Here is a 115,343-nt window from a genome sequence, read left to right on the forward strand (position 1 = left end):
GTTCTAAAGAAAAACAGCACATTGTCTCGCTTTTAGTGCAATATGCAAAACAACAAATCACTATTATCTTGGAAGGAATCGAAAAGGAGATGGACTTAGCTAAGGCAAAATTGTTAAAAGTTCCTGTTGGCCAAGGAAATTTATTAGGAAAACCAGAAAAATCAGCCGTCCACACCATTGAAGATATTTTTCGATAAGCACTCCGACAGATGAATGAACATGTTTCTCCTGAATTTTATATGGAGAGGTAGATGCAAATGAATCAGTCAGTTTTAGCGAAAGGAAAAAACATACAGGAAGCGATCGAACTAGGTTTGAGTATTTTAGGGACTGATAAGGAGAAAGTTTCGATTGAAATCATCGAAAAAGGCGGCAAAGGATTTTGGAAAATTGGTTCTAAACAGGCGATCGTCAGATTAACAAAGCTGGATGATCAGGAAACATCTTCTAAGCAAAGCTCTATAAAACAGGATCCCTTAGAACAGATCATTGATTCGTTAGAAATCGAATCATTTGCAAGCTCTGAACCAATAAAAGAAAATTCATTAGAAGGTAAAGTGTGGATAAAAGATGGAAAATTATATTGCCAGCCAGCTTCAAATAAATACCCGACCGTTACTGTTGGAAAAGGAATAAAGTTGTATAAAAATGGTCAACTCATTACCGGAACAACCATCGTAACAGAAATGGATGAGTATAAAATTCAAACGGATGAAGTTGTAACGGAAGGTAAATGGGATATTACGATCGACTCTGACAAGCTGCATGTTTTTTTACAAATAGAACCAGGGTATCGAAAAACGTATAAAGTGAAAGATATCGAACCTAGTGAGCATATTGTATTAGAAGGAGAAGAAATTGTTGAAACGATTCCAGCAGTTGATTACAATCAAATTTTAAAAAAACTAGAAGAGCTGCGAGTTATTCATGGATTTAACCATAATGAGATTATTAAAGCAATTCATACGGACCGGCCAGGAAAATTTACAATTGCATCTGGCATGAAACCAAAAGAAGGGGAAAATGGAAAAATCGAGCTTCTCGTTGATTTAAATAAAGGAGCAAAAGTGAAAGAAAAAGAAGACGGAACCGTCGATTTTCGTGAAAAACAGGAGTTCCCTTCAGTTGAAAAAGGACAGGTCATTGCTATTGTACATCCTCCTGTCCCTGGAATACCTGGAATTACGGTTACGAACGAACCTTTACCACCTAAACCGACATATCCGCTTACGATTCAGCCGGGAAAGGGAATCGCTCTTATCGAGCAAGGTAAAAAAATTTTAGCTACAGAAACGGGGCGTCCTCTCATTGAACAAAGGGGATTAATCGTCAGAGTATCTATATTGCCAAAACTTGTACATTCTCATGATGTGAATTTATTATCAGGAAACATTCGTTTTAAGGGTGATCTGGACGTTCTTGGCAATGTGGAAGAGGGAATGGTTGTAGAGGCGGATGGAAACATTTTGATTCAAAAAAATGTATATGGAGCTACAATTTCATCGAAAAATGCCATTGTCGTTCATGGAAGCTTTATTAAAAGCACAATCTCAGCAGGAAAACAAAATATTTATTCATCCGAGCTCATTCGATTATTAACAAGCATTCAAGAGCAAATGGATCAATTGATCAAATCCATTTATCAAGTCATTAAGCTCCCTGCATATAAAATGTCAGACTATTCATCAAAAGGATTACAGCCGTTAATAAAAATTTTGCTTGAAAAAAAGTTCAATAATTTGCTTACGCTTGTAAAGCAATATATTGCGACCTGCAATAATGGGAGTCATATTTTAGAGCTGGAATGGTTAACAATTAGCGAACAGTTAAGACTATGTTTCCTTTCACCTGCTGTAAATGAATACCATACGATCGAAAAAATCAATCAGCTCATGCAAAAAATAACTGAACTGTTAGAGCGGCAAAAAAATGAACAGGATGATCACTGTTTTGTCAAACTAAAGTATGCTCAAAATAGCACCATTTATTCCCGAGGGGACATTTTTATAACTGGACAAGGCTGTTTTAACAGCAAAGTGTATGCTGGTGGAACGATCGCCATAAAAAATGTCCTCAGAGGCGGGGAAATATTTTCCGAAAAAGAGGTCATGGTGAGAGAGAGCGGTTCAGAAAGCGGGGTTATGACAAAAATCAGCGTGCCAAGCAATGGAAAAATTATCATTGATCATGCCAATGAAGGGACAATCATCGAAATAGGAAAAATGAAGCATGTGTTTCATGAAGGGAAAAGAAACATAATAGCGAAATTAGATAAAAATGGAAATCTTGTATTTTAGCGACATAAAAACAGTTGACGTTTGAAAAAGGACGTGCCGTTTATAAAAAGATTTTTCAGCAAAACGAACAGGCATGATTTAGAAAGGAAGAATTTTTGTATGTTTTCTTATAGCCTCGATCAATTGAACGAAAAAGCATACGTCCGGTTTGTCGGAGATTTAGATATTGAAGTCGCGGAATTAATGGAAACAGAAATTATTCCGGCTCTGCAAACCTATACAAATATTGAGTTTGATTTTCAAGAAGTTCCTTTCGTTGATTCCACCGGGATTGGACTGTTATTAAATTTAATCGAGACAGTCAAAAAGAATGGGTTGGATGTTCAAGTGAAAATAAAAAACGTTCAACCTTTAGTGAAAGATGTATTTGATATGCTCCAATTAGATAAAATTTTAGGAGAAAATGTATTTGTATAGGTATTACGATAATGAAGTGGGATGAGTGCTATTTTAGAAGCAGAAAACAACATGTAGACGATGCAGTATTGGTAGAAATCAGCAAAACAGCCGATTTCTACCTTTTGATATGTAAAAAAATACTAATATTAGCATTTTGTGTATTTTACAGATTGTTGAGACTGAGTTGGGAGCCCGGGGAAAAATCAAATTTTTTCTATAATGTTTCTGTTAAAATAATTTTTATTTAAAATTGGCATCCCGGTGGTTTTATATCGGGAAAAGATTTGAATTGCAGAACGATCCTTGCAGAAATCGACGCATTTCAACTTTTTCGCAGCTTGCAAGCATCTTTTCGGCGACAAAATTTGATTATAATGAAAAACTTATTTTATGAAAATATTTATGTGAAATTCATAAAGCAAAACGGCTTTTCAGCATTTTAAGTACTTGGATAAACATCGAAGACGCTGTCTGCATCATGGAGACATCCAACAAGGAAAGATGCCGGTTTCATCCGCAATTCATGCTTTCCTTTTGAAAAGGAACATCATCATCCATGCAGAATACACAATAAACTCAAAAAGACGGCACGCAAACTAGAGCAACGAGGTGGAGATTTATGGAGAAATACAAACTGATTATTGCAGATGATGATCACCCTTCAAGACTGATTTTATCCCATTTTATTCAATTGTTCCCCCAATATGAAATCGTCTGTGAGGCAGCTGACGGAGAAGAATTAATTCAACGATTTATGAAGAAAATTCCTGATATTGTTTTAGTTGATGTCGATATGCCGAAAATTAACGGAATGGAAGCTATGAAAATATGTAAAGAAATTCATCCGTCCTTGCAAGTCATCTTTACAACTGGGTATGATGAATTTGCTGTTGAGGCATTTAATCTGTCTGCTACAGATTATATCGTAAAGCCAATTGAACGGACTCGATTATTTACGGCGCTTGAAAAGGCGAAAAAAGCGATTGAAATAGAGAAAAAATTATTAAACAAGCATCCATTTAAAGAGATTAAAAAGCTTTCGATTAAATCGAATCAAACCTTTCATTACATCTCATCGGACGACATCCTTTTTATTGAGAAGAACGGAAGAAAAACGGTGTTTCATACTGCAGAACATCAACACGAAACAAACGAATCCCTGCAAGAAATAGAAGGGAAATTGCCTTGTAATTTCTATAAAACTCATCGTTCCTATATTGTTAATTTGAAAAAGATCATAAAAATTGAACCACAAGGCGAAACGTATGCCGCCCATTTTTCTGGAAGCGATAAAGTTGCCTACATTTCGAAATTGAAAATACAAGAGGTGCACGGATTGTTAAGGGCATGATATTTGCAAGGGAGAAGTTCTAAAATGGATTTTTTCTTTTTTATATTGAAAAAGCTTTAAAAATTATTCGGGGATTTTTCATTCAATTCGTAAAATATGTCTGACCCGAGTTTTTAAAAGAAAGGTGTATCATACATGCCGATCTTGTTGAAAGAGAAAGGGTTCATGCTTATTGTCATCGACTTTGGCCTGCCCATTATTCTAATACAATTATGGAGTTTAGAGAAAACACATATACCATTTGCCATTTTAATAGCGATTCTTGCAGGGATATTAGAAATATTTCCTATCGAACTCCGCAATGGTAAGAAGCTTTCTTGTTCAAGCATTTTTAACATTGTGGTTCTTGTTCAAATGGGAATTCCGGAAGCTGTGATTGTTGTTCTCATCGCTTCTTTATTCTTATTTTACAATAGCAAATTAAGCTTTATTTCTTGGTTATTTCAGGCCAGTCAATGTGCGGTTGCTGTTTTTTTATCAGGATTTGTATTTGAGTATTTTTTTGGCAAACTCGGCGTTTTTACATATATAACCTCCGTTTTCGCATTTGCATGCACAACGTTTATATATTTTTTCATCTTTTTTGCCATTACAATGATCTATAAGAGTCTCGTTTTCTCTCAAAATTTTTCGGATGTTTTGAAAACAGAGATGAATGATACATTGCTAGCATTTGCTGTGACATTTATTTTAGGATTTCGGCTTGCTGCTATTGATTACGATCAACAGCCTTTTCCATTTTGGTTTGAAACGATCTTTGCCGTCGCTGTTTTTCTATTCGCTCGATCCATTGCTCAAGTACAAGTTCGTCATAGAAAAAACCATTTTACGACCTTAGAAAATATTACACAGTATATGGAACAAAAAGTTCATTTGCCTAAGGGGCATTCTAAAAGGGTAGGAGATTTAGCACGCCGCATCGCAGAAGAGTTAAAGTTAAGCCCCAAACATGTTGATGCTGTTCATTACGCTGCCTTGTTGCATGATATTGGAAAAATACAAATGGAGCATGAAATTTTTCAGAAGCGAGGGGCTCTTACGCTTGAAGAAGAAAAGCTTTATAAACAACATTCCGAGTTAGGGGCAAAGATGGTTTCAGCAATATCGGGAATCGAAAAAGCTGCCCAGTATGTCCGTTTTCATCACGAACAATGGGATGGAAAAGGCTATCCGGATGGAAAAAAAGGAGAAGAAATTCCATTGGGAGCCCGCATTATTGCTGCGGCAAATGAGTATGACAAATTGATGCATTCTTCTGGAATTATCAATCAAAAGAAAGCTTTTCAAAATTTAAAGAATACAAAACTTGATCCAAAATTAGTAGAAATTGTTTTAAAAATAGCTGATTTCAAAAAGGCAGGCAAAGATCATCATCCGGGATTGATTCAGGCTCAAAATCAGCAGCACTTTCACGATATAAAATATAAAGGCTCGAAGCTTCTGAAAGATTTTTCTGTTGTACAAGCTGTATTTTATCAAAATGGCAGCTTCTATCATATAAATGGCGAAAAAGTTCAGATTCCTTGTGAACAACAAATCAAAAGCCTGATTACGAATCATCCTATTCAAAATGGATATGCACATGAATTTATTGAAGATGTTCCAAGTCGGAAAATGTATAACGTTCATTGGATCTGTTTGGAAAAGAAAATATTATGTCTATTGTTTGATGTAAGTCATTTACGAGAATATGAGAGAAAACAAGAATTGAGGATACGTACAATTTACCGTGATTGTTTATACGCCGTCACACAAGGAAAATTGACTCTGATTGAACGGGAAGAATTAAAAAGCTTTAATCAAGGTGAGAAAATTGCAGAATTTCCTGTTTCTGAAAAAAATGATGTTGCGGCATGTAGAACATTTATTGACCAGTTGTTAAAAGATCGGCATATTTCAGAAAAGAAAAGATATAATGTGCTCTTATCTATTTCTGAAGCTGTAACAAATGTATTAAAGCATGCGGTTGAAGGAAAAATGAAAGTTTATTTGAACCATGATTGGTTAAAAGTGATTGTAGAAGATAAAGGAAATGGCATCAAATTAAGCGAACTGCCAAAATCAATTTTGTTAGAAGGTTATTCCAGCAAACGGTCATTTGGGCACGGTTTCAGCATTATGTTAAAAATGATGGATAAAATTTCAATATATACAAGTACAGAAGGAACGACGATTATTTTAGAAGTAGATTTAAAGGATCGACTCATAGAGAGAAGAAAAAACATTCCATTATGATAAAGATCATTTTGCAATCAAGTACTTGATCCTTTCGTTCGGAGTGAATGCGGATGAATTTCTTAAAGAATAAAACGATCATTGGTCAAATTATTACAATGATTGCGCTTATTCCGATTATTATTTGTTCTATTTTCATCTTTATTTTTGTCAGGCAGATGGAGAAAGAATTTGATCATTTTCATAGAAATGATGTGTTACGAACAGCAAACATTTTAAAAAGCGCGATTGAAATCAGCGAAAATTCCAAAAAAACGGTTGAACGTTTAATTGACGAAAAGCTGCATTTAATTTCAAAAGAGATTGCAAAAGAATTGCGCGGGAAAACGATCGAGGAAGTGACTCAGCAAGATTTAATTGCATTGCGCAATAAATATGATGTGTACAATATTTCTTTATTGGTAAGAAGAAATGATGATATAATCATTGCCCAATCTTCAGACCCAAATGAAATTGGTTTAAGCACAAAAGAGTGGGGGTATTGGTATGATGCTTTTCAACAACTGATGTCAGGTAAGCCTGTAACAGTAGGGAAAGGTTATTATCAAGAACATTATTGGGTTGGTCCGATCTCCAAATCAGACTGGGAAAACAAATATTTTAAATATGCCTATTATTATGACGGAACAACTGAATTTATGATTAATCCGTATATTCTTGATTCTGAAATTTATCATGCAACGAAGCATTCGGATCCTGAAGCGCTTATTCATTCCATTTTAAAATTTAAAGAAAGTGAAATCGAAGAAATTGCGGTTATAAATGCCAATGTACTGCTTCGGAGCGAAAATCGAGATATTATTGAACCGGAAAGAGATGCGCCGATATTATATGGAAAAAATTCATATAAGCATGAAAAAGATCATTTTTATATTCAAAAAGTTCTGAAAGAAAATCAAATGGAGTCAGTGAAACTGGGGGAAAACTATCGGAAATATTATCTGCCAATTCCAAATGACAGGGTTATTACGATTGTCACCGACTTAAGCGCTGGCACAAAGTTTTTTCATAATATCATTTTTTTGTTTGTCCTGTCATTTGTTGCTGCCTTTGTCATTATATTTTTCGTTTTGCAGGTCATTACGAAAAAATATTTAACTCCGATCCCTACTATTCACCGTTATATTAATAAAATTGCAGCAGGCGATTTGACCGAAGAAATTCATGTCGATCAGAAAAATGAATTCGGTGATATTGCTGCCCATTTAAATGAAATGACTAACCGCATCAGCCAATTAATTGTCGATATTAAAAACGATATTGAAACATTAAGGCTCGTTTCAAACGTTTTATCAGAGACAGTGCACTCTTACTTTCATGTCATGGACGAAGTTTCAACAACCATGACAAAGGAATCGCGGGAAATTTTTCACGAAATAGAATTAGAGGTGAAAGAAATACGACAAAACTATGAAAATATCAATCAACAACTGGAAAAACTAAAAGAAGCGAATCATTTTGAATTCCATCATGTCTCTAATTTTATTATTCAATCAAGTCATCAACTCATAAGACTGAATGATTTGATGAAACAAAATGTCAAAAAAGTTACGGAAATGAATTTATCTTCTTTTGATGCGATACAGCAATTGAATGAAATTATTATTCAATTAGACAACCTTTCAAAGGATTTAGAAAATAAAATAAATAAATTTAAAGTTCAAGAATCATGAAACACATAAAGATGAAAATGAATTGCTCAGTTTTTCTGCTAAGGAGGGTATGTATGGGTCTTACGGTTCAAAAGGAAATTCAAGATCAAAGCCTCACATTATACATTAAAGGAGTTTTAGATATTTCAACGGCTCATGTGTTTCATGCTCATTTTAATGAAATCGGCAATTTTCAAGTATTGACGATTGATTTTAGCTATTTGGAATTCATTGATTCATCCGGAATTGGTGAAATCATCGATTTAATTTATTTATCTCAAGAAAAAAACATTAAATTAGTTTTTAAAGGTATGAATGATTTCACAAACCATTTATTTGAAACAGTTGGATTATACGAAATTTTAAAATCGATTCAAGGGGAGGTTGTTTGATGCAAAGAGACTTTTTAACGTATCAGCAATCTTCCTATACGATAGAAGATGTTAAGAGAAAGGAACAAATGCTGCAAAGGGAAATAAACTTGGCACGGACGATACAAACAACGTTGTTGAACGGGCATGCTCCATCGATCGAAGGGGGAGAGGTATTTGGCTATTCTATACCTGCCCGATTAATTGGCGGGGATTATTACGACTTTTATCCGCTTGTCAACGGAAAAGTGCGCATCGTTATTGGGGATGTGATGGGAAAAGGGATTCCTGCTGCGATGCTCATGATTTTAACGCGCGGCGCCTTTCGGACAGCCGCTGAAAGCACGCAAAGCCCCGGAAAGACGCTGACAGCAATGAACAAAGCGTTATACAATGATTTGAGAAAGTTAAAATCTTTTGTTACCGTTTTCTGTGCCGATTGGGATCCGCTGTCGGGAACGTTTACATATGCAAATGCCGGCCATCATCTTCCGCTGTTTATAAGAGGCGATGCGGTACATGAGCTTCCAAAAGTGAAAGGGATTATGATTGGTGGTCTTCCTAATCAAATTTACCATGAAGAATCGATCCAATTATTTGAACATGATTCAATTTTCTTTTATACAGACGGAATCATTGAGGCGCAGAATAAACGAGGTGAGCAATTTACATTGGAACGGCTGATCGAAACGTTAAAACAAAATCAGGATAAAAATGCCGGGGAGATTGAAAAAAAAGTGCTGGAATCGATTCATAAATTTACAGAAGGCGTTCCGCAAAAAGATGATATGACTATGGTATTCTTAAAAGTAGGGAAACAAAAAGTCGATATTTCAAGTTTAAATTCGCCTGTCATGTAACGTTTGTTTGAAAACGTGATTGTTTGGAGGAGTTGAAATAAAAAATTTTACACTAGTTGGAAAAATAAATCTTGGGCTGGGAATCGCTTTTATCATAGCTGCTCTTTTCCTTTTCATGCAGCATTTTTACAATGTGTTTTATTTAAACCGCTTTCTTTTGAGATTTCGTTCGTTTGTCTTGGACTTTTATGATTGTTTTCAGCAGCTTTTTATCAAAAATCGAATGGAGCATGATTATGCTTTTTGGACAAAATGACCCAAACAGTCCATTGTACTGTCTGGGTCATTTTTATATATATATTTCGGTACACGAAAAACATTGACTCGGATAAACGATTGTCATATGATAAATAATGCAGTTTATAAATATTTCACAAAATGAAATATTTATTTAATGAATATTTTTTTGTAAGGGGGATAAAAAATGAATGTGAAAAAGTTGGTCATATTAAATATTGTTGTTCTCGTTGTTTTGGTTTTAGGAGGTTTTGCCGGATTCTATTATTACAATGAGTCGGTCAACTATATTAAAACAGATTACGCAAAAGTGGACGGACAGCAATTAGTGATCGCCGCCCCTGCTTCCGGAGTCTTGACAAAATTTGATGGAAAGGTTGGAGCACAATTTCAGAAAGATAAAGTCATTGGAAAATTAGCCGTACCTGGGGAGGATGAACCTGTCAGCATTCAAATGCCCCAGTCCGGAACGATTGTCCAAACAAATGCGGTAGAAAATTCATTTGTGGCAGCTGGTACCCCTTTGGCATATGCATATGATTTCGATCATTTATGGATCACTGCCAATATTAAAGAAACCATTATTGGGGATGTAAAAGTTGGTCAAGATGTTGATATTTACATCGACGGGTACAGCGAGTCTAAACTTTCGGGAAAAGTAGAGCAAATCGGAAAAGCAACAGCTAGCGTCTTCTCATTGCTTCCAAGTGAAAATGCGGACGCAAACTATACGAAAGTAACACAGGTGATTCCTGTGAAAATATCTATTGCGGATGCAAAAGGGCTAGGAATTATGCCGGGAATGAATGCAAAAGTACGCATCCATAAATAAATGATTTAACCATATAAACTGAAGGAGGTGGAAGCATGCCGTTTATCATCAGTTATACGTTTTTCACTCTGATTGTGCTGATCGTCATGAATGTTTTCCTTGTCAGAAAGAAAAACTGGCATACAAAAAAAGAGGAAGCACTTGATAAGGAAGTGCCGGTTGGAAAAGTGCTGTTCGTTTTAATGTTTGGGATGTTCATTGCGATTTTGAACCAAACAATTTTAAATGTAGCGCTTCCGGTCATGATGACGGATTTAAATGTCAATGCGACAACAGCACAATGGCTGATGACAGGCTTTATGCTTGCGAACGGAATTTTAATACCGATCAGCGCATTTTTAGTTGAAAATTTCGGTTTTCGCAAGCTGTTTATTACAGCGATGATCTCGTTTACAATTGGATCGCTCGTTTGTGCCGTATCAGCAACATTTCCATTGGTGATGATTGGCAGAATTATTCAGGCGATTGGTGCAGGAATTTTAATGCCGCTTGGCATGAACATTTTTTTGACTGTTTTTCCTCCTGAAAAAAGAGGAACAGCCATGGGGACGATGGGGATTGCCATGATTCTGGCTCCTGCAATTGGTCCGACACTCTCAGGATGGGTTGTGCAAAATTATGATTGGCATTTTTTGTTCTACGCGATGGCTTTGATCGGTTTAATTGATATCTTTTTCGCCTTTGCTTGGTTCCGTTTAGAAAAAGAATTAACTCGCCCGACGTTTGATATCCAAGGGATTGTTTATTCAAGTATTGGATTCGGCGGCATTTTATACGGGTTTAGCGAGGCAGGAAGCAAAGGATGGTCAAGCGCGGAAGTTATCATCAGCTTAATGGTCGGAGTTGTTTTTTTAATTTTCTTTGCCGTAAGACAATTGAATGTGGAAAAACCTCTGCTTGAACTAAGAGTATTTAAGTACAACCTCTTTACGTTCACATTAATTATCAACTCGATTGTTACTATGGCATTATTTGGAGGAATGCTGCTTCTCCCGATTTATTTACAAAATATTCGCGGTTTTACACCGATTGAATCGGGTTTATTATTGCTTCCAGGAGCAATGATCATGGGATTAATGGGGCCGATAGCAGGAAAAATTTTCGATCGATATGGTGTAAGAGGATTAGCAATTGTCGGTTTGGCCATTACAACATATGGAACATATGAATTCACGCAGCTGACGGCCGATACGCCCTACACAACCTTATTAGGAATATATATGCTGCGGTCTTTCGGAATGTCATTGATCATGATGCCGATCATGACTGCCGGTATGAATCAGCTGCCATTAAAGATGATTTCCCACGGAACAGCCATGTCGAATACGATACGCCAAGTGGCTGGATCTATTGGAACCGCATTATTAGTAACGGTTATGACACAGCAATCAACAAATCATTTATCAGATTATATGAATCTTGTTTCAAAAACTGATCCAATGTTGATGAATCAGCTGCAAGCACTTGGCAGCAGTATGGCTCAATCAGCCGGACTTTCTGCACATGCTGGTCAAACTATTGGTGCTCAGGCACTTTTAGGGCAGGCATTGCAGCAATCAACCATCGAAGGGATCAACGATGCATTTTACATTGCGACCGTTTTGGCATTCATCGCGCTAGTTCTTTCCTTTTTCTTAAAAACACCAAAGAAAACGCTCCAGGAAAGCTCGTTCGAAGCAGCAAAAGTTAAAACCGAAGCATCTTCCCAAGAGTTATAAACAAAGATATAATGAATGAAACGGGGATGTCCGGCAGAGGACACCCTTTATATATGTGAAAGGAAGGGAAAGTAATATTATGAATCCGACATCCTCCTCCATGACGGAATTAGAGAACGAATTTATAAGGATTTTTCGTGATTTGCGAAATTTTTATACAATGGGAAAAAAATATGGCTTGTCAAGAAATGAATTTTTTATTATGAAGTTTTTGCTGAAAAACGGCCCTCAAAAACTATCTACCATTTCCCAAGAATCTGATATATCTCCCAGTTTCCTCACAGGTATTACTGATCAGCTAATCGAAAAAGGCTACATCGAACGGAATAGATCAAAGAAGGACCGCCGAATTGTCCAAATCTCTTTAACAAAAAAAGGAGAAGAAACCATCATAGCGGTTCAACAGGACTTGATTCAATATATGCGTTCCAAATTCAACGCATTTACAGAAGAAGAAATTCAAGATTTAATTCGACTTTTGCGGAAAATACCATAATATCGTCCGTGGTCTTCAAAATCAGTAGTGCCTGACTTTGTAATTTTAGTCAAAAAGAGACGAGCTTGTTTTAAAACGGTGCACTTTTTCAGAGATGATCCATTGACAAGACGGGGAAATTTGTGTATTCAATGTCAAAACGGGTCATGCTGCCTGTTTGACGTGGAGAGGAATCTTAACGGCTGCAAAGGGGGAAAAGAAAATGTGCAAAATTACGATCATTGGCGGAGCAGGAACTCTTGGAGCCGCCATCGCTTTCAAATTAGCAGGGAAAAAAGCGATCGATGAAATTTGTCTCATCGATCAAAATGAAAAGCTGCTGCTCAATCATTTAATGGATATGGAAAATGCTTATCCGTCCAAAACGATTTATAAAGGGACTTTTCACGATTTAAAGCACTCTAATATCGTCATCATTACGGCAGGCATCCCAAACCGAACCGATATTTCTTCTAGAGATGAGTTTTTAGAAGGAAACTTGCAATTGTTTCGTCAAATCGGAGAAGCCGTCGCAAAACATGCCCCAAACGCTTTGATTATCACCGCTTCCAATCCAGTCGATGTCCTGAATTACTATTTAGTCCATACGTTTCAATTTGATAAGAAAAAATTAATAGGATACACCATGAATGACTCCTACAGGTTTGAATGGGCGCTTCGCCGAGTTCTAAAGCTACACGAGAATGATAAAGTATCAAGCCCTGTTATAGGTGAGCACGGAGAAACACAAGTTCCGCTTTTCAGCCAAGTCAAAGTAAACTATAAGCCGCTGCTTTTATCAGAAGATCAGAAAATTCAAGTTAAAGAAAAGCTGACAAATTGGTTTCGAAACTTCAATGACCTAGGCATAAACCGAACAACCGGGTGGACGTCTGCCGTCGGTATGGAAAGGCTGATTGATCAGCTGCTTCAACCAAAAACGTCGACAGCAATCGGTTCTGCGGTATTAAACGGAGAATACGACGTTTCTGGCATTAGTTTAGGTGTACCTCTAGCAGTGAATCATACAGGCATCCAAAGCATCCTTGAATGGGAAATCGAACAAAAGGAAAAAGAGTTATTTCAACAATCTGCTGAAAAAGTGAAGCGTCTCATCAACGAGTTTATTATGAATAAAAAATAGACAAAATGGAAGTTTCTTCAAAAAGAGCGCATCAATCTATCTAGTAGACAATAAAAAAGCTCACTATTCCGTCAAGGAAACTATGCTAGTTTTTGTTTGGTTGTTCCCCAATTCAGCTTTTTAACCATTTTAGGAGGTTACAGCACTGGAATAGATTTTTTTATCCTGTATGATTTTTTGAAAATCATACAAACTGCAGACTTGCCGCTTAACGATAATCTATTGCTGCTCCCAAACGAAGTTGGAAGATCTTAAAGAATTAATGGAGTTGATCAAAATGGAAGCAAAAACTTATGAAATTATTTCTATAAATGTAGGAAAACCGAAAAATTTCATATATAACGGCAAAGAATTTGTCACTGGAATTCAAAAGCAGCCTGTTGATGGACCGGTTTTTTTGTCATTTCTTAATTTTTCAGGCGATGGTCAGGCAGATCTTGTTCATCATGGCGGTAGAGATAAAGCGGTATGCGTTTATCCGTATGATCATTATGCCTATTGGGAGCATGAGCTTGAAAGAAAGCTGGATGTGGTGGCATTTGGTGAAAATTTGACAGTAAAAGGCTTGTTGGAAACAGAAGTTTGCATCGGGGATACGTTCCAATTAGGGGAAGCGGTTGTGCAAGTTAGCCAGCCTCGGCAGCCATGCCATAAGATTGCCAAAAAGCACAGGGTGAATGACTTGCCGCTTCGTGTTCAAAATACTGGTTATACCGGTTTTTATTTTCGGGTGCTGAAAGAAGGTTGGGTGGAGACACAATCAAGCTTGCAGCTCATTGAAAAACATCCGCTAAACATAACGGTTTCTTTTGCGAATCAAATCATGTTTCATGATAAAACAAATAAAGAAGGAATTGAACAAATTCTTCGTGTGGACGAACTATCGGAAAGCTTTCGGGATTCATTGATGAAACGCTTACAATCCATTTAGGAACATCTACCAAAAGAAGGGGTTGGAAAATCGGCTTGTATATAAATTAGAAATGCAAGAGAGATCATTAAAATTTCAATGATCGTTGTTTTTAGATTACTATTTTCAAAGGTTGAGCTTCTGTGGAGAAAGCGTCTTACATTTCAGCTACTTCCCATATAATAAGCCAACGATCCACTGATGCAGGGCAGATCGTTGGCTTATTTTACAAAACTTTGCCATCTAAAAAGCTCCAAAATTTGAGTTCTTGCTTTTTGTGAGAAAATGGGAATTCCTCCAATCTATTTCTGCAACTAGAATCTGATGATTCGATACTTTTTCTCCAGCATTTCGTCTAATTGATTGTACGAGAAAGAGAGGTGCACCTCGGCATGCGAGATGAAGATTTGGTTCAAAAGGCTTTAGAGGGGGACGATTCAGCCTTCCGTGAGCTTCATGACCGCTACATTGGCCAAGTGCTCCGCTATGCATATATGCAGACGGGGGATTATCATCGGTCAGAAGAAATTGCTCAAGATGTCATGTATAAAATGGCGGTTCATTTAGCGAACTTTCAAGGAAGATCAAGCTTTAAAACTTGGCTGTTTACAATTGGAAGGCGGGTTGTTATCGATTACCATCGCAAGTATAAAAAAGAAAATAACACAGTCTATTTAAGCCCCGAGGACTTAGGGCATAAACAGGATAAACATTTAGTAGAACAAAATATTCTGGAATATTCGCTCAGAGAACAGATCATGGCCAGTATGGAAAAATTGTCCCCGGATGAAAAGACGGTCCTTTATTTAAGATTTTTTGAAGGAATGTCTATAAAAGAAACAGCCAAGGTAATGTCGAAAACGGTTATGGCGGTTAAATCGCTGCAAACAAGGGCTAAAAAGAAATTGTCAGCCCATTTAAAAAGCGAGGTGAATGATCATGAAAAAACAACTCGTACCGCCGAATAGCGAAAAGCGTGAAGAGTCAATAAAACAGCTTTTTCATCACTTTTATATAGAACCGACAGATGAATTTAAAGAAAAAAGTTTTCAAAAAGCTTTAGCCGGAATTGAATTAGCTAGAAATAAAGGGAGAAGGAAAAAAGCCGCTAGCAAGCTTCAGCTTGTATTCTCATTTGCGGCCGCAGCAGCTGTATGCATCCTTCTAATGATTTTTCCTCCTTTTCAAACAAATGAGACGAAAGAAGACGGCCAGCATTCAGATCAACAAAGCATACTAATGTCTCCCCAACAATCTCAAAATGCAGAAAAGGAAGAAGAAAAAGGAGATATCAACCGACCTGAATCGATCGAAATGACAATTTCATTGGAAGGAATGGAAGAAAAGGAGCTGTATCACCTCGTAAACATAAAGCAACTACCTTTTACCACATATATTCCGGATCGTTGGCAGGCAGAATATATTGAAGAAAAAAATTTGATCGGAGCAAAGCTGATAGCGGTGAATGAAAAATATGGGGAAGTTGATGTCATGTTTTTTCCAAAAGGGACATCTTTAGGAGAGGCGGAAAATTACATTACAGATGAATTGCTGGGAAATGTTTCTTATAAAGTTTTATCAGCGGAAGAAGAAGAGAAAAGAAATATACCTGATTGGTCTCTCCGTTCCTTTCATTATGAAAATGTAGAGCAGACGAGAACGGGCGAGATTTATTTAAGCGAGCATAACAGACAGTACTTTTATATACAGAGAGAGTTTGCTAATGAAGCATTGGAAGGATGGGGTTCAAGAACAACAACGATTTTGGAGCAATGGGAATGGAAGGACACGAAAAAAGGATTGTGGGATTAAAAAGTTTTATGAATCAGAAATGTGAGCAGCTACTATTTTTTCCGGTAAATACTTTTTCATCCACGGGGCAAACCCCGTGGATGGTTAATCTTCAGGCAATACTGTTTTTGCAATCGTTTGGTCGAGCGCTTCGAAATCATCGTAATGAATCACTTCATAAAGTTCCTTGCGAGTTTGCATATTCTCGAGCTCGCTTTTTTGAGTTCCAGACGATTTAATGGTTTGGAATAGGCGTTCATACGCTTTAGCGGCGGCGCGAAGAGATGAAACAGGATAAATCACCATTGAATAGCCGAGTTCCGAAAATTCTTCTGCTGTATAGTAAGGAGTTTTTCCAAACTCTGTCATGTTTGCGAGAAGAGGAGCTGAAATTGCCCGGCTCACCTTTAAAAAGTCTTCTTTTGTTGAAAGAGCCTCAGGAAAAATAGCGTCTGCTCCCGCTTCAACATATCTTTTGGCGCGTTCAATGGCGCTTTCAATTCCTTCAACTGCATAGGCATCCGTTCTGGCAACAACGACAAGAGTCGGCGCTGCCTGTTTAATAGCTTTAATTTTTTGCATCATCTCCTCTACAGACACAAGCTTTTTGCCGTTTAAATGTCCGCATTTTTTCGGAAGATCTTGATCTTCGATTTGGACAGCAGCTACTCGTGCTTCTGCCATTTCTTTAGCTGTTCGGGCGGCATTCAAAACACCGCCGAAACCGGTATCAATGTCAACGAGAAGCGGCAGATCAGCCGCCCGCACGATTTCCCGCGCCCGGCGGGCAACCTCTTCTGACGAGACGATGCCCAAGTCAGGAAGCCCTTGGCTCGCGGTATAGGCGGCGCCTGACAAATAAAGCGCTTGAAATCCTGCTTTTCTCGCTATAAGTGCAGCCATTCCATCATGGGCTCCAGGAATTTGAAGGATTTCCGGTGCGTTCATTAACGTTCGAAACCGATCGGCCAACTCCTCTTGTGTCGATTCTTTTTCAACGATCCAAACCATGGAATCACCTTCTTTTCTGTCATTTCATCTTAGCTTTACAGAACCATTAATTACGTTTCTAGAGGCAAGCCGTGTTTTTCATTAAACGAGCGCTGCCCTCGTCAAGTCTACTCGAGGGTGCCGCCCTGTATCCACGCTTCGCTTACGGTCTGTTTTGTACCCTGATCTTTTGTCTGTTAACTTCCGTCATTTGGTACAAAATCGATTCTTTCGTTCTTTTTGACTGCCCAAAAAATTTTCGCTTTACAGAACATTTTTCGGTGTGGCCGATTGCCACACCAGCTCGATATAGTTATCTCAAATGTTCTTACAAGGTTTATAACATGTTTTTTCTTGCCAAACAATGAAATTGCGCCAAAGTAACATGCATCTGATGCAAAACAACGTGTGATCTGCCCCGGATTTATATAACAAATAAGTTTACAAACTCATGTACAAACGTCTCTTCCAGCACGTTCTGGTCAAGCGAAACGTCTAAGATTTGCTTGAGCTGCTTGTTTGGGAACCGTGTTGCCAAATTGTTTTCATATTTTTGGATCAGCTTAGGCAGACCTTCTTGACGGCGGAATCTGTGGCCGATTGGATATTCCCGCACAACTTGGCGCGTTTCCGTTCCGTCTTTAAACCGTATTTGAACTGCGTTTGCAATTGACCGTTTGTCCGGATCGAGATAATCTTTGCTGAACTGTTTATTTTCCACAACTGTCATTTTTTCACGAAGCGCATCGATTCTCGGGTCTTGTGCGATTTCATCTTCGTAATGATCTGCTGTTAAATCGCCATAAATAAGACCGATGGCAGTAATATATTGAAGGCAATGATCACGATCAGCCGGGTTGAGAAGAGGTCCCGTTTTGTCGATGATGCGAATGGCTGATTCATGCGTCGTGATCGTGATTTCTTCGATCTCATCAAGGCGATCTTTTACTTCAGGATGAAGCTCAATGGCGCATTCAGCAGCTGTTTGCCCATGAAACTCTGCTGGATATGATATTTTAAATAAAATATTCTCGATTACGTATGATTCCAAAGGACGGGCGAGCTTCAGTTTCTGTCCTCGGAACAGCACGTCTTCAAATCCCCAGTTCGGAGCCGATAGGGCAGAAGGATATCCCATTTCACCTTTTATGGCCATAAATGCAAGACGTACAGCGCGGCTTGTTGCATCGCCAGCCGCCCACGACTTGCGAGAACCAGTATTTGGAGCATGTCGATATGTCCGAAGACTTGAATTGTCAATCCAGGCATTGGAAAGGGCGTTGATGATTTCATCTTTTCCCCCGCCAAGAAGCTTCGTAACGACAGCAGTTGAAGCAACCTTTACGAACAGCACGTGGTCAAGCCCGACTCTGTTCAGGCTGTTTTCAAGTGCCAGCACCCCTTGAATTTCGTGGGCTTTTATGATCGCTTCAAGAACTGTCCTCATATTGAGCGGCTTTTTCCCTTCTGCCACATTCGTTCGGCTTATGTAGTCGGCCGCAGCTAAAATTCCCCCCAAGTTATCAGAAGGGTGACCCCATTCCGCTGCAAGCCAAGTGTCATTATAATCGAGCCAGCGAATCATGCAGCCGATGTTAAATGCACCGTGCACGGGGTCTAATACATATGAAGTGCCAGGGACGCGGCACCCGTTTGGAACAACCGTCCCCGGAACGATCGGACCTAAAAGCTTTGTGCATTCAGGGTAGCGAAGAGCAAGTATGCCGCAGCCCAGCGTGTCTAACAACACATAGCGGGCGGTTTCAAACGCTTCTTTACTTTGAATTTCTTTATTTAGAACATAATCGGCAATTTCTTCAAGCAGTTTGTCTGTTTGTCGATTTTCATTATTTTTTACTAGTACTTCTGCCATTTTTACAACCTCCTAAGCTATCCATTACTGTTGTACTTTCAAAGAGCGTTTTCCTGTATATTTCACGCGCGGACGGAACAAACGGTTGTTATTATGCTGTTCGATCACATGGGCGCACAGGCCTGCTGTTCGAGCGCTGAAGAAAATAGGAGTATATAAATCAATCGGAATGCCAAGCATGTAATAGACAGGAGCCGCATAATAATCGAGGTTCGGATACAATCCTTTTTCCTCTCTCATAATGGTTTCCCCGGCTTCGCATATTTCAAGCAATCGAAAATCGCCCCGTTGTTCGGACAGCTGCTGCAATGCTTTTTTCATAAGCAATGCTCTTGGATCCATTTTTTTCATATAGACGCGATGGCCAAATCCCATGATCCGCTCTTTATTTGCTAATTTTTGTTTAATCAATCGCTCAAAATTTTCCTTTGTACCTGCTTCTTCAATTAAATACATCACCGCTTCATTGGCTCCGCCATGCAGGTGTCCTTTCAAAGAGGAAACCGCACCGGCGAGAGCACCATACAAATCTGCATGTGTAGACGATATGACGCGAGCGGCAAATGTAGAGTTTGGCATTTCATGTTCGATATAAGCGATGAGCGAGCGGTCGAATATTTTCGTTTCAAGTTCAGTTGGTTTTTTTCCTGTAATCATATATAAAAAATTTGCACTGTAGGAGAGATTTTCATCTGGTGGAATGACTTCTTGTTGATTGAGTAGATGATAACTGCTGGCAAGAATGGATGGCATCTGTCCTAGAAGATTGATAGATTTCGTTTTATTGGCCTGTTCAGATCTGTCATCAATGAGCGGGTCAAATCCTGCTAAAATGGAAATGCCTGTTCTCAGGGCGTCCATTGGATGAGTTGTCTTCGGCAGCTTGGAAAATACGTCGTAAAGCACGTCTGGAAGCTCTCTTTTCGCTAGAAGCTCGTTTTCAAATCTAGCTCTTTCTTGTTCAGACGGAAGCTTGCCTTCAAGCAGCAAAAACGCAACCTCGACATATGATTTTGTTTCGGCAAGTTCAATTAAATCGTATCCTCGAATGACAATTTCTTCATTTTCTACATCGAGAAACGAAATCGTTGTCTCAGCTGCCACTACGTTTTCTAATCCTGGTCTAAACTCCATCAAATATACCTCCTTCAAAAGTTTTCGAAAACGCTTTACTATTGATGCAAACAGGGAAAAATGAATATCGGGATGATCGATCGCTTTCACAAATTTTGTTATTGGGCAATTGCTGAGACAATAACATTGTTCATTTCTTAAAGCCTATTCATTTCTCCCAAATCTCAAAGCGATCTTGCTATAATTGACCGCCTCTCCTTGTCGAAGCTTAAATGGTTAGGAAACCATTTTTTTACTTCTGGAACAAATATAGCACATTTTTAAAAAAAAGAAAATGAATCTTCGGAATTTTCGTTTTTGTAAAACGACAGCTTTCACAAAATTCATTTGAAGAACTGACTTTAAAAATGGAAGTCAGCTTCCAGCAATCGGCGGCTTTGCGGTTTTAATGTCTTTTGGATGTTGACTGCTTATTTATATCTATTCAAATCTTTTAAATAGACTGGAAAAATAGTACGATATAAGTAAAAAATAACATACTTTCTTCATTGGATTTCATAAAAGGATGGGAAAAATGACAGAGAAAAAAATCGGCATAATAGATTTAGGATCGAACTCCATTCGCCTCGTTATTTTTCATATTGATCAAAATGGACAATATAAAGAGCTTTACAATTTTAAGATCAATGCCCGTTTAGCTACGTATATTGACGCCGAAGGAAATTTGTCCAACGAGGGGATCGAGGTTGTCATCGATTCTTTAAAAAAATTTGTTCCAATCGTTCAATTTCATCAAGTGGCAGAAACGAAAGGGGTTGCAACGGCAGCTATTAGATCTGCCAAAAACCGGAAAATGGTCTTAGAGGCTATAAAAAGAGAGACGAATTTCGATTTTCGCGTCCTTTCCGGCCAAGAAGAAGCCTATTACGGCTACTTAGCTGTTATACATTCCGTATATTTAACTGAAGGCATAACCATTGATATAGGCGGAGCAAGCACGGAAGTTGCGTATTTTAAAAATCGGGAGCTCGTCCATTCATACAGTTTTCCGTTTGGGGCCCTCACATTAAAGAAAAGGTTTATTGCCAACAGCGAACCGAAAGAATCGGAAATGAAAGAGCTGACAGCGTTTTTGCGAAATGAATTTTCTTCGCAAAAATGGCTTAAAAACAAAAATGTTCCGGTAATCGGGATAGGCGGCAGCGCCAGAAATCTAATACGGCTTCATCAAAATAAAACCAATTACCCGTTATTTGGTATTCATCAATATGAAATGGAACCGAATGAAATTAAAAAAATAAATCAATGGCTGATCGGAATGACTGTCTCGGAGCGTCAAAAATTAGATGGACTGTCGAAGGAACGCGCGGATATCATCATTCCTGCAATTGAAGCAATTTATACGCTGACGGAAATCGTATCAGCTCCATTTTTTACAATGAGCAGCAAAGGCTTAAGGGAAGGGGTCTTTTTTGAGGAGGTGTTTTCCAACTTAAACGTCCGGTCTTTTTCTCAAGTAGCGGACGAAACATTTTCCAAGCTGGCAAGTGATTATAAAATCAACTTGAAGAATACATCATTTCTCCTTCGTCTTGCTTACGTATTTGTCAGTGAATGTGAGGCAAAGAAAATTATATCTTTTACTCAAGAGGAAAAAGAAATTTTGTTTAAAAGCACAAAGCTGGTTCAATTCGGGGAATTTATCGATCATCATTCAAGCAGTCAGCATACGTTTTATATTTTGACAAATCGATCGCTTGACGGAATCAGTCATAAAATGCGGTTGAAACTCGCATGCGTCGCTTCCTTTAAGTCCAAAAAAACTTTGATGAAATATATCTCTCCTTACAAATCATTATTAACGGAAGAAGAAATTTTATCGCTGGAGCGATTAGGCGCGATTTTGAAATTCCTTTATTCCCTCAACACGACACACCGTTGCATCATTTCCGAGCTGGAGGTGAACAAAAAGGAGGGGGAAAAGATGGAAATATCTTTAGCCTGCAACAGTGATTATACTTTTGAAGAGCAGGAAGCAAATAAGCAAAAAAAGCATATGGAACGCGCTTTTAACTGCCAAGTCGAATTATCATTTACACTCGTCTAATGGACATACGAAAGGTAAAAGGTGGGCGAAATTATGCAAGATAAGAAAGAACAATTGATTCCAGATATAAGCCGTCCAGAATTTTATAATAACCGGGAATTAAGCTGGCTTGCATTTAATGAGCGTGTCATGCAAGAGGCCATTGACTTTGAAAATCCTTTGCTTGAGCGGATGAAGTTTTTAGCTATATTCAGCTCGAACTTAGATGAGTTCTTCATGGTGAGGGTTGCTGGTTTAAAAGATCAAGAAAAAGCTGGTTTTAATTTACCGGAAAATAAAGCCGGCATGACGCCAAAGCAGCAGCTTAACGCCATTTCGGCGAAATGCCACACATTGGTCGAACGCCAATATGCAATATTTAATGAATATGTACAGGGGGAATTAAAAGAGGAAGGGATTGAATTTCTCAAGCTTAATGAATTAACTGGCGAACAATTCCGCTTTTTGGAACAAAAGTTTGATGAGCAAATTTTCCCGGTTTTGACGCCTCTTGCGATCGATGCGTACAGACCGTTTCCAATGCTTTTAAATAAATCGTTGAACTTGGCCGTATTGCTTCAATATAAGAAAAAAGAGCGGAAAAACCCTTTTTTTGCGATCGTTCAAGTTCCTGCTGTTTTGCCTCGATTCATTGAAGTGCCGAATCAAGATGGAAAGAGGCAGTTTGTATTTCTTGAGGATTTGATCAGCAGTTTTATTTACAAACTGTTTCTCGGTTACAACATCATTTCGGTCTCACCGTTTCGCATTACGAGGAATGCAGATCTGACCATTGATGAAGAAGGGGCGCGGGATTTGCTGGAAGTGATTGAGAAGGAGCTGAAAAAGCGGAAGTGGGGTGCGGCGGTCAGGCTTGAAATTCAAAAAGGAACGATAGATGAACGTGTTTTAAATTATTTAATGGATGTGCTGGAAATTCAAAAAATGGATGTTTATGAAGTGGACGGCCCGATCGATTTAACGTTTTTATTTCCATTTTATACCCATTTGCTGACCGATTTTGAGCACCTTGTTCATGATTCGTTCATTCCACCACCCCCGCTCGACTTGCCGAACGGAAATTTGTTCGAAGCTATATTAAAACGGGACTTATTATTACACCATCCGTACGAGTCCTTTCAGCCTGTTGTTGAATTTATTGAAAGTGCAGCGGATGACCCTCAAGTGTTGGCAATCAAGCAGACGCTGTATCGTGTAAGCGGAAATTCGCCGATTGTTCAAGCATTGGCAAAAGCGGCGGAAAACGGGAAGCAGGTGACGGTTTTAGTTGAATTAAAGGCAAGATTTGATGAAGAGAACAACATCCATTGGGCAAAAATGCTTGAACAGCACGGAGTTCACGTTATTTACGGCTTTCACCATTTAAAAACGCACAGCAAAATTACCCTTGTCGTCCGGCAGGAAGAAGGAACGGGTAAAATTCAACGCTTCGTTCATCTGAGCACGGGAAATTACAATGATGTCACGGCGAAACTGTATACGGATATCGGCTTTTTTACAAGCGAAGAAACATTTGGGATCGATGCAACCAACTTTTTTAATTATTTGAGCGGTTATGCGGAAAAACCGGATTGGAATCATTTTTCTGTATCGCCATATGATATGCGGGAGACCTTTATCAAACTCATCAATCAAGAAATCGAATGGCACCAGAAAAGCGGCAAAGGCCGGATTATTGCCAAAATGAATTCTTTAACAGATAAAACGATCATCATGAAGCTTTATGAAGCTTCGCAGGCTGGAGTCAAAATTGACTTGATCGTAAGGGGAATTTGCTGTTTGCGACCGCAAATAAAAGGCGTGAGCGAAAACATTCAAGTGCGAAGCATCGTCGGCCGCTTTTTGGAGCATAGCCGTATTTTTTACTTTCACCATTTTGGGGAGGAGAAAATTTTCTTATCCTCTGCTGACTGGATGACAAGAAACATGATTAAACGTGTTGAAATTCTTTTTCCGATTTATGATGTCCGTTTAAAAGAGCGTTTGAAAAACATCTTGGACATACAACTAAAGGACAACGTCAAAGCGCGTTTTCAGGATGCAACCGGCGATTATCATTATGTTGAACGGTCGGAAAACGAGCCAGTCATTAACTCGCAAAAAATTTTTTATGAAGAAGTGGTTCGCTACCATGACGCTGACTGATCAGCAGCGCAAGTTTTATGAAAACTAGAGAACTTTTTCACATGCGGAAATGATCATATCCGATTAAAATGATAGATTTTTGTCCCCTTCAAACAAATTGCTTTCAGATTCGAAATGTTTAGTATTATAATGAGTCTTGAATGAATTTTTTGCTATTTTTTGAAAAAAGGGGATGAATAAATGAAATATCGCAAATTGGGAAGAACGGGGCTAAAGGTTAGTGAAATCAGCTTGGGAAGCTGGCTTACATACGGAAACTCCATCGAAAAAGAAACGGCCATTCGGACGATTGACAAAGCGTATGAGCTAGGCATCAATTCATTTGATACAGCGAACGTTTATGCAACTGGGGAAGCGGAAAAGGTTGTCGGTGAAGCATTGCGGAAATATCCGCGTGAATCATATGTTTTGGCAACGAAAGTATTTTGGCCGATGGGAGATGGCCCCAATGACAAAGGCTTATCGCGGAAGCATGTGTTTGAACAGCTCCATGCCAGTTTAAAACGCCTTCAATTAGATTACGTTGACATTTATTACTGCCACCGCTATGATCCGGAAACACCGATCGATGAAACGCTGCGCACAATTGATGATCTTGTCCGGCAAGGAAAAGTGTTATATGTCGGCGTCAGTGAATGGACTGCTCAGCAAATACAAGAAGCTCTTGGCACAGCAGATCGATATTTGCTGGACCGCATCGTTGTCAACCAGCCGCAATATAATATGCTGAACCGTTATATTGAAAAGGAGATTATTCCAGTCTGCGAACATAACGGTATTAGCCAAATTGTTTTTTCGCCGCTTGCACAAGGTGTTCTGACGGGGAAATATAAGCGCAATGGAGACATCCCAGAAGGAAGCCGTGCGAGTGATCCAAAAGCAAATAAATATATCAATGATTTGCTGACAGATGAAAATTTATTGAAGGTAGAAAAATTAGGAAAAGTGGCGGATAAATTAGGAATTAAACTTTCCCAATTGGCGATTGCTTGGGTATTGCGGCAGCCGAATGTTGCCAGCGCTCTGATCGGATCCACCAAGCCGGAGCAAGTCGAAGAAAACGTCAAAGCAATTGATGTGGAATTAACGGAAGATGTGCTCGAGGAAATTGAGCAAATCCTGTCGTAGTTCTCCTTATGGCAGAATTTTGATTGAAGAACAGACGTTTCAATAAAAAAGGGGAGAAAGGATTGTTTTTGTTCAACAAGTCTTTCTCCCTTTTATTTTTCATTTTTTGGACTTGGAAGCGATGCAGTCACCCCTTTAATTTCTTAATTGATTTGAGTGCCGGACCTTCTACAACATCGCCGTCTATTGAAAATCTCGAACCATGGCATGGACAATCCCATGTTTTCTCGCCGCTGTTCCATTCTAATTCACAGCCTAAATGGGTGCAGGTAGTATCTACGATGTGGAGGCTGCCATTTTCATCTTTGTAGGCACCGGCTCTTTTTCCGTTATAGGAAACGACTGCTCCTTCATCAGGGGCTAAATCTTCCGGCTTTCTTAGAGCAAACTCAAGCTTTCCTTCAATCAAATGCTTTGCAACATCCGTATTCATTGAAATAAACTGCTTCACGCTTGGATCTGCTTGAAATCTTGCTGGGGTAAAAAGCTCGCGATATCGGTTTTCCTTTCCTTTAATTATATCGACAAGCAGTCGTGCGGCGGCTGTGCCGTTTGTCATTCCCCATTTTCGAAACCCTGTCGCAAACAGGATATTTGCTTTCTGTTCGTTTATATGTCCAATATAAGGAATTTTATCCAACGTTGTTAAGTCTTGAGTAGACCATCGGTAAGGAATTTTTTGTATGCCGAATGCTTGATCGCCAAAAGCTTGAAGGGACTCGTAATGCTGAATCATCGGGATTCCTTGTCCAGTTTTATGATTTTCACCTGCGATCAGCACAAGCTTTTCTCCATTGATCGTGACGGACCGAAGCGACCGAACCGGATTTTCGGCGCTGATGTACATGCCGCCGGGATACTCAATTTTTGTTTTGACAGCAATAATATACGATCTTTCCGCATACATTCTTGAAAAATAAAAGGCGGCATCATAGAAAGGAAAATGCGAACAAATGAATACATAGTTGCACAAAATGTGATAACCGTCTTTTGTCAAAATTTTCGGGTGTGGGCCGTGTTTTATATCGACAGCTGCTGTATTCTCATAGATGTCTATCCCTTTTTCCGACGCGTTTTCCACAAGCTTTTGCAAATATTTTAACGGATGAAATTGGGCTTGATTTTTCATCACAACTGCTGTTTTTGCCTGTACGGGAACAGGGATGTTTTCCACAAGCTCTCCTTGAATTCCAAGCTTTTCATATGCTTTATATTCGTTTTCGATTTTTTTTATGTATTGCTCTGAATTCGTATAAACATATGCATCCTCTTCTTTCCAATCGCATTCGATGTTGTGCTCCTGTATCGTTTGTTTGATAAACTCCATCGCATCGCTGGCTGCTTCATAATATAGCTTTGCATTGCTTTCCCCAAAGTGCTGTATAAATTCATCATAAATCAGCCCGTGTTGTGCGGTGACTTTTGCGGTTGTATGCCCGGTCGTACCATTTAAAATACGATCCGATTCGATCAGCGCGGTTTTGATTCCTTCTTTCGCAAGCAGATAGGCGCTTGTGATGCCTGTGATCCCGCCGCCTACAATCGCTACATCAACAAAAATATCTTTGTCAAGCTTGTTGAAGGAGGGCAGCTGAACAGAATCTGGCCAGAACGGTTTCGAAAGCTTAGGAAGTTCATTTTTACTAACGGCTTCTTTCATAAAAAAGTTCCTCCTATTAGATCTGATGATGCTTTTATCTTTGCCTAATATTTGGGTTGTTATGTGCATCTGATAATTTTGAGCGGCCTTTTTATTTCAATTAAGATATGCTACGTTTCAAAGAAATAAGTTGCTGATCCCAATCATTCCTTGCTTCTACTTAGGGTTGCTGTAGGAAAATGCAGATTGAGACCACTAAGTAAATTCCGAAATAAAAAGCCTAATTCTCTCATTTTAAATGATGAGAAATTAGGCTTTTTCCTTAATTAGACAATATAAATTATAATGGACAAACATTAAAGCATAAGTTTCTTTACGAAGAGCACTCGAATAGTTATTATATGACTACAACCGAAATAACTAAAATTACACATTTTTATTATCATTGTATTCTTTAAGTAATTTTTCACATAAATCCTTGCAAATTCCTTGAGAATGGTATCTACTCAATAATTCACTTAGGTTTATGAATATTTTATTTTCATTTAATATATTTTTAAAATCTTGATAAGTGCCCTTTCTATTAATTTTCACCTTTGTTTCAGGGAAAAGGCTATTTATTTTATTATTGACTTTGTTATTGATTCTTCACTCTCAGCCACTGGGTTTTATAATGTTGAAGCAAAAGTCAAAATTGTTTCGATAAAATGTATATCATCTTCATATAAACCATTTTTTCATCCATTCACTTACAGCTAAAATCCCCACAAGTATCACTCCTAAAAAAATAAGACATCTGCCATACGAATAGCTCAGCTTACAGCTATTGCAATGTTCTCAGCGGTAGTTTTACTCATTCTAGTATTCTTTTTTAAGTAAACTGGAAGTCTTGTTCTAACCATAGCAGCTGCATCTGAACCAGCATTTTCAAATTGCGTTAACCAATTTCCGATTTTTTACTATTATTTTTAAACGTTCTGGCAGTAGCTGCGTCTATTATGTTAAAATGTCTTGCCGCATCAAATACCGCATCTCCACCCGCTCTAAGCAACTGTGCGACTTTCACTAGAACACCCATATTATAATGAGTACTGCCTAAAAATCCATTTTGAGAAGCTTAAAATGTAATAGTAATGATAACCATTGTGAACATTAAACTTTATTCAGCACCCTTTAATAGGTACAATGAATATTGACACCGCGAGCGAACAAAAGCTGGAATATCGGTGTAAAGGAGTGTGTCTGTCTTGTTTGATTTAATGCCTTTAATGCTGGAGCGAGTGGGAATTTTAGTCATTTTAGCTTTTTTGTTATCAAGGATGAAGGCATTTCGGCGAATGATTCATCATGAGCATGGATTAAGCGAAAAGCTAATGCTGATTGCCGTATTTGGATCTTTTGGCATTATTAGTAATTATACTGGTGTCGAAATTGCTCAAGGCAATATCAGCTCACAAACATGGCAAATAGAAGTGGATGGAGATGCCGCAATTGCCAATACAAGAATTATGGGAGTAGTGATTGGGGGATTGCTTGGCGGTCCATTCGTCGGCATCGGCACTGGTCTAGTAGCAGGACTGCATCGGATGACATTAGGAGGATTTACCGCGTTTGCTTGCGGAGCATCTACTATTTTGGCTGGATTCGTGACCGGTTTCCTTTGGAAGCGTTTTAGAATAAAAGACAATTTTTCACCTTGGAAAGCTGTTTTGACCGGAATTTTTATGGAATGTACTCAAATGGGACTTATTCTCTTACTTGCCCGCCCGTTTGAATCCGCAGTTAAGCTTGTAGAATTAATCGCTCTTCCGATGATTACGATTAACGGATTTGGGACTCTTATTTTTATTTTAATTATTCATTCGATTCTAGTGGAGGAAGAGCGGACGAAGGCGCTTCAAACACATAAATCTTTTTACATCGCGCAGCAGACCTTGCCATTTTTCCGAAAAGGCTTAAATGAGCATTCGTGTAAAAAAGTAGCGGAAATTATTTTAAAATGGACGAAAGCAGATGCCATTTCCATTACCAATCGGGAAATTGTACTCGCTCATATCGGTGCCGGTTCTGATCATCATAAGCAGGGGCAAACTTTAGTAACAAAGCTGACAAAAAAGGTTTTAGAGCGGGGGAAAATCATTAAAGCAAAATCGAAGGAGGAAATCCAATGCCCAAATTCTGATTGTCCGCTTCAGTCAGCGATTGTTATGCCGCTTCAAGTACACAACCAAACGGTTGGCACGTTAAAGCTTTATTTTTTAGACCCGAGTCTTATGGATAAAGTGGAGCAAGAGCTGGCGGAAGGACTTAGCAAGCTGTTTTCTACCCAATTGGAGCTTGCTGATGCAGAACTGCAGAGAAAACTGCTGAAAGATGCAGAAATTAAAGCTTTGCAGGCGCAAATTAATCCGCATTTCCTGTTCAATTCGTTAAACACGATTTCCAGCTTGATCAGAACTGATGCGGATAAAGCTAGAAAGCTTCTTTTAAAATTAAGCGTGTTCTTCCGAAGTAATTTACAGGGAGCTAGACAATTTGTCATTCCGCTTGAAAAAGAGCTTGAGCATGTTGAAGCGTACTTATCTATTGAGCAGACAAGATTTCCTGATAAATATCATGTAAGTTTTGATATTGACCAAAGCTTAAAGAAAGTAATGGTTCCGCCGTTTACGCTTCAGCCTCTCGTCGAAAACGCTATCAAGCACGCTTTTGCCAATAAGGAGCATGGGAAAGTGTCCATTCGGGCGTATGCAGAAAATGATCAAATGATCTTAATCACCGAAGATAATGGCAGCGGCATTCCTGATCATTTATTGCGCCAATTGGGAAATCAGACCGTTCAATCGAATGATGGAACAGGAACAGCTCTTTGGAATATAAAAAAACGAATAGAAGAAATTTATGATTCCGCCGGAGCCTTCCATATTAAAAGTGATGAAAATGGAACGAAAGTGACGATTAAGTTTCCATTAGAAATGAAAGGAGAAGTAGCCGTATGATCAAGGCTTTTATCGTGGAGGATGAACCGTTGGCAAGAGACGAACTTATTTACTTGCTTAAAAGGAGCAAGCAGGTAGAGATTGTTGGGGAAGCGGAACAAATGGATGAAGCGATTGAAAAAATCCGCCAGACCGACATGGATGTGATCTTTCTCGATATACAGCTGTCATCTCATGAACAAGGGATTAGACTTGCTGAAAAGCTAATGGAGATTGATCATAGACCTGAGATTGTTTTTGCAACCGCTTATGATGAGTACGCTTTGAAAGCATTTGAGCTGAATGCGGTTGATTACATTTTGAAGCCGTTTGATGAAGAAAGGATATTTCATACAATTGAAAAAATTTCAAAGCGGCTGGAAGCCCGCCAAGAAAAAAGACCGCAATATTTTCAAATGCAGGATGAAAAGATTCCTGTGTCATTAGACGACCGCATTCTGCTTATTAACGTGAAAGATATTCTTTATATTGAGTTTAATGACGGAAAAACCATTATCACTTGCCGCGATCAAAAATATGAAGTTAAAGAATCGCTTGTCACTTTTGAAAGAAAGCTGCAGCAAACGCACATCATGCGTGTTCATAGAGCTTATTTAGTCAACTTGAATGAAATAGTTGAAATTCAGCCGTGGTTCAACTCCACGTATCATGTAATCATGAAAAATGGCGAATCGATCCCGGTCAGCAGAACTTATACGAAGGAACTGAAAAAGCGATTGGGCATTTAAAAAAAGCTGAAAGCTTTAAGCAATATTTGTGACAAAATTGTTGCAATTCAATTTAAGAAATTGACGATTTATCCCCGGATTCTTGCATTTTGTTTTGAAAACCGATCATGAAGATGTTTATTTAATACAATGAATGTAAAAAGCAAGAACAAAGGGGAGGTTGCAAAAAAATGAATGCGATTACAATCGTGATTGCCTCAATGTGTATTTTAATGATCGCCTACCGTCTTTACGGAACATTTATGGCTGTAAAAGTTTTGAAGCTGGATGATTCAAAACCGACACCAGCTCACGAATTAAATGATGGAAAGGATTATGTTCCGACGAATAAATGGGTAAGCTTCGGGCATCACTTTGCCGCTATTGCTGCAGCAGGACCGCTCGTCGGACCGATCCTGGCCGCACAATTTGGATATTTGCCCAGTCTACTGTGGCTTTTGATTGGTGCCGTAATTGGGGGAGCCGTCCATGATGCAGTCGTTTTATTTGCTTCCATGCGGCAAAAAGGGAAATCATTATCGGAAGTAGCAAAAGAAGAATTAGGCCCGGTAGCCGGCTTTTGTACAGGACTTGCCATGCTGTTTATTATTACCATAACAATGGCTGGTCTTTCCATGGTTGTTCTTCATGCATTGGAAAAAAACCCTTGGGGCACGTTTGCAGTCGGAATCACCATTCCTATTGCAATGGGAGTCGGAATTTTCTATAAGAAAACAGGCAATTTAAAATTAGCTTCAACAGTTGGCTTTATTTTATTAATGATAGGTGTTTTCGCAGGACCTTCCATACAAGAAACAGCTCTTGGGGATTGGTTGACATTCGATACTAAAACTTTGGCGCTTATTTTACCAATCTATGCATTTTTTGCTGCGGCTTTGCCGGTTTGGCTGCTGCTTGCTCCTCGTGATTATTTGAGCAGCTTTATGAAAATCGGTGTGTTCATTGCGCTGATCATTGGTGTTTTTATCATTAATCCTTCTATTGAAATGCCGGCCTTTACAGAATTTATCCACGGCGGAGGGCCGATTTTAGCTGGACCTGTTTGGCCGTTTATATCGATTACAATTGCATGCGGTGCGATTTCAGGATTTCACGCTTTTGTCGGATCGGGTACAACGCCGAAAATGCTTAATAAGTGGAGCGATATAAAAGTTGTCGGCTTTGGAGCCATGTTGGTGGAATGTTTGGTCGGCATCATGGCGCTGATCGCTGCAACAGCTCTTCATCCGGCAGATTATTTTGCGATCAATTCCGCACCGGAAGTATTCCGGACACTTGGAATGGATGTTATTAATTTACCAGCTTTAAGCCAGGAAATAGGTTTAAATTTGGAAGGAAGAACAGGTGGAGCGGTTACACTTGCAGTTGGAATGACTTATATTTTTACTGCGATTCCATGGTTTGAGAATTTGGCTTCGTATTTTTTCCAATTTGTTATAATGTTTGAGGCTGTTTTCATTTTAACTGCGATTGATGCAGGAACACGTGTAGCACGTTATTTAATTCAAGATTTCTTCGGTGAAGTGTATAAACCATTAAAAAAGGTAGACTCCGTTCCGGCTTCCGTATTTGCAAGCGCTTTAGCCTGTTTTATGTGGGGGTACCTGCTTTACTCAGGAGATATTGGATCGGTTTGGGCATTGTTTGGCGTATCGAACCAGCTGATGGCGTCCATCGGACTGATTGTCGGTGCGACAGTCATTTTAAAAATTGCCGATAAACGAAGATATATGCTTACTTGCCTCATTCCGTTAGCTTATTTATTTGCTACAGTAAACTATGCAGGCTACTGGATGACCGTAAATGTTTATTTAAATCCGGAAGCTGCAGGCTACAACGTATTAAACGGAATTTTATCCATCATTATGCTCGTTCTTGGTATTGTCATCTTGGCAACGGCATTGAAAAAATGGATTGAAATATGGAATGATCCGGGCTTTCAAATGGAGGCTAAATCAGCCTGACACAAGGGTAATTGGGCGGCTCATTTGTTGATGCCGCTCTTTATTTGTTTAAACATCACAACAGCGGTGGCGACAGAGGAGGAGAAATGATCAAACGATGGCAAAAAAACTTAATGGAAGTAATGGATCGTAAAAGCAATATCATGTACAATAACAACTAACTAATTAGTTAGTTGTATAAAAAAGGGTGATTTTTATGGCGAGAAATAAAGGAGAAGAGAGCAAAAAGAAAATATTTCAAGCTGCTGCGGAGCTGTTCGCTCATAAAGGTTTTCATGCTACAAAGATCAGCGATATTGTGGCAAAAGCAGGGCTCACGCAGGCAGCTTTTTATCTTTATTTCAACAGCAAGGAAGAAATTTTCGAACAAATGCTTGAAGATTTTGAAAAGCAGTTAATTCATTTTAGTGATGCAGGAAAAAAAGTGGCTGATATACAACCGGAGCAAGTGAAAGACCATGTCCGTGAGACAATCGCTGACATTCTGAAGTTTCTCGGAAAAAATCCTCACTTAACGAAAGTTGCACTCAGGGAGAACAAAGATGATCGTTTACGAAGCATCATTGTTGAAAAAATAGCAGCAAATATGAGCAACAATCAAAGACTTGGAATTGTTAAAACGGAAATTGACACTCAATTTGCCGGTGAAGCATTTCTCTCAGTGATCGAGCACATTATTGAACGATATGTAATGACAGGAGAAAAAACAGAAAATGAACTTGCGGACCAAGTGTCCCTTTTGTTCTTAGAGGGGATTTTGAATAAAAATTAAAAGGAGGAACATGAAAGGTGCTGGAATGACGTTAACATCATTTCGCATTAGTGTATATGCGAAATAAAAAAACGAGATTAGATCAGTCGTTTTCCATTGGATAAAATGCTATTTAAAACCGCTAACCAATTTATTCGGTTAGCGGCTGCTCCGTTTTATTAAACGTTACACGATTTGCCAGTTCTAAGTCTTTCACGGCGTCTTCAGCTGTAACAAATCCTTCCCATCCTTCTTCTTCAATGATTCGGCAAAAATCAAGGAAACGGTCTTGGACCATTGCCTCATACCACAATTGCCGCTGCTCCAATTTGATTGTCCGTTCGTATGAAATGCTGGATAGTGCTTTAAGCGGGAACGATTTATTTTTGAAACAATGAAAGGCTGAAGAGCGTACTTTTTCAACAGCGTTTTCTACCGGTTTTTTCGGTATGCTGTCTAGTATTTGATCGATCAGCTCGCCCTGTTCTTTTGAGATTTTGCCCTCTAAATATAATTTTTGGGGAATCCATCCTTCAAGTACAATCCGTCCATGAGTGCAATGAATTTCCCATTTTGTCGATTCCGGTGCGTCAGGATCCATCGTAAAGCCGTGGTAATATTGAACAGGAACTAAAGAATATATGTTGTTTCCCGAACTTTTTTCGTCTTGTTGATAAACTGGTTTATGAAGAACGCTTGCCCAAACACGCTGTTTTTCACCGTTTTCCTCCGTCAGAGCAAAACCGTTCGCATCGACCGCTTCTCCGAGTAAGTGGCGACCGACCTCAAAAAAATGAACTCCATGTTCAATAAAAATGCCTCCGCTTAGTTGATCATTCCAAAACCAATGGCCATTGGCGACGTGATGAGCCGAGTTGGTGAGACTTGCATGATGCACGAATCCAAGCAGCCGATGGCGGACGATCCATTCAACAGCTTCTACTAGCGGATTGTAACGCAATACAAGGTTCACGGCGAATGCACGCTTTTGTTTTTTTGCATAGTTCGCATTTTCCAAAAGTTCCTTGGCATAAAGGGCACCAGGTTTTTCTAACAAGACATGCTTTCCGTGTGTTAAAGCCAGTCGGCTAAGTGAGGAGTGAAGATGGGGCGGTGTTGCTAAAATGACAATATCGATTTCAGGATCGGCTATAAGGTCGGCTGCCTCATAATATTCTTTTGGCGTTATCGCATTATGTCTCTGTTTTTGAAAAGCAGCCATCACGCTCTCCCGTTTTGTATCCGTCCTTCCTGCGACAGCTGTCAATTGAAATTCAGGCAGCCGTGCAAGCGCACCGGACAAAAAAGTGGCAAAAGCGCCCGCACCTGCGATCCCCACTCGGTAAGTCTTCATCTTGCCAGACATGGTGTTTTCCCCCTTTACGTTATGGAGTTTGACAACTTCATTATAAACGAAAATATAGTCTCGTAAATTTTGAATTGCACAATTAGTAGGATGTATATTTTTCAAAACCGATTCTGTTAAGTGTAAAAAAAGTTTGAAAGATTTGCGTGAATGAGAGCAAGGAAATGACAGAATGATCGTTGAATCAAATCTAGGAAACCTGCTCAAACAACGATTCCTAACAAATAACTTTTAATTATTTATTTGTATGCAAAAGCGATTGCCATCATGATTCAAAGGAAATTCGGGATTTGCTTCCGGAAAAATCCAATCTGCCTTGATTATAAACATTAGAAAATATAGCTTTTCTGCAAATGGGCTGATGCGGACAGTTTGGAATCACTTATTGATGCTAAGCTTGTTGAACAAAAATCAGCTTTCGAAAATATTTGCCGGCGCTTCCATTAGTTTAGTTGAGACGGGGAAAAAATATAACTGCTGCAACGAAATTTTTTGTAATGTTTAAAATATTAAAACAATAAATTCATATTTTTTGATATGATGAAAGTAAGGTTTTGAAAAAAGAGGTGTAAAATGGATTTTCCGATTTATATACATTTGGGTCCTGTTTCGATTCATCCGCATTTATTTTTTGAGACTTTGGCTTATTTTGTCGGTTTCAGAGTTTACTTGCATACGAGAAATAAAGAAAGAATTCCGCTTGATAAGGCGATGTGGGTCGTGATCGGTGCGATAGCCGGGGCTGCGTTAGGATCAAAGCTCCTGTATTGGCTTGAAAATCCTGTTGAAACGCTGAAAAATGTGACGAATCTCAACTATTTAATGGCCGGGAAAACGATCGTCGGTGGATTGCTGGGAGGATTGATCGGAGTTGAAACCGCAAAAAAGCTAATCGGCTGGAAGCGCTCGACAGGCGATGATTTTGTCTTACCGCTTATTATTGGCATGAGCATTGGCAGGATAGGCTGTTTTTTCACCGGCCTCTCAGACCATACGCACGGCATCCCAACGACTTGGGTGACGGGTGTTGATTTTGGAGACGGCGTGCCGAGACATCCAACTCAAATATATGAAATTGTCTATTTATGGCTGATCGGTTTTTTCGTTCTATACATAAGAAAAAAGAAAACATCTCCGTGGGAAGGGTTTCTGTTCCAGTTTTTTATGGTTTCCTATTTGCTGTTTCGCTTTTTTATTGATTTTATCAAGCCGACACCTCACCCGTATTTTGGGTTAAACAACATTCAGTTAGCAGCTTTCGTCGGATTGATGTACTATTTGTTCCTTATAAGGAAAAAAAGAAGGGAGAAATTTCAGTATGCCAAATAGACCATACATTTTCTATGAATTAACGAACAGCATTTGTTCGAAATGTTTGCGGAAAACGGAAGCAAAAGTCATATTTGAGAATGATCAAGTTTTTTTAGTAAAACATTGCCGTCATCATGGAAGAGAAAAAGTATTGATCTCAACCGATATCGAATATTACAAAAAATGCCGTGAATTTTTGAAGCGTGCAGAAATGCCGTATCGCTGGAATACCTCCATTCAATACGGGTGCCCGTATGATTGCGGCTTATGTCCGGATCACGAGCAGCACAGCTGCTTGGCATTGGTGGAAGTTACGGATCAGTGCAATTTGCAATGCCCGATCTGTTATGCGGAGTCTTCCCCGAAAAAACAGAAATGGCGCCCACTAGAGGAAATTGAGAAGATGTTTGATGCGATTGTGAAAAATGAGCGGGAACCGGATATCGTTCAAATCAGCGGCGGTGAACCAACGATCCATCCACAGTTTTTCGAGATATTAGAAATGGCGAAATCGAAGCCAATTAAGCATATAATGGTGAATACAAACGGAATTAAAATTGCCCAGGACAAAAAATTTGCTGAAAAGCTGGCTCGCTACATGCCCGGATTTGAAATTTATTTGCAGTTTGACAGTTTTGAAAAAGAGGCGTTAATCGATCTGCGCGGAGTAGATTTGCGTGCAGTCCGAGAGAAGGCAATAGAACATTTAAATGAATACAACATTTCCACAACATTAGTTGTCACGTTAAAAAAGGGTGTAAACGATCAGGAGGTCGGAAAAATCATTAAATACGGTCTTTCGCAGCAGGCAGTCAGGGGAGTCACCTTTCAGCCGGTGCAAATTGCCGGAAGAACAAAAAATTTTAACCCTGCAACTGACCGATTAACGTTGAGCGAAGTTCGCAGCATGATTATCGAGCAATCGGAGGTTTTTCAAGCAGACGATATTATTCCCGTCCCTTGCCATCCTGACTGTTTGGCTATGGGGTATGCGCTGAAGTTAAACGGGGAAGTGAAGCCTCTGACGGGTATGATCGATCCGCATATTCTCCTTGAAGGAGATCAAAATACGATCGTATTTGAACAGGATGAACAATTGAAACATAAAGTTTTTGAGCTATTCAGTTTAAATCATTCTCCCGGCTCTTCCGCGATGTCACTAAAAGATTTATTATGCTGTCTGCCGAAAGTAGCGATACCGGAAAATATCAGCTATAACAATGTGTTTCGTGTAATTATTATGCAATTTTTAGATGCTTATAACTTTGATGTTCGTTCAGTTAAAAAATCCTGTGTTCATATTGTACATCACGACGGCCGCATCATTCCGTTTGACACGTATAACTTGTTTTATAGGGACAGCCTTGAAAACCGGCTGAAAGAAATTCAAACAGAAATGGCGATGACTGCGCATGAATGAGCATACAAAAGACATTTGGAAAGGCATCGGTATTGTGCTTCTTTTACATGGGCTATTGTTGATTTTTCCGATTACGATCTTTTTTATCGGTTTTGTTCAGGTGATTTATATCATTCCAGCAGTGGTGATCGCCTTAATGAAAAGAAAAACAGCGATTGCTCAAGGAATACTGATCGCAGCTGGGATTACGTTTTTAGTGAATACAGCATGTTTCGGAGTGTTTATGATGGGATGGTACTAACGTAAAGAGTTTACAAACATGGTATAAAAAGCTGTAAATAAAACTTGTAGAGAAAAATATTGTCCTTCTCTACAAGCTCTGTAGCGCTAATCTAGGGGAAAATGGTCAAATTATAGGATTACATTTTTAACTTTCATAATGCCCTTTCGCCTCTTTTTTCGGCCATATTGTATAGCTGAAGCTCCATAAAAAATCGATAAACAGGATGAACGTCCATTTTGCCGAAAATGATAAAAGTGCTTCTGTTTTCTGGAAATCGTTGACAAAAAGAACCATGAACAGGAGAAGGGCATTCCCAATAATCCATGCTAGAAGGTGGCGGTACCAGCCTTTCCGTTCATAAGCAGCATGCTGTTTTCCGAATTGAGGCCGTTTATTTGGCCGCTTTCCTCCAGCAAATCGGTAAGCAAACTGTTCATCCGCCCACTGAATCATCCGTTTGCCAAATGCAACCGATACCCCAATATATACAGCAGACAATCCGTGTACAAAATGAGCTGTTGCGCCGTCTTTCAAATCGAAAACCGTTGCGATGATTAAAACAAGATCGATAAGAGGCGTACACAATAGAAGGAGCGACCCGATTTTTTTCCAGCCTAGAATATATCTGGCGAATAATCCGGCGCCGACAAATATCCAAAACAAAATTTCGCATATGACAATGAGCCAACCGATCATGATTCCACTCCTTTTTAAAACACACGTATTAAATAAAAATTTAACACAAGTGTATTAAAAAAACAACCATGATATAATAAAAATATGCCGAAAAAAGTGGATCACGTAAAACAAAGAGAAAAAATTGCTGTAGCGACATGGAATGTCATTGCGAAAGGCGGGATGGAAAAAGCAACCGTTCGCAATATTGCGAGAGAAGCAGGAGTTTCCGTTGGTTCATTAAGACATTATTTTTCAACTCAAGCAGAATTGCTGTCATTTGCAATGAAATTGGTGTCGGAAAGGGTGAGTCAACGAATTAACGAAATTGATTTTTCTATGCCGCCGCTTGATGCAATGAAAAGGATGATCCGGGAGGTTTTGCCGCTTGAAGATGATACAAAGAAAGAAATGGAGGTATGGTTTGCTTTTACCCAGAAAGCTCTTTCGGAGCCGGAACTTCAGCCTTTAAGCAAAGAAGTATATCTTAAAATGCGTTATGGATTTGAACAGGTCATCAAGACTTTAGTCAAACTTGATCTTGCGCGGCCGAATATCAATGTAGAGCTGGAGGTGGACCGTCTGTATGCGCTGATCGATGGCTTGGCCATTCATGGATTAATGCATCCGGAATATTTATCTAATGAGATGATCGAATCCATTTTGGACAGTCACTTAAAATCTTTGTGCAAACAAGAGGTTTTATAATGGTTTCCGTCGAAACTAAGAATATAAATCAAACAAACTCGCATCCGCAAAAAAATGAAAGTTTAGGAATCCTTTCTAGCTTCTGATATAAAAGGAGGTGGAAAAATGGTTCAGCTTTATTACACAGATCAATTCAGTTTTGCACCTATTGTGGCTCTGCAGCAATCATTGAAAGAACATGAGAAAAAACAGTCTATTGTCGAAAAAATATATGAATCCAATCTTGGGGCCCAATCAGAAAAGGACAACATAAAAGATTTGAGGAAGGAAGCGCTGGCACACGGATCTGTTCTGAAAACAATCACGTTAAAAAGGGGGAAGTCAAACGCTCTAATCGTTCCTTGGAAATCAACTAAGTTCTACGCGAAAGCAAGGGGGCGGGCAGGATTTGGGCGTTTTGACCGCCTCGGTGAAAAAATTGATGATCTAGCTTCAGAATATGTTTATTTAAAAAACTGGATTGAAGAAAATTTTTTTGGTGAACAACGAAAAGAGCGGCTCGACAAACTCGATCATTTTTTTCAACAAAGCATCCAACAGTTAGCTGATTCTTTTTCAAAATCAGTTGGCGGCTTTTTTGTGAAGCATGGTCTCCCAGACGTGAAAGAGGAGATGTATAACGATATTTTAAAAGCTTATGAACAGCGCATCGAACAATATACATCTTTTTTACGCAAGCATGAGGATTATGCCCCAATCGACAGAACGGATGGTGAACAGCTGTTAAGGGGAAACCATACTTTTAAGTTGGAGGCGCTCCGCCAACAATTTTTACAGAAGGAAAGCGCTTTAGAAACCGGCGATCATTATACAATATATGATTTTGAAGCGGCTGGGTCCTTTTATCAAGAAGCGGTCCGAACAGAACATGGCTATACGGCTGCAAAAAGCGAAGAACAAATCGGGATTGAACTCGGATTATTAGGGATGAAGCTGGAAGCATTGCTTCATACACCATTGTCTGAAAAAATGCGCGGCAACCTTGAGCATGTATACCATTCATATATCCAAAAAACGATTGAATCATACAACCGCTTCCAGGAGGAAAAGAGGGAAGAAGCATATGGACGGAGCAAAAGGGCTTATTCCATACTTGATTCGAAAATCATCGATGACATTATTTCAAGCATGAGAAGGCACGCAAAAGAAAAAAATATAGATCATGTCTTTTTGCATATTATTCCGTCTGCTTACGTTTCATATGAACAAAAAACAAATGATGCGAATTGGAATGATCTTGTCCGTTATCATTCCTCAAAAAACGACTGGGACATGTTTTTTCAAAATGATTGGTCGGCGCATCATGCGTATTATCCATTTACTTACAATAATCTTATCAACAATTGGAACTCTTTTATAAATAAAACAGAGGGTCTATTGGATATGAAATTTGATCAAGAGGCGGTCATTTTTGAAGCGAGAATTTAATTTATGAAGAAATGGATAATCAAACATTAAATGGAAAAAAGTCCGTTCTTTGAAATCATTTACAATGTTGCGATGGATGGAAAATTCATAAATTTGAAGGGAAAATGGAGATCCACGTCAAAATCCCAGTATTTTACCTCTAGGACTTTGACGTGGATTTTTTTATTTCGGGTGCAAGTGTAATAAAATGGAAAGGTCTTTGCATCATTCAAGAAAAAAGGAATAGCAGATCAACAAGAAAAATAGTTAAACGATTCATCACCGTTATGAAGACATAATGAGCGGCCGCACCGCCTAAATTTCATAGTTTGAGGAGTAAAGTAAGAATTGTTCCTCTAAAGAAAACTTGGGAAGGTTAGTCAATGTAACAAAGGATGTAAACATTGATAACCTGACGATTCGGTTCTTTCATATGTGTTAACAAACGAATTTAAGTAAATAAATTAAACAAACTTTGCGATGTGAGCAATTGACAGATCGTCATGAACTGAAAGAAATGCAAAAGGAGGACACGTCGTTTTTGATGACCGTTGTTTCTCCTGCCCATTTGCGGTCAGGACGAATTACATTTCACAGCTCTGATCGTTGCATAGTCCTCCGCCATCAGCTGCCAGTGGTTTGAGCGGCGAAGAAGAGTTTTCTTCATCCCATATTTTTTGAAAGCTTTTCAAAAATACTTCTGTTGGCTGCGCCCCAGAAATGGCATATTTGCGGTTGATGACGAAAAACGGCACACCTCTGACACCGAGACGTGAGGCTTCCTGTTCATCCTTTCTAACTTCCTCTTCCAATTGACTGCTTGAAAGCACTTGCTTGACTTCGTCGCCATCCAAGCCTATTTCTTCTGCGAGTTCAACTAAAACTTGATGGTCACTGATTAATTTCGATTCAGTGAAATAAGCATAAAAGAGCCGTTCGTGCATTTCTCTTCCTTTCCCTTTTTTATCTGCATATTTCGCTAATCGATGGGCATCGAACGTATTTGTTGGCTTCATTTCCTCGAAGCGAAATGTCAATCCGACGGACTCTGCCTGTTTGGCAACATCGTTATTTGCCCGCTTCGCTTCCTCAACGGAAATGCCGTATTTTTGAGCAATGATTTCATGGATGGAAAGATCGTATTCCTTTTTGGCGGTTGGATCAAGCTCAAAGCTGCGGAACACGATTTCTGCTTGCTCCTTGTGCTGAAACAGCTCGAGCGCTTTTTCCATACGCCGCTTTCCGATATAGCAAAATGGGCAAACATAATCAGACCATATTTCAATTTTCATGTTTTCACCTTCTTTTATGAATCAATCGCACATCCATTGTATCGAATGAAAAGAAACAACTTCAACTTTTTCGACTTGACAGAAAGAAACAGGAAAACTTCATTTTTCATAAAACATTAAAATGATTGAATCTGTTTCGGACCTATGACGTTTGCGAAAAAAGCGTGAGATTTATCTGCAAGAAGATGTAAAATGTTGATCAACGGAATGGAATCGGAGCGTTTCATGTAAAACGGCCAGCGAAACATTAGAACTAACAGCGATTTTGTTAATATTACAGATGAAATCAACCTGAAGCCTTTTTATTAAAAAATTACGGAGAAAAATGAACTTTTTCCTTTCACGATTTGTATAAACAAATGAATGATGGGAAAGGAGATGACAATTATGCCTGTAACCGGCTGGGTAATCAGTTCAATTGTAGGCGGAATCATCGGAACGATTTTCGGTGTTTCGATCGCTTCTTTAAATAAAAAGGTCGTTCGGGATCGATGGGGAAACATTGATTTTAAAAAAACCGATCTTTATTTCTATTGGACCCGTTGGGATACGATTACGGTTATATCCGCAATTTATTCATTTTGCTGCCTCACAGGACTCTTTATCTTTCTAATAAGGGGAGATAACATTAACAGTCCTGTCATTCAATTTTTCCTTCATCAATCGTTTATGTTTACTTTAATGACGTTTCTTTGGTTCATCGGAAGAATCCTGTATGTGTTCAAAGGAATTAAAGAGCGGTGGTCAGATGAATTTAACAGATGAAAAGCTGATGGAAAAATTTCAAAACGGTGATACGGAAGCTTTGAACGAGCTTTATGAACGATATCGAGCACCGCTTTTCCGCTTTATTTACCGTTGTACACGGGACGACCAGCTTAGCATGGATGTCGTTCAAGATGCATTTTTGAAGCTGCAGCAAAAAAAGCATTACTTTTCCCCTGAAAAAGGGAGGCTGAAGACATATCTTTTTCAAATTGCTTATCATACGATGATCAGCAAAATAAAAATGAGAGCAAGGTGGCACCGTCTTCTTCCGTTTTTATATAAAGAGCCTGTCAACATATCCCGTTCCGATGAAAAAATGGAGGTCGAGCGGATGCTTCAATCGCTTTCAAACGAACAGCGGGCCGTTATCGTATTGTTTTATTATCATGATCTGTCACAAAAGGATATTGCGCGCATCTTAAACATACCTTTGGGCACGGTGAAATCAAGGCTGTATCAAGCGGTTCAAAAAATGAGGAAAGAATGGGGGATCGAATCTGATGGAAAAGGATCGTGAAATTGATAAATTATTAAAAAAATATACAGTGGAAGTACCGGATTTTCCAATGAAAAAGTCAAAAATGGAGAAGCTTGCTAATTGGCTGTGTGAAAAGGCTTCATTTCCGATTCCTGAAGAACGAATCACCTTTAAAGGGATGGTATGTATTCAGGTTATTCCAATTGTTGTTTCGCTAGCTGTTTCGGTTTGGATGATTTTGTGAACCGATGGATGGGATCATCTTTGCAGGTTGATCCCTTTTTCCATCAATTGCTCGCCGTTTAACTGACACTTGAAACAGGAGCTTCTCAGTTCTATAACGAAAGCATTGAGAGTGCAACGGACAGTCCTGACTGCTAACTCGGCGAATCTGTTTTTATGTGACGCGGATCTTTTACAGTATAAAAGCTTAGCTCACACAACATTTTTCTATGCGAAGAACATATTTTAGAGAATGGAAACTAGCGTTCAGCACGTTAGAGAAGCCTTCATTTATTGGAATGCACCTTTCACGCGTTTGAAGAAGAGGAAGTTTGCCAATTTTCATACAAATTGATTGACAGGTTGATAGTTAAATGATTTAATAGTTAAATAGTTGAACTATTTAAAATAGGGGGCAGACAATGGATCGAAAAAAAATAGATGAATTGATCGAACGGTATATTAAGGTTTCGTTCATTGTGACGAAAAGAGCGGAGGAACTTGTGAAATGTGAAATTGATCCAGATATCACAAACGAACAACACTATCTTTTGCGCTATATCCATCAAAAGGAAAGGTGCACTTCAACAGAACTAGCTAATGTTTTTCGAGTGAACAAAAGCGCGATCACAGCGATGATTAATCGGCTTGTTGAGAAAGGATTTGTTCAGCGAATTCGCGATGAAAAAGACAGGAGGGTCATTTATTTGGCTTTGACTGAAAAAGGGAGCAATTTGTTTGCAAGCACAGAAGAGAGAGTTCATAAAGTTGTAGGATCGTTCATAACAAAATTTTCGGAGGACGAGATCGAATCATTTATTCAAACCTATGAAAAATTGGCAAACGTATTGCTTGAACTGGAGGTTGAGTCATGAGGGCAATCCTGAAAGGAAAATGGTTTGTACTCATTTTATGGCTTGTCGCTGTTATTGGTTTGCTCTTTACATCGCCAAACATGGAGGAGCTTGTGCGCGAAAAAGGGCAAATTACGGTTCCGGAAGGTTATTCCTCTTCGATCGCGAATGACATTTTAAAAGAAATTCAGAGCAAAGAGCATTCAGGAGATCTAATATCAGTCGCCCTTGTGCTGCATAATGAGGACGGGCTGACAAAGGAAGATTGGAAAGAAGCGGAACAAGCTGTAAAACAGCTTGAACAACACAGCGAGAATTTACGGATTACAGAAATTGTTTCGCCTTTTCATCAAGAGGAGTTAAAGGATCAGCTTGTTTCAAAAGATAAAACCACCATCTTGACGTCAATACAAATGGAAAGAGACGGAAGAACGGCAAAAGAAATGACATCCGCTCTTTATAAAGTGATCGATAATATTTCATTGGAGCATTATTATACCGGCAGCTGGATCATCGATGAAGACGTTATTGTCAGCTCGCAGGAAGGAGTGAAAAAAACAGAAGGCATAACAGTCGTGTTTATTTTGATCGTCTTGCTGATCGTTTTCCGCTCGCTTATAGCACCATTTGTGCCGCTCTTGACAGTCGGCATTACATATTTGGCATCACAGTCAATTGTCGCCTTTTTAGTTGAAATGGTGAATTTTCCATTGTCCACTTTTACGCAAACATTTTTGGTCGCCATTTTGTTCGGGATCGGTACAGATTATTGCATTTTACTGCTAAGCCGCTTTAAAGAGGAGCTTGGCAAACAAGAAAGCCGAACTGAAGCGATTATAACAACCTATCGCACGGCAGGAAAAACTGTGTTTTTCAGCGGTTTAGCCGTTATGATCGGCTTTGCGGCGATCGGATTGTCATCATTTAAGCTTTATCAATCGGCTGCGGCAGTCGCTGTCGGAGTCGCCATCCTGCTGGTAGCACTTATGACGCTTGTTCCGTTTTTCATGGCTGTGCTTGGCCCGGTGTTGTTTTGGCCAGTTAAAGAAAATCTGGAACATAAACAGAGCAAGCTATGGGACTTTGCAGGACGTTTTTCGTTCACCAGACCGCTTGTTTCTTTAATCATCGTAGGAATCATTACCCTCCCAGTGCTGCTTTCCTATGACGGCAAGCTGTCGTTTAATTCCCTTCAAGAAATCGGGGATGATTACGACTCTGTCAAGGCTTTTAATATTATTTCGAAAAGCTTCAACCCAGGCGAAGCGATGCCGACAAAAATTGTGATCAAAAATGATGACAACATGAATAGGACGGAATATTTTGCTTTAATTGAAAAAATAAGCAGAAGCATCGAAAAAGTTGAAGGTGTCGAGACGGTCCGCTCAGTAACGAGACCGACAGGCGAACAGATCGACCAATTATTTGTGACAGAACAGGCGAAAACGCTGAAAGACGGAATTGGTCAGGGAAATGAAGGGCTTGAACAAATCAGCTCCGGTTTGAATGAAGCGAGCAAAGAGCTTTCTGCATCATCTCCGAAATTAAAACAAGCTACAGACGGTATTGAAGCGCTCGTTTCCGGAACAAATGAATTAAAAGCAGGCGTCGGTGAACTTGAAAAAGGGCTTTCGCAAGTTAAACAGGGGATCGAGAGCGGATCAATGGGGGCCGGTGACATAAAGAAAGGGCTTGAGACCGTTCAAAACAATGCGAAAAAGCTGCAATCCGGCGCAGAACAGCTTTTGAAAGGATACGAAACAGCCGGAAGCAGTCTATATTCATTGCTGAAACAATATCAACAGATGGAATCACATCTCGGTCAATTGTCAACACATTTATCCGGCATGAGTGAATCTTTAAACCGCATCGAACAACGACATCAGCAGCTTCAGCAGGATGCTGAGTATCAACAGGTAAAAATGGCAGCTTCCCAGCTTAGTGAACAAGCAAAACAAATGAGAAGCGGATTTCAGCAAATTAACGGAGCGCTTCAGCGAGTGACAAATGGAATAGAGCAGGCGAACCGTTCATATTCTGAATTACTTTCAGGTCAAAAAGCGCTCGTTAATGGAATGGGAGAGCTCATCAACGGGCTTGATCAGCTGCAAAAAGGGTTGAATAAAGCAGCGGTTGGACAGCAAACCATCATTTCAAAATTGCCGGAGCTGTCTAACGGCTTAAGCCAAGTCAACAATGGACAGGAGGAATTGCTGCAAGGTTTTTCTCAGCTGGATGGACAAATGAATCAGCTGATTTCAGGCCTTGACAAAAGCGTGGATGGTCTAAATCAAGTAGCCGATGGTCTCGGTTCTGCCGAAAATTACTTATCTGGTCTTTCTTCTTCAAATCAGGAAATGGCAGGCTGGTACATGCCGAAGGAAGTGCTTGAAAGCAAAGAATTTGCGGATGCGAAAGAAGCTTACTTATCGAATGACGGCAAAGTGACAACCATTGATGTTGTTTTCGAGAAAAATCCATATTCAACTTCAGCGATGGATCAGCTTACTGAGGTCAAACAAGCGGTGGAGTTTACCGTAAAAGACACGAAGCTTGAAAATGCGAAAATTGCCTATGACGGGGTTACTAGCATTTACTCCGACTTGAACGAGATTTCAGCAAACGACTACTCCCGCACAGTTGTATTGATGCTGATAGGGATTGCTCTTATATTAATTGCATTGCTGCGCTCTTTTGTCATGCCCATTTATTTAATTTTATCGCTTATTCTAACGTATTACACATCAATGGCGGTGTCAGAAGCCATTTTCGTTCGCCTTCTTGGATACGACGGTTTGAACTGGGCAGTTCCATTTTTCTCATTTGTCATTTTAATTGCGCTTGGCATAGATTACAGCATCTTCCTTATGAACCGCTTCAACGAATACAGAGATTTGCCTGTCACAGAAGCGATGCTTTCAGCTATGCGTCATATGGGAACGGTCATTATTTCCGCCGCGGTCATTTTAGGCGGAACATTTGCGGCGATGCTTCCGTCCGGTGTGCTGTCGCTGCTCGAAATTGCCACAATTGTTTTAACAGGATTATTTTTATATGCTCTTGTTGTACTGCCGCTATTTGTACCGGTGATGGTCAAAATGTTTGGTAAAGCGAACTGGTGGCCGTTTATGAAAGAGGAATAAGCGAGAAGGGAACATACGCTTTGTGCGTAGGTTCCCTTATTTTCATTTGTGCTATGAGAGACTTCTGCTATCAATGAATTGAACGGAATTTCCGCACTTGAAAATTGTCTTCAAGTAATACCCAATTTTGCGGGAACGGATAGCCAAGTACCCAATAACTAATTCCCTGTAAACCGTAATCCTTTACCGCATCAAATTTTGCCCGGGTGCTGCGCGCGTCTTCAAACCAGACCTCATGCGTACGGCCTTGTTCATCCACATACCGATAAAACGGAGATTGAGATGTTCGATCATACTGTATCACAGCACCATGTTGAACTGCTCGACGAATCGCTTCTTGCATATCGAATGTTTCTGCTTCCTGACCTTGAACATGGGGAAGGAGCCAGTCACGAGCATATACTTGGAAGCCCATAAAGATTTTATTTCTTGGAATGACGGTTACAGCATAATCTAGCACTTGTTTGATTTGATTAAGCGGAGAGATCGCCTGAGGAGGTCCAAGCCTATAACCCCATTCGTATGTCATTAAAATAACGAAATCTGCAATTCTGCCGTGTGCGGCATAGTCGTGTGCCTCATATAATATTCCTTTTTGTTCTGCGCTCGTTTTAGGGGCGAGCGCGGTCGAAACAAAATATCCTTCTTTATGCAATCGATCAACGGCGCGCTGTAAAAATTGATTATATAACTCACGATCGTCAGGAAATACATTTTCAAAATCAATATTTAATCCACGATAACCTTTTTCTTTCATAGTGTTTATAATGGTGGTCAATAAACGATCTTGCAGTTCCGTATTTGAAAGGATGGCATGAGCCAGCCGTGACCCGGGGTCCCTGAACGTAAAATTTGTTATGCTCATCATTGGTATCACTTGTTCTGTTAAAGCAGCTTGAAGAATCGCTGTGTCGTTTATTGCATCGAGTCCGCCGTCTTCCCGGATGATATAGGCAAATGGAGAAACGTATGTTAAAAAGCTGCCAGCTTCTCGAACTTCTTTGCCTCCTTCTTCGCCTGCATGGATCGTATATGCATTTACGTCAATGACTGGTTTTACAAAAGGAATCGTTAATCTTGTCCCCGGATAAAGAAGGTCGGGATTTTGAATTCGATTGGCTTTGGCAATTTCCTGTACGGATATACGGTAAATTTGAGAAATTTGCGATAAATTCTCTCCAGGCTTCACAGTATGGATGCGAGGCGGAATGTTTAAAATCATTCCCGGATTAATTTTTGAAGGATCACTAATATGGTTAGCCTGAACAATAGACCCGACGGCAACTCCATATTTTTGGGCAATTTGCCATAATGTTTCCCCTGCTCGGACGATATGTTGACGAAAAGCAATGGGAATCACAAGTGATTGGCCAATCAGTAATCGATTAGGATCGGGCAGACTGTTTGCAGCAATAATTTCAGAAAGACTGATACCGTAGCGTTCAGCTATGTTCCATAAAGTCTCTCCTCTTTGTATAATATGAATGATCATAAGTGCCTCCTTTTTTTGTTTATATATATGTTGAAAATGGTTGATCTAGAAAATGACATGAGAGAAAATAGTTTGCTGAATATAATTTTTTTAAGGTCTTTACATATAACAAGTGTAGTAAATTGTCGTTAATGGATAATTGATCTAATCATCAGGCCGAATATACTTGTAAACGTTGTGCTCTTCATCAAACAAATAGATCGGTCTTAATCTCCTCCTTTACAGCATCATTTTCTGTGGGGGTGCTAGAAAATTATTTAACGGGTTTGATTCTCATCGAACGGCAGGTTTGCACTTTCAGACAACAAAAATTTATTGATAAATTCTGTTGTCTTTCATCATTTTAAGAGCTTTTACAAAAGCGCCGTTTTTTTAAGTCTCTTCTTTTTTTACAAAATGAAAATTTTAGAAAATCAACTTTTTTACTTAAGAACGTTTTTACGTAAAGGAGTTCAAGCGGCTAGAAGAGAAATTATATTTCTGGGGAGGGTTCAGGATGAAATGGATTTACATTTTTTTAGCGATACTGGGTGGGATGATGATAGGAATACAGTCGCCGATTAACGGAAGTCTAGGCAAAAAAATCGGTGCTGTTGAAGGAGCATTTGTCTCTTTTTTTGTTGGAACAATGGTTTTAGCGTTCCTTGTTTTATTTTTTGGAAAGGGCCACATTACCGATTTGTTTCAAGTTCCAAAATGGAATTTGCTTGGGGGATTTTTAGGCGCGATGTTCGTCACGTTTACCATTATTTCTGTTCCGAAGGTTGGGGTGGCCGTAACGCTCCTTGCAGGAATCATCGGTCAAATGGCCATCAGCGTCATCATTGATCATTTTGGATTATTTGGAATGCCGAAAAATCGAATAGACATAAACCGCCTGATTGGGATCGGGCTAATGCTGACAGCTCTGTTCTTTCTTTACCGCGGCAGTGAATGAGATTTGTTTTTAGGGGAAAGCAGCGTATAACATAAAGTATCACCCTTAAAGAGTCAAGAACATTCTTACATTTTCTTGACTCTTTATGTTTGATTGGTTATAATGAATTAGCCATTTAGTTCGTTTTATCATGGATCCATTATAAGTCGTACCTCATATTGAAATGCAGGCGATCTTATATGGTCTGCATTTCTCATGAGTGTGCGGCTTTTTTTCTTATGAAAAACAAACAATGAATGGTAAAATCTTTTTTTTGGAGGAAAAAGCATGAACACAGGTAAGGTAAAATGGTTTAACAGTGAAAAAGGGTTTGGATTTATTGAAGTCGATGGTGGAGACGATGTGTTTGTTCATTTTTCGGCGATTCAAGGCGATGGTTTTAAAACGTTAGAAGAAGGGCAAACTGTTAAATTTGAAATTGTCGAAGGCCAACGCGGACCTCAAGCGGCAAACGTACAAAAAAACTAATCCTTTCAAAGTGGCGCCTTATTTAGGTGCCGCTTTTTTTAGAAATTTATAAACATCTCGACTTGAGGATTACTGTTCGATAAAGCAGCATGTGTATAAACATTCTTGATTTTTAAATATATTGGGGAGGTCGAAAGAGGGGAGACCATTTTTGAATATATGTGGTTGACTGTTTTGAGTTTTTTAGAAATGCAGGGGGAACAAATAGTACATAACGTTTTAATTCGCGTGTAGTTAATGAATGATAAGGAGCTGTCCAGAAAGTGGAGCCCATTATAATCATAAACATCGATATGAACGTTTCTAAATATTAAAGGGGTTTGTCTATAAGCCGAAAAAATGACTTATTTGACAAATCCCTTTTAAATATTTGAAACAAACTGCATACCATTCCAGCTTCGTCGTGACACCGTTTTTAAATAGAAACAAGCTAACTTTTTGTCGTAAACGCAGCATCCGGAAGCTTTTTTATTTATTTCTGTTCTTCCAACACCTGTTTTAACAAATCACCTAAACTTGTGCCAAAAGAATCGCTTTTCGGGCTGTATTTTTGAATTAAAGCCCGATCTTTGCGGTTATTGACTGCCGTTTTCTTTTCTTCCGCTTTTTCAACCACATTGCAGCGGCGGCATTGGAAGTAAACGCCGGCTTTGCCGTTATGGATTTCCATTCGTTTTTTGCATTGTGGACAGCGCCGGTTGGACAGCTTCGGATCTTTTCGTTTGCTATAGCGGCATTCCATGTTCGAACATGCTAATAAACGTCCTTCTTTTGTAGAACGTATTTTTAAAAAGGAGCCGCATTCCGGGCACATGGAGCCGGTTAAATTGTGTGCTTTGTAGCTTCTATCGCTATTTTTTATTTCATTAACGAGCCGTTTCGTTTGCTTGCGAATGTTGTTTAGGAAAAATTCAGGATTTCCTTTTCCCCGTGCGATCGCTTCAAGCTCTTTTTCCCAGCGCGCTGTCAGCTCAGGTGATTTTAGTTCATCATTGACAAGTTCAATCAGTTGTTTACCTTTTTTCGTTGGGTAGAACCTTCCGTTTTTTCGCTCAACCGCTTCTGTTTCGATAAGTCTTTCAATAATATCCGCCCTAGTTGCAGGAGTGCCGAGTCCGAACTTTTCCATCTGCGTAAGAATGTCCGCCTCTGAATAGCGAAGAGGAGGTTCTTCCAATTTTTCTTCTATTTCTACTTGATGAACAGCAAAAGATTGTCCTTTAACTAAAGCAGGGATGTTTCTGTTTTCCGGCTCATCCTGCTGCTTCCCTAAAACGGCTTTAAATCCATTATTCAATACAATTGTCTCTTTTGCAGTGAGTGTTTCTCCGTTCACATCAAAAACCGCATGGACGGTTTCATATTCGTAAGCAGGATAAAACAGCGCCAAAAACCGGCGGGCAATCAAATCATACAGCTTCCTTTCATCAGTGGAAAGCTGGCTCATATTTAGCGGTTCCTCCGTCGGGATAATGGCATGATGATCGGTCACTTTTTCATTATTGAACACCCGTTTTAATAAAATTTTTCCTTTGTTGGAAAGGAGAGAACGGATTTCGTCTTTATAGCCGGAAGCCATTGCCTGAAGCCTGTCAAACATTGTCGATTCCATATCCGCAGTTAAATAACGGGAGTCTGTCCGCGGGTATGTGACAAGCTTATAATGCTCATAAAGCTTTTGAAGTATCGTTAACGTTTTCTTTGCGGAAAATCCGAAACGCTTGTTGGCATCCCGCTGCAGCTCGGTTAGGTCGTATGGAAGCGGCTGATTTTCTTTCTTTTGCTTGCGCTCCACTTTGATGACTGTACCTTTTTTACCATTCAGGTTTGCCAATAGATGTTCAGCCGTTTCTTTAGAAAAAATTCTTTTTTCGCCGTTTCGCTCCCAGATGGTATGAATGGAACCGATTTTTGCATGAATCGTCCAATACGGCTTCGGTACAAATTTTTGAATTTCTGTTTCCCTTTTCATGATCATGGCAAGGGTTGGGGTCTGCACGCGCCCTGCCGAAAGCGGGTCATTATATTTCGTCGTCAAAGCTCTTGTCACATTTAAGCCGATGAGCCAATCTGCCTCAGCACGGCAAACAGCAGACTGATATAATGCTTCAAATTGTTTCCCAGGTTTTAAATGCTTGAAACCGTCACGAATGGCTTTATCGGTCTGAGATGAAATCCATAGGCGCAAAATCGGCTTTTTCCAGTTCAGCTTTTTTAAAATCCATCTTGCAACGAGTTCGCCTTCACGTCCGGCGTCTGTTGCGATAATGCAATCTTTAATGTCCGTTCGTTTCGCCAACAGTTCTATGCCTTTATAATGCCGGCTCGTTTGTCTAATTACTTTTAACCCCATTTTTTCTGGGATAATTGGCAAATCTTCCAGCCGCCATGTTTTATATTTTGGATCGTAATGTTCCGGCATCTTCAATTCAATTAAATGACCGAGCGCCCACGTTACGATATACTTGCTTCCTTCAAAGTGAAATTTATGCTCTTTTTTGCAGCCAAGCACACGGGCTATCTCACGTGCAACGCTCGGCTTTTCAGCTAAAACGAGAGATTTCATATAATGCTCCTTTCTTTCAATCAACAACGTTTTAAGTATAACGGAAAGGAGGGAGGTTTGCATTAGTTGAATGAAAAAGCATAATATGTTTCAGTTTTATATCTCTTAAGGCAATGAATTCTTGTAAAGGTTGTACTATGGGATGATTGACTGTTCACATACAGAGGATGCATGTTCAAATTTAGTTCTTTCGTATTACCTCAAGAAATCAATCACACTCAATTTAGGAACATGTTCGTTTCTTAAAATCAGCAGAGACAAGGAGAAAGCTGGCAATTTTGAAAATTAACAAAAATAAAAAACGAAATATTTTAAAATCTGTTACAATATAGGTAAAAAGGGGTGGATTTGTGGAAGCTTGGCAATTTGATAAAAAAAGGTATATATGGTTGTCCTTATTAGTGCTGGTGCTTTGTTCCAATTTTCTAATATATAGGTCGCCTTTGTCGATTATGGTATTGCCTGAGGAGATGGGATGGGTCATCCTTGGCACTTTAATGGACTTGGCAATCGTTGTTCCGCTTTTAATGGCAGTAATATATAAAAAGAATTTTTCAGTTAAACGTTTTATTATTTGGATGGCAGGAGGATTAATTTTAGCTAGGTTTATCATTCCAGCAAAATACTTTGAGCCATTTGCAGCAATATCTTATATAGGTATTGCCATTGAAGGATTGTTAGTATTGTCAGAATTAGCTTTGCTATTCATGTTTTTGCGCTATTTGCCTGCAATTATTCGACAGGTCCGCATGAGTGATGACAGCTTGTTGTTTTCTTTTCCGACTGCTGTTGAAGAAAAAGTTCGCAAACATCCTATTGTACACATCGTAGCATCAGAATTCCTTATGTTTTACTATGCCTTTATGTCGTGGAAGAAACGACCGCCGAAAGGTGAAAAATACTTTACATTGCATAAAAATTCCAGCATAGTGGCATTTCAAATTATGATCATTCACGCAATTATTATTGAAACGATCGGAATTCATTGGTGGCTGCATGATCAGTCCAAGCTGTTGTCCATTTTGCTGCTTATTTTGAATATTTATTCAATTATCTTTTTTCTCGGCGACTTACAGGCAGTACGCTTAAATCCATTGAAAATGACAGATAATTACTTGTACTTATCTCTTGGATTAGCAAAAAAAATGGTATTGTCGTTAGATGACATAGAGTCAATTACCATTGATCAAAAACAATTAGAGAAAAAAAATAGATAAGAAAACAACTATTGAATTTATTGCTAGAGATTTCGAAACGGTACATCCGAATATGATTTTAGAATTAAAGAATCCTTGCCGTGCCACACTTTTCTTAGGATTTCAAAAAACATATTCGAAAGTGGCTTTACGTTTGGATCATCCTGATACGTTTTATAAGATGCTGAAAGAAAAAGCTTCTCAGGCAAAATAACAAAAGGCCAAATTAATTAAGAGAATAGTATTAATTTTCAAAATAATAATAACGAACGTGAGCAGCTGTGGTGCTCTAGCTAAGTTGTCTGTCGTAAGAATAGTGTTTTTTATGGCATAAATCGCTATTTTTTGTTGCAGCCGTTCGTTGTTAAAGTGCTACAAACGCTGATTGGCCAACAATGGATCATCAATTGCAACAAGTTGAAGTTGTTCAGGGGAGCCAATTGTGACGGATTAAAAAAAATGCCACATAGTTAACGGCAAAATTATTTATTTCCGCCGCTCACTAACACTTTTTCCTGACCCTGTTGCCCACGCAATCTGTGATAGGGAACTTCCGGCAAGATACTTTATGTTAACTTGAGAGGGGGATATATATCATACATACCTATTGAGCAGAATAATTTCTTGATCGCAAGGGGAAAAATACCTTTGGGATAACAAACCGCTAGTAACATCTAATTTAGTTAGACCCGCCATGGCCTTTATTTGAAACCGAAGACAGCTTACGAACAAATATATTTAGGAGGTATGATGATGAAAGCACTAATATTCCGTGGACCAGGCAAGCTTGAGTGGGGAGAGAAGGACAAGCCTACGATTCAGGAACCAACAGATGCCATCGTAAGAATCACCAAAACGACAATCTGTGGAACAGATTTACATATTTTGGGCGGAGATGTACCGGCTGTAACTGACGGACGGACATTGGGACACGAAGGTGTTGGTATAGTAGAAGAAATCGGCTCAAGTGTCAACAATTTCAAACCTGGAGACAGAGTGCTGATTTCTTGTGTGACTTCTTGTGGAAGCTGCGATTATTGTAAAAAAGCGATGTACGCACACTGTGAAAAAGGCGGTTGGATTTTAGGGCATTTGATTGACGGTACCCAAGCAGAGTATGTTCGGATTCCATATGCGGATACAAGCATGTATCATATCCCTGAGGGAGTCGATGAAGAAGCGCTTGTTATGTTGAGTGACATTTTTCCGACAAGTCTCGAAATCGGGGTAATCAACGGCGAAGTTCAACCAGGGGATGTAATCGCAATTGTCGGGGCCGGACCGGTCGGAATGGCAGCACTGTTGACAGCACAGCTTTATTCACCAGCGGAAATCATCATGATCGACCTTGACGATAATCGTCTGGAGCTGTCCAAAAAGTTCGGTGCCACTAAGACAGTGAACAGCTCAAAGACAAATGCGGTTGAGCAAGTGCTTGAACTAACGGACGGAAAAGGTGTTGACGTAGCGATTGAAGCGGTCGGATTCCCGGTGACCTTCGACATCTGCCAGCAAATCCTAAAGCCGGGCGGACGGTTGGCCAACGTTGGTGTTCATGGTAAGCCTGTCGAATTGCACTTAGAACAATTGTGGATTCGCAATGTCAAAATCACAACTGGACTAGTTAGCACGAGTACGACACCGATGCTGCTAAAGACGGTGCAGTCAGGAAAAATTAAACCGGAACAGTTAGTCACTCATCGTTTTTCGCTGGACCAGATTTTGCAGGCATACGAAGTATTTCGCAATGCGGCTAAAGAAAAAGCGATGAAAGTCATTTTATCCAATGATTAACCTTTAAAAAACTTGATGTAAGTGAAGCATTGTTCTTAAAAAGTAAACCATTTTATTGTAACCCCGTCCTAAACTTAGAACGGGGTTATGTGTGTTGGATGGATGCTTAAATTTATTAGAAAAAGAAAGCTTCATTATTGGATTGCGAGAAACACCATTATGGAGCGGAAAAAGATTAACCTATCTGTTCGTTTTTCATATAAACTGTAAAATGTAAGAAAGCAAAAACGTGCTAGCAGCTGTATGTTTACAAGACTCTTATAAATTCAGCGTATTTTATTCGAAAACTAAGTCAACGATTCGGCGGGGGAGAGAAGCTATTTCACGGAGTTCGTTCACTTTGGAAAGGCTTTTTTCAACTTCTGCTTCTTTTTTTATAGCATTGCCGTCATTTTAAGTTATGAGTGTTTGTGTCTGCGCGCTTTGCGAATCTTCATGGAACATAGAATAAATCATAATAGTCTAGAGTCTGATATTGATTTCAAGATTATCATCTGTTTGGGAGGCTCGTTTTTACTATTGGTTTTAAACACTCAAGACTTTTCAGTCCCGAATGCTTTCACTTGATTAATGCAAAGATTAGGTTAATAATTGAGGTGCAAAACTTGCATTTCATTATTTTCTGTTTATTCTGTCATTCATAAGCTTTTTGATTCAATTGAAGGGGGAATGTTATGAAAATCGCTGTTGCTGGAGCTGGCGCGGTCGGCGGCTATTTTGGAGCTTTATTAAAGAAAGCCGGACATGATGTTGTTTTCCTTGCAAGGGGCAAGCATTTAGAGGCAATGAAAAAATCAGGTTTAGTGGTTAAAACGAATGATCAACTCCTCACAATAGACGGTGTTTTTACAGATAAAATAGAGGATTTTGCTGATTGTGAGCTGATACTGTTTTGTGTGAAATCAACCGACACGGAAAGTACAGCAGAACAGATTGCCTCTTTGCAGAATGATCGCGCAGTTGTTTTGACGCTGCAAAATGGAGTCGACAATGAAGAAAAGCTCGCTCAAATTTTAGGTGGAAAAAGGCTCTTGTCAGCTGCAACCTATCTGTCGTCACATGTGGAAGAGCCTGGGGTCATAAAGCATAGCGGAAGAGCAAAACTAGTGATCGGTGCTCTGGATGAATCACTCATTTCGTTCCGCGATAAAGTGGCAGATCTTTTTCGTCAAGCTGAAATTTTTGTAAAAACAACAGATGATATCATGCTGGATAAGTGGAAAAAGCTGTTGTGGAATGCAACCTTCAATCCGCTTGCTGCTTTATCCAAAGCGACTGTCGGTGAAATTATGGAGCATAAAGAATTGAGGAAAACAGCTGAAAATGCTTGCCGAGAAGTGATGCGAGTAGCCAATAAAATCGGGATTCCATTAGATGAAGAAATGTTTCATCGCACTTTTGCCAATTCAGGAGCAGCTCTGAAGCATAAGCCGTCCATGCTGCAAGATCGATTGAAAGGAAAAAGGATGGAAATCGAATCATTGTGCGGGTTTATCGTGAAAAAGGGGCGGCAGATTGGTGTTGAAACGCCTGTTCTTCAAACGTTGTACAGCAATTTGCTTTTTCTTGAAACACATCGATGATCCGATGGACAATTCCTATACACATGAAGGATTCAATTCCATTCATACATAAATATCGATCGATTGATAAAAACAGAAAAATAAGACATAAAAGAAAGGACGATTTAGCATGAAAACCATTCCAGATACAGAAATTTATGTAAGATATTGCGAAACGGATGCGTCAGGCCATGTTAACAATACAAGCTATTATTTGTATATGGAGGAAGCTCGGACTAAATTTTTAAAACACATGTCAAAACAAGTAGGGAACCAAGACTGGAAATTTATTTTAGCATCCACAAAATGTGATTACCTTGCTCAAGCGTATGCCCATGAAACATTAACGGTAACTTCAAAAATTACGCGGATTGGAACGAAAAGCTTTTCGATGGAGCATGAAATAAAAAATGCAGAAACGGGGAAATTGATCGCAAAAGGGGAAGGAGTTATCGTTCATTACAATTTTAAGTTGCAGCGTTCTGAGCCTTTAACTCCTGAAATGCGTTCGATCCTTGAACAATACTTAGTAGCTGTTTAATGAGCAAGGCAATTTTGTAAGCCTTATCAGTTGAATTAATATCATTCTGATTAAATAACTAAAGAAAAAGGATTTTCCGAATGTATCCACCGGAAAATCCTTAAAATTTGTTATTCAAACGCATCACGCACAACTTTTTTGACCGGGTCGACTGCATACCAGCCCCATGTAGAAGTATGTCCCTCTTTTGTCTCCGGATCACTGATCACGATTTCATAAACGTGAATAATATATTCGCCTTTTTCATTATCATGATCATATTCAACGTAAACGTTAGAAGTATTTTCAATTTTTAAATACTCCCGAACTAGCTGTTCAGCTTCAGTATGGCTTATAGGACGGCTTTTCTTTGATTCCTCAGCCTTTTTTTGCTCTTCCTTTCTCTTTTTTGCTTCTTCTTCAGCTTTTTGCCGCTCTTCTTGAAGTTTTTTCTCCTGCTCCTGCAAGTATTGATTTTTCGCCGCAGCCGCTTGATTCATTAATTGTTCTGCATTTTTGGTAACGCTGACGATCTTCTCGTTATTTGATGTTGTTTCCGCAATTTTCTTAAATATGGCGAATGCTTCGTCAAACTTGTTTTCTTCCAACAATGCTTTCCCTGACTCAAGTTCAGATTCCATTTCTTTTAAAGCAGCGCTCGTTTTTTCCGCCTCTTCGATTATTTTTTCAGCTTTCGGTTTGAGAATATCAAGAATCTTGGAGGTTTCATTTGAATTTTTGATTTTTTCTGCCAATGATATGGCGGTTTCAAATTCTCCTTTATCAAGGGCAGCAACGCTGTCTTTAATTTGTTTTGACAAATCCAGCGCCAATTGAGCTTCTTCAGTGTTTTTTTCATGAAGAGCTTTGTTAAAAAACGAGATGGCGTCGCTGTATTGTTCTTTTTTTAGCGCTTCAATACCAGATTCCATGTTGGATTTATATTCTTTTGATGTACATCCGAACAGAAACATCATGGCAAAAATCAAAATGTAGAAAAATAAGTTCCGCTGTTTCAAGTTTTTACCGCCTTTTCTAATATTATTGATTTCATGTAAATTATATCCCTCAAAATACGGCTCTTACAAGAAAAAATTTTATTCAAAACGTTACTAAGAAGTGTAATAGGCAAAGCGTTTAAAAGGAATGATATAAAAAGATTGAAATTCAGAAAGGAGAGATGAACGTGTCAAATGACTTTTATTCAGCAGTCAAACATCGACGCACTTATTACGGAATCAGTAAAGAATCAACTGTTTCTGATGAGCGTATTCAAGAAGTGATCAGCCACGCAGTTCTATATACACCATCCGCTTTTAATTCCCAAAGCGCCCGAGTCGTTCTTTTGCTTGGCGAGCATCATAACAAATTGTGGGATATAACGAAAGAAACGTTGCGAAAAATTGTTCCAGCGGATCAATTTGCTTCAACAGATGAAAAAATAAATTCATTCCGAAATGGATACGGTACTGTATTGTTCTTTGAAGATGACCGCGTTGTTCAAGGGTTGCAGGAACAATTCCCATTATATGCGGACAATTTCCCGATTTGGTCACAACAGTCTTCTGGAATGCTGCAATTTGTGATTTGGACTTCGTTGGAAATTGAAGGATTGGGCGCCTCGCTGCAGCACTATAATCCGCTCATCGATGATGAAGTGAAGAAAGAATGGAATATACCAAATGAATGGAAACTAATTGCTCAAATGCCGTTCGGAAAACCGACAGCTGAGCCCGGTGATAAAGAAATAAAACCAATAGAAGAGCGATTGAAAATATTTAAATAAGATGCTTTTGTTTTCAAATTGTTGTCACCCCTTTTCAAAAAGTAAAGCTGAAAAGGGGTTTTGCATTTGAAGCAATTCAAATCGAAAGAGAAAAAACGGCTGTTCTTTTTTTATATTGGAAGGAGTGATATTTTTTCTTTGACACTTATGATGTAAAAATTTTTTCAAACGTTTCCTACTTATTATCAAAAAAGAAAATAAAGGTGAGCGAAACAATTGCTTTTTTCTTCATCTTCCTTCACTATGGTAATGTACGCTAATATAAATATTAAGACAACAATTGCTTCATTTATGGAAAACGCTCTTCAAGTTTCATCCCCATCAAGTGTATATTCTTCCTATTTACAAAGAAAAAATATTACAATAACATGTATTAAGCAGTCTATTTGTATCGCTAAATAATATAGAAAAATTGTTAGAAAGAAGGATTTATATGGGAGAAGAACGAGACCTGGCACAGGAAACCTTCAATAAAGTGCCGCTCATGATTGTGTTAATGTCCGGTGCTTTTGTTGCCATTTTAAACCAAACGTTGCTTGGAACTGCTTTGCCGCATTTAATGATGGATTTCAAAGTTGATGCCAATACAGTTCAATGGCTGCAATCGATTTTTATGCTTGTTAATGGGATTATGATACCGATCACCGCGTTTTTGATTGGTCGTTTTACGACAAGAGGACTGTTTCTTACAGCCATCGGAATTTTTGCTGTTGGAACTGCAATTTGTGCAATTGCTCCTAATTTTTCTGTTTTAATGGCAGGGAGAGTGGCGCAGGCTGCTGGTGCCGGAATTATCATGCCGCTGATGCAGACAATCTTGTTTTTAATTTTTCCCGTTGAAAAAAGAGGAACGGCAATGGGGATGTTTGGACTCGTTATTGCATTTGCGCCGGCAATTGGTCCGACTTTATCCGGTTACCTTGTAGAGCATTTTGCATGGAGAAGCTTGTTTTATGTGCTCTTACCTATTGTAGTCATTGATCTTATCTTAGCTTTTTTCATCCTGAAAAACGTTACGCGGCAAACTTACCCAAAAATCGATATTTTATCCATCATCCTTTCAACGTTAGGCTTCGGCGGTTTATTGTATGGATTCAGCGCAGCTGGAAGCAGCGGCTGGGGGAGCGGTCAAGTTATTTTATCGCTCTTCATCGGTTTGATCACTCTTACTTGGTTTATAATTAGACAACTGCAATTGGATGAGCCGATCCTGGAATTCAAAGTATTTAAAAGCAAGACATTTTCGATCACAACTGTTTTAGGCATGATTGTGTTTCTGTCTATGATTGGCGGAGCAGTTATTTTGCCGATGTTTATGCAAAATATGCTGGGATTTTCAGCATTTGAGTCCGGACTGGTGCTCTTGCCAGGCGCACTTGTCCAAGGGGTGGCCAACCCGATAACAGGCAGATTATTTGATAAATTCGGTGCCAAATGGCTGGCGATTATTGGATTTTTTACCTTAACGATCACGACGTTTATGCTGTCACACCTCACCTTACATACAACGTTTACATATTTAGCGGCAGTAAATGCTTTCAGGATGGTCGGTGTTGCGATGGTCATGATGCCGGTGACAACCGCTGGTTTAAATCAACTGCCTACATATTTAATTTCACACGGAACTGCGATGAACAACACAATGCGGCAAGTAGCTGGTGCAGTTGGAACAGCTTTGCTTGTGACAGTCATGACAAATACAGCGTTGCCTGAAAAAGGTATTGAAGGAATGATACATGGAGTAAATATATCTTTTGTAGTGGCAGGTATATTCTCTGCGATCGCTCTCATCTTATCGTTTTTTATGAAAAATTCGCAAGCAGCAAAAGACGAAAGTCTAAAGGAAAAAGAAAACAAGCAAATTGTGAGCGAAAGCTAATTTTTTTCTTGGCAATAGCTAAAAAATAAAGCAGAAGCAGGGTAAGCCCTGCTGCTTTATCGTTTTATGTCTGCTGATTGTTTATTTGATTGCCAGCCGGTTGATAATGATTGATGATCGCTTGAGCAGTATTTTGCTGAAAGACCGGCACTTGATAATAACCTTTTTGGTTCATATATTGCCAAACTTCATAAGCTTGCTCTGCGCAATTTTTCGCCCCTTGGAGCACGACATTTCTTAATTCCGGATCTGAGCATTCCAATGCAGCATGCATTCTTAATGCTGCTGACGCTTTTAAACATCCTAACATTCCTGACGCAACATCATGGTCGTTCATCTCGTTTATTGAGCTGTTGGGAGCTTCCGGTGTTCCGCCTGAGGCGCCAAAGGAAGGGCTTGCATTTTTCAATGGGCGGTAAGTGCTGAAATTTTGCTGACTGCTCTTGTTTCTTACTATTTGAACGATTGAATTGTATTCATTTGTCATAAAAATGATTTGATTTTGCAAAATGTTTTGCAGCTCTGGATCTTTGCAATGGGGCTGATAAAGTTGAAATTGGTTAATTCCATCAATTGTGTTTGTTAAAACTTCATGTACTTCCATTAATTCATGAGCACCTAATTGATTCATACCTTCAATCCCTCCTAAGTAATTTTTTAACAGTTAGTATTATGTTTGAAATTTTTCATTTTATACAAAAAACCCCTCAGTCTGCGATACTGAGGGAAAACTTTTAAGAAATTATTTTTACACGCTCTTTTCCAGAAAAGCTTTTACATACTAACATCTGACTAAATCTATTAGAATAATTTGTACGTGCTTGTATCGTTCCTTGTTCATCCATTGTGAGGATCCATCCTGCAGGCAATTCTCCTTCAAAATATTCAATGAAAGATTGAAGCTTTTCAGTCGATTCAGGGATCGTTACATACCCTTCCGTTAGTTGATACCATAAATCTCTGACAGAACGAAGGGCTTCTTTTAGTTTATATTCTTTTTCCAGTTGTTTGACACTTCGATAGATCATTTGATATTCACTCCCTAATAAAAACTTATAACATTGAAGAGTGAATCACTATGAAAAAATTTTTCCAGTTGAAGGTAAAAAAGCCAGACAATTTGCATCTATAGCCTAGTTGTGCGTGTATCTATTTGCCATCTTCTTGTCATTTGTTGTATGCCCAGCCGATGCTTCGAATCCAGCTATTTTTGCATAGATGTCACTGTCCATTTTGTACTGAAGCTTTCTTTTTAATTTTCTAAACCTCTTCAATCTTTTGGGCTGCCATCAACCGAGCGGAAATTGACTTTCAGGCAAAGCAAGCTTTTTGGCCATTATGCAGTGATTTTCTTGTAAACAGGAAATCTTTACAGCGATCAGGACGATTTTGATAAAATAGGTAAGAGAAAAATAAGAAGTTTCTTTATTATTTTAAAAAAAGAAAGGAATTGGGATGAGGATATGAAATGTTTTTCAATTGATTTAGATGGCACACTATTAAATTCGCAGCATGAAATTTCACATGAAAATTTATCAGTTTTACATGAATTGAAAAAGCAAGGACATGAAGTCATTTTAAATACGGGACGTGCATTTCCGGACGTCATCAAGATTAAAGCGGTTGAAGAGCTCCAAGTGCCGATTTTTTGTGTTAATGGGGCTGTATTATATTCCGATAAAAGAGAGCTGATGTATGAAGCAACAATAGATGAAAAAACGTTTAAAGAAATTTTTGCAGCAGTAAAAGCTCTGGATGTCGGAATTCTCGTTTACACCAATCAGGGTGGCTTTCCATCCACTTTACCGCCTTTGCATAAGCTGAGCTGGAATGAGATCGAAGAGATGTTTCGCCAATTTGATTATGACTCTATTTTCAAGCTGGAAAATGTAAAAATCTATAAGCTGATTGGATTAGTGAATCATGATGAAACGGAAAAAATCGATCGAGTGAAGGAAGCATTAAGCGAAAGAAGCGACCTATCCATTGCCTCATCATTTCCTAATAATATTGAAATTACCTCCAGCGAAGCGCATAAAGGAAAAGCGATTTTACGCTATCAAAAAATGAAGCAGCTGACATTTGAAGAAATTTATGCGTTTGGCGACGGAGGCAACGACATTGCCCAATTCGAGATCGCGACCACATCGGTTGCAATGGGAAATGCTCCAAAGGAAGTGAAAGAAAAGGCCGATTTTGTCACGAAAACGAACGATGAGAACGGCTTTGCCTATGCGGTAAAAGAACTGTTGAAGGTTGTATCAGTTTAAGCAATGCTTCATGCTGCCCGAAAGAATTTATGTAAAGCAGGAAGCCGCTTATTTTACTTATTTATATAAAATATAGAAAACGATTTTTTTCATTTTTGGCTTAAGTCAATATATTGTTGCAGCGGGGATGGAGACTCACAAAAAAGGATTCTAAATTTAGTGAAAGCTTATCAAGATATGTCAGATATTTATTCCTTGTTTTAGCAAATGTAGTGGAATCTGCCTTCTATTTGGACTTGTATTAGAGAAAAGTCCGCATTGGAAAACTAGCTTAATAGTTTTCCTTGCTGGAAGGCAAATTTTTTTGAAAAAATATTATCGAATTTTGCAAAAAAATAATGAACGTTTTGGACATATTGCTAAATAATTTGTTACTATATGTTATCATAGAACTGTTAACTAATGATGGGGGAGTGATACATGTGGCGATGCCAAAATATATAACAAACATCGACAAAATTGAACAAATCCCAAAAGAGGAACGGGAAAAGCTGAAGCCGATCACAGAAAAATATGTGTTTCGGGTCAATGATTATTATTTAAGCCTGATCGACTGGAATGATCCAAACGACCCTATCAGAAAATTAGTTATTCCAAATGAAGGAGAAATGCGAGAGTATGGGAGGTGGGACGCATCAGATGAAGATACAAACTATGTCGTTCCTGGCTGCCAGCATAAGTACAAAACAACAGCATTGCTGCTAGTTTCTGAGGTTTGCGGAGCATATTGCCGCTATTGCTTTCGAAAAAGATTATTTAGAAGTGATGTAAAAGAAGCGATGGCAGACGTACAGCCTGGTATTGACTATATTCGCAAAACTCCTGAAATCAACAATGTTCTTCTAACTGGAGGGGATCCTTTAATCCTTGCTACGAAAAAATTGCGCATGATCATTGAAAGCTTACGAGAAATCGAGCATGTAAAAATTATCCGCATCGGCTCCAAAATGCCTGTCTTTAACCCTATGAGAATTTATGAAGATGAATCTTTACTCCAACTCATTAGAGAGTTTTCCTCTCCTGAAAAACGAATCTACATTATGGCTCACGTCAACCATCCGAGAGAAATTACGAAAGAAGCAAAAAAAGCTTTTGAAGCGCTCCATGACGCCGGAGCAATAGTGGTCAACCAAACTCCAGTATTAAAAGGAATTAATGACGATCCTGTTGTTTTAGGCGAATTATTAGATAAGTTATCATGGGCGGGAGTAACACCTTATTATTTCTTTGTGAATCGACCTGTTGCTGGCAACAGTGACTTTGTATTAACATTGAAAGAAGTTTACGATATCGTTGAACAAGCAAAAGCAAGAACATCAGGACTAGGCAAGCGCGTCCGCCTGTCAATGAGCCATACCTCTGGGAAAATCGAGATTTTAGCTATCGAAAACGGAAAAGCGTATTTGAAATATCACCAATCTAGAGATGGCAATTATGGACAATTTATGGTGCTTGATTGCCCTGATGATGCAACATGGTTTGATGATCTGCCTGGCAACGAAAAGTATTGGAAAAAACCGAAAAAGAAAACAGACCAAGTTGTTTCAGTCAATGAATTGCCAGATCATCCTCAAAAAATAGCAAAATAAAAAAATGGACAAGGCTGTCGCTTGTGACAGCCTTTAAAAAAAATCGTTATAAACGAAGCAAAATTATACAGGGGTTAAATAGACGAAAAGAAACAGGGAAGCAGATGAGAATTTTGTTCGAGGTTGATTTTGCCGTTTGCGTATGGAGAAGTCTAACAAAGAGGCCAAGCTCAAGTTTCAGTTTTTTGCGATTTGAAAAAGTTCTCTTTCTTAATAAAAGGGAAAAAGACACTAAAACTGCAAAGAAATGAATGGATGAGTTTGGTGGTTAGAGCTACGAAAAAATCGCCAGTAAGCTAACAGAGTAATATCGAAAAAATACAAGAAAACTCCACACCTTCATCCAAATTCAATACTAAATGAAAAAATCTCCCCAGAAAATATTTTTTGATGATCCACAAAATTCCGCAAATGCCGTTATCTTTTTCTTTTCATCTTTTGCACGTTGTCTCCCTCACTGCATTAAGCTTTGAGAAAATATGCATTTTGTTAAGAAATATTCATTCCCAAGTGTGCATGTCCGTCAGCAAAAGCGAATATGATAGAAAACGATATATGACATTTATCATATTTTGAATATGACATATATGACTACACAGATCGATTTCCCTCATTTATGATTAGAAATATCAAATAAAGAAGGGAATCGAAACATGATGAAACAAATGCAAAAAAAATTAAGAAAGCAAATGGCTCCTTATGAAAAACCTAACACGATGAATAGTGTTTGGCAGTTGGTCAATACGACTGTGCCGTTTTTTCTGTTATGGTTTTTAGCTTATCAAAGCTTATCCATTTCTTATGTTCTTACTTTCGCTATTTGCATGATCGCAGCTGGATTTTTAGTTCGACTTTTCATCATTTTCCATGATTGCTGTCACTATTCCTTTTTTAAAAACCGCCTTGCCAATAAAATTTTTGGAACAATAGCTGGTATTTTAACGTTGTTTCCGTACAGCAAATGGCAGCACAACCATTCAGTCCACCACGCAACCAGCTCAAATTTAGATAAGCGCGGAACAGGGGATATATGGGTTTTGACAGTTGATGAATATTTGTCAGCACCGCCTTTAACTAAATTCGCCTACAGGATGTATCGAAATCCGTTCGTGATGTTTGGGCTAGGACCGATTTACGTTTTCCTTATTAAAAATCGGTTTAACAGAAAAAATGCGAGGTTAAAGGAACGCATCAACACATATATAACAAACATATCAATCGTTGCCTTAGTTGGGCTGCTTGGTTGGACGATCGGATGGGAGCCGTTTCTTATCATTCAAGGCACAATCTTTTTCATTTCAGGCTCTTTAGGCATTTGGCTTTTTTACGTACAGCACACATTTGAAGATTCTTATTTTGAAGAAGATGAAAACTGGGAGTATGTGAAAGCAGCTGTTGAAGGGAGTTCATACTATAAGCTTCCAAAACCGCTGCAATGGCTTACTGGAAATATCGGTTTTCACCACGTCCATCATTTGAGCCCAAGGATACCTAATTATAAGCTGGAAGAGGCACACAATCAAACGTATCTTTTACAGAATGTACCAACCATCACTCTAGCGACAAGCTTAAAATCTCTCCAATTCCGCTTATGGGATGAGCAAGCGAAAAAGTTTGTCGGGTTTAAAGACTTATCGAAAAAGAAGGAAAAAAAGTCGAAAGTCCATATTGAATCTGAATTGTAAAATCTTTAGAAAATTGGGCAAAGTTTTCAAGACGCAGTGTACCTTTTTATGATAAGATAACATGTAAAACAAATTTTTAGAGGATTTGACCATGCAAAAAAAGTATATGATCTTAGAGAAATTCTCGGGAATTACTCCTTATATATGGAGCGTTTTTAGCATATTGCCGTTTTATTTTATTTTTCAATCTTCCTCCACTAAGGAAATCATTGCAGGGATCGTGCTGACACTTATATTTTTCTTTGTATATCGTTTAGCTTTTATTTCAAAGAAGTGGCCTGTCTACTTGTGGACATCAATTTTAATTGGGATTTCTATCACGATGACGATCCTTTTCCAATTTATCTATTTTGCTTTTTATATTGCTTACTATAACGGTCATATCAAAAACCGCATTGCTTTTTTAATATTGTACATCATTCACTTAGCTGCAACGACCATCTCGATCAACTATAACGTGGTTCTACAGGAAAAGTTATTCTTAAAGCAATTGCCATTTGTCATCATCATTTGGATTAGCGTCATCCTTCTTCCATTCAACATTTATAATCGAAAAAAGCAAGGGCAGCTCGAAGAACAGCTCCAAGATGCCAACAAAAGAATTTCCGAGCTCGTGAAACAGGAGGAGCGCCAGCGAATTGCCCGCGATCTTCATGATGCGTTAGGCCAGAAGCTGTCCCTTATCGGTCTAAAAAGCGATTTGGCTAGAAAATTAATTTACAAAGACCCTGAACAAGCCCGCAGCGAATTAAAAGACGTTCAGCAAACGGCCAGAACTGCATTGAATGAAGTAAGGAAAATAGTTTCACAAATGCGCGGGGTTCGATTGAAAGAGGAAATCATACATATAAAACAACTACTCCAAGCTGCTGAAATCAAGTTGGTAAGTAATGAAGAAGAATTCACACTATCAAACGTATCCCCGTTTATTGAGAACATTTTAAGTATGTGTTTGAAGGAAGCAGTAACAAATGTCGTAAAACATAGTAAGGCGTTTACTTGCCGGATTGCCATTCAGCAATCTTGGAACGAAATATGTATTACGGTGCAAGACGACGGAATCGGCATGGAGGAGGAACGGGATCTTGCGAAAGGAAACGGACTGATCGGAATTAAAGAACGTCTGGAGTTTGTGAACGGCAGTCTGGAAATTTGCTCGGAAAAAGGGACTACATTAATCATGAAAATACCTAATGTAGTAAAACAGACCGTTAAGGAGGGACTCAAATCATGATTCGAATCGTCATAGCTGAAGACCAGCGTATGATGCTGGGCGCTTTAGGGACTTTGCTTAATTTGGAAGAGGATATGGAAGTGGTGGGGAAGGCGAGCAACGGAGAAGAAGCTGTTTCACTTGTGAAGCAATATCAGCCTGATGTTTGCATCATGGATATCGAAATGCCCAAAAAAAGTGGCCTCGAGGCAGCTGAAGAGCTGAAAGACCTGGAATGTAAAGTGATCATTTTAACAACGTTTGCCCGTACTGGTTATTTCCAACGGGCTTTAAAAGCTCGTGTCAGCGGCTATTTATTGAAAGACAGCCCCAGCGAGGAGCTGGCAAGTTCGATCCGCAGCATCATGGCAGGCCGGCGAATCTATGCACCCGAGCTGATGGATGATGTTTACAGTGAAGAAAATCCTCTCACGGAAAGGGAGAAGGAAATATTAGAACTCGTTGCCGATGGAAAAAACACAAAAAAAATCGCGGACGAACTGAAACTAAAAACCGGAACGGTCCGAAACTATATTTCAACGATTTTGGATAAGCTTGAGGTAACGAACCGGATCGAAGCGATTAAACAATCTAAAGAAAGGGGATGGTTTAAATAGACATAAGAAAAATTGTTTTTTCGCAACTAAATCAAAACATGATAAGAGACGTAACCGAAATCTTGCAGGCGAACAAAATGAACAGTTATTAATACCTTTCCCAAAAACACGTTAAGTTCCTCAATATATTTCGTGGAACGATGAGATTCAGGTTCCGCCTGCCAATAAATTCACGTATCATATTTATTCTGGTTAAGCCGATAACGGCACCCTGTTTGTTTGAATTTATATTTTTCTAGAGAAAATGATTATTATATGATTCTCGTTATACCATTTATGAGTTTTCAAGCATCGCGAGCCAAACAATCGCTTTGTGAGAGCCTGAGTGCGTCATGCTTCTCGGTATACGAATTATAGAAAGAATTGTTTTTCATAGATAAGTTTATTTCTTAAGTTCTGATATGCGCTTACTTTTTTTTACTGAACATAATCAAACATTGTACTAGTAAAGCCGCCAAAACTAGACAACTGGCAGCAAACGGAAGGGAGGAAGGCGCCAATCCTGCAAGCAATACAATCCCTCCAAGAGAAGAACCTACTGCACTTCCTAAATAATTAGCGGAACTGTTTAAAGCTACAACAGCAGCGTCATGCTCAGGCTGGTAACGAAGCCGTTCATGTTGTTGCGGGGCTTGCGAAGCCCAGCCCATCGCCCCCCATAGAACAAAAGGTAAAAAGGATCGCATCGGGAAAGAGAGTGCAAATGGTATGCAGATCATAGCTAAAGCCATTATGGCTATAATTCCGGCCATAAGCATTTTCGGTTGCCGTCCGGTCAATGAAATATCCAACGGAAAAGCTCCCGATAACGCCCCCAATGCCCCGTGCCCACCAATAAGATGCAAACGTGAGGGTGCTTTTAAGTTATCCAAAATGGTTGAAATATAAGTATAGAGTCCCAAGCTGGAAATGCTTGTTAAAAAAGTTACGCTGATGATTGCAGCAACTCGTCCGTTCGCCATCATGGCAAAACGATGCTGCATCGATGGCGGTGGAAACGAGATAATCCCTATCATAGCGACAAAACCTAATTCTCCTATTTATAAAAAGGGATAAGCTTTAATTCTATTACGAATATGTAAAATCGGTGTCTTCTTCATTGATCGTTTCAATTTTCCGACCTTCCTAATCTCGTTCGAATCATACGTTTATTTTAAGCAAACATCTTCAGTCCCTTTATCGTTTATAGAACAATACGGCGAACTGGAGGAAGTAATTGCATCTAAAATAAAAAGCGTTGACTTTTAGAGCAATGTTTTGTAATATTGAGACCATAAATACCCATACATGTATGTGTAAAACGATTAGTTTAAACCAAATTTACAACATTCGATAGGAGGAAGAAGGGAATATGACTGTAAAAACAATCACGGCAAAAGAAATTGCAAACAAAATCATCCGCGGGGAAGACTTGTTTATAGTCGATGTACGCAATCAAGAGGAGTATGCTGATTGGAGAATTGAAGGAAAGAACGTACAAGTTGTAAATATTCCTTATTTTGAAGTTCTTGACGGTGTGGATCCATTTCTTGAGCAATTGCCTAAAGAGAAAGAAAACGAAATTTATGTGGTCTGTGCCAAAGGAGGATCATCGCTATTTGTTGCCGAACAGCTTGAACAAGCAGGTTTTTCACATGTTTATTCCATTGAAGGCGGTATGAAAGCGTGGAGCGAGCATTTACAACCGGTCAAAATCGCTGAGCTGAAAAACGGCGGTGCGATTTATCAATTTGTCCGTCTCGGGAAAGGCTGCCTGTCCTATTTGATCGAATCAAACGGAGAAGGTGCGCTTATTGATACAAATCGCATGACGGATGTATACGTTGAGTTTGCGAAGGAACGCGAGATTTCTATTAAATATGTCATTGATACCCATTTGCACGCAGACCATATTTCCGGCGGCCGCAAGTTAGCTGAACAATTGGGAGCGACGTACTATTTGCCTCTAAAAGATGCGACAGAAGTGACCTTTTCCTATGCACCGATTCAAGATGAGGACCGCATTCAGGTCGGTCATGCAGTGATCGAAGCTGTTTACTCACCGGGACATACAATTGGCAGCACTTCGTTTATTATAGATGACCAATATTTACTAACGGGAGATGTTTTATTTATCGATTCGATCGGTCGTCCGGATTTGGCTGGAAAAGCGCAGGATTGGGTGGGGGATTTGCGCAAGACATTATATGAGCGCTATAAACAATTAGCAGATGACCTGTTGGTTTTGCCTGCACATTTTATGGTACCGGGTGAAATGAATGACGATGGTAGTGTTGGTACTACATTAGGTATGTTGTACGCAAAAAATCATGGTCTCAATATCGCGAGCGAAGAAGAGTTTCGAAAAACGGTGACGGAAAACTTGCCTCCGCAACCGAATGCTTATCAGGAAATTCGGCAAACAAATATGGGAAAGCTTCATCCAAATGAAGAGCAGCAACGCGAGATGGAAATCGGTCCAAACCGTTGCGCAGTCCGGTAATGATTAAAAAAGGGAGACTTGAGTCATTCATGCCGAGTCTCCTTTTTCTCCCTCCGCAAATATTTTTTAAATTAAGTAAAGGGAAAGCTATATTGATAACTAACAAGTAAAGACAATGCCTCTGTTCCAAAAATTTGTTTAGAAAAATAAATCGGTTGATTATATACTTATACATGTATATAATTGTTCATAAATAAAAACAATGAATGAGGTGGAAAGAAGAATTGGAAGGAATACTGCTTTTGGCTTTATTTATTTTGTTATCAATATCTGTCTATCGGCGGTATTATCCAGTAAGAGGAGTTCCGTGTGTTGACTACCGCGATGAAAGTATAAATTCTTTAACGATTCTAGATCTTCGTGATTACAACGAAAAAACAAATCATTATCCCATTGCGAATTCCTTTCACATACCGTTTGCTTATTTAAAACGGCATGTTTATGAAATTCCTGATAAACCAATCCATGTGATTGCAAGTGATGAAGTAGGAAAAAATTTAGGCATTCGCTTTTTGCGCAGCCGCGGTTTTAAAGTGAAGAGCTATTCAATGGCCGATTGTCCTTGCAAAGAAAGGAGAAATGCCAAATGGAATACAGCAAAGAAATCAAAAACCGCCTAAAACGAATTGAAGGACAAGTAAAAGGGATTATTGGTATGATGGAACAAGAAAAGGACTGCAAAAGCGTGATTTCTCAACTTTCTGCTGCACGAAACGCTATTGATCGCACTATTGCCGTTATTGTAAGTTCCAATTTAGAGCAATGTATCCGTGAAAGCTTAGAAAATGGAGAAAAAACGGAACACCTTGTAAAAGAAGCTGTAGAGCTGTTGGTAAAAAGTCGTTAAAAATTTGTCAACTTTTCTTTGAAAAGTTGACAGATTTTTTTACCCCTATTAATATACATATAGGGGTAATGGTAATATTAAAGGAGGTTATTGACAATGAATGCAGATAAAGTATTAGATGCAAAGGGTTTTGCATGCCCAATGCCAGTCGTAAGAGCAAAAAAAGCAATTGATGAGTTAGAAGCTGGTCAAGTTTTAGAGGTGCATACAACGGATAAAGGTTCCAAAAACGATTTGACCGCTTGGGCAAAGGCAAGTGGACATACGGTTGTTAATATGAAAGAAGAAAATGGCGTTTTTACGTTTTGGATCAAAAAGGGATAATTTTTGCTATCTTTATACCCCTATGAGTATTTTGGAAAGAAGGTGGAAACAAAGTGTCGGAGCAAAAGAAAAAAACAACGATCATCTTGTTTAGCGGTGACTATGATAAGGCGATGGCAGCGTATATTATCGCGAACGGCGCTGCTGCCTATGACCATGAGGTTACAATTTTTCATACGTTCTGGGGGCTTAACGCATTGCGTAAAGATTCGACAGTTCCGGTGAAAAAAGGATTATTAGAAAAAATGTTTGCGAAAATGATGCCGCGTGGTGCTGACCGCATGGGACTGTCGCGGATGAACTTTGGCGGAATAGGAGCGAAGTTAATTAAGCGGGTGATAAAAAAACATAATGCTGTGCCGCTGCCGCAATTAATCGATATGGCAAAGGAACAAGGAATAAAGCTGGTTGCTTGCCAAATGACAGTCGATCTTTTAGGACTCCAACAGGATGAATTAATAGACGGCATCGAATTTGCAGGGGTTGCTGCGTATTTAGCAGATGCTTCTGAAGGAAATGTCAATTTGTTTATTTAAGGTGGGGTCTATGGTTCAAACCATTATTAATATTGGTCTAGTTCTATTGGTGATATGGTTCGTTGTCAATCGGTTTCTGCCCATAAAAGGAGTGCGAATCATATCTGTAGTGCAATTAAAGAAGGAATTACGAAAAAAAGATGTTCATTACATTGACGTACGCACACCTATTGAGTTTCATACGAATCATATTCCTGGTTTTAAAAATATTCCGCTTCACGAGCTTCCAAAACGAGTTCATGAACTATCAAAAGATAAAGAAGTTATTGTGATTTGTCAAAGTGGAATGAGAAGCGCCAAAGCAAGCAAATTATTAAAGAAATTAGGATTTCAGCGTGTAACCAATGTAAAAGGCGGCATGAACTCTTGGTCATAAAGGTTGCTATGAAACAACTATTCTGCTAAAGAAATTTGAGGCGTTGTTCCATAAAAGGAAAACATTCAATGTTATTGATGTTCATGAACTAGAAGAAGTCGATTTAGGAAAATTTCTAGTTCCATAAATATTACGCCCTGACTGTTTAAGTTTCTAAGAATGAACTAGATACAGAAAAAGAAAATACTCTCGCCTGCTGTCTGAAGGAAAAAGCAGACGAGCCGAAAACTATCGGAAAGTTGCGGAAATTAATGCATAAATAAGAAGATCCTGTAGAATAGTTCCCATTTAAGGAGGAGAAAGTCATGATTCAAGTAGATATGACAATAGACGCTAAAGGGTTGTCTTGTCCGATGCCGATTGTCAAAGCGAAAAAAGCGATTCATAAGTTGCAGCCTGGACAAGTACTGGAGGTACAAGCAACAGACAAAGGATCGAAAGCGGATATGAAAGCATGGGCAGAAAGCACTGGACATCACTATCTCGGTACAATTGAAGAAGAAGGGATATTAAAGCACTATATTCGTAGAGCATGTGAGAGCGAGGCAAAGAATGAAGCGAAATTCCCCCATGTTATTCGCAATGAAGAATTAGCAGACAAAATAAATGATCCGTCAATTATCATTTTAGATGTCCGTGAACCGGCAGAGTTTGCATTTGGGCATATTCCTGGTGCCGTGTCAATTCCTCTTGGAGAATTGGAGGAACGAATCAAGGAACTCCCGCAAGATAAGACCATTTATGTCGTCTGCCGCACGGGAACGCGCAGTAGTTTGGCAGCCCAGAAATTAGCAGAAAAAGGGTTTTCAAACGTATGGAATATTGTCCCCGGTATGTCAGAATGGAATGGATCGCTTGAACAATGATTGAACAGTTGGTTATCAATATACAAATATATGATAAAGGTACAAAAAATCTTTAAACAACAAAAAAACATTTTTATAGTATACATGCGAACTATTTTGCAATTGGAAAATGAAAGGCGAAATTTCTCAATATTGAATTGTTCCTTATTGTGAATTAATCGATGGTTCATTGCATTGGGACGAAAATTCATTTATCGCCTTGGGCATCAAGCAATAGGCATACGATGATGAAAAAGAAGAACATGATCGGTCATTTTCGAATTAAAAAGGATAATTCACTTACTAGCGGGGTGCATATACGCACCCCGATTTTAACAACATCAAAGGAGTAGTATATCAATGGAAATAACGTTCAATTTTATTATCGTAATGTTTCTTATTGGCTTTATCGGTTCCTTCCTTTCCGGTATGGTTGGGATTGGCGGTTCCATTATTAAATATCCGATGCTTCTTTACCTGCCCCCGCTTTTTGGGCTTGCCGAGTTCAGCGCCCATGAAGTATCGGGAATTAGTGCCGTCCAAGTATTTTTTACTACGATTGGCGGTGTTTTAGTCTATCGGAAAGGTGGATACTTAAATAAGTCGTTAATTTTTTATATGGGGAGCAGTATTTTAATTGGAAGTTTCATTGGCGGATACGTTTCTAGGATGATGAGTGAAGGAAGCATTAATCTTGTATACGGCATTTTAGCAGCATTTGCTGTTTTGATGATGTTCGTGCCAAATAAAGGGATTGATGATATTCCATTGGGCATGGTGAGCTTCAATAAATGGCTGGCAGCTTCGCTTTCATTTTTGATCGGAATTGGATCAGGAATCGTCGGAGCGGCAGGAGCTTTTCTATTAGTGCCGATTATGCTTTCTGTTCTAAAAATTCCAACGAAAATGACGATTGCCTCCTCATTAGCGATCACGTTTATTTCCTCAATCGGATCGACATTTGCAAAAATCACAACGGGCCAAGTTGAATTCATTCCTGCAATAATTATGGTCATTGCAAGTTTGATTGCATCTCCTTTAGGTGCAAAAGCAGGACAAAAAATGAGCACAAAAGTACTCCGCGTAATTTTAGCTGTCTTAATTTTAGCGATGGCAGCGAAAATTTGGATCGATATTTTTTAAGCCGTCAGTGAAAAAACTTTCATGTGTGATTCGAAAAAACGAATCAAGATGTATAATAATTATGGCGTATCATTTATTGGTTTTAAAGTTAGGAAAAACAAGAGAATATTTGGAGCTCTTACTTGGATGATAAGGATGCTATAGTGATCAAGTGTATGATGAAAACAAACATGAACTATATGCAATGATTCGCCTGATTATGCAATGGTGTTCAGCGCGCTTTCACCACAATCTAAAAACAATTTCGCTCTGCAAGTGTGTCTGAAAAGGATTTTGTCCGCATTCAATATAGATGTCTTTCGCTTATAGAAGGAACAATGAATTTGTTTTTACGATCATCCGGATCAAAGATTCAACAGTTCATCTTTGATTGGCTGCTCTGAAAACATGTTTATAAGGTTGTGTTTGAACATGAAGCGCTGAGGAGGCTGATTGACTGTTCAAGAATCAAGTTGATTATAATTGCATGTAATTTTATTATCAGGGCTTTACAGAAAATAAAGCAGTTTATTGCTAAAAGACTTGGATTTTGCTTTTATGGCTGGGCTTCGTGTATTATTGAATTAATAAAAAAATTATTACGTTTTAGGGGCTAATGATCACTGCCACGCTGTCAACAATCAGAGCTAGTCGTCAAGGTATTGTAGATTTGTTGGTTATATGCTAATCTATCCATGCAAGAGTGATCAACCTCCGTTTTAGGATTGTCGTTGTTTGTGTTTTTATTGTCTGTTAATGCAAATTTTATTCCGCTGTTGTTTTGAAATATAAGTATTGTCAATTGGAGGTAGCAATGGAACTTTTAGAAGTGTTTAAAGCCTTGTCAAATGAAACGAGGCTGCAAATCGTACAATGGCTCAAGAATCCGGAAGCTCACTTTCCCAAACCGCAGCACGGTGATATACATGAAGATGGAGTATGTGTGAGTGATATCCATAAAAAAGTTGGACTGTCACAATCTACTGTATCCCATTATTTATCGATGCTGCAAAATGCCGGATTGATAAAGGCAAAACGTGTTGGGCAATGGACATATTATAAAAGGGATGAAGAGAACATCAAAAAATTGAATGAATTATTATCAAGGGATTTATAGGCCTATTTTTTTAATTGTTGCTTTTGGCTTGAATCCCTTTTTATTTTGTTTTATTATATTTATAGATTCAGATATCGAGAATTATCGATTTATAATTACTTATATTGATTATTCTAGATATTTAAATAAATAAAAAATAAACTTCAACTAATTTTCACGTTTTATGAAACCGCTTTTTTTGTAATCGTTATCAATTTTTGAGCGGTTGAAATGCTTCTTCTTTGTCAAAAAGCGAAAGTATTGGAAGAAGGAGTTTTGCATATTGGTGACGACATCAGATTAGATCGTCGTTCGATAAAGTGGTATGAGAATTTCATGACAAGGATCAGTGATGTCAAACTGCTAGCATTTGAGGAGGTGAGGGCAGAAACACAAAAAATGATGCTTGTTCAAGCGAACAAAATTGAAATAGTGTCATTTGAGATCATGACAATATGAATCTGCTAGTTAAATGAAAACTATGAAAGGGAGCGAAGCAAAGATGTTGCGAGATATTGATTTACAATCTATCCAAGAAGTAAGAAATTACCTTGAGGAAGCGAAAACAGCTCAAAAAATAATGGCAAAGATGACTCAGAGCGAGATTGATCATATTGTTGAAAGCATGGTTAAAGCGGCAAGGGAAGAAGCTGAGCGATTGGCTGCTATGGCAGTAGAAGAGACTGGCTTCGGGAATGTTCCTGATAAAACAGTAAAAAATCTGTTCGCTGCGAATGATGTTTACAATTCTATCAAGGATGTGAAAACAGTCGGGATTATTCGTCGCGATGAAGAAAACCGCGTATGGGAAGTTGCTCAACCTGTAGGGATCGTTGCAGGAATTGTTCCATCTACAAATCCTACCTCAACAGTCATTTTTAAATCATTGATCGCAGTTAAAGCAGGAAATGCGATTATTTTCAGCCCTCACCCAGCTGCTGCAAAATGTACAACGGAAGCGGCAAGAATTATGCAAGAAGCAGCAGAGCGTGCCGGAGCACCAAAAGGTTTGATTTTGTGCATTACCCAACCAACATTGGCAGCAACAAACGAGCTGATGAAGCATAAATTAACTGATGTCATCCTTGCCACAGGCGGTCCTGGATTGGTAAGAGCTGCTTACAGCTCCGGAAAACCAGCATACGGAGTAGGTCCTGGAAACGTACCTGTATACATTCATGAAAGTGCCAATATCGAAAAAGCTGTTGAACTTATTATTGAAAGCAAAACTTTTGACTACGGAACAATTTGTGCTTCTGAACAAGCTCTTTTAGTGGATGAGTCGATTAAAGAGAAAGTTGTTGCAGAGATGACAAAACAAGGCGCTTATTTCTTGAATGAAGAAGAAAAACGAAAAGTAGAATCCATCATTCTCGTAAACGGTGGACTGAATGCAAAAATTGTAGGAAAGTCACCTCAAGTGATTGGTGAAATGGCAGGTATTGAAGTTCCGTCCGAGGCGAAAGTGATCGTTGCAGAAGAAACAGGAGTTGGGAAAGAATATCCATTCTCAATTGAAAAACTATCTCCAACTCTAGCATTTTATACAGTGAAAGATATGCAAGCAGCAAGCGAGCTTGCCCAAAAACTTCTTGATGCAGGCGGACTTGGTCACACAGTCGGAATTCACGCTGAGGATGAAAAAGTAATCGAAGCTTACACAATCGATAAACCAGCAGGACGTATCATTGTAAATGCCGGTACAACATTTGGCGCTATTGGCGCTACAGTGAACGTAAAACCGTCCTTGACTCTTGGCTGCGGTGCTATTGGCAACAACGTTACATCTGACAATGTTACAGTCAATCACTTGTTTAACATTAAACGTGTTGCATTTGGAGTCCGCCAAATGCCAAAAAAAGAGGAAAGTGCACAAAATGAACCTGCATTAACTAAATAACTTGACTGTCCATAAAAACTCTTTTGATAGATTAAAAGACTGTATCAAACATCTGCCATGTTCTTTGATACAGCTAAAATAATAAATTCGACACTCCGGAAGTGATAATGCGTTTACCCCCCTAAAAAAATTTAGTTGTAAGGACGATATTCAGTACAAAAATCCATGCAGGAGCATCTTTTCCTGCATGGATTTATTATTACACACATCAACTAGTAAGCTCGTGCAGTTCACTGGATCTATTTTAAAAAGTTTATTGTTAATTTAGAAATCGTAAAGTGGTAGCGGGAAAACTCCCAAAACAACACTAGATTATTGGTTGCGCTGCAAAAATAAAAAGCCAATCATTGCCATTAAAAGCATTTTATGATGTTTCGACAAGTTGTCAGAGAGCTCAACGATATCATTGTACACATCACGAAAAATATTCGTATATTCATGAGGGAAATATCCATTGTAGAAACGGGCCCACTGCCGACCTTCGGAATCTGTTAACGTAAAATCACCAGAAAAGGCCTTAACCTTAACAGGGAGAATCAGCTTATCATCAGCATCTCTCAGCTCACCTTTTATGTTGACTAGACTTTTCCAATCCTCTTGTACATATTCTCCCAGTTTTCGGTCATGTACATTCTTTACTGTTACAATCGACTTTTTCATTCCTTTTCTCTTAAAGGTAAACAGCACATTTCCTTTATTCGAAAAAACACCATAAGTAATCGGAAGCGCCATGATCAGTGAATCACGAAGCAGCAGGCTCATTGGGTAAAAAATAAAAGCAATACGGATTGGCTTAATCGTTCCAACAAAATGGCCGCTTTTTTCAAACAGTAGGAGACGAGGAAAAAAACCAAGATCTTTTTTTAAAACTAGATGATCCAACTCAAGGAGGGAAGCTTTTGACTCATGAATTTGAATATCTTTCACCTTGTTATATTTAATCTGGTTTGAAACTCCGGTAAAAAACAAAAAAAGATCTACAATACCTATTGAAGAAAGATTTAACCAATTTTGTAAAGAATCTGGTCGATCGATGAAAAAAACAGAAATACCAATGAGCATAACTATAGAAGATAGAGCAAATGCTGCTTTCATTCTCCGTTTATACATAGTAGCAATCATCAAATCAACTCCAGTGAAACATAGGGAAGTCTTTCTACCTCATCAACTATCAGTTTAGATTAGTAGTTTATTGTATTTAATATTTTTTACATCCTTTTAGTAAAAAAATGGAGAAGACATCAAGATAGGCGGCTTTGAATTGCTCGTGCTCACCAGCCTTAGCAATCCTAAGTTATTCATTAGCACAATATGCCAAATAGAGAACTGTATGATTGGGCACGTTTTTTTATTTATTTTCAAAGGTCAGAATAAAAGTTTAAATACAGGTTCTTTGAATAAAATGGAATAAATTTTTGCTTTGTGTATGGTATTTCCAGGAAATAGCACAGGGTTAAAAAAAGAAGTGAGGTTATCACTTTTTGAGGTGGTTGTAGGTTACATAATTTTTTTCGTAACGTACGGATGGAAACGTCATGTTCGCCAATAATTTCGTAAACAGATTTGAAGCTTTCTTGGAGGTTTTTCATTTCTTCGTTTGTTTCCATTACAGCTTGTTTAATTGATTTTTGTTCCTGTTCAATCCGATTCAATCGCTCTTCAACATAATTTAAGCGTGTTTCTACTTGATCTAATCGCTCTCCTACTCGATCCAACCGATTTTCGACCCGATTCAATCGCTCTTCAACATGATTTAAGCGTGTTTCTACTTGATCTAAACGCTCTTCTACTCGATCCAATCGATTTTCGACCCGATTTAATCGATCATCTACCTGGTCCAATCGCGTCCCGATATAATCCAGTCGATCATGCACATTTTTAAGATCATTGTCAATAGACATCACTTTTTCTAAAATTAAGTCGAGTTTTTGTTCCATTTTTTGACTCCTTTTAAAAATCTCCTTTTCTCAATTTTATTCGAATGAAATGGTTCTGACAAGTACGGATTGGGTGCCTTGAGTTGATTAAATGCAGTAAATGCCCGAGCATTAATAAAACATTTACATCTGAAAGACTATGTGACGATAAAGGGATTCATGCTCAAACAAGTCGGTGGAATGTGTTGAAGATTATGCTTTCGCTTTATCATTCATAGTGTGTTCGAAATATTAAAGAATAAGATAATTGAGAATTAAGGTATTTTTATGTAGAAAGGCATAAAATTGCTTTTCAAAATCAGGAATCTTTCATCATCATCGAAATAAACCCTTTGTGTTGGTTGATCTTTATTGTTCAAACTGTTCAAGCCAATTAAATATTCGTCTTCATGCTGTTTTACAAGTCTTATTTTAATACAAAAGAAAATAATCAAATGCTAAAGTATAGAAAAAATCAATAGGTGATCCGAGCTCTATAATTAAGATTTTGTTGAAATGCTGTCTATTTTGACAGAAGTAGGTTTTGTGAATATAGATAGCGATAAAAGCTAGAATTGTTAAAATAGTTACTACGAAAGCAGTTTTTTATCCTACGAACTCCCATTGGTTAATGAGAAGAAGAAAGGGGGGAATAGTTGCTGTAATCCATGCTTGAATAAACGCGCCCCACCCAGTAAAGATAGCAATGTTCTTTTTTGTGCAAGCAGCAAGTAAAATAATGTCCATAGAAAGGACCACATAAGCCAAATAATACCGAATTTTATATCTTGCAGTTTAATAAAGTTTATATGCTGTATCCTAAAGCAAGAATTGCTACCGATAGAGAGTACCAACCTAAACCTGAAGAGTTAAAGTTTTTTAGATTCGAAATTCCTAACATATAAATAAGTTAAACCAAAAAGAAAAAAGCCGGATGCGTTTAAGATCATCCATGAATCTCCTGTAGATGTAAAAATGAGATAAAATGGTGTCATAACTTGCATCGATCCAATAAATAAGTTAAACACTCTTACACTTTTTTCATCGACTTTTCCCAATAGCATTAAACCATTGATAAATAATGCTGCACCAACAAACATTAGACCGACTTTATCCATGCTCTTCCCCCTAAACAGTGAAATAATTATCACTTTTCTTGTGCTGTTTCAAAGAGGATGAGATTGCCGTCCTTAATTTTTGCAATAAATTTGGTTGGGTGATCTTGATGTAATCTCTTGCTGATTTTTGCAGCTAAAGGAACTTCTATATATTTTCGAATAGCGCGTTTTAAAAATCTCGCGCCATATCGCTGGTCAAATCCTTTTTTAATCAAAAATTTACGAGCAGATTCATCGAGCTGAAGTGTGCAGTTGTATTTTTTTATTCTTCGGTTAATAGCTTGAATGTTGAGATCAAGAATATGTTCCAGCGCATCTTGTTTTAGCCACTGAAAGACAAAAATATCATCGAATCTGTTGATAAACTCAGGACTAAATCGTTTTTCTAATTGGGAAAAAACTATAGAGCGGAGAAAATCTTGTTCTGTTTTTCCAAAATTGGAAGGGCTTAAAAACCAAAGCAGTTTACGTAATCTATATTTTAAACTTTTATTTGCATAACTAATAATTTCTTTTGCCCCAATATTGCTTGTCATAAAGATCATGGCATTACGAAAATGAATAACCTTCTCTCCAGATGTCATAACGAGTATGCCGTTATCCATTACATTAAGCAGGGAATAAATCACTTGGTCATTTGCTTTCTCCAGTTCGTCAAAAAGAACAATTCCAGGTTTACTGTAGGATCCTTCAATTTTTTCCTTTTGAAATAAGGAGTTCCCCTCTTTGCTTCCTACATATCCTGGAGGTGCACCAGTTAGTGCCGCAGCATAATGTTCCTGGGTTAGTGTATTCATGTCAATACGGCAAAAAGCCTCCGCATTTCCGTAAATAGCTTCACTAAGTACGCGAACGATTTCTGTTTTTCCCACCCCTGTAGGCCCCAGAAATAAGGCTACATACAAAGGGCGGTTTTCTTCTGTAATATCCGTCCAAATTATATTTAACATTTCTTCTATACCTGCTAACACTTCATCTTGTCCCCAAATTTTTGAACGTATGTGCTGAATTACTTCGTTGACTTCAAAACGAAATCGGGTCACTAAGGGAGAAGAAGGATTAAAAGTTTCTGAATGGTTATCAGATGATATAGAATTTTGCTGGCGATTCTCATTTAAATCCTTTAATTTAGATGTTATAAATGTCATAGCATCATCTCCTGATTGGCGATCAGGAGGTCAAGTCCTAGAACCTGACCTCTTCTCTTTCTTATTCAAGATCATTTTCCAGTTGTTTTCTCTATTTCTTCATGAGGGATTCCTTCTATCGGACATTCCGCAGTTCCCACTGTAGAACGTGTAATCTTTTCTACATTTTCACGAGCCTTCTCTGCATCAAGCACCCAGGTGCGGTAAAAATCAAATGGACACTCTGCTAAACCACGGCCGTCATCTCCCGATTGAATTAAACCGGTATACCCACGGTGAAGCAGTTTAAATAAGTGGTTTTGTGATTGCGAATTTTTGCGGAAATCACGGATTTGCGAAATCGACAGTTCCGCGTATTGGATTCCGTTTTCTTCTGTTCCGCATTCCCCTAATGTACGGCCATCAAAACCAACAATAGCTGAATGGCCAAAGTAAGAATAGACGCCGTCGAATCCAGATGCATTCGCAACAGCTACATACGTATTATTTGCCCATGCCATAGCCTTTGCCATAATGATTTGCTGTTCTTTTGAAGGATACATATAGCCTTGGCATCTCACAATAAGTTCAGCGCCTTTCATGGCGCAATCACGCCAAATTTCCGGATAGTTCCCATCGTCGCAGACAATTAAGCTTATTTTTATTCCTTTTGGTCCTTCTACTACATAAGTTGTGTCTCCTGGATACCACGCTTCAATTGGACACCAAGGAATAATTTTTCGATATTTTTGTACAATTTCTCCTTTATTGTTCATTAAAATCAAGGTGTTATAAGGAGCTTTATTGGGATGATCTTCATGTCTTTCACCTGTTAAAGAAAATACCCCCCAAGTGTTAGCAGCACGACATGCTTGGGCAAATATTGCAGTCTCTTCTCCAGGAATGGAAGAGGCAGTATCGTACATTTCTTGTTCATCATACATAATTCCATGAGTGCTGTACTCTGGAAAAACGATTAAGTCCATACCAGGAAGTCCCTTTTTGATTCCTACAATCATGTCTGCTATTTTGCGACAGTTATCTAATACCTCATTCTTTGTGTGAAGACGAGGCATTTTGTAATTGACCACTGCTATACCAACTGTGTCATGGCTGCTTGAGATATCCCCATGTCTCATTTTTCATTACTCCTTTCTATAATTGAATGTAAAGCTGGAAACGTAGCCTATTGTTTTGTTTCCTGCTTTCTCGCTTATATCTACTGCAAGAAATATGCCAAATTTATAAATGCTTTATTTTTAGTATAGGAGGGAAAGGGAGGATTTCACTTTTGCGACATTATTATTGATGAAATATTTGAAATGTTATGAATTTTATAATAAGATTAAAGTGAAATAGGCATGTTTAATTTTTATACATTGTCGCAAATTGATACAAAAGAGGGATTTATATGAATATTTGCATCGGCTTTTTATTTTCATTAACGGGCATCACTTCCTTGACAGAAATTGGTCAATATCGAGCAGCTGTGTATGCTCTTGAAAAATTCCAAAAAGACAACAGTAAATCAAATATTACCTTTACCTTTGAAGCAAGAGACATTCGTTCCGATCCAATTGAAAGCTATAGACAAGCATTAGATATGGCGTGTTCAGGGATAAAAGTTTTTGTAGGATGCTATACGTCCGCATGCCGGAAAGCTATTTTACCTGTTCTTGAACAATACGATTGCCTTTTAATATATCCGGCGCTTTATGAAGGACAGGAGATTCATCCAAATGTTTTCTATGTTGGAGAAATTCCCAATCAACAAATCACTTCACTGCTTAAATTTACGATTGAACAATTTGGCAAAAAAGTTTACCTAATTGGAAACGATTATGTTTACCCTAGATATACGAATCAACAAATTAGAGAGATGTTATATGAATTGGACGGGAAAGTGATTGGGGAAAAATATGTTCCATTAGGGCATAAAGAGTTCTCGACTTATTTGGAAGAGATTAAACATTCTTCTTCCAATGCAATATTGTCTACGCTTGTCGGGGAAAGTATATTACCTTTTTATAAAATGTATTATGAATTAGGATTCAATCCTGAGGAAATGCCTATTATCAGCCCAATTACAACAGAGCTGGAGATACAAGCAATGGAGCCAAAATATGCAGCTGGTCATTACAGTTGTTTTAGTTATTTCCAGTCATTAGATATTCCTGAAAACGATTTACTTGTAAAAGGCATGAAAGAAAAATATGGTTTGGATACTGTTATTTCCTCGGTTATGTGCAGTACTTATATAGGGGTTCAAATAGTATTAGACGCGATATGTCATTTACAATCTACAGAAAGAAAAAAAATCACAAAATATTTATATGAGAAAGAGTTTTCATCACCGAGTGGAAAAATTAAAATAGAATCTAATCATCATGTGTCAAGAGAAATGAGGATTGGAAAAGCAAAGGAAAATGGACAGTTTGAGATTGTTTGGAGCTCGGAAAAACAAATTTTTGCTAGACCGCTTTTAACAAATACGCTTTTTGATTCTGTAGATGAAGAAGATATATGGAAAGGTTTAGTCGAAGAAATAGGGAAAGAGGTATCTGATGGAATTATCGCCGTTGACCAAAGTGATAAGATACTATACGTGAATCCCCATGCTTTTGAAATAACGAAAGCTAAATCCGGTGATCTTTTCGATGAAGCGAACCTATTGGATATTGGTTATGAAGTAATGAAAAGGAAAATGAGAATGCCGTACAACGCTTTTTTGATTTTTATAAAGAAAAGATCAGGACAAGCTATTCAGCAGTCAAATGAAAAATACCATTTTGGAAAAATAGCAACTTACAATCCGGCCTTTCAAAAAGAGCTCCGCATTGCTTCGATCTCCTCACAATTTGACGCCAATGTATTGATATTTGGGGAAACAGGAACTGGTAAAGAAGTTTTGGCAAGAACGATTCATGAGCAAAGCCCTCGCCGAAATGGACCGTTTATTGCTTTGAATGCCGGTGCTATTCCAAGAGAACTGATTGCCAGTGAGTTATTTGGATATGTGGAAGGAGCATTTACTGGTTCAAAAAAGGGTGGAAGCGTTGGGAAGTTTGAAGCTGCCAACGGGGGCACATTGTTTCTTGATGAAATTGGAGAGATGCCATTAGAATTGCAAGTAAGCCTTCTTAGAGTGTTGGAGGAGCGAAAAGTCGTTCGCATAGGTGACTATAAAGAACGTCCAGTTAATGTAAGGGTCATTGCTGCAACAAACCGCAATCTAAAAGAGGAGATTGCTTACCAAGGTTCTTTCCGTTCCGACCTGTATTATCGATTAAATGTATTTACTATTCAGATTCCTCCGCTTAGACACCGATTAGAAGATATCCCTTATTTATCTGCACAATTTTTGCGCCAGTTTCATCAGTATTATGGAAAAGGACCACTAGAGTTATGCGATTCCGCATTGCAAATGCTTCAGTCCTATTATTGGCCAGGAAACATTCGTGAACTGAAAAACGTGATGGAAAGGGCATTTCTTTTAGCAATTCATGAGACGAAAATCTGTCCTATGCACTTGCCTGAAGACTTCCAAAGCTCCAGTACAATAAAACAATCTCATGTAGTTGGCAATCTAAAGTCTTTGGAAAAACAAATGATCGAGCAAGTTCTCCAAGAAACAAAAAATATGACGGAAGCTGCGAAAATACTTGGTGTAACTCGTAGCACATTATACCGAAAAATGAATAAATGGAACATCCGCAAAAAACATTTTAAAAACAGTAGTAATTGATTTTTGTCAGCTGTTGTCAGAAAATAGAGAGCCTGTAATATTTTACACGGCTCTCTTTCAATTTCAATGTAAAAACTCTATTTTAGTTTTTGCATTCTCCTTACATTCCTCTTTAACAACAAGCGATCTCTACATTTTTCATCAAAAATATTACCAAAAGGACGATCAAAAGCCTCAATTTGAAAATGGACTTAATGGTTTAAGTATTATGATAATAAATTGTATACATATGAGTGGGGTGCTATCATTTATTAGTAAATAAGCAGTCTGTAACGCAGCTTGTTTGTTGTAATCTTATAAAGGTTCGAATATGACAACCGATAAATTAAAACCGAAAATTCATTGAATTTTGATATATCAATTGTAAAATTAAACGAAAATATATTTTTTTCTAATGGTGGTTCTTATCTTTTTTTTAATGAAAGTTTAATAGCTTTTTTTACTGTATATCTTATTGAATGTATCTTATTTGATGGATGTAGCAACATTTCTTATATTCCCTGTTGATTGCTCATGGACCAAATGTTTAAAGTTAAAAGTAACACTGGTAGACGTAGCAACGGGCTGGGAAAAAGATATCTTAAGATTCAAAATCTATATCGATTCACTTCCCATGAATACGGAAATGAAAAACATTCATAAAAAGAGAAATTTGATATTCTTTAAAGGGGGGCGCTCCGTGTACTTCAGTATCAAATATAAATATATCGTACTTTATTTCATTCTCACCATTTTTCCCCTTGTTATATGTGATCTATTAATTTATCAAATTTGGACAACAAAATTTTACAACAATACTGTTGAGTCTCAGACGAAAATAATTAAGCAGCTGAATCGCTCTTTAGCACTTTTCAAAAAAAATGTTGAATCCACTAGTCATGGGTTTTCTATTATCGAATCAGGATTGTTGCAGGAATTCCTTCAAGGAGTTGACTTCAATGTGCCTGCCGATCTGATAATCACGGACCACGGGAAAATTGTCTATTCTGCAAACTCGTGGAAAAATGATAATAGTTTGCTTGAAACAGTGAAAAACAATGAATCTGTCAACGGCAAAGTCAGTGGGAATTTTACGTTCAAAGAAAGTGGCCGAAATATGCTCGTGATTTATAACCATGATCCGGAGACGAATCTTTCTGTAATTAGCGTGACTGAGGTATCTAAAATATTAGAAAAAAATGAAAATAACAAAAAATTAATGGTTTATATCATTATCAGCAGCATTGTGGTCAGCATATTTTCAATTATACTCATTTCATTACATGTGACTTCCCCCATTCGTTCTCTCAGAAAAGAAATCAAGGCGATAGAAAATGGGGATTTTAATCACTCGTTTGATCGAGATGTAATGATCAGAGATGAAATATGGGATATTGAAATAAGCTTTCATAAAATCATGTTAAAATTAAAGGAACAAGCGAGGATTCAGTATCAATTAATCTCATTAACGAATCAAGCAAAATTCAAGGCATTGCAGTCACAAATCAATCCGCATTTTCTTCATAATGCATTGGAAACAATTAATTCGTTGGCCATTATTCATAATGTTCCGCTAATTGCCCAAATTTCTAGGTCGTTATCGAAAATGTTCCGGTACAATATGATGCAGGATACTGAAGAAGTATTAATCAAAGACGAGTTGGATCACATGGACAATTATCTAAATGTTCAATTAATACGATTTGACGGTTTTATAGAATGTGAACGACAAATCGATCCACAAATTCTAGAATACAAAATCATCAAATTTGTTCTCCAACCGATCGTTGAAAACTGTTTCATCCATGGGTTCAAAAATTTAACTGATAAAGGAATGATTCGAATTGAAGGCAAAATCAATGAAAACAAGCACATTGTCATCAGCATTTCCGATAATGGACCAGGTATTCCGGAAGAAAAGTTGCAAAAGCTAAACGAGGAACTGAAAACGTTTACTTTGGATAATAAACACCCTCCAACCAATAAAGAAAGTAACCGAATCGGAATTTTCAATGTAAACAATCGTTTGAAAATTGCTTATGGGGAAGAATACGGCCTTCAGTATCACAATATTTCACCGCATGGACTATGCGCGGTGATCACGATACCTATTCGTAATCGTAAACAGCAGGAAGAGGAGAGTGGTTGATATGCTGCGCATGTTGACTGTGGAAGATGAGCCTTGGATTAGCAAAGGAATAGAGAAGATGCTGCCATGGCAGCAATACAATATTCAAATAGTTGGAAACGCAAGAAATGGGAAAATCGCTTTGGATCTCATCAAACTATATAAACCTGATATCATTATCACGGACATCAGAATGCCTGTCATGGATGGTTTGTCCATGCTGGAACAATTGAACAAGGAAATGACATCTTATCCCAAAATTATTATTATTTCCGGTTACAACGATTTCGATTATGCCAAAAGAGCGATCAAATACGGCGTTTCCAATTATATATTAAAGCCGATCGATCCGGAAGAGCTGAAAACAACCATTGAAAACATCAAGAATCAGATTGAAAGAGAAAGGCAGGAGCGAGAAAACATTAGTATAATCCAGTTGAAAAATTATATTTATGAGCGAATCTCTAATAGAGAAAAACATATGGATGCTGATGTAGTGTTTCCTTGCAAATATTATTTGTTTATTTTCTCCTTAGTCCCTATTTCGAATGAGGAACTGAAAAACATTGGCAGGAATTTTCTTTTACGTATGGGTTCCCAACATATCTACGTAGTCTATGAAGATTCCTCAGAGGCGTTAATAAACATTATAAAAACAAACATAAAACAATTGCAGAAGCGTTATCCTTGTGGCGTGAGTCAAATACATGAAGGCGAGGATCTTTCCGTTGAACATGCATATAAAGAAGCTATTCAGAATCTAAAATATTATCGAGAAGACGAAAAGAATGTGTCAAATCATGTTTTTTTAAACATTGAGGATGAAAGTAAATTGCTCTTGGCATTGAAACAGGGAGAGAAAAGAGTGTTTACTCAGCATTTGAACGAAATTTTGGACAACAATCAAACTTTGGAAGCACATTGGTTTATCCTGTTTCAGCTTTATATAGAGATATCCAAATATTTCAACATTGATAATAGGCTCGATCAGAATAAAGCATGGTTACAGGAATTCAAGTCGATTTCTCAATGGGATGACTTGTATAGGTGGAAAACAATATTTTTTGATCCACTGATCGACTATATTCTATACAAGTGGGACAAATATTCCAAAGATTATTCCCTTCAAGTAAAAATATTTATTGAGCAAAACTATCACAATTCTTCACTGTCCCTAGATATGGTAGCAGAGTATTTGGAACTTTCGCCATCGTATCTCAGTTGGTTGTTTAAAAAAGAGACCGGAATCAATTTCACCTCCTACATTGCCAAAAAAAGAATTGAGGAGGCAAAGAAGCTTTTAATTCAAACTAAACTGAACTTATATGAGATCAGTAAGGCAGTCGGCTTTAACGATGTAAAATACTTTATCAAAGTATTTAAAAAAGAGGTGTCTTTAACACCGATTCAATTCAGAGAATTGAACACATAAGATGGAAATAGTACGGAGGTATTATAAGTGAAGAATGATATTCAAGGTTATAGCATGTTTGTAACATTAATAGCATTTATCGGATGGACAATTTCCGCGATGGATACCTCCATATTTTTCTTCGTGGCTCCACATTTAATGGAGGAGTTTGACTTTTCTTTAACTGAATTTGGCATTATTGTTGCGGCTGGATTCATTGTAGCTATTGTGTTCAATATTGTGGTAGGTCCTTTGATGGATTACTTCGGAAGAAAAGTAGTTTTTCAATGGATTTTATTTTTGGTGTCGATTGGCACCTTTTTGACTGGTTTATCTTGGAATTTCGAATCACTGACTATTTTCAGAATTCTTGCAACCGGAAGTGCTTTTGCAGAATATGCGGTGGGCGCCACTATTTTAATTGAATCAGTTTCTGCCAAGCATCGGGGGTGGATCGTCGGGATTATGGCAGCGGGTTGGCCTGCCGGGACAGCAATTTCTACCCTTTTGTCAATATACGTTGTACCAGAATGGGGGTGGAGAAGTGCTTTTTATCTCGCATCTATTCCTGCATTTCTAGTTATAGTCGTCCGTTTGTATATCAAAGAACCTGTTAGATTCAAGGAATTGGTTAAATTTAGACAAAGTATTAAATCATATACTGCCGAAACAAAGGAAATTGTGAGCCAAAACAGATTTAAAATAAATAAAGAAGAGGTTCTAAAATTTACGTATTTGCAGCTAATGAAAGGGGAGTTACTCAAAAATACCCTATTAATCTGGGTATATATGAATCTTGTTGTGATTGCATATGGTTTGTTAATCTGGTTTGCTCCCTATTGGATGAATTATGCGTTTGAATTAAATTGGAATGAAGCAATATGGACTGTAGGGGCGGGAAGCTTAGTTAGCATGTTAGGTTTTGTTTGTTGCGGATGGCTCAGCGGGATTATTGGCATCAGGTTTGCCAACCTGTTATTTATTGTCATTTCCATACCACTGACCATTTGGATGACATTTTTTGCTCAAACATTCAATGCTTTTTTGCCTGCCTATTTGTTATGGAACTTTTTTGGCGCGGGCATATGGGGAACCATTCCAAGAATTTTTACAGAAGCTTTCCCTACAAGAGCCAGGGGCACTGGTTCATCGATCGGTTCCGCTTCTTGCTGGCTTGGCTGGGCTGTCATCAGTTATTTGGCACCTCATATTATTGAAGCAAACGACTATTACACAGCCATTTCGTTTTCTGGTATCATTTTATTGCCGTTAGCACTTATTCCACTATGGATTATTCGAGAAATTCCTTCTTCAAGTGAACTGGAAGATTATATATCTTGAATGGGGTGACTTCTTCCTGATACAAAATTAAAGGAAATATATCGTAACAAAGATTGTGTATCAAGTGCAAGCAACAATTTTTTACACTCGGTTGTTTCAATACATCTATCAAGTAACAACGTATTTAACCGTTCGAAAGGACATTGAGAATTTTAAAAAATATTAATATACTGCATTCGTTCTATAACGAAAAAATGCATACCCCGAAAGGTACGCATTTTTTCGTTATTTTTTTCGGTTATATGATCTGTAAGGTTCATATTTAGTGTAAATATTTTCTCTTCGGGTACGGTCAACGAACGTAGTAGCAGCACCGGTTTTTCTATTTACATACAATTCATCTATATCTACAGTTCCTGTCACGACCATATTTTTGTTGGTTTCTCCTTCAGAAACGATACCGTTTGGAGACCAAGCCGAATCGCAAGGGCTCAAGATCGACGCTCTTCCAAATCCATTCGGTAAAGGTGTACCCGGCTCACCAACAGTTGGACAGTGCACGAAATACACTTGATTCTCGATGCATCGAGCTTGTGCACAATGACGAACACGCCAAAAACCATGCTCCGTAAATGTATAGGAAGGACAGAAGATAATTTCTGCACCATTAATGCTGTAGATTCTTGAAATTTCCGGAATTTCAGCCTCATAACAAACAGCAAGTGCAATTTTGGCAGGGCCAATCTCGAAAACTGCTAATTCATCGCCTTCTGAGGTTTTCCAGTCGCTTTCCGAAGGAAAAATATGAGTTTTTTTGTGTTCAATATAGGTACCGTCTGGTTTAAAAATATAGGCAATGTTGTAATACTTGTCGTCTCTTCGCTCCAAGTGTGATCCACCAATGATTACCTGCTTTTTTTCTACCGCCAACTCGATAAAGAGTTGTTTATAATCATCAGTGTATTTGTCAATCAAAATAAGATCTCTTGCTGTTAATTTTTCGCTGTCTGGAAAGCTGGTCAGCAAACCGACGGTAAATAGTTCGGGAAAGATCACATAGTCGGATTGCTGTGGAACTTGCTCGATCAATTCAACAACTTGATTTTTAAAATCATCAAAACTTTTTGTTCGTTCTACACGAAACTGGCAAGCGGATATGGTTACTTTTCTCATTTTTTTCCTCCAAGAATTAATTTTGTAAATGATCCTCCGTAATCTAAATTGATTTATTTTACGGAGGATGTAAGTGTGTACGGAATGTATCTTTTATGAGCGAAGTATATTATTCTTCGTAGAAGTTGTCATAGATTTCACCGAGAGTCGCAAACCATGCACCGCGGGATTCCATATATTGAATCAATTTTTCTAACATTTGGATCATATGTGCTCGTCCGATTGTTTGTGGGTGTGTCGTCAACACGAAACAAGCCCCTTCTTCTTGATCACATGCATAATCGAAAATGGATGCCCAACGCTCAAAAATATCTTGGGCAGGTCTTTGCCCTTCTTGTATACCTGTTATATATTCTACTTGTGGAAAATCATCGAGGTACCAAGAAACAGGGATTTCCAATATGGTGCTTTCTTTCAAGAAAACGTTCGCTTTATCAGCGTTTACTTCTACCGGTCTCGGCCAGTAAGGATGAAGATCATTTCCCATCAAACTGCTATCGTATTTAAACCCATATTTTTCTAAAATGCTCAATGTATTTGGACTAAAATCCCAATAAGGAGATCTGTAGCCACGCGGTTTCACGCCGATTTTGGCGAGGGATTCCAACCCCATTTGCATGATTTTGTCTTCTTCTTCATAGCTCATTGTGGTAGGATTTTCATGAACATACCCGTGATGGCCAATTTCATGGCCACGAGCCGCTACCTCTTTGCAAATGTCAGTGAATGTATCCACAGTATGACCTGGAATAAACCAAGTTGTTTTGATGCCGTATTTGTCAAACAGTTTTAACAATCTTGGGGCACCAACTTCAGCGCCGAACTCACCACGTGACATGTAGGCAGGAGAAGTGAGGTTAAAAGAACCGATCCAGATGGATTGTGCATCAAAGTCACACCCAATGTTTACTGCTACTCTTTTTCCTTTCGGAAGCTTTACTTTTCCGTTTCGTTGTTTTCCGATTTTTTGCATTATATTTCCTCCCTTATTTGTTAAATTTGATTGCGCTTTCATTATAGTTTTAAGATTAAGGGTTTGAAAATTCCGATTATTTTAGCATGGTGTAAAATTATTTGATTTTTCATTTAACAACATTTTTTGTCGGATTATTCCAAAACAAAGAAGCTGCTTCAAACGTCAATGCTAACAGCAGAAGAAGGCACCGTTTGCTTATATTGTTTATGTTTCGGATATTTTAGGAAATTTCGATCAGCGCTTTGAAAAATTCAAGAATGCGTCAAACTGACAAGTTTTGTTCAAAATAATTAAATCGATACCTGACTCATTACGAATTATGTTCTAGATTGTTAAACAAGAGAGCCCTTAATATTGAACTCTATTTCAAATTTTTGATCAGAAAATTATTAATCTAAACATTGCGGAGGAAGAAACGGGAGATTATTAAAAGAGGTCAGAATGACTAATAAAGCCTTAGCTTTGTGCAAAAAGGAAGCAGTTTTATTTGCCTGAGATCTAGGTTCGTTTAGCAGGATGTAAAAATTTACACATAAATTTTAACTGGGCTGTATGTCTCGACATTTGAAACTATGTGCAAACTATCGGAAAAAAGAGAAAAGCGGTAAAAATTTACGAAAGTTTTCTATAGTTAGTATGTTAGTAATTAGTAATAGCAATTCCAAAATTAGATACGTATATTGAAGTTACATATCGAAACAACATCATTTGGTATATAATAGAACTGAAGAAGATATCATAATTGGGTCATTTTCATTAGTGAAGCCGTTAGCCAAAAAATTTGTTCCGATATAGCAATTTATAATTGTAATAGGTATAACATAAGAAAATTAATTGCAAAAGAGGTGATTTGATGATATTAGTAAGCTCCTGTTTAGCGGGGTTAGAAGTGAGGTATAATGGGACGCATTGTTTACATAATAAAATATGGAAATTAGTTCAGGAGAAGAAAGCCGAAATGGTTTGTCCTGAAATATTAGGCGGATTTTCGACTCCTAGAGAACCTGCAGAGATCATCGGTGGAAACGGGGAGGATGTACTGGATGGAAAGGCGAAAGTAGTGGATCGGTCAGGCAACGATGTGACAGAGCTTTACATAAAGGGCGCTTATGCGGCTTTAAAAAAAGCAAAAGAAATAAAAGCAACATTAGTAGTTCTCAAAGAGAATAGTCCGTCCTGCGGCAGTTCAATGATTTATAACGGCGAATTTACTGGAAAGAAAATGTTTGGAAGTGGGGTAACAGCTGCTTTACTAAAGAGAAACGGGTTTCAGGTCATTTCAGAAGAACAATTTGCTGAACTAGATTCTTTTTAACTACGAGTTGAATTGGAATCGATTTTTTAAAAGTCCGCTTTTTCCTGTTCATATAATTTAGATTGATAGAATAACGAACGAATCCTTGAATTGTTCAATTGAATGCCAACAATACCCGTTGTTTGTGCAACAGTTGGTTTGTCATTTTTTAGAGAAAGACCGGATGCTATATCATTGAGTTGTTTGTCCATCTGGGTAATCTTTTTTTCGACTTGGTCCAACCGCTCATTTATTTCGGTCAATTGCTGCTTTGTTAGTTCAAACTGTTGATCAACTTGTTCAAATCGTTGGTCCATTTGATTTAAAACGTTAATCGATTTGTTCAAAGCGCTGCCTTGTTTCCCGTATGATTTTTTAGTTGCTCCGCTAATTCCTTCAACGCTTGTAAAATCATCTTAGCTATAAGATGGGCCCAAATTTCTTCATTTTTATTCTTTCTCATTATAACATGTTCCAGCCATTTCAACGAAGACCACATTATTTTTTTCAAATCGGCATTGAACTGATAATGAATGGGAAAAGCGAGGAATAATCATATCCTTTTAGACGGCATTTTTTAAGATAAAAACATTTTGCAAAGCATTCCTACTCAGCTTAACCGCTTATCTTCAATAAAAGCTCCTTTCACCCGAGACTGGCTGCCATTTTGAGTGCGTATTTTAGTTAACCAATTGACATTAATAGATAACAATTTTATCATTTAATTGTTAACTATTTTATTTTAAAAGTTAACATAAAACAAAAGATTGTAGGTTGAAAAATTAGAAATAGCTTTTTAATTAGTTTAATGAATTTTGAAGGAATTTCTTTGACAAAAACAAATGACGGAGGCAGGAGGCCAACGAATGGAAGAGGAAAGGTATTATAGTGTCAGAATGAGAGCTGCCAAGAATGGACCTCATGAACATGGCGGAAAACATATATCTGGTGGAGAACTGCTTTCAACCTATAGTGATTTAAAAAATTCAGTAAATGCTTTATTAGAAAAGGGACTTCATCACTCAAGAGGTACTCCGGATTTTATGCAAATTCAATTTGAATCTATTCACGAACCGATTAAACGAATTCAACCATTACATATTGACACAAATGAGGCAGATACAGTAGAGAAAGGGCGAAAGTTGTCTAGGCTGCTTTTGGAGAAAGTCGGTATCGAAAGACAGGTTATTGAAAAAGCATTTACAGAATGGACGAAATATTCAGGAATGAGAGGCGCTATATTAATTGATGTTCATTCAGGAAAACGTATTGATGATAGGCAGGAAAAGGGAGTGCGTGTTTCAAGAATCGATTGGATGAAGACGAATTTTGAACATTGGGCAGACTATTTTCATGTGCCCAAGAGTACAAGAATCAGGGAAGCACTTGTGATTGCCACAAAGGTGTGTGCGCATCCGGCTACCATCGCTGAACTATGTTGGTCAGACGATCCTGAATATACTACTGGCTATGTTGCAAGTAAAAAGCTGGGGTATCAACGTATTACAAACCTAAAAGAATATGGAGATGAACGCGGCTGCCGCATCTTTTTTGTTGATTGCAGGAAAGATCTGAATGCCTATATTCACTATTTAGAAAAACAGCCAGTCTTTATTCATTGGGAGGTAGAGAAATGAAACAACAATTAATCGAAAAAAGTAAAAAATATCTATGACTACCTTTTACACAGATGATGATCATCCTTTAATAATTGAAAGCGGCCAAGGAATGAAAGTTAAAGATATTGAAGGAAAAGAATATATGACGGCTTTTCTTCCGTTTGACTAACGTACATGGTCATCGTAAAAAAGAACTGGACGAAGCAATTAAAAAAAAGCTCGAAAAAATGGCCACTCCACATTGTTAGGCATGACAAATGTTCCAGCAACAGAGCTCGCGGAAAAGCTCATTCAAATAAGTCCTGAAAAGCTGACGCGTGTTTTTTATTCAGATAGCGGAGCTGAAGCGATGGAAATTGCTCTTAAGATGGCGTTTCAATATTGGAAAAATATCAATAAGACAGAGAAACAAAAGTTTATTACAATGCAAAACGGCTATCATGAGGATACGGTCGGCGCCATAAGTGTCGGTTCCATCCAGCTTTATCATCAAGTATATGGGTCATTAATGTTTGAAAATTTTAAGGCACCTATTCCTTACGTTTATCGGTCAAAAAGCGGCGATCCGAAACATTGTCGTGATGAATGCTTAAACATACTTGAACAACTGCTTAAGGAAAAGCATCAGGAAATTGCGCAACAATTGAATCAATGGTCCAAGGATGAAAGATGCAATTGTCACGGGTAACAGAAAAAGAGGTTTTGCTTTTTAAAGACATAATGAGGTGACAAGCGTTGAACTTTTATGGATGGTTAAACGACCGTTTAGCGAAGACAAAGGAATCCGGCTTGTATCGGACGCTTAGAACAATGAATACTGCACCTAGTCCCGAAATGTACGTAGATGGCCAAAAGTACATAGTATTTTCCTCAAACAACTATCTGGGCTTGGCCAATGATTCACGCTTGATTCTTGCAGCAGAAAAGGCATTGCACGAGTTTGGGGTTGGGAGCAGCGGCTCGAGGCTAACGACAGGCAATACGCAGTGGCATCAAAAGCTTGAAAAAAGATTTGCAGATTTCAAACAGACTGAAAGTGCCTTGCTGTTTTCAAGCGGTTATTTGGCGAATATCGGCGTGCTTACTTCATTGCCTGAAAAAGGTGATGTTATTTTTAGCGATCAATTAAACCATGCGAGTATTATCGATGGATGCCGTCTCTCACAAGCGGATACCGTCATTTATAACCATGTAGATATGGAAGATTTGGAAAAGAAATTAAAAGAAACAAATTCATCACGGCGACGCTTTATTGTCACAGATGGTGTCTTTAGTATGGATGGTACCATTGCGCCTTTAGATAAAATCATGTCACTTGCTCAACGTTATCATGCATTTGTCATTGTGGATGACGCACACGCAACAGGAGTTTTAGGAGAAAACGGCAGGGGAACAAGTGAATTTTTTCACGTCTTTCCGGATGTAGTGATTAGCGCTTTAAGTAAAGCGGTTGGAACGGAAGGCGGGGTCGTTTCTGGATCGAAGGTTTTCATTGACTTTTTGCGAAATCATGCCAGAACCTTTATCTTTCAAACCGCACTATCACCATCTATTTGTGCAGCTTCATATACAGCATTGGAAATCATCGAACATAGTAAAGAAAAACGACAGCAATTGCTTATAAAAGCAAAACGAATAAAAACTAGTTTACAAGAAATGGGGTACACCGTGAAGGGAGATCATACACCAATTATTCCTGTATTGATCGGAGATGCTCATAAGGCTGTCCTATTTGCAAAAAGATTACAAGAAAAAGGAATATATGCCCCGGCGATTCGACCGCCGACTGTACCTATCGGAGAAAGCAGAATTCGGTTAACGGTGACCGCGGACCATAGCTTAAAGGAGATAGATTATTTGTTGCATGCATTTAAATTAATCGGAAAAGAGTTGAATATGATCAAATGAAAGGTTTTTTTGTAACAGGAACTGATACTGGTGTTGGAAAAACGATAATAGCTTGCGGACTAGCAGCTGTATTAAAAGAGAAGGGAATGGATGTCGGCGTCTTTAAACCGTTTTTAAGCGGTATTTCTCGTGATGATCCAACAAGCGATACAAGTCTTTTAAAAGGGAACCTCAAAGTCGAAAATTGACTTATGAGACACCCCATGTAAAAATTCTACTTCTTTAATATAGAGCGTTTGAAAAAAATGAGGACGCTTCTTTTGATAAGGCAACTGCAAATTATTTTTCTCCGGCACAACAGAATAAAATCTTTAGATGAGCAGAAATCGAGATTGTTTATATGTTTGCTTTTTTTGGATCTAAACCCCATCTCTTTAACTTTTTGACTAATGTGGAATGGTCGATGCCGAGTTCTTTTGCCGCAATCCGTAGTGATGGATGTTTTTTGATCACATCTTTTACAATTCGCTGTTCAAATTTTTCCACGCGCTGTTTCAGCGTCAAAGCTTCTTCACCGTCTTTTTGATCATGAATGTGCAAAGGAAGATGGTGCGGTTCGATCAATTGAGAGGGAACCGATACGATCATGCTTTCTATTAAATTTTTCAATTCTCGGACGTTTCCTGGCCAATGGTAGCTCGTTAAAGCCTTCTTAGTTTCTTTTGACAATGTTTTATCGACATGGTAAAGCTTGCAAAAGTATGAAAAGAAATGATCAATAAGCGGTGATATATCTTCTTGGCGTTCAGATAAGGGCGGAACAGTTATTTCAACAACATGCAGACGGTAATAAAGATCCTCACGAAATTTTCCTTCTGAAACAAGTTGCTTTAAATCTTTGTTCGTTGCAGAAATAAATCGAATATCAAGCTTAATTGGCTCCCTGCCTCCTATTCGCTGAATTTGCTTTTCTTGCAATACTCGTAATAACTTTACCTGCAAAGAGAGAGGCATTTCTCCTACTTCGTCAAGCATAACGGTTCCGCCGTCCGCCAATTCAAGCAGACCAATTTTCCCCTCTTTATTCGCACCAGTAAATGCACCTTTTTCATAGCCGAATAGTTCAGATTCAAGCAGATGTTCAGGAATGGCCCCGCAATTCACTTTAATAAACGGCTTTTGTTTCCGTTGGCTGTGATGATGGATAAAATTGGCGATCACCTCTTTTCCTGTTCCGGAAGGGCCTGTTAAAAGGACGCTTGTTGGAAAAGGCGCCACTTGTTTTACTTTCACATAAATGTTTTTCATTTTTTTGCTGTTGCATATAAACATTTGTTCTGATCCGTTCACATGAGCCGAAAAACGGTTTTGGTTTATTTCGGAAATACTTTTTGCTTTTTCTAACTCTTTTCTAAGTTTATTTAATTGTGTGATATCCCTTACGCTCGTTACTACGAGCTCAACGTCTCCTTGATCATTAAATACCGGATTTCCGGTGACAATGACATCTTTTTTGCCTCCTATTTTTTGCATAATGGAAATTTGTTTCTTTTTTTCCAAAACTAAGAGAGATACTGACTGGTCAATATAACCATTCGTCATCAGATCCCTCATATGCCTTCCGACCAGTTCTGTGCGTTCAAAACCTGTAATCTCTTCATATGCGGAATTAACATAGATCGTAATCCCTTCTTGGTCAACAACATAAAGGCCGTCAGTTGAAAACTCGATAATCGCCTCAAGCTGTGTTAGTAGGCTGCGATATTGCTCGATTTCAGTAATATCTTGAATAACACTGATCGCACCGATGCGCTTGCCGTTTTGATACAGAGGAGTCCGGTTTACCATACATTGTCTGTCCGCTAGTATCATTTTTTGACCGATTGAACGATCGCCGCTTTCCACAACCTCCAAAATTTTTGTGTGAGGGACGAGTTCTTGAATATGCTTTCCTTCCCAGTTTCCATTTTCCGCTTGCAATAACTTTTTTGCAGCAGCATTCATCACAACAATGTTTCCTTTTCGATCGACGACAACTACTCCGTTATGCATGCATGAAAAAATATTTTCCCAAGTTAAGGAATTAATAGAGTTTGCTTTGATTATAATCACAACCTTTCATCTGATTGGTGAATTTTTTCAACCGTTTGGTGAATAATTTCACCATATATTTTCGATAATTTCGATTATTAATCCTTTTTTATGGTGAAATTTTTCAACAGTTTTCAGTAAAGAAGCTTAAAAATCCCTTTGTTTGTAAGAAGCTTTTTTTGGCATGCATTTTGCATTTAAATTGATGAGCAAAAAATAAGGAGGGGGAAAGTAGAACGAATGATGAATGAATAGAAAAAAAGAATATACTGCCTCTATTCTTTCAGCAGTATTTCTTGTACTGTATAAAGAAAGCGCTTACGGAATTTGGAATATGTTGTGGTAGAAATGGCTGAATGTTGAAATAAAAACAAGAACACATTTTTACATGTCGTCATTTAAGAATTATCTCATGTCTTGATTGACATTTTCTATTTCATTATAGGAGGGTTTTTTATGGCAAACATTATTAAAAAACACCCGAAACTGTATGTAATGGACAACGGCCGAATGAAAATGGACAAAAACTGGATGATTGCGATGCACAATCCAGCAACCATTGACAATCCGAACGTCCAGACTGAGTTTGTCGAATTCCCGATTTATACCGTTTTAATTGACCATCCTGAAGGAAAAATTCTTTTTGACACGGCATGTAATCCAAATTCCATGGGTCCAGCAGGCCGCTGGTCTGAAACGACGCAAAAAACGTTCCCATGGACAGCGAGCGAAGAATGTTACTTGCATAACCGACTTGAGCAATTAAAGGTCAGACCAGAGGATATTAAATTTGTTGTGGCATCTCATCTTCATCTCGATCATGCGGGCTGCTTAGAAATGTTTACAAACGCAACCGTTGTCGTACATGAAGACGAATTTAACGGCACATTACAATCTTATGCCCGCAACCAAAAAGAAGGGGCATACATTTGGGCAGATATTGATGCATGGATAAAAAATAATCTTCAATGGAGGACAATCAATCGGGATGAAGATCATGTTGAACTTGCGGAAGGGGTGAAAGTTTTAAACTTTGGCAGCGGTCATGCTTGGGGAATGCTTGGTCTTCATGTACACCTTCCTGAAACTGGCGGCATCATTCTTGCATCTGATGCGATCTATACGGCAGAAAGCTACGGGCCGCCAATCAAGCCACCTGGAATTATTTATGATTCTCTCGGATATGCGAAAACGGTCGAACGAATTCGCCGGATTGCCAAAGAAACAAATTCCCAAGTATGGTTCGGGCATGATGCAGAACAATTTAAAGGATTCAGAAAATCGACGGAAGGATATTATGAATAAAATTTCCCGAGTTTATATAGAAGAAATGGGTGGAAACGTCCATTTCGATTTTAAAGAACACAAATGTCGATGCTTTAAGAGAACATTCCAGGGTGTGAAGGAGGAGAGTCATGACACATTCAAAGCTAGTTTTTACACCTTTATGTTATACTGGATGGGGTTCGTTAAGCCAGCTTGTTCCGGAAGTTGAAAAATATCAACCTAAGAAAATTTTTGTTGTGACAGATCCGGTGTTGAATGACATAGGGCTCGTTGACCGCGTCACATCTCCATTACAAGAAAAAGGATACAGCATTGATGTATATACTGACATCGAACCAGAGCCTCCGTTTCAAATCGGAGAAAAGCTTGTCGCCTATACGAGAGAAAACAAATTCGATCTCGTCATAGGTTTAGGCGGAGGAAGCGCAATGGATTTGGCAAAGCTTGCAGCAGTCTTGTCTGTTCATAAAGGAACAGTGGAAAGTTATTTAAATTTAACAGGTACAAATCAAGTAGATAAAAAAGGTCTCCCCAAAATTTTGATACCCACAACTTCCGGAACGGGCTCTGAAGTCACTAATATTTCTGTCTTATCTTTAGAAAGTACGAAAGATGTTGTAACACATGATTATTTGCTCGCTGATGTAGCAATTATTGATCCGGAACTAACTGTCACTGTCCCGCCGAAAGTGACCGCTGCAACGGGGATCGATGCATTGACACATGCAGTGGAAGCATATGTCTCAATCAATGCCAATCCGGTAACAGACGGTCTTGCCCTGCAAGCGATGAGACTGATCAGCCGTTCCATCCGTAAAGCTGTGTTAAACGGAAATGATAAACAGGCGCGGATTGATATGAGTTACGGCAGCTATATTGCCGGATTAGCTTTTTTTAATGCCGGCGTGGCAGGCGTACATGCTTTAGCCTATCCGCTTGGAGGACAATTTCATATTGCCCATGGCGATTCCAATGCAGTTTTATTGCCATATGTGATGGGCTACATCCGAAAAAGCTGCCAAAAAAGAATGGTGGACATATTGAATGCTCTAGGCGAGAATTCAAGCTATTTGTCTGAAAAAGAAGCTTCCTATCAATGTGTCGAGGAACTAAAAAGATTAGTGGCAGATGTCGGAATTCCGACAACTTTGGGAGAATTCGGCATTCCGGAAAGTGCGATCGAAAAATTGACGGAAGACGGGGTGAAACAAAAAAGATTGCTCGCAAGAAGTCCAATGAAGCTTAATAAAGAAGATATCCGAACCATATATCAGTCAGCCTTTCAAGGGATAGTAACGGAACCGTCATAATTGTCGATAACTTGAGTTTTATAATTCACAGTTGAAAGGAAGATAAGGGCCAGATTTTTGATATTATCCCCTTATAGTTAGACAGAAAAAAGAAAGGGATGTCACTGTCTACTAGAAGGGGGTATTTTTATAGGTAAAAATTAAAAAACATACAGTAAAGAATATAAATTAGATGTTGTGAAGAAATATTTTGATGAGGGAAGGACAAACCTTGAAATCATGGATCACTTTCACAACTCTGTTTTTGCAAAATAAAAGTGCAGAGAATTACAAAATCCTTACGCAGTGATATACAAGGTGCTTTACATGGAGGGGGGGACATGAAAACCTTTTTTGGTTTTGCCGAAACTGTTGAAGCTGGTGCTTGGCTAAAGAATCATGGCTACAGAGGATCCATGCCAAGCCCTTGATGGATAGATCGCATATATGTATATTTATACAAAATTTGGATATAGATATACTGCAAAACTCTGTATTTTTTTCTTTCAGAAAACAACATGTCAACTAGGAACAAAGCAATGCCGTTCGAAGAAACGTTATCGAGTGGCCATCTTTCGTGACACCCATGGACATGAGATTCGCATTGTAACCAATGTTTTGACTATCGGCGGAAAAGATCGCCGATATGTATCCAAAACGTTGCACGGTCGAGATCTTTTCGGTGGATCAAGCAGTATCCTATTTGGGACAATAGAAAACGCAGTCTACAATTAGTCGTTTGCGTCGTCATTGCCTGCGTGCTGTTAAGATGGCTATAGAAGTAGGTGCAAAAGGGGCTTACTTTCATTTCTTTTGAACGTCAACTTCTTTTTGGGCAACTTCCTCTCAATTGGCAAAATGAACTTCAGACGGCAAGTAGCCCACGTTTTGTCTAATTTCTTTTGGTCGTGTTGTAAAATATTAAAAAATAAGATATTGACTTCCAAAATATTGATATAGTATTTTTTAATAAGGTAATAATTTTTTCCTATTATAAGAATTTTTACCATTAAAGTCTATTATTATATTTTAAAGAAAAAATACTAGTGTTAGTTACAGTATTTGGATTATCAACTTGTCAATAATATCCTAGCCGTATGTTTTTATTAACTTTCATCGATTCGGTTTGGTTATTATAAATAGACTTCTAATTACAAGTAATGCTAAAAAGGGGCTGTCTAATAAGTCGATTTTCCGGCTTATAGACGTCCCTTTAATGTTTTAGCAATGTTGATATATCAATGTTTATGATGTTTCGTTTTCAATGGATTTTGACTTTCTGGACAGCTCCTTTTAATATTTATTAAATTTAAATGTATATATTCAATCAATTGAAGAAAAAGTAATTTCAAAAAATCCATCAAATGAAGGATGATAAAAGTCTAATTTTGTTTGTGAAAACTTGATAAGGACTACTTACAAATAGATTCCCTTATCCTTTTTTCTTATATACCGTGCGAATAAAAACTCAGAATGTTTTTTATTAGATAATATGCCGACATGATAAAACACTGACCTTTTTAAGCTGTACCATGCAAGTAGTAAAATATTGAGGTGATGGCATGATTCAATTAATTAAGCTTGAACTTAGTAAGTGTATGAAAAGAATAGAGTTCAAGATAGCATTTATAGCTGTTTTTTGTGCAATATTTTTAGACTACATTATTTTGTGTAAAGAATATTATGGATCGGAATTATCTAAGGTAATGTCTGCTTCAACTGGTACTATTCTTACAAACGTTGTCGCAACACCTTTGTCACCAATAGTAGGGATCTTGCTGCCACTAACCGTAAGTATCATTTATTCTGTGTCATTCCTAGAAGAAAAAAATTGGGGATTAAGTAACTTTATTCATACAAGGGTACACAAAGAAAAATATATTTTAGCTAAAGCTATGTCGATTACTCTAGTAAGCTTTTTTGTAATATTTATACCATTATTAGTAAATGAAATTTTAGCAATTATTGCTTTTCCAATCCAAGGACATAATACATTCGGTTTACCAGATTATAAAAAGTTATCGTATATAGATTCAGGAATTATGTTACAAAACTTACAGGTGTATTATCCATATTGCAATATTTTAATATTCATCATAATAAGATCATTATTTGCATCTAGTTTTGCTCTTATGGCATTCGGAGTATCATTTTTTAAAAAAGTTAATAAATATGTAGTCATATTATCCCCTTTTATTAAAGGTTGAACTTAGAACAACTGTATCAAGCGATTGACGAATCAGGACTGGACGAATATCAGTACATGAAACGAACCTTTAAAAGCTGGGAGAAAGAAATCATCAATTCGTTTATTGATCCCTACACTAACGGTTATTTAGAAGGGATTAACAATAAAATGAAAGTCATTAAACGAATGTCTTATGGTATTCGCAACTTTCAACGACTTAGAAATAAGGTATTATGCTCACTTATTTAACTTTCATACATATAAAAGAGGTACACTTCACATCAAGTGCACCCCAACAATTGACATAGAACTGTTATAAAAAAATAATACAGAAGCTCATTCAGTACTCTACAAAAATAAACGATAATGAAACGAGAGAGTTCTTAACACAAAAGATGGAAGTAGAAGGTGGCCAATATTATAAGCAGTTTATTCAGATAGAGGATATATTAAATAAAGCCGCCTCACTAGGTAATAATTTACGTGGTACAATTAGAAGGGAATACACTTCAAGATAAACTTTATTCTATTTGTAGAGAATTTGGTGATTATTTTTACAATTGAAGACGTAAAAAGGATGATATTTCGAGGAGAGAATATATCAATGGCAGGTTTAAATGCTCTAAGTATTTTATATGATACTTATCCAGTTCATATGAGGGAGCTAAACCTTGCACAAAGTGTAAAAGAATTAGGCATGGAACGATATTTTCATATTTACTATTACTGTAATTAAGGGAAAAGTAAATAGATATGACTGATACAGATTTTTCTCGTAGGCACGTTGATATTGATTTAGAAATTGACGGATATACACTAGATGATTATTTTTTTGAAGAATTCGGGTCCAAGTATCCAAATAGGAGAACTATGTTCCTTATTCAATGCGTTAGACCAGCAGTTGTTATACCAGAAGATGGTTATTTTACTTGGTGTTAATATCATGTCAATTCTACCTTACTATAAGTGTGTCGTAAAGAATAGTGTGGATGTGAAAACTGTTCAGCAGTTAGCAGGACATTCAACTTTGGATATAACATATAAGTTATATGTTGCTAGCATAGCATAAGACAACAAAATGTTATTAAAGATTTAAGCACTCGCTATCAATCGGTGAGTGCTTTTTTAGGTAGGTAGTGGGTTTACAGTTTTTTGACATATTGAGCTTCATTTAGTAACCATAACACATCTAAAGATAGGGATTGACTCAATTCCTAGATGATACGATTACAATTATTACTTAATGTTGTCTTGACTTTACAATAAACGAAATTATACTAAACAAGGGAGTGGGTTTATAAATTTGTTTGGTTCTTTAAGTTACCGTTTCTATTCATATTAATTGAATATCGAGAAAAGACCGCAGCTTAATATACTCTTTTTTTCATTGTCTACTTGACAGGGTTATGTGCAGTATGTTGTTTAGGTATCTCACTTTTCATAAGCCACTGCTTTTCTATATAATCATATAAACAGTCGGGAACATCTGCATAACTAGATAGTACTGTTAAAGGATTTACATCCAGTGGCAGTCTTACCTTTCCTTTATTTTGGAAAACCTTTCTTCCTTCTTTTTTATTTCTGTCTTCAACTAATTTATCTAGAATTGATATAAAAAATGCTATTTCAAACTTTCCTCTAAAGATTATTTCTCTCATGGGATGACTATTCATTTGTTTGAGTTTATTTTCGAGAACAGATGCTGGAATGCTCACTGGTATCTCCAAAAATTTTTCAATTTTTTCTATTGTGTATTTAGCAGTTACCTTCTCTAAAGAAACGTCAATTAAATGTTCTTTAAATGATAAATTATTTAATCGTAGTTTTATTTCTTTTTTTGTTTTAGACATATATTCTTTGCAACAAGCAATCCAAGCATTTAATAAAGCAATATTATCATGGAATTCTTTTTGTCTCTTAAGAAAGGTATCCATAGCATTTTGGAAATCAACATCTGTTTCTTCGAGATTAAATTCACGCTTTAATATTCTTTCTAGTACATTTGGAGAACTATACAAATTTTCTACAGAATAACAAGGAGTTTCATAAATTTTTGGATTATTAAGTGGTGCATCGAAGTCTCTATCAACAAAGAAAAACAATCTCACCTCGTTGTATTCTTGATGTTTAATTATTTCTTCGTATGCTTTTATAACCCCTTTTTTGCCATTACATCTGATAAATTCTGGCTCTTTCTGACAAACCATTGTAACCCTTGGTCCATAATATTTAGCATCTTCTCCCTCTACAAAACAGTAGGGAATATTTTTATGTGGTTTATACTTTAACAAGAACTTATGAAATCCAACTAAGCCTTTTTGTCTTTTATTTCTAAGGATTTCGTCTCGGCTTAGATTTTCATTATTATTATTCTCCATAATTTTGTAATCTCTCCTTTACAAACATATTGATTCCCATAGCATACTTGTCGAGTTGATTATCAAAAATAAAAGGAGAGTGGGTTACTGCAAATAAAAACGAGCATTTGCCTGAATTTATTATGTCTGGTAATAGCATTTCTTGCCATTCGATTGAAAGAGAGAGTTCTGGTTCATCAAATAAAATAATAAAATTATTATTAAAATCTAGAAATACTCGTGATAATATAGATACAATTTGTTTTTCACCAGAAGAGAGCTGGCTCAATTCAACTTTTCTTCGTTTTTTTATAGTCTGAATAAATAATTCTCCATTACTTTCATTGAAAATTACTTCCTTATCCACCAAATATTTGTTACATATCTTTGCAAATTCTTTTATAGAATCGTCTCTTTTCTTATGCTTCATATAGTTATTTATTAGGTTATTTAAGTAAAAAAGTAATGAATTATATTCTTTTCTAAAGATTTTATCAGTAACTATTAAATTAGAAATATACTCTTTGTCTGCTATATCTAAATCATTACCAAATCTGTCTAATACAATTTTTAGTATTTCACTATTTTTAAGTACGTCTTTTTCTATTTCATGGGAAGATTGTTCTTCTGGGTAAATTAAATGCTTTATCATATCACCAGTTACTTTTGAATAACTTTTAAGTGATTCCTCTTTTATATCATTTTTTATTTTGTTAAAAATATTTTGAACATCATCCATACCAAAATTTATTATTCCAAATTCGTTGGATAAATTTTCATGTAAGTTAAGTCCTAATTTTTCTAACTCTTCTTCTATTCTTCTGTATGTAGGAAAATAAAGTATTTTTTGATTGAATATATCCTTAATTTTTCTATCGACGTTATATATCTTTTCATTATATTTATAGGAATTATTTTCCTCTATTGTTCTTCTTAAATGCATAATCAATCTGTTTATATGAGCAAACGGAATACCTTTGCTTTTAATCTTATCATAATACTGATTTCTAAAATTTTGTAACGACCCCTTCCCATATACTATATTTAATGCTTCATGGAGTTCTTCTTCGTTTAAGTAATTTTCTAGATGTTTATAATATCTATTCGCCTCAGCATTCAGACTTAATGAAAGCCATTCTTTTTCTAAAGTTATTACTTCATTTGAAGATAAGTGTAAATGAATTTCGGAGAATTCAATATTATTAAGTTGATAAAACTTCCTAGATAATATGTAATATAATGTCGTTAGGATTGTAGTTTTTCCTGTTCCATTTTCACCTAGTAAAATTCTAATATTGTTATCAAAAGTCAAAGAAACATCTTTATCTCCGTTTAACCCAATTATTTCAAAACGTTCAAGACGAATATTTTGATTTTCATACATTGAATCCATTATATCCCTCCTTAGTTAATTCATTAATATAATAACATTTTTAATTTATTATATAGAATACAATTTTTAGAGTTATAATTTTCATTGTTTATGGAAAATAAAGGAGGATATGTTTTAATAGATTAGGCACTCTACAACTAAAATATGTAGAAGAGAATTATACGATTATAATACATGCAAAAGAAGGGCTTGAATTAAATGGTTAAGTGTTTACTAGGTTACCTAGTAAATCCCGGTGAAGCATACAATCAAAGGAAACCTTCATCCGCAGGCTCAAGAGTTTAATTTTTTTGGTCACAAATTGGTCACATAGTTATTAAAAAATAAGATGAAAAATCTCAGTAAACTTGTTCGTTATATAATAAGAATAGCGGTATATTCATACGATTCCGTTTATAAACCATAAATCCTTCATATTACAAGGGGTTATGGTTTTTTATTTTTATGTATGTATAACCTTACTCATACCATATTCTTGTAGTAAAAAAATCCATATAAGTTTATTTTTTTTAATGTATTGAAAGAATGACGACATGTAATTTTGAAAAAATATGAGACCATCATAGTATTTATATAAATCTAAATTAAAATTTCGACAAAGGAAAAGAAGAGGAATCAGAGGTACTGTCAAGAATTTTGTGTAATGTAAGATAGGTAGGGTATCTCTGAAATGCATTTAGAATTGAGAGGGATATTTCCTCCACGCAGAAGACTGAATATTCAGTCTCCTGTGAGGAAAGGGAGAATTCCCTTATTTTGTTTATTTACAATATTTGGTTAACAATAACGTTCTTCAAACATTCGTTGAAGGGCTTCATGCGCTTCGGCAAATGCTCGTTACTTTCGCCCTGCCCATTTCTCATTAAAATCTGGAACAGTCAAATACACGACTTTTTCCGCGGCTTCTAAACTGCTCAAACTGTTCATCGGCTTTAGGTGCTTTGTTTGTTTGGAAACTCGATCTATTGGTTCAAAGTGCTCCTTCGTTTCTTTCGTATGTTTTTTTATTGCTTACAAAATCATTTCCACTCATTTTGGACATAGATGTGCCTTTTCTTTTATATTCATCGTAACATGCTCCAGAAATTTTAACGTAGATCACATTAAACCTTTTAAAATCAACATTTGAATGGTCTTAAATGGAAATTTAAAAAATGTTTGGAATAATATGTTATTTCAATTCCAAAAAAACTCTTTTTTTCCAATCCTATGTTTATTTGTCAGAGAAGAGAGCTGCTCATACTTCAAAAAAATATTTGTACCTTTTTCTGTTTTTTTGTCGGAATTTTCTATTTATCATCTTGATTTCTCCTCCTCATTTCGCTTTAATAAAAATGTATCCATCATTTTCCTGAAACATTTTTTGAAACATATGTAAAATAATACATTAATTTGAAAGTTATTTAAAAAATCTAAATAAATGTCCGTTTATTAAAAACGAAAGCGAGGGGAGATCGTGCAGTTGAACGATAGGCAATCGGTCAAGTTGTAACCGCTTTACTGATATAAAGTGAGAAAATTCAGAATTATCAAAAAGGAATTGGATACGGCAAGATGAGCCGTTGGATTTATTTTCCACTGATGATAATAAATAAAAAACTAGATATGAGATTTAAATTTTCCTAAAAAACAAACCTACAGCCGTTTTTTTACATTTGTCGATTTAAAAGGAGGATATGACGGAATGACTATGAAAGCTAAGCTTTTTGCTTTAATGGCAGGTTTTGTTTTTTTGTTATTGTCCAGCACGTTTCTAGTATTATGGTTGGAAAGAAACACTTTAGAGAAAAAAGGGAATGAAATAACTGATGAAGTATGGAAGGAAGCGGAAACAAAATTAGAGGTGGAAGTGGAGGCGTTTGCGAATCAAATTTCCAGAAATTTAGTTGAACTTGAGCAGTCGATGGAGAAAAATATGCTGAATGCAGCCTATTTATTGCAGGAGCAGGATCGGGTGAGAACGTTACATAACGAAGATTTGAAGCGTTTGGCAGAGCGAACAGGGATGACAGATTTTTATCTGACAAACCGAGATGGAATTTTTGTTGCATCTACAGAGAAAGCGGCACTAGGGAATAATTTATTTGATATTTGGGACGGATATCGCAAATTGCTGACGGGTGAAGAGCAGATGCTGCCTTCAACCTTGACGATCAAAGCAGAGACCGGAGAGATTTTCAAGTTTATGGCCATTCCCCGCGCTGATGGAAAGGGAATTGTCGAATCGGCGTTAGATGTAAGCAATTTTGAATCGTCGCTCGCCCGTCACATCCAAGAGAAGGAAGAAGTGAAAGCAATTTATTTGTTTGATCCCAAACAAGTCGTATTGATGGAAACATTAAAGAAAGAACAGCGATCGCTGTGGGAAAAAGGAAAGGCTGCAAAAAACGAAAATGTTCAGTCAGTCTTTTCTTCCGGAAAAACTCGGATTTTCCTGAAGGACAATCATGTGGAGGCTTATGTTCCGGTAAAAGCGGATGGAAATGTGCGTTATGTATTATATACCTTGTTAGATGCTGCCCCGTATTTCCAGCATGCCGAATCCACTAACCAAGTATTGCAGGAGTTTCAGCAGTTGATTAATGGGGTTGGATATAAAATCATGCTGGCGATTTTTATCTTTTCACTGTTGTTCCTCTTTGTCCTTTTTGGTGTGATCCGCTCGGTGTTAAAGCCGTTGAAATTTTTCTCTAGAGTCCTGCGGGAAGCAGGGGACGGGCAGGAAGTAAAATGGGAGCAAGTAAAAGCGAAAGAGTTAAAAGAGATTCAAGAAGCAATTACAGAAGTGGTACAAAAGTACCGGGAAATGCTGTCGGCAATCCAAGGCAATTTAGTTGCTGTCACAAAGACCCAGAAGGAATATCGTTCAGAGATGGATACAACGCTGGAGACATTGGAACAGGTTACCAAGGCTGTGACAGATAATGCACACAACAATCAACAGCAAGCTGAGCAGCTGAATGAAGCCGGGGAAATCGTGGAAAATATGTCCCGTACCTTGACGAATGTTTCCAGCATGACATCCGAGCTCGAAGACTTCTCAAACAATGCCAAGGGTCTGGCGGAAAGCAGTATTCGGGGGTTGGAAAATATTACGAATGTAATAGAAAATATCTACAAAGGAGTAGAAGAAAGCGGCAGCCGAATCGAAAAGCTAGCCAAAAGTTCAGAGGAAATTGGAGGAATTATTTCACTAATTAAAGGTATTGCGGAACAGACAAACTTGCTGGCGTTGAACGCAGCCATTGAAGCCGCTCGAGCTGGAGAACAGGGGAAAGGATTCGCTGTCGTGGCCGAAGAAGTCCGAAAACTGGCGGAGGAAAGCAGAAGGGCAACTGATAAGATTGCTCAAATCTTATTGGATATTCAGCGAGAAATTGCCAGTACGAAAGAAGGAAATGACAATCAATTGTCAGTTATTATAAGCAGCAGACAGGGAATTCAGCATGCGAACGATTCTATTCAGCATTTGATTGATGCTACGAAAGAGTCGTCACGAAAGATTGCCCAGCTGGGAGATTCGGTTGAAACTATGTTTCAAAACGGCCAATGCGTGATTGATGTATTTGAGAATATGCACGGCAACATTCAATCCAATGCCGCAAACAGCGAGCAGCTGCTGGCCATGGTGGAAGAGGTGACGGGAGCGTTGAAGAGATTGAGGGATTTGTTGAATAACATGACAAATTCCACCAAAAATTTAGAGGAAGTAGCGGCTGCCACCCGCTAAAAATATGAATTGCTAATATAGAAAAGCCGCCGCAGCGGCTTTTTTTCTTTCAGAGAAGAAGAAAAAACAAATTGAACTGGAGAAATGAAAATATGAATGGTGTGGTGTATTATGGTATAGAGTGTAGGCAAAAGCAGACGGTTCGATTTTTCAACGGCTTCGTTACTTAATCTGTTTTACGAACTCATTGACAATTATCTGCAAATAGAATATTCTATAATTAGAAAAATATCTAAATATCTAATTTTTTTGTTTTATAATTAGATGATTTTCTAAATATCTAAATAGAATATTACTTATTTTTTTAAAAGGTGGTGCGTTCTTTGTTATTTAACGAAGCGTTTAAAGCCATTGCTGATCCCACTAGAAGAAAGATTCTTTCCTTGCTAAAAAATGGGGATTTAACCGCTGGTGAAATCGCTTCCCATTTTGATATGCAGAAACCGAGCGTGTCGCATCATTTAAAAATTTTAAAGCAAGCGGATTTGATTCAAGATCAACGCGTCGGACAGCATATTTATTATTCGTTAAACACAACTGTCTTTCAAGATTTAATGAGTTGGTTTTATGATTTTTTACAAAAGGAAGGGGATAAATGATGAGAACAAATCGCTTCGTGGTCATGTTGACGGTTTTTAGTTATTTGTTAAGTTTGATTGCGATCCCATATCTACCTGATGAAGTGGCCACTCATTGGAATACGGCTGGTGAAGCGGATGGGTACAGTAGCAAATGGTTTGGGGCGTTTAGTCTCCCTTTCATTATGACTTCAATCGTATTGTTAATGACACTTTTACCAAAAATGGATCCGAAAAAAGCAAACTATGAAAAATTTAAAGGGAGCTATACCATAATAATCAACGTATTAGTGATCTTTTTTATCGCTCTTCATATCGTGACATTAGCCTATAACCTAGGGTTTCCTGTAGATGTGGATTTATTTGTGCCAATCGGAATCGGAGTTTTATTCATTGTATTAGGAAACTACATGCCTAAACTCAAACATAACTACTTCGTTGGGATTCGTACACCTTGGACGATAGCGAATGAAACAGTTTGGAACAAGACGCATCGTATAGGCGGAAAAGTGTTTGTGTTCATGGGATTAGCATTAATGTTGACGGTATTTATTGAAGGAATATGGGGTTTTATCTTGTTTTTAGCCGTTACATTGAGCGGGGTTGTATATTTGTTTGTTAAATCCTACCTATATTTCCAGGAAGAACAACGGAATGGTTTGCGGTAAGTGAGCAAAATGAAAGAATAGTATGTTCGATTCAGGAACAACAGTCTTCTATTTTTTAAGTATGAATTTTGTATAATATTTACAAAAAAGATCCCGTCTTTTTCTTTCTGTTTATCATGAATAGGAATAACGATACGATATTGGAACGAGATAGGATGATTTTTTATGTACTTTTAAAAAATCATAATAAAGAGAAAGTTTTACAGTCAGTTTATACTGACGTTTTTTGCAGATTTGATATAAAGTTTGGTAGAAACTCTATTATAGAAGATGATAAAGAGCCATATTTATGCATCTTTTTTTAACCGATATAATAAAAGCAAGAATATTCCGATATTAATTGAAAAAATACAGTAATAATTATAGGCATTATTATAATATTGAAATTTGTAATTAAGATTAAATGTTGGTTCAGCCAAGATGAATCTTAAAATATATACATTCAATTGAATGGGGGAATCTGATGAAAATATTTGATGCGCATTTACATATTATTGATCCAAAGTTTCCATTATACGCAAATCAAGGCTTCTTGCCCGAGCCATTTACAACAGAGGATTATTTACAACATGTAAATACAGTTGATTTAGTAGGTGGAGCAATTGTTTCAGGCTCTTTTCAAAAGTTTGACCAAACATATTTGTTGGATGCATTACAAAAACTAGGAAAGAATTTTGTTGGTATAACACAGCTTCCATACGATACGTCCGACGAAGAAATTATTGAGCTAAATAAACACGGTGTCCGAGGACTGCGTTTTAATGTGAATCGCGGGGGCTCTGAGGACATTCGTCGATTAGATTATTTTGCTAAAAGAGTTTATGAGCTAGCTAATTGGCATACAGAATTGTATATTAATTCAAAAGAGCTACCGGCTATCAAGCCAATTATCGCCCAACTTCCAGCAGTATCCATTGACCATTTAGGCTTGTCGAAGGAAGGATTTCCACATTTGCTTGCATTAGTTGAAATGGGTGTACGTGTAAAAGCAACAGGATTTGGACGAATTGATTTTGACCCGGTTGAAGCGATGAAAAATATCTATAAGGTGAATCCAGATGCCCTCATGTTTGGAACGGACCTGCCTTCTACAAGGGCAAAAAGACCATTCCGGTTTTCAGATATCGAATTAATCCAAGAGCATTTTGATGATAAAGCAGTTAAAAAAATCCTTTATCAAAATGCAATGGAATGGTATTGTAAATAAAGTAAAGTGGAATTAAGTGCGAAAAAGGGAAATATAAAGCGAAAGTTTTCAAAAAAATTAAGCAAAGGAAACATTTCACGCCTTTTTATTGCATATTTATATTTTATTCAAACAAAGCATATACGACAAAATGGGATGTCTATTTAGATGGCATCCTCTTTTTTTTGTTTTGGAGAAAATGGATTATGTCATGTTCTTCGCATGGAACTGTTTTCAACCTGCAGTTTAAAAAAAAACACATTGACTATCCAGTCAATTTTAATATAATGGAGTTGACTGCTCAGTCAATCCATACAAAGCCACCCAAAGGAGGCGTAAGGATGAAAATTATCGATGTTAA

The 115,343-nt window shown here is 37.9% G+C and carries 97 protein-coding genes and 5 pseudogenes (2 of these 102 running past the window's edge); 74 read left to right on the forward strand and 28 right to left on the reverse strand.

From position 1 onward, the window contains the following. From NSQ84_RS08270 to NSQ84_RS08340, 15 genes are all read left to right on the forward strand, one after another. A protein-coding gene (locus NSQ84_RS08270) for an EAL domain-containing protein (protein WP_066246638.1) crosses the window boundary here: on the forward strand, positions 1-197 show its 3' portion. The gene continues 532 nt to the left of window position 1, outside the view; only the last 197 of its 729 coding nucleotides appear in the window; the start codon falls outside the window, past its left edge; the stop codon is at positions 195-197. A 60-nt stretch (positions 198-257) separates the two neighbouring features. Next, positions 258-2,297, forward strand: a complete 2,040-nt coding sequence (locus tag NSQ84_RS08275; RefSeq protein ID WP_144597023.1) for a FapA family protein — start codon at positions 258-260, stop codon at positions 2,295-2,297. 99 nt (positions 2,298-2,396) lie between these two features. Next, complete coding sequence (locus NSQ84_RS08280) at positions 2,397-2,714, forward strand: STAS domain-containing protein (protein ID WP_063389572.1); 318 nt, start codon at positions 2,397-2,399, stop codon at positions 2,712-2,714. Positions 2,715-3,315: 601 nt separating this feature from the next. After that, positions 3,316-4,047 (forward strand): LytTR family DNA-binding domain-containing protein, encoded by a 732-nt coding sequence (locus NSQ84_RS08285; RefSeq protein ID WP_063389570.1) that lies wholly within the window; start codon positions 3,316-3,318, stop codon positions 4,045-4,047. 135 nt (positions 4,048-4,182) lie between these two features. Beyond that, positions 4,183-6,282, forward strand: coding sequence for an HD domain-containing phosphohydrolase (locus tag NSQ84_RS08290; RefSeq protein WP_339212601.1), 2,100 nt, complete (start codon positions 4,183-4,185; stop codon positions 6,280-6,282). A gap of 53 nt (positions 6,283-6,335) precedes the next feature. Further along, positions 6,336-7,955: a methyl-accepting chemotaxis protein gene (locus NSQ84_RS08295; protein ID WP_339212604.1), complete on the forward strand. Its 1,620-nt coding sequence runs from the start codon at positions 6,336-6,338 to the stop codon at positions 7,953-7,955. Between the two features lie 53 nt (positions 7,956-8,008). Next, positions 8,009-8,326 carry an STAS domain-containing protein gene (locus NSQ84_RS08300; RefSeq protein ID WP_063389567.1) on the forward strand — a complete coding sequence of 106 codons (318 nt, stop codon included), beginning with the start codon at positions 8,009-8,011 and terminating at the stop codon, positions 8,324-8,326. 68 nt (positions 8,327-8,394) lie between these two features. Continuing rightward, positions 8,395-9,165, forward strand: coding sequence for a PP2C family protein-serine/threonine phosphatase (locus NSQ84_RS08305; protein WP_339212764.1), 771 nt, complete (start codon positions 8,395-8,397; stop codon positions 9,163-9,165). 424 nt (positions 9,166-9,589) lie between these two features. Next, a complete protein-coding gene (locus tag NSQ84_RS08310) occupies positions 9,590-10,234 on the forward strand; it encodes an HlyD family efflux transporter periplasmic adaptor subunit (RefSeq protein WP_063389565.1) in 645 nt (214 codons plus the stop codon). A 35-nt stretch (positions 10,235-10,269) separates the two neighbouring features. Continuing rightward, positions 10,270-11,952 carry a DHA2 family efflux MFS transporter permease subunit gene (locus tag NSQ84_RS08315; RefSeq protein WP_094245711.1) on the forward strand — a complete coding sequence of 561 codons (1,683 nt, stop codon included), beginning with the start codon at positions 10,270-10,272 and terminating at the stop codon, positions 11,950-11,952. A 79-nt stretch (positions 11,953-12,031) separates the two neighbouring features. Then, positions 12,032-12,448 carry a MarR family transcriptional regulator gene (locus NSQ84_RS08320; RefSeq protein ID WP_082829330.1) on the forward strand — a complete coding sequence of 139 codons (417 nt, stop codon included), beginning with the start codon at positions 12,032-12,034 and terminating at the stop codon, positions 12,446-12,448. A 202-nt stretch (positions 12,449-12,650) separates the two neighbouring features. Continuing rightward, positions 12,651-13,571: a hypothetical protein gene (locus NSQ84_RS08325; protein WP_339212608.1), complete on the forward strand. Its 921-nt coding sequence runs from the start codon at positions 12,651-12,653 to the stop codon at positions 13,569-13,571. Between the two features lie 277 nt (positions 13,572-13,848). Continuing rightward, positions 13,849-14,502: an MOSC domain-containing protein gene (locus NSQ84_RS08330; protein WP_063389562.1), complete on the forward strand. Its 654-nt coding sequence runs from the start codon at positions 13,849-13,851 to the stop codon at positions 14,500-14,502. A 371-nt stretch (positions 14,503-14,873) separates the two neighbouring features. Next, positions 14,874-15,449, forward strand: coding sequence for an RNA polymerase sigma factor (locus NSQ84_RS08335; RefSeq protein ID WP_063389561.1), 576 nt, complete (start codon positions 14,874-14,876; stop codon positions 15,447-15,449). Then, positions 15,421-16,293: a hypothetical protein gene (locus NSQ84_RS08340; RefSeq protein ID WP_339212611.1), complete on the forward strand. Its 873-nt coding sequence runs from the start codon at positions 15,421-15,423 to the stop codon at positions 16,291-16,293. Before NSQ84_RS08335 ends, NSQ84_RS08340 begins: the two co-directional genes overlap by 29 nt. 84 nt (positions 16,294-16,377) lie before the next feature. Here the strand turns inward: NSQ84_RS08340 and prpB are convergent, their stop codons facing one another. The 3 genes from prpB to mmgD all read right to left on the reverse strand — a co-directional run bounded on the left by prpB (position 16,378) and on the right by mmgD (position 20,269). After that, a complete protein-coding gene (gene prpB, locus NSQ84_RS08345; RefSeq protein WP_066246659.1) occupies positions 16,378-17,283 on the reverse strand; it encodes a methylisocitrate lyase in 906 nt (301 codons plus the stop codon). Positions 17,284-17,686: 403 nt separating this feature from the next. Continuing rightward, entirely contained in the window at positions 17,687-19,135 is a 1,449-nt protein-coding gene (locus NSQ84_RS08350) for a bifunctional 2-methylcitrate dehydratase/aconitate hydratase (protein WP_066246660.1), read from the reverse strand. 24 nt (positions 19,136-19,159) lie between these two features. After that, a complete protein-coding gene (gene mmgD, locus NSQ84_RS08355) occupies positions 19,160-20,269 on the reverse strand; it encodes a citrate synthase (RefSeq protein WP_063389557.1) in 1,110 nt (369 codons plus the stop codon). A 514-nt stretch (positions 20,270-20,783) separates the two neighbouring features. Between mmgD and ppx the strand changes: the two genes are divergently transcribed. The 3 genes from ppx to NSQ84_RS08370 all read left to right on the forward strand — a co-directional run bounded on the left by ppx (position 20,784) and on the right by NSQ84_RS08370 (position 25,589). Further along, positions 20,784-22,316: an exopolyphosphatase gene (gene ppx / locus NSQ84_RS08360; protein ID WP_165381924.1), complete on the forward strand. Its 1,533-nt coding sequence runs from the start codon at positions 20,784-20,786 to the stop codon at positions 22,314-22,316. A gap of 33 nt (positions 22,317-22,349) precedes the next feature. Continuing rightward, positions 22,350-24,461 (forward strand): RNA degradosome polyphosphate kinase, encoded by a 2,112-nt coding sequence (locus tag NSQ84_RS08365; protein ID WP_327873836.1) that lies wholly within the window; start codon positions 22,350-22,352, stop codon positions 24,459-24,461. Between the two features lie 180 nt (positions 24,462-24,641). Next, positions 24,642-25,589: an aldo/keto reductase family protein gene (locus NSQ84_RS08370; RefSeq protein ID WP_063389554.1), complete on the forward strand. Its 948-nt coding sequence runs from the start codon at positions 24,642-24,644 to the stop codon at positions 25,587-25,589. A gap of 127 nt (positions 25,590-25,716) precedes the next feature. On the opposite strand, the gene NSQ84_RS08375 is transcribed toward NSQ84_RS08370, so the two are convergent. Both NSQ84_RS08375 and NSQ84_RS08380 read right to left on the reverse strand, forming a co-directional pair. Beyond that, positions 25,717-27,249 carry an FAD-dependent oxidoreductase gene (locus NSQ84_RS08375; protein ID WP_327873835.1) on the reverse strand — a complete coding sequence of 511 codons (1,533 nt, stop codon included), beginning with the start codon at positions 27,247-27,249 and terminating at the stop codon, positions 25,717-25,719. An 877-nt stretch (positions 27,250-28,126) separates the two neighbouring features. After that, positions 28,127-28,255, reverse strand: coding sequence for a hypothetical protein (locus tag NSQ84_RS08380; RefSeq protein ID WP_277986809.1), 129 nt, complete (start codon positions 28,253-28,255; stop codon positions 28,127-28,129). Between the two features lie 181 nt (positions 28,256-28,436). On the opposite strand from NSQ84_RS08380, the gene NSQ84_RS08385 reads away from it, so the two are divergent. The 4 genes from NSQ84_RS08385 (at position 28,437) to NSQ84_RS08400 (ending at position 33,652) form a co-directional block, all read left to right on the forward strand. Continuing rightward, positions 28,437-30,188: a sensor histidine kinase gene (locus NSQ84_RS08385; RefSeq protein ID WP_339195527.1), complete on the forward strand. Its 1,752-nt coding sequence runs from the start codon at positions 28,437-28,439 to the stop codon at positions 30,186-30,188. Then, positions 30,185-30,916, forward strand: a complete 732-nt coding sequence (locus NSQ84_RS08390; protein WP_063389552.1) for a LytTR family DNA-binding domain-containing protein — start codon at positions 30,185-30,187, stop codon at positions 30,914-30,916. Before NSQ84_RS08385 ends, NSQ84_RS08390 begins: the two co-directional genes overlap by 4 nt. Positions 30,917-31,086: 170 nt before the next feature. After that, positions 31,087-32,880: a carbon starvation protein CstA gene (gene cstA, locus NSQ84_RS08395; protein ID WP_063389551.1), complete on the forward strand. Its 1,794-nt coding sequence runs from the start codon at positions 31,087-31,089 to the stop codon at positions 32,878-32,880. A gap of 196 nt (positions 32,881-33,076) precedes the next feature. Next, positions 33,077-33,652, forward strand: coding sequence for a TetR/AcrR family transcriptional regulator (locus NSQ84_RS08400; RefSeq protein WP_066246672.1), 576 nt, complete (start codon positions 33,077-33,079; stop codon positions 33,650-33,652). Positions 33,653-33,782: 130 nt separating this feature from the next. Here the strand turns inward: NSQ84_RS08400 and NSQ84_RS08405 are convergent, their stop codons facing one another. Next, positions 33,783-34,997 carry a Gfo/Idh/MocA family oxidoreductase gene (locus tag NSQ84_RS08405; protein WP_339212614.1) on the reverse strand — a complete coding sequence of 405 codons (1,215 nt, stop codon included), beginning with the start codon at positions 34,995-34,997 and terminating at the stop codon, positions 33,783-33,785. Positions 34,998-35,570: 573 nt separating this feature from the next. On the opposite strand from NSQ84_RS08405, the gene NSQ84_RS08410 reads away from it, so the two are divergent. Genes NSQ84_RS08410 through NSQ84_RS08420 form a run of 3 tightly spaced genes read left to right on the forward strand, consistent with a single transcriptional unit; the run spans position 35,571 to position 37,969 of the window. After that, positions 35,571-36,326, forward strand: coding sequence for a prolipoprotein diacylglyceryl transferase family protein (locus tag NSQ84_RS08410; protein WP_339212616.1), 756 nt, complete (start codon positions 35,571-35,573; stop codon positions 36,324-36,326). Further along, entirely contained in the window at positions 36,316-37,728 is a 1,413-nt protein-coding gene (locus tag NSQ84_RS08415; RefSeq protein WP_063389547.1) for a radical SAM protein, read from the forward strand. The genes NSQ84_RS08410 and NSQ84_RS08415 overlap by 11 nt, the downstream gene beginning before the upstream one ends. Next, positions 37,721-37,969, forward strand: coding sequence for a hypothetical protein (locus NSQ84_RS08420; RefSeq protein ID WP_063389546.1), 249 nt, complete (start codon positions 37,721-37,723; stop codon positions 37,967-37,969). The genes NSQ84_RS08415 and NSQ84_RS08420 overlap by 8 nt, the downstream gene beginning before the upstream one ends. 126 nt (positions 37,970-38,095) lie before the next feature. On the opposite strand, the gene NSQ84_RS08425 is transcribed toward NSQ84_RS08420, so the two are convergent. Then, positions 38,096-38,647, reverse strand: coding sequence for a hypothetical protein (locus NSQ84_RS08425; protein ID WP_130156567.1), 552 nt, complete (start codon positions 38,645-38,647; stop codon positions 38,096-38,098). A gap of 84 nt (positions 38,648-38,731) precedes the next feature. On the opposite strand from NSQ84_RS08425, the gene NSQ84_RS08430 reads away from it, so the two are divergent. Next, positions 38,732-39,334 carry a TetR/AcrR family transcriptional regulator gene (locus NSQ84_RS08430; protein WP_063389544.1) on the forward strand — a complete coding sequence of 201 codons (603 nt, stop codon included), beginning with the start codon at positions 38,732-38,734 and terminating at the stop codon, positions 39,332-39,334. A 105-nt stretch (positions 39,335-39,439) separates the two neighbouring features. After that, positions 39,440-40,762, forward strand: a complete 1,323-nt coding sequence (locus NSQ84_RS08435; RefSeq protein WP_063389543.1) for a hypothetical protein — start codon at positions 39,440-39,442, stop codon at positions 40,760-40,762. A gap of 563 nt (positions 40,763-41,325) precedes the next feature. Here NSQ84_RS08435 and NSQ84_RS08440 read toward each other — a convergent pair. After that, positions 41,326-42,033, reverse strand: a complete 708-nt coding sequence (locus tag NSQ84_RS08440) for a DsbA family oxidoreductase (protein ID WP_144597991.1) — start codon at positions 42,031-42,033, stop codon at positions 41,326-41,328. Positions 42,034-42,420: 387 nt separating this feature from the next. Here NSQ84_RS08440 and NSQ84_RS08445 point away from each other — a divergent pair, with 387 nt between their 5' ends. From NSQ84_RS08445 to NSQ84_RS08465, 5 genes are all read left to right on the forward strand, one after another. After that, a complete protein-coding gene (locus NSQ84_RS08445; RefSeq protein ID WP_063389541.1) occupies positions 42,421-42,798 on the forward strand; it encodes a hypothetical protein in 378 nt (125 codons plus the stop codon). Further along, positions 42,782-43,318, forward strand: coding sequence for an RNA polymerase sigma factor (locus NSQ84_RS08450; RefSeq protein WP_130156574.1), 537 nt, complete (start codon positions 42,782-42,784; stop codon positions 43,316-43,318). Before NSQ84_RS08445 ends, NSQ84_RS08450 begins: the two co-directional genes overlap by 17 nt. Continuing rightward, positions 43,302-43,523: a hypothetical protein gene (locus tag NSQ84_RS08455; RefSeq protein ID WP_094245728.1), complete on the forward strand. Its 222-nt coding sequence runs from the start codon at positions 43,302-43,304 to the stop codon at positions 43,521-43,523. Before NSQ84_RS08450 ends, NSQ84_RS08455 begins: the two co-directional genes overlap by 17 nt. A 400-nt stretch (positions 43,524-43,923) precedes the next feature. Next, positions 43,924-44,376, forward strand: a complete 453-nt coding sequence (locus NSQ84_RS08460; protein ID WP_063389539.1) for a MarR family transcriptional regulator — start codon at positions 43,924-43,926, stop codon at positions 44,374-44,376. Continuing rightward, positions 44,373-47,498 carry an MMPL family transporter gene (locus tag NSQ84_RS08465; protein ID WP_339212618.1) on the forward strand — a complete coding sequence of 1,042 codons (3,126 nt, stop codon included), beginning with the start codon at positions 44,373-44,375 and terminating at the stop codon, positions 47,496-47,498. The genes NSQ84_RS08460 and NSQ84_RS08465 overlap by 4 nt, the downstream gene beginning before the upstream one ends. Before the next feature lie 70 nt (positions 47,499-47,568). On the opposite strand, the gene NSQ84_RS08470 is transcribed toward NSQ84_RS08465, so the two are convergent. Next, positions 47,569-48,990 carry a LysM peptidoglycan-binding domain-containing protein gene (locus NSQ84_RS08470; protein WP_339212620.1) on the reverse strand — a complete coding sequence of 474 codons (1,422 nt, stop codon included), beginning with the start codon at positions 48,988-48,990 and terminating at the stop codon, positions 47,569-47,571. A 496-nt stretch (positions 48,991-49,486) separates the two neighbouring features. Between NSQ84_RS08470 and NSQ84_RS08475 the strand changes: the two genes are divergently transcribed. Both NSQ84_RS08475 and cspD read left to right on the forward strand, forming a co-directional pair. Further along, positions 49,487-49,927, forward strand: coding sequence for a DMT family transporter (locus NSQ84_RS08475; protein WP_063389536.1), 441 nt, complete (start codon positions 49,487-49,489; stop codon positions 49,925-49,927). 267 nt (positions 49,928-50,194) lie between these two features. Further along, positions 50,195-50,395: a cold-shock protein CspD gene (gene cspD / locus NSQ84_RS08480; RefSeq protein WP_063389535.1), complete on the forward strand. Its 201-nt coding sequence runs from the start codon at positions 50,195-50,197 to the stop codon at positions 50,393-50,395. Between the two features lie 472 nt (positions 50,396-50,867). Here cspD and NSQ84_RS08485 read toward each other — a convergent pair whose 3' ends face one another. Next, positions 50,868-52,961 (reverse strand): DNA topoisomerase III, encoded by a 2,094-nt coding sequence (locus NSQ84_RS08485; protein ID WP_327873312.1) that lies wholly within the window; start codon positions 52,959-52,961, stop codon positions 50,868-50,870. A 350-nt stretch (positions 52,962-53,311) separates the two neighbouring features. Here NSQ84_RS08485 and NSQ84_RS08490 point away from each other — a divergent pair, with 350 nt between their 5' ends. The 4 genes from NSQ84_RS08490 (at position 53,312) to NSQ84_RS08505 (ending at position 58,054) form a co-directional block, all read left to right on the forward strand. Beyond that, on the forward strand, positions 53,312-54,178 hold the full coding sequence (locus tag NSQ84_RS08490; protein ID WP_339212625.1) for a beta-carotene 15,15'-monooxygenase: 867 nt from the start codon (positions 53,312-53,314) through the stop codon (positions 54,176-54,178). Positions 54,179-54,910: 732 nt separating this feature from the next. Continuing rightward, positions 54,911-55,951 carry a zinc-dependent alcohol dehydrogenase family protein gene (locus tag NSQ84_RS08495; RefSeq protein ID WP_339212628.1) on the forward strand — a complete coding sequence of 347 codons (1,041 nt, stop codon included), beginning with the start codon at positions 54,911-54,913 and terminating at the stop codon, positions 55,949-55,951. A 674-nt stretch (positions 55,952-56,625) separates the two neighbouring features. Then, positions 56,626-57,534, forward strand: a complete 909-nt coding sequence (locus tag NSQ84_RS08500) for a 2-dehydropantoate 2-reductase (RefSeq protein WP_063389532.1) — start codon at positions 56,626-56,628, stop codon at positions 57,532-57,534. A gap of 109 nt (positions 57,535-57,643) precedes the next feature. After that, a complete protein-coding gene (locus NSQ84_RS08505) occupies positions 57,644-58,054 on the forward strand; it encodes a thioesterase family protein (protein ID WP_327873311.1) in 411 nt (136 codons plus the stop codon). A gap of 110 nt (positions 58,055-58,164) precedes the next feature. On the opposite strand, the gene NSQ84_RS08510 is transcribed toward NSQ84_RS08505, so the two are convergent. Beyond that, positions 58,165-59,052: a hypothetical protein gene (locus tag NSQ84_RS08510; protein ID WP_327873310.1), complete on the reverse strand. Its 888-nt coding sequence runs from the start codon at positions 59,050-59,052 to the stop codon at positions 58,165-58,167. A 167-nt stretch (positions 59,053-59,219) separates the two neighbouring features. Between NSQ84_RS08510 and NSQ84_RS08515 the strand changes: the two genes are divergently transcribed. Together NSQ84_RS08515 and NSQ84_RS08520 are read left to right on the forward strand one after the other, a co-directional pair. After that, entirely contained in the window at positions 59,220-59,819 is a 600-nt protein-coding gene (locus tag NSQ84_RS08515) for a nitroreductase family protein (RefSeq protein WP_094245736.1), read from the forward strand. A gap of 433 nt (positions 59,820-60,252) precedes the next feature. Continuing rightward, on the forward strand, positions 60,253-61,698 hold the full coding sequence (locus NSQ84_RS08520) for a DHA2 family efflux MFS transporter permease subunit (protein WP_066246702.1): 1,446 nt from the start codon (positions 60,253-60,255) through the stop codon (positions 61,696-61,698). 64 nt (positions 61,699-61,762) lie between these two features. Here the strand turns inward: NSQ84_RS08520 and NSQ84_RS08525 are convergent, their stop codons facing one another. Next, entirely contained in the window at positions 61,763-62,329 is a 567-nt protein-coding gene (locus NSQ84_RS08525; RefSeq protein ID WP_339212632.1) for a spore coat protein, read from the reverse strand. A gap of 103 nt (positions 62,330-62,432) precedes the next feature. After that, positions 62,433-62,726, reverse strand: a complete 294-nt coding sequence (locus NSQ84_RS08530; RefSeq protein WP_066246704.1) for a hypothetical protein — start codon at positions 62,724-62,726, stop codon at positions 62,433-62,435. Between the two features lie 435 nt (positions 62,727-63,161). Between NSQ84_RS08530 and NSQ84_RS08535 the strand changes: the two genes are divergently transcribed. The 5 genes from NSQ84_RS08535 to NSQ84_RS08555 all read left to right on the forward strand — a co-directional run bounded on the left by NSQ84_RS08535 (position 63,162) and on the right by NSQ84_RS08555 (position 69,072). Beyond that, positions 63,162-63,968 (forward strand): HAD family hydrolase, encoded by an 807-nt coding sequence (locus NSQ84_RS08535; protein ID WP_339212635.1) that lies wholly within the window; start codon positions 63,162-63,164, stop codon positions 63,966-63,968. Between the two features lie 422 nt (positions 63,969-64,390). Further along, the gene (locus tag NSQ84_RS08540; protein ID WP_063389524.1) at positions 64,391-65,557 is read left to right on the forward strand and encodes a KamA family radical SAM protein; all 1,167 of its coding nucleotides are present in this window, start codon (positions 64,391-64,393) and stop codon (positions 65,555-65,557) included. Positions 65,558-66,210: 653 nt separating this feature from the next. Beyond that, entirely contained in the window at positions 66,211-67,242 is a 1,032-nt protein-coding gene (locus tag NSQ84_RS08545; RefSeq protein WP_063389523.1) for a fatty acid desaturase, read from the forward strand. 91 nt (positions 67,243-67,333) lie between these two features. Continuing rightward, positions 67,334-68,476 (forward strand): sensor histidine kinase, encoded by a 1,143-nt coding sequence (locus NSQ84_RS08550; RefSeq protein WP_063389522.1) that lies wholly within the window; start codon positions 67,334-67,336, stop codon positions 68,474-68,476. Beyond that, a complete protein-coding gene (locus tag NSQ84_RS08555; RefSeq protein WP_063389521.1) occupies positions 68,473-69,072 on the forward strand; it encodes a response regulator transcription factor in 600 nt (199 codons plus the stop codon). Before NSQ84_RS08550 ends, NSQ84_RS08555 begins: the two co-directional genes overlap by 4 nt. A gap of 407 nt (positions 69,073-69,479) precedes the next feature. Here the strand turns inward: NSQ84_RS08555 and NSQ84_RS08560 are convergent, their stop codons facing one another. After that, positions 69,480-70,088, reverse strand: coding sequence for a hypothetical protein (locus tag NSQ84_RS08560; protein WP_339212639.1), 609 nt, complete (start codon positions 70,086-70,088; stop codon positions 69,480-69,482). A 335-nt stretch (positions 70,089-70,423) separates the two neighbouring features. Between NSQ84_RS08560 and NSQ84_RS08565 the strand changes: the two genes are divergently transcribed. From NSQ84_RS08565 to NSQ84_RS08610, 10 genes are all read left to right on the forward strand, one after another. Beyond that, positions 70,424-71,554: an MBL fold metallo-hydrolase gene (locus NSQ84_RS08565; RefSeq protein WP_339212641.1), complete on the forward strand. Its 1,131-nt coding sequence runs from the start codon at positions 70,424-70,426 to the stop codon at positions 71,552-71,554. 224 nt (positions 71,555-71,778) lie between these two features. Then, on the forward strand, positions 71,779-72,174 hold the full coding sequence (locus tag NSQ84_RS08570) for a sulfurtransferase (protein WP_240326745.1): 396 nt from the start codon (positions 71,779-71,781) through the stop codon (positions 72,172-72,174). Continuing rightward, positions 72,141-72,401 carry a metal-sensitive transcriptional regulator gene (locus NSQ84_RS08575; protein ID WP_063389517.1) on the forward strand — a complete coding sequence of 87 codons (261 nt, stop codon included), beginning with the start codon at positions 72,141-72,143 and terminating at the stop codon, positions 72,399-72,401. The genes NSQ84_RS08570 and NSQ84_RS08575 overlap by 34 nt, the downstream gene beginning before the upstream one ends. A 96-nt stretch (positions 72,402-72,497) precedes the next feature. Then, positions 72,498-72,725, forward strand: a complete 228-nt coding sequence (locus NSQ84_RS08580; RefSeq protein ID WP_066246718.1) for a sulfurtransferase TusA family protein — start codon at positions 72,498-72,500, stop codon at positions 72,723-72,725. Positions 72,726-72,778: 53 nt separating this feature from the next. After that, positions 72,779-73,261, forward strand: coding sequence for a DsrE/DsrF/DrsH-like family protein (locus NSQ84_RS08585; protein WP_066246720.1), 483 nt, complete (start codon positions 72,779-72,781; stop codon positions 73,259-73,261). Positions 73,262-73,271: 10 nt separating this feature from the next. Next, positions 73,272-73,637, forward strand: coding sequence for a rhodanese-like domain-containing protein (locus NSQ84_RS08590; RefSeq protein WP_144598008.1), 366 nt, complete (start codon positions 73,272-73,274; stop codon positions 73,635-73,637). A 305-nt stretch (positions 73,638-73,942) separates the two neighbouring features. Beyond that, positions 73,943-74,503, forward strand: coding sequence for a sulfurtransferase TusA family protein (locus NSQ84_RS08595; RefSeq protein ID WP_339212644.1), 561 nt, complete (start codon positions 73,943-73,945; stop codon positions 74,501-74,503). 339 nt (positions 74,504-74,842) lie between these two features. Then, complete coding sequence (locus NSQ84_RS08600) at positions 74,843-75,625, forward strand: sulfite exporter TauE/SafE family protein (protein ID WP_339212646.1); 783 nt, start codon at positions 74,843-74,845, stop codon at positions 75,623-75,625. A gap of 793 nt (positions 75,626-76,418) precedes the next feature. Continuing rightward, the gene (locus tag NSQ84_RS08605; RefSeq protein ID WP_063389511.1) at positions 76,419-76,721 is read left to right on the forward strand and encodes a metalloregulator ArsR/SmtB family transcription factor; all 303 of its coding nucleotides are present in this window, start codon (positions 76,419-76,421) and stop codon (positions 76,719-76,721) included. A 481-nt stretch (positions 76,722-77,202) separates the two neighbouring features. Further along, positions 77,203-78,600 carry an acetaldehyde dehydrogenase (acetylating) gene (locus NSQ84_RS08610; RefSeq protein WP_082829333.1) on the forward strand — a complete coding sequence of 466 codons (1,398 nt, stop codon included), beginning with the start codon at positions 77,203-77,205 and terminating at the stop codon, positions 78,598-78,600. A gap of 312 nt (positions 78,601-78,912) precedes the next feature. Here NSQ84_RS08610 and NSQ84_RS08615 read toward each other — a convergent pair whose 3' ends face one another. The 6 genes and pseudogenes from NSQ84_RS08615 to NSQ84_RS08640 form a co-directional block, all read right to left on the reverse strand. Then, positions 78,913-79,722 (reverse strand): hypothetical protein, encoded by an 810-nt coding sequence (locus NSQ84_RS08615; RefSeq protein ID WP_327873928.1) that lies wholly within the window; start codon positions 79,720-79,722, stop codon positions 78,913-78,915. A 236-nt stretch (positions 79,723-79,958) separates the two neighbouring features. After that, complete coding sequence (locus NSQ84_RS08620) at positions 79,959-80,537, reverse strand: hypothetical protein (RefSeq protein WP_339212648.1); 579 nt, start codon at positions 80,535-80,537, stop codon at positions 79,959-79,961. Between the two features lie 585 nt (positions 80,538-81,122). After that, the gene (locus NSQ84_RS08625; protein ID WP_327874140.1) at positions 81,123-81,263 is read right to left on the reverse strand and encodes a hypothetical protein; all 141 of its coding nucleotides are present in this window, start codon (positions 81,261-81,263) and stop codon (positions 81,123-81,125) included. Beyond that, positions 81,251-81,634, reverse strand: a pseudogene (locus tag NSQ84_RS08630) (AmiS/UreI family transporter); the annotation flags it as partial. The gene NSQ84_RS08625 and the pseudogene NSQ84_RS08630, both read right to left, overlap by 13 nt. Positions 81,635-81,663: 29 nt before the next feature. Next, the gene (locus tag NSQ84_RS08635) at positions 81,664-82,782 is read right to left on the reverse strand and encodes an AAA family ATPase (RefSeq protein WP_327874142.1); all 1,119 of its coding nucleotides are present in this window, start codon (positions 82,780-82,782) and stop codon (positions 81,664-81,666) included. Positions 82,783-82,853: 71 nt separating this feature from the next. After that, entirely contained in the window at positions 82,854-83,900 is a 1,047-nt protein-coding gene (locus tag NSQ84_RS08640) for an aliphatic amidase (protein WP_327848781.1), read from the reverse strand. A gap of 272 nt (positions 83,901-84,172) precedes the next feature. Between NSQ84_RS08640 and NSQ84_RS08645 the strand changes: the two genes are divergently transcribed. The 4 genes from NSQ84_RS08645 (at position 84,173) to NSQ84_RS08660 (ending at position 91,365) form a co-directional block, all read left to right on the forward strand. After that, the gene (locus NSQ84_RS08645; RefSeq protein WP_339212652.1) at positions 84,173-86,506 is read left to right on the forward strand and encodes a transporter substrate-binding protein; all 2,334 of its coding nucleotides are present in this window, start codon (positions 84,173-84,175) and stop codon (positions 86,504-86,506) included. Between the two features lie 679 nt (positions 86,507-87,185). Further along, positions 87,186-88,634 (forward strand): histidine kinase, encoded by a 1,449-nt coding sequence (locus NSQ84_RS08650; RefSeq protein WP_339212655.1) that lies wholly within the window; start codon positions 87,186-87,188, stop codon positions 88,632-88,634. A gap of 1 nt (position 88,635) precedes the next feature. Continuing rightward, a complete protein-coding gene (locus NSQ84_RS08655; protein WP_130156607.1) occupies positions 88,636-90,045 on the forward strand; it encodes a response regulator in 1,410 nt (469 codons plus the stop codon). Between the two features lie 27 nt (positions 90,046-90,072). Next, positions 90,073-91,365 (forward strand): MFS transporter, encoded by a 1,293-nt coding sequence (locus NSQ84_RS08660; protein WP_144598015.1) that lies wholly within the window; start codon positions 90,073-90,075, stop codon positions 91,363-91,365. A gap of 225 nt (positions 91,366-91,590) precedes the next feature. On the opposite strand, the gene NSQ84_RS08665 is transcribed toward NSQ84_RS08660, so the two are convergent. Beyond that, entirely contained in the window at positions 91,591-92,478 is an 888-nt protein-coding gene (locus NSQ84_RS08665) for a carbon-nitrogen hydrolase family protein (RefSeq protein WP_130156611.1), read from the reverse strand. Between the two features lie 109 nt (positions 92,479-92,587). Then, entirely contained in the window at positions 92,588-93,451 is an 864-nt protein-coding gene (locus tag NSQ84_RS08670; protein WP_130156613.1) for a polysaccharide deacetylase, read from the reverse strand. A gap of 856 nt (positions 93,452-94,307) precedes the next feature. Here NSQ84_RS08670 and NSQ84_RS08675 point away from each other — a divergent pair. After that, on the forward strand, positions 94,308-94,769 hold the full coding sequence (locus NSQ84_RS08675; RefSeq protein ID WP_327856799.1) for a DUF523 domain-containing protein: 462 nt from the start codon (positions 94,308-94,310) through the stop codon (positions 94,767-94,769). A 26-nt stretch (positions 94,770-94,795) separates the two neighbouring features. Here NSQ84_RS08675 and NSQ84_RS08680 read toward each other — a convergent pair whose 3' ends face one another. Then, positions 94,796-95,095 (reverse strand): hypothetical protein, encoded by a 300-nt coding sequence (locus NSQ84_RS08680; RefSeq protein ID WP_327856798.1) that lies wholly within the window; start codon positions 95,093-95,095, stop codon positions 94,796-94,798. Next, entirely contained in the window at positions 95,092-95,235 is a 144-nt protein-coding gene (locus NSQ84_RS08685; protein WP_327856797.1) for a hypothetical protein, read from the reverse strand. Before NSQ84_RS08685 ends, NSQ84_RS08680 begins: the two co-directional genes overlap by 4 nt. Before the next feature lie 379 nt (positions 95,236-95,614). Between NSQ84_RS08685 and bioW the strand changes: the two genes are divergently transcribed. The 4 genes and pseudogenes from bioW to NSQ84_RS08705 all read left to right on the forward strand — a co-directional run. Then, positions 95,615-96,385 (forward strand): 6-carboxyhexanoate--CoA ligase, encoded by a 771-nt coding sequence (gene bioW, locus NSQ84_RS08690; protein WP_130156616.1) that lies wholly within the window; start codon positions 95,615-95,617, stop codon positions 96,383-96,385. After that, positions 96,382-97,030, forward strand: a pseudogene (locus NSQ84_RS08695) (aminotransferase class III-fold pyridoxal phosphate-dependent enzyme); the annotation flags it as partial. The gene bioW and the pseudogene NSQ84_RS08695, both read left to right, overlap by 4 nt. A gap of 147 nt (positions 97,031-97,177) precedes the next feature. Continuing rightward, entirely contained in the window at positions 97,178-98,275 is a 1,098-nt protein-coding gene (gene bioF, locus NSQ84_RS08700; protein WP_339212767.1) for an 8-amino-7-oxononanoate synthase, read from the forward strand. After that, positions 98,272-98,439: pseudogene (locus tag NSQ84_RS08705) on the forward strand (AAA family ATPase); the annotation flags it as partial. The gene bioF and the pseudogene NSQ84_RS08705, both read left to right, overlap by 4 nt. Positions 98,440-98,611: 172 nt before the next feature. Here NSQ84_RS08705 and NSQ84_RS08710 read toward each other — a convergent pair. Beyond that, positions 98,612-100,267, reverse strand: coding sequence for a sigma 54-interacting transcriptional regulator (locus NSQ84_RS08710; RefSeq protein ID WP_242513793.1), 1,656 nt, complete (start codon positions 100,265-100,267; stop codon positions 98,612-98,614). A gap of 495 nt (positions 100,268-100,762) precedes the next feature. On the opposite strand from NSQ84_RS08710, the gene NSQ84_RS08715 reads away from it, so the two are divergent. The 5 genes and pseudogenes from NSQ84_RS08715 (at position 100,763) to NSQ84_RS08735 (ending at position 105,319) form a co-directional block, all read left to right on the forward strand. Beyond that, positions 100,763-101,611: an N-acyl homoserine lactonase family protein gene (locus NSQ84_RS08715; protein ID WP_339212660.1), complete on the forward strand. Its 849-nt coding sequence runs from the start codon at positions 100,763-100,765 to the stop codon at positions 101,609-101,611. 110 nt (positions 101,612-101,721) lie between these two features. Further along, positions 101,722-102,903 carry an iron-containing alcohol dehydrogenase gene (locus NSQ84_RS08720; protein ID WP_339212663.1) on the forward strand — a complete coding sequence of 394 codons (1,182 nt, stop codon included), beginning with the start codon at positions 101,722-101,724 and terminating at the stop codon, positions 102,901-102,903. Positions 102,904-103,398: 495 nt separating this feature from the next. After that, positions 103,399-103,778 (forward strand): annotated as a pseudogene (locus tag NSQ84_RS08725) (transposase); the annotation flags it as partial. Between the two features lie 666 nt (positions 103,779-104,444). Beyond that, entirely contained in the window at positions 104,445-105,089 is a 645-nt protein-coding gene (locus NSQ84_RS08730; RefSeq protein ID WP_339212666.1) for a hypothetical protein, read from the forward strand. Next, positions 105,086-105,319: a transposase gene (locus tag NSQ84_RS08735; protein WP_339212669.1), complete on the forward strand. Its 234-nt coding sequence runs from the start codon at positions 105,086-105,088 to the stop codon at positions 105,317-105,319. Before NSQ84_RS08730 ends, NSQ84_RS08735 begins: the two co-directional genes overlap by 4 nt. A gap of 1,142 nt (positions 105,320-106,461) precedes the next feature. Here the strand turns inward: NSQ84_RS08735 and NSQ84_RS08740 are convergent. From NSQ84_RS08740 to NSQ84_RS08750, 3 genes and pseudogenes are all read right to left on the reverse strand, one after another. Further along, positions 106,462-107,448 carry a DUF4435 domain-containing protein gene (locus tag NSQ84_RS08740; protein ID WP_339212671.1) on the reverse strand — a complete coding sequence of 329 codons (987 nt, stop codon included), beginning with the start codon at positions 107,446-107,448 and terminating at the stop codon, positions 106,462-106,464. Then, positions 107,438-108,820 carry an AAA family ATPase gene (locus tag NSQ84_RS08745; protein ID WP_339212673.1) on the reverse strand — a complete coding sequence of 461 codons (1,383 nt, stop codon included), beginning with the start codon at positions 108,818-108,820 and terminating at the stop codon, positions 107,438-107,440. Before NSQ84_RS08745 ends, NSQ84_RS08740 begins: the two co-directional genes overlap by 11 nt. 837 nt (positions 108,821-109,657) lie before the next feature. Then, positions 109,658-109,786, reverse strand: a pseudogene (locus NSQ84_RS08750) (IS256 family transposase); the annotation flags it as partial. Between the two features lie 718 nt (positions 109,787-110,504). Here NSQ84_RS08750 and NSQ84_RS08755 point away from each other — a divergent pair. The 5 genes from NSQ84_RS08755 to NSQ84_RS08775 form a co-directional block, all read left to right on the forward strand. Beyond that, positions 110,505-112,550 carry a methyl-accepting chemotaxis protein gene (locus NSQ84_RS08755; RefSeq protein ID WP_327874039.1) on the forward strand — a complete coding sequence of 682 codons (2,046 nt, stop codon included), beginning with the start codon at positions 110,505-110,507 and terminating at the stop codon, positions 112,548-112,550. Between the two features lie 323 nt (positions 112,551-112,873). Continuing rightward, positions 112,874-113,149, forward strand: coding sequence for an autorepressor SdpR family transcription factor (locus tag NSQ84_RS08760; RefSeq protein WP_063389491.1), 276 nt, complete (start codon positions 112,874-112,876; stop codon positions 113,147-113,149). Beyond that, positions 113,146-113,796, forward strand: coding sequence for an SdpI family protein (locus tag NSQ84_RS08765; RefSeq protein WP_327874040.1), 651 nt, complete (start codon positions 113,146-113,148; stop codon positions 113,794-113,796). Before NSQ84_RS08760 ends, NSQ84_RS08765 begins: the two co-directional genes overlap by 4 nt. A 463-nt stretch (positions 113,797-114,259) precedes the next feature. Next, positions 114,260-115,003 carry an amidohydrolase family protein gene (locus NSQ84_RS08770; protein ID WP_327874041.1) on the forward strand — a complete coding sequence of 248 codons (744 nt, stop codon included), beginning with the start codon at positions 114,260-114,262 and terminating at the stop codon, positions 115,001-115,003. A 320-nt stretch (positions 115,004-115,323) separates the two neighbouring features. Continuing rightward, positions 115,324-115,343, forward strand: partial view of an ABC transporter ATP-binding protein gene (locus tag NSQ84_RS08775; protein ID WP_130157310.1) — the beginning only. Its footprint extends 856 nt past the window's final position; 20 of the gene's 876 nt are visible here — the first part of the coding sequence; its start codon is at positions 115,324-115,326; the stop codon falls past the right edge of the window.

This window comes from Aeribacillus sp. FSL K6-3256 (genome assembly GCF_037965805.1).
Taxonomy (GTDB): Bacteria; Bacillota; Bacilli; order Bacillales; family Aeribacillaceae; genus Aeribacillus; species Aeribacillus composti.

Coding starts and splice junctions, on each gene's coding strand:
- NSQ84_RS08275 (WP_144597023.1), top strand. CDS start 258: ATGAATCAGTCAGTTTTAGCGAAAGGAAAAAACATACAGGAAGCGATC.
- NSQ84_RS08280 (WP_063389572.1), top strand. CDS start 2,397: ATGTTTTCTTATAGCCTCGATCAATTGAACGAAAAAGCATACGTCCGG.
- NSQ84_RS08285 (WP_063389570.1), top strand. CDS start 3,316: ATGGAGAAATACAAACTGATTATTGCAGATGATGATCACCCTTCAAGA.
- NSQ84_RS08290 (WP_339212601.1), top strand. CDS start 4,183: ATGCCGATCTTGTTGAAAGAGAAAGGGTTCATGCTTATTGTCATCGAC.
- NSQ84_RS08295 (WP_339212604.1), top strand. CDS start 6,336: ATGAATTTCTTAAAGAATAAAACGATCATTGGTCAAATTATTACAATG.
- NSQ84_RS08300 (WP_063389567.1), top strand. CDS start 8,009: ATGGGTCTTACGGTTCAAAAGGAAATTCAAGATCAAAGCCTCACATTA.
- NSQ84_RS08305 (WP_339212764.1), top strand. CDS start 8,395: ATGCTGCAAAGGGAAATAAACTTGGCACGGACGATACAAACAACGTTG.
- NSQ84_RS08310 (WP_063389565.1), top strand. CDS start 9,590: ATGAATGTGAAAAAGTTGGTCATATTAAATATTGTTGTTCTCGTTGTT.
- NSQ84_RS08315 (WP_094245711.1), top strand. CDS start 10,270: ATGCCGTTTATCATCAGTTATACGTTTTTCACTCTGATTGTGCTGATC.
- NSQ84_RS08320 (WP_082829330.1), top strand. CDS start 12,032: ATGAATCCGACATCCTCCTCCATGACGGAATTAGAGAACGAATTTATA.
- NSQ84_RS08325 (WP_339212608.1), top strand. CDS start 12,651: ATGTGCAAAATTACGATCATTGGCGGAGCAGGAACTCTTGGAGCCGCC.
- NSQ84_RS08330 (WP_063389562.1), top strand. CDS start 13,849: ATGGAAGCAAAAACTTATGAAATTATTTCTATAAATGTAGGAAAACCG.
- NSQ84_RS08335 (WP_063389561.1), top strand. CDS start 14,874: ATGCGAGATGAAGATTTGGTTCAAAAGGCTTTAGAGGGGGACGATTCA.
- NSQ84_RS08340 (WP_339212611.1), top strand. CDS start 15,421: ATGAAAAAACAACTCGTACCGCCGAATAGCGAAAAGCGTGAAGAGTCA.
- prpB (WP_066246659.1), bottom strand. CDS start 17,283: ATGGTTTGGATCGTTGAAAAAGAATCGACACAAGAGGAGTTGGCCGAT.
- NSQ84_RS08350 (WP_066246660.1), bottom strand. CDS start 19,135: ATGGCAGAAGTACTAGTAAAAAATAATGAAAATCGACAAACAGACAAA.
- mmgD (WP_063389557.1), bottom strand. CDS start 20,269: ATGGAGTTTAGACCAGGATTAGAAAACGTAGTGGCAGCTGAGACAACG.
- ppx (WP_165381924.1), top strand. CDS start 20,784: ATGACAGAGAAAAAAATCGGCATAATAGATTTAGGATCGAACTCCATT.
- NSQ84_RS08365 (WP_327873836.1), top strand. CDS start 22,350: ATGCAAGATAAGAAAGAACAATTGATTCCAGATATAAGCCGTCCAGAA.
- NSQ84_RS08370 (WP_063389554.1), top strand. CDS start 24,642: ATGAAATATCGCAAATTGGGAAGAACGGGGCTAAAGGTTAGTGAAATC.
- NSQ84_RS08375 (WP_327873835.1), bottom strand. CDS start 27,249: ATGAAAGAAGCCGTTAGTAAAAATGAACTTCCTAAGCTTTCGAAACCG.
- NSQ84_RS08390 (WP_063389552.1), top strand. CDS start 30,185: ATGATCAAGGCTTTTATCGTGGAGGATGAACCGTTGGCAAGAGACGAA.
- cstA (WP_063389551.1), top strand. CDS start 31,087: ATGAATGCGATTACAATCGTGATTGCCTCAATGTGTATTTTAATGATC.
- NSQ84_RS08400 (WP_066246672.1), top strand. CDS start 33,077: ATGGCGAGAAATAAAGGAGAAGAGAGCAAAAAGAAAATATTTCAAGCT.
- NSQ84_RS08405 (WP_339212614.1), bottom strand. CDS start 34,997: ATGTCTGGCAAGATGAAGACTTACCGAGTGGGGATCGCAGGTGCGGGC.
- NSQ84_RS08410 (WP_339212616.1), top strand. CDS start 35,571: ATGGATTTTCCGATTTATATACATTTGGGTCCTGTTTCGATTCATCCG.
- NSQ84_RS08415 (WP_063389547.1), top strand. CDS start 36,316: ATGCCAAATAGACCATACATTTTCTATGAATTAACGAACAGCATTTGT.
- NSQ84_RS08420 (WP_063389546.1), top strand. CDS start 37,721: ATGAATGAGCATACAAAAGACATTTGGAAAGGCATCGGTATTGTGCTT.
- NSQ84_RS08425 (WP_130156567.1), bottom strand. CDS start 38,647: ATGATCGGTTGGCTCATTGTCATATGCGAAATTTTGTTTTGGATATTT.
- NSQ84_RS08430 (WP_063389544.1), top strand. CDS start 38,732: ATGCCGAAAAAAGTGGATCACGTAAAACAAAGAGAAAAAATTGCTGTA.
- NSQ84_RS08435 (WP_063389543.1), top strand. CDS start 39,440: ATGGTTCAGCTTTATTACACAGATCAATTCAGTTTTGCACCTATTGTG.
- NSQ84_RS08440 (WP_144597991.1), bottom strand. CDS start 42,033: ATGAAAATTGAAATATGGTCTGATTATGTTTGCCCATTTTGCTATATC.
- NSQ84_RS08445 (WP_063389541.1), top strand. CDS start 42,421: ATGCCTGTAACCGGCTGGGTAATCAGTTCAATTGTAGGCGGAATCATC.
- NSQ84_RS08450 (WP_130156574.1), top strand. CDS start 42,782: ATGAATTTAACAGATGAAAAGCTGATGGAAAAATTTCAAAACGGTGAT.
- NSQ84_RS08455 (WP_094245728.1), top strand. CDS start 43,302: ATGGAAAAGGATCGTGAAATTGATAAATTATTAAAAAAATATACAGTG.
- NSQ84_RS08460 (WP_063389539.1), top strand. CDS start 43,924: ATGGATCGAAAAAAAATAGATGAATTGATCGAACGGTATATTAAGGTT.
- NSQ84_RS08465 (WP_339212618.1), top strand. CDS start 44,373: ATGAGGGCAATCCTGAAAGGAAAATGGTTTGTACTCATTTTATGGCTT.
- NSQ84_RS08470 (WP_339212620.1), bottom strand. CDS start 48,990: ATGATCATTCATATTATACAAAGAGGAGAGACTTTATGGAACATAGCT.
- NSQ84_RS08475 (WP_063389536.1), top strand. CDS start 49,487: ATGAAATGGATTTACATTTTTTTAGCGATACTGGGTGGGATGATGATA.
- cspD (WP_063389535.1), top strand. CDS start 50,195: ATGAACACAGGTAAGGTAAAATGGTTTAACAGTGAAAAAGGGTTTGGA.
- NSQ84_RS08485 (WP_327873312.1), bottom strand. CDS start 52,961: ATGAAATCTCTCGTTTTAGCTGAAAAGCCGAGCGTTGCACGTGAGATA.
- NSQ84_RS08495 (WP_339212628.1), top strand. CDS start 54,911: ATGAAAGCACTAATATTCCGTGGACCAGGCAAGCTTGAGTGGGGAGAG.
- NSQ84_RS08500 (WP_063389532.1), top strand. CDS start 56,626: ATGAAAATCGCTGTTGCTGGAGCTGGCGCGGTCGGCGGCTATTTTGGA.
- NSQ84_RS08505 (WP_327873311.1), top strand. CDS start 57,644: ATGAAAACCATTCCAGATACAGAAATTTATGTAAGATATTGCGAAACG.
- NSQ84_RS08520 (WP_066246702.1), top strand. CDS start 60,253: ATGGGAGAAGAACGAGACCTGGCACAGGAAACCTTCAATAAAGTGCCG.
- NSQ84_RS08525 (WP_339212632.1), bottom strand. CDS start 62,329: ATGAATCAATTAGGTGCTCATGAATTAATGGAAGTACATGAAGTTTTA.
- NSQ84_RS08530 (WP_066246704.1), bottom strand. CDS start 62,726: ATGATCTATCGAAGTGTCAAACAACTGGAAAAAGAATATAAACTAAAA.
- NSQ84_RS08535 (WP_339212635.1), top strand. CDS start 63,162: ATGAAATGTTTTTCAATTGATTTAGATGGCACACTATTAAATTCGCAG.
- NSQ84_RS08545 (WP_063389523.1), top strand. CDS start 66,211: ATGATGAAACAAATGCAAAAAAAATTAAGAAAGCAAATGGCTCCTTAT.
- NSQ84_RS08550 (WP_063389522.1), top strand. CDS start 67,334: ATGCAAAAAAAGTATATGATCTTAGAGAAATTCTCGGGAATTACTCCT.
- NSQ84_RS08555 (WP_063389521.1), top strand. CDS start 68,473: ATGATTCGAATCGTCATAGCTGAAGACCAGCGTATGATGCTGGGCGCT.
- NSQ84_RS08560 (WP_339212639.1), bottom strand. CDS start 70,088: ATGATAGGGATTATCTCGTTTCCACCGCCATCGATGCAGCATCGTTTT.
- NSQ84_RS08565 (WP_339212641.1), top strand. CDS start 70,424: ATGACTGTAAAAACAATCACGGCAAAAGAAATTGCAAACAAAATCATC.
- NSQ84_RS08575 (WP_063389517.1), top strand. CDS start 72,141: ATGGAATACAGCAAAGAAATCAAAAACCGCCTAAAACGAATTGAAGGA.
- NSQ84_RS08580 (WP_066246718.1), top strand. CDS start 72,498: ATGAATGCAGATAAAGTATTAGATGCAAAGGGTTTTGCATGCCCAATG.
- NSQ84_RS08590 (WP_144598008.1), top strand. CDS start 73,272: ATGGTTCAAACCATTATTAATATTGGTCTAGTTCTATTGGTGATATGG.
- NSQ84_RS08595 (WP_339212644.1), top strand. CDS start 73,943: ATGATTCAAGTAGATATGACAATAGACGCTAAAGGGTTGTCTTGTCCG.
- NSQ84_RS08600 (WP_339212646.1), top strand. CDS start 74,843: ATGGAAATAACGTTCAATTTTATTATCGTAATGTTTCTTATTGGCTTT.
- NSQ84_RS08605 (WP_063389511.1), top strand. CDS start 76,419: ATGGAACTTTTAGAAGTGTTTAAAGCCTTGTCAAATGAAACGAGGCTG.
- NSQ84_RS08610 (WP_082829333.1), top strand. CDS start 77,203: ATGTTGCGAGATATTGATTTACAATCTATCCAAGAAGTAAGAAATTAC.
- NSQ84_RS08615 (WP_327873928.1), bottom strand. CDS start 79,722: ATGATTGCTACTATGTATAAACGGAGAATGAAAGCAGCATTTGCTCTA.
- NSQ84_RS08620 (WP_339212648.1), bottom strand. CDS start 80,537: ATGGAACAAAAACTCGACTTAATTTTAGAAAAAGTGATGTCTATTGAC.
- NSQ84_RS08625 (WP_327874140.1), bottom strand. CDS start 81,263: ATGGACATTATTTTACTTGCTGCTTGCACAAAAAAGAACATTGCTATC.
- NSQ84_RS08635 (WP_327874142.1), bottom strand. CDS start 82,782: ATGACATTTATAACATCTAAATTAAAGGATTTAAATGAGAATCGCCAG.
- NSQ84_RS08640 (WP_327848781.1), bottom strand. CDS start 83,900: ATGAGACATGGGGATATCTCAAGCAGCCATGACACAGTTGGTATAGCA.
- NSQ84_RS08645 (WP_339212652.1), top strand. CDS start 84,173: ATGAATATTTGCATCGGCTTTTTATTTTCATTAACGGGCATCACTTCC.
- NSQ84_RS08655 (WP_130156607.1), top strand. CDS start 88,636: ATGCTGCGCATGTTGACTGTGGAAGATGAGCCTTGGATTAGCAAAGGA.
- NSQ84_RS08665 (WP_130156611.1), bottom strand. CDS start 92,478: ATGAGAAAAGTAACCATATCCGCTTGCCAGTTTCGTGTAGAACGAACA.
- NSQ84_RS08670 (WP_130156613.1), bottom strand. CDS start 93,451: ATGCAAAAAATCGGAAAACAACGAAACGGAAAAGTAAAGCTTCCGAAA.
- NSQ84_RS08675 (WP_327856799.1), top strand. CDS start 94,308: ATGATATTAGTAAGCTCCTGTTTAGCGGGGTTAGAAGTGAGGTATAAT.
- bioW (WP_130156616.1), top strand. CDS start 95,615: ATGGAAGAGGAAAGGTATTATAGTGTCAGAATGAGAGCTGCCAAGAAT.
- bioF (WP_339212767.1), top strand. CDS start 97,178: ATGAATACTGCACCTAGTCCCGAAATGTACGTAGATGGCCAAAAGTAC.
- NSQ84_RS08710 (WP_242513793.1), bottom strand. CDS start 100,267: ATGCATAACGGAGTAGTTGTCGTCGATCGAAAAGGAAACATTGTTGTG.
- NSQ84_RS08715 (WP_339212660.1), top strand. CDS start 100,763: ATGGCAAACATTATTAAAAAACACCCGAAACTGTATGTAATGGACAAC.
- NSQ84_RS08720 (WP_339212663.1), top strand. CDS start 101,722: ATGACACATTCAAAGCTAGTTTTTACACCTTTATGTTATACTGGATGG.
- NSQ84_RS08730 (WP_339212666.1), top strand. CDS start 104,445: ATGATTCAATTAATTAAGCTTGAACTTAGTAAGTGTATGAAAAGAATA.
- NSQ84_RS08740 (WP_339212671.1), bottom strand. CDS start 107,448: ATGGAGAATAATAATAATGAAAATCTAAGCCGAGACGAAATCCTTAGA.
- NSQ84_RS08745 (WP_339212673.1), bottom strand. CDS start 108,820: ATGGATTCAATGTATGAAAATCAAAATATTCGTCTTGAACGTTTTGAA.
- NSQ84_RS08755 (WP_327874039.1), top strand. CDS start 110,505: ATGACTATGAAAGCTAAGCTTTTTGCTTTAATGGCAGGTTTTGTTTTT.
- NSQ84_RS08765 (WP_327874040.1), top strand. CDS start 113,146: ATGATGAGAACAAATCGCTTCGTGGTCATGTTGACGGTTTTTAGTTAT.
- NSQ84_RS08770 (WP_327874041.1), top strand. CDS start 114,260: ATGAAAATATTTGATGCGCATTTACATATTATTGATCCAAAGTTTCCA.